The sequence below is a fragment of the Serratia sp. ID 25-353 genome (genome assembly GCF_054792795.1).
Genome location: NZ_CM139236.1, coordinates 2495871 through 2609954 on the forward strand (window position 1 = coordinate 2495871; position 114084 = coordinate 2609954).

General features: G+C 56.1%; 118 protein-coding genes and 1 other annotated feature (1 of these 119 cut by a window edge). Of the genes, 37 read left to right on the forward strand and 81 right to left on the reverse strand.

Translation table 11 applies throughout. The annotated features are described in order from the left end of the window. The 9 genes from ACYF6X_RS12005 to ACYF6X_RS12045 form a co-directional block, all read right to left on the reverse strand. Positions 1-27, reverse strand: partial view of a phage tail assembly protein gene (locus tag ACYF6X_RS12005; RefSeq protein ID WP_406880043.1) — the 5' portion only. It extends 255 nt beyond the left edge of the window; the window shows 27 of its 282 coding nt (coding positions 1-27); the start codon lies at positions 25-27; its stop codon lies off the left edge, out of view. A gap of 54 nt (positions 28-81) precedes the next feature. Then, the gene (locus tag ACYF6X_RS12010) at positions 82-591 is read right to left on the reverse strand and encodes a phage major tail tube protein (protein ID WP_023447563.1); all 510 of its coding nucleotides are present in this window, start codon (positions 589-591) and stop codon (positions 82-84) included. Positions 592-606: 15 nt separating this feature from the next. Beyond that, the gene (locus ACYF6X_RS12015) at positions 607-1776 is read right to left on the reverse strand and encodes a phage tail sheath protein (RefSeq protein ID WP_406880042.1); all 1170 of its coding nucleotides are present in this window, start codon (positions 1774-1776) and stop codon (positions 607-609) included. 275 nt (positions 1777-2051) lie between these two features. Continuing rightward, a complete protein-coding gene (locus ACYF6X_RS12020) occupies positions 2052-2573 on the reverse strand; it encodes a tail fiber assembly protein (RefSeq protein ID WP_406880041.1) in 522 nt (173 codons plus the stop codon). 1 nt (position 2574) lies between these two features. Beyond that, positions 2575-5100 carry a phage tail protein gene (locus ACYF6X_RS12025; protein ID WP_406880040.1) on the reverse strand — a complete coding sequence of 842 codons (2526 nt, stop codon included), beginning with the start codon at positions 5098-5100 and terminating at the stop codon, positions 2575-2577. 9 nt (positions 5101-5109) lie between these two features. Then, a complete protein-coding gene (locus ACYF6X_RS12030) occupies positions 5110-5643 on the reverse strand; it encodes a phage tail protein I (protein ID WP_353434132.1) in 534 nt (177 codons plus the stop codon). After that, complete coding sequence (locus tag ACYF6X_RS12035) at positions 5636-6544, reverse strand: baseplate assembly protein (RefSeq protein ID WP_406880039.1); 909 nt, start codon at positions 6542-6544, stop codon at positions 5636-5638. The genes ACYF6X_RS12030 and ACYF6X_RS12035 overlap by 8 nt, the downstream gene beginning before the upstream one ends. 4 nt (positions 6545-6548) lie before the next feature. Continuing rightward, positions 6549-6899: a GPW/gp25 family protein gene (locus ACYF6X_RS12040; protein WP_154870677.1), complete on the reverse strand. Its 351-nt coding sequence runs from the start codon at positions 6897-6899 to the stop codon at positions 6549-6551. Then, positions 6896-7525, reverse strand: a complete 630-nt coding sequence (locus ACYF6X_RS12045; protein ID WP_342205811.1) for a phage baseplate assembly protein V — start codon at positions 7523-7525, stop codon at positions 6896-6898. The genes ACYF6X_RS12040 and ACYF6X_RS12045 overlap by 4 nt, the downstream gene beginning before the upstream one ends. 115 nt (positions 7526-7640) lie before the next feature. Between ACYF6X_RS12045 and ACYF6X_RS12050 the strand changes: the two genes are divergently transcribed. Continuing rightward, complete coding sequence (locus ACYF6X_RS12050) at positions 7641-8444, forward strand: hypothetical protein (protein WP_346402099.1); 804 nt, start codon at positions 7641-7643, stop codon at positions 8442-8444. On the opposite strand, the gene ACYF6X_RS12055 is transcribed toward ACYF6X_RS12050, so the two are convergent. The 11 genes from ACYF6X_RS12055 to ACYF6X_RS12105 all read right to left on the reverse strand — a co-directional run bounded on the left by ACYF6X_RS12055 (position 8416) and on the right by ACYF6X_RS12105 (position 14075). Further along, entirely contained in the window at positions 8416-8868 is a 453-nt protein-coding gene (locus ACYF6X_RS12055) for a phage virion morphogenesis protein (RefSeq protein ID WP_406880038.1), read from the reverse strand. The genes ACYF6X_RS12050 and ACYF6X_RS12055 overlap by 29 nt on opposite strands. After that, the gene (locus ACYF6X_RS12060; protein WP_406880037.1) at positions 8855-9328 is read right to left on the reverse strand and encodes a phage tail protein; all 474 of its coding nucleotides are present in this window, start codon (positions 9326-9328) and stop codon (positions 8855-8857) included. Before ACYF6X_RS12060 ends, ACYF6X_RS12055 begins: the two co-directional genes overlap by 14 nt. Beyond that, complete coding sequence (gene lysC / locus ACYF6X_RS12065) at positions 9300-9530, reverse strand: Rz1-like lysis system protein LysC (RefSeq protein ID WP_230199882.1); 231 nt, start codon at positions 9528-9530, stop codon at positions 9300-9302. Before lysC ends, ACYF6X_RS12060 begins: the two co-directional genes overlap by 29 nt. Further along, positions 9424-9852 (reverse strand): Rz-like lysis system protein LysB, encoded by a 429-nt coding sequence (gene lysB / locus ACYF6X_RS12070; RefSeq protein ID WP_406880036.1) that lies wholly within the window; start codon positions 9850-9852, stop codon positions 9424-9426. The genes lysC and lysB overlap by 107 nt, the downstream gene beginning before the upstream one ends. After that, the gene (locus tag ACYF6X_RS12075) at positions 9849-10361 is read right to left on the reverse strand and encodes a lysozyme (protein WP_406880035.1); all 513 of its coding nucleotides are present in this window, start codon (positions 10359-10361) and stop codon (positions 9849-9851) included. The genes lysB and ACYF6X_RS12075 overlap by 4 nt, the downstream gene beginning before the upstream one ends. Beyond that, complete coding sequence (locus ACYF6X_RS12080) at positions 10345-10554, reverse strand: HP1 family phage holin (RefSeq protein ID WP_031231709.1); 210 nt, start codon at positions 10552-10554, stop codon at positions 10345-10347. The genes ACYF6X_RS12075 and ACYF6X_RS12080 overlap by 17 nt, the downstream gene beginning before the upstream one ends. A gap of 4 nt (positions 10555-10558) precedes the next feature. Next, positions 10559-10762, reverse strand: a complete 204-nt coding sequence (locus ACYF6X_RS12085; RefSeq protein ID WP_015379118.1) for a tail protein X — start codon at positions 10760-10762, stop codon at positions 10559-10561. Next, positions 10762-11250 (reverse strand): head completion/stabilization protein, encoded by a 489-nt coding sequence (locus ACYF6X_RS12090; RefSeq protein WP_023447568.1) that lies wholly within the window; start codon positions 11248-11250, stop codon positions 10762-10764. Before ACYF6X_RS12090 ends, ACYF6X_RS12085 begins: the two co-directional genes overlap by 1 nt. 93 nt (positions 11251-11343) lie before the next feature. Further along, on the reverse strand, positions 11344-12003 hold the full coding sequence (locus ACYF6X_RS12095) for a phage terminase small subunit (RefSeq protein ID WP_033649039.1): 660 nt from the start codon (positions 12001-12003) through the stop codon (positions 11344-11346). A 2-nt stretch (positions 12004-12005) separates the two neighbouring features. Then, complete coding sequence (locus tag ACYF6X_RS12100) at positions 12006-13217, reverse strand: phage major capsid protein, P2 family (RefSeq protein ID WP_055312631.1); 1212 nt, start codon at positions 13215-13217, stop codon at positions 12006-12008. A 42-nt stretch (positions 13218-13259) separates the two neighbouring features. Continuing rightward, complete coding sequence (locus ACYF6X_RS12105) at positions 13260-14075, reverse strand: GPO family capsid scaffolding protein (RefSeq protein ID WP_406880034.1); 816 nt, start codon at positions 14073-14075, stop codon at positions 13260-13262. Positions 14076-14217: 142 nt separating this feature from the next. On the opposite strand from ACYF6X_RS12105, the gene ACYF6X_RS12110 reads away from it, so the two are divergent. Continuing rightward, positions 14218-15990 carry a terminase ATPase subunit family protein gene (locus ACYF6X_RS12110; protein WP_086556862.1) on the forward strand — a complete coding sequence of 591 codons (1773 nt, stop codon included), beginning with the start codon at positions 14218-14220 and terminating at the stop codon, positions 15988-15990. Next, positions 15990-17015, forward strand: coding sequence for a phage portal protein (locus ACYF6X_RS12115; RefSeq protein ID WP_406880033.1), 1026 nt, complete (start codon positions 15990-15992; stop codon positions 17013-17015). The genes ACYF6X_RS12110 and ACYF6X_RS12115 overlap by 1 nt, the downstream gene beginning before the upstream one ends. 44 nt (positions 17016-17059) lie before the next feature. Here the strand turns inward: ACYF6X_RS12115 and ACYF6X_RS12120 are convergent, their stop codons facing one another. The 12 genes from ACYF6X_RS12120 to ACYF6X_RS12175 all read right to left on the reverse strand — a co-directional run bounded on the left by ACYF6X_RS12120 (position 17060) and on the right by ACYF6X_RS12175 (position 24736). Then, the gene (locus ACYF6X_RS12120; RefSeq protein ID WP_042784082.1) at positions 17060-18532 is read right to left on the reverse strand and encodes a P-loop ATPase, Sll1717 family; all 1473 of its coding nucleotides are present in this window, start codon (positions 18530-18532) and stop codon (positions 17060-17062) included. Then, positions 18529-19905 carry a KGGVGR-motif variant AAA ATPase gene (locus ACYF6X_RS12125; protein WP_346593388.1) on the reverse strand — a complete coding sequence of 459 codons (1377 nt, stop codon included), beginning with the start codon at positions 19903-19905 and terminating at the stop codon, positions 18529-18531. Before ACYF6X_RS12125 ends, ACYF6X_RS12120 begins: the two co-directional genes overlap by 4 nt. Next, positions 19902-20279 carry a hypothetical protein gene (locus ACYF6X_RS12130; RefSeq protein WP_346402087.1) on the reverse strand — a complete coding sequence of 126 codons (378 nt, stop codon included), beginning with the start codon at positions 20277-20279 and terminating at the stop codon, positions 19902-19904. The genes ACYF6X_RS12125 and ACYF6X_RS12130 overlap by 4 nt, the downstream gene beginning before the upstream one ends. A gap of 256 nt (positions 20280-20535) precedes the next feature. After that, on the reverse strand, positions 20536-20733 hold the full coding sequence (locus ACYF6X_RS12135; protein ID WP_154640637.1) for a hypothetical protein: 198 nt from the start codon (positions 20731-20733) through the stop codon (positions 20536-20538). A gap of 47 nt (positions 20734-20780) precedes the next feature. Continuing rightward, the gene (locus ACYF6X_RS12140) at positions 20781-20963 is read right to left on the reverse strand and encodes a hypothetical protein (RefSeq protein WP_230203786.1); all 183 of its coding nucleotides are present in this window, start codon (positions 20961-20963) and stop codon (positions 20781-20783) included. Positions 20964-21043: 80 nt separating this feature from the next. Then, complete coding sequence (locus ACYF6X_RS12145) at positions 21044-23260, reverse strand: replication endonuclease (protein WP_406880032.1); 2217 nt, start codon at positions 23258-23260, stop codon at positions 21044-21046. Next, entirely contained in the window at positions 23257-23538 is a 282-nt protein-coding gene (locus tag ACYF6X_RS12150) for a DUF5405 family protein (protein ID WP_308324817.1), read from the reverse strand. Before ACYF6X_RS12150 ends, ACYF6X_RS12145 begins: the two co-directional genes overlap by 4 nt. Positions 23539-23547: 9 nt before the next feature. Further along, positions 23548-23721, reverse strand: a complete 174-nt coding sequence (locus ACYF6X_RS12155; RefSeq protein ID WP_308325106.1) for a hypothetical protein — start codon at positions 23719-23721, stop codon at positions 23548-23550. Continuing rightward, on the reverse strand, positions 23661-23885 hold the full coding sequence (locus ACYF6X_RS12160; protein WP_308324816.1) for a TraR/DksA C4-type zinc finger protein: 225 nt from the start codon (positions 23883-23885) through the stop codon (positions 23661-23663). The genes ACYF6X_RS12155 and ACYF6X_RS12160 overlap by 61 nt, the downstream gene beginning before the upstream one ends. After that, positions 23885-24178: a DUF2732 family protein gene (locus ACYF6X_RS12165; protein ID WP_308324815.1), complete on the reverse strand. Its 294-nt coding sequence runs from the start codon at positions 24176-24178 to the stop codon at positions 23885-23887. Before ACYF6X_RS12165 ends, ACYF6X_RS12160 begins: the two co-directional genes overlap by 1 nt. A 64-nt stretch (positions 24179-24242) precedes the next feature. Then, positions 24243-24545 (reverse strand): hypothetical protein, encoded by a 303-nt coding sequence (locus ACYF6X_RS12170; protein ID WP_308324814.1) that lies wholly within the window; start codon positions 24543-24545, stop codon positions 24243-24245. A gap of 11 nt (positions 24546-24556) precedes the next feature. Further along, positions 24557-24736, reverse strand: coding sequence for a phage filamentation protein Fil family protein (locus tag ACYF6X_RS12175; RefSeq protein WP_351006012.1), 180 nt, complete (start codon positions 24734-24736; stop codon positions 24557-24559). Positions 24737-24882: 146 nt separating this feature from the next. Between ACYF6X_RS12175 and ACYF6X_RS12180 the strand changes: the two genes are divergently transcribed. Next, positions 24883-25071 carry a hypothetical protein gene (locus tag ACYF6X_RS12180; RefSeq protein ID WP_406880031.1) on the forward strand — a complete coding sequence of 63 codons (189 nt, stop codon included), beginning with the start codon at positions 24883-24885 and terminating at the stop codon, positions 25069-25071. A 31-nt stretch (positions 25072-25102) separates the two neighbouring features. Here the strand turns inward: ACYF6X_RS12180 and ACYF6X_RS12185 are convergent, their stop codons facing one another. Genes ACYF6X_RS12185 through ACYF6X_RS12195 form a run of 3 tightly spaced genes read right to left on the reverse strand, consistent with a single transcriptional unit; the run spans position 25103 to position 26087 of the window. Continuing rightward, positions 25103-25300, reverse strand: a complete 198-nt coding sequence (locus ACYF6X_RS12185; protein WP_308324811.1) for a hypothetical protein — start codon at positions 25298-25300, stop codon at positions 25103-25105. A gap of 17 nt (positions 25301-25317) precedes the next feature. After that, positions 25318-25827, reverse strand: a complete 510-nt coding sequence (locus tag ACYF6X_RS12190; RefSeq protein WP_308324810.1) for a phage regulatory CII family protein — start codon at positions 25825-25827, stop codon at positions 25318-25320. Between the two features lie 29 nt (positions 25828-25856). Then, the gene (locus tag ACYF6X_RS12195; RefSeq protein WP_102984952.1) at positions 25857-26087 is read right to left on the reverse strand and encodes a MerR family transcriptional regulator; all 231 of its coding nucleotides are present in this window, start codon (positions 26085-26087) and stop codon (positions 25857-25859) included. A gap of 114 nt (positions 26088-26201) precedes the next feature. Here ACYF6X_RS12195 and ACYF6X_RS12200 point away from each other — a divergent pair, with 114 nt between their 5' ends. From ACYF6X_RS12200 to sigJ, 5 genes are all read left to right on the forward strand, one after another. Beyond that, positions 26202-26801: a phage repressor protein CI gene (locus ACYF6X_RS12200; RefSeq protein ID WP_308324809.1), complete on the forward strand. Its 600-nt coding sequence runs from the start codon at positions 26202-26204 to the stop codon at positions 26799-26801. A gap of 54 nt (positions 26802-26855) precedes the next feature. Then, the gene (locus ACYF6X_RS12205) at positions 26856-28193 is read left to right on the forward strand and encodes a KAP family P-loop NTPase fold protein (RefSeq protein WP_406880030.1); all 1338 of its coding nucleotides are present in this window, start codon (positions 26856-26858) and stop codon (positions 28191-28193) included. Between the two features lie 109 nt (positions 28194-28302). Beyond that, positions 28303-29337, forward strand: coding sequence for a phage integrase (locus tag ACYF6X_RS12210; RefSeq protein ID WP_406880029.1), 1035 nt, complete (start codon positions 28303-28305; stop codon positions 29335-29337). 231 nt (positions 29338-29568) lie between these two features. Then, complete coding sequence (locus tag ACYF6X_RS12215; RefSeq protein ID WP_130017510.1) at positions 29569-30009, forward strand: carboxymuconolactone decarboxylase family protein; 441 nt, start codon at positions 29569-29571, stop codon at positions 30007-30009. A 1-nt stretch (position 30010) separates the two neighbouring features. Next, complete coding sequence (gene sigJ / locus ACYF6X_RS12220; protein ID WP_130017509.1) at positions 30011-30907, forward strand: RNA polymerase sigma factor SigJ; 897 nt, start codon at positions 30011-30013, stop codon at positions 30905-30907. A gap of 49 nt (positions 30908-30956) precedes the next feature. On the opposite strand, the gene ACYF6X_RS12225 is transcribed toward sigJ, so the two are convergent. The 6 genes from ACYF6X_RS12225 to ACYF6X_RS12250 form a co-directional block, all read right to left on the reverse strand. Then, positions 30957-31730, reverse strand: coding sequence for an ankyrin repeat domain-containing protein (locus tag ACYF6X_RS12225; RefSeq protein ID WP_130017508.1), 774 nt, complete (start codon positions 31728-31730; stop codon positions 30957-30959). Then, entirely contained in the window at positions 31727-33208 is a 1482-nt protein-coding gene (locus ACYF6X_RS12230) for a phospholipase (protein WP_130017507.1), read from the reverse strand. Before ACYF6X_RS12230 ends, ACYF6X_RS12225 begins: the two co-directional genes overlap by 4 nt. A 380-nt stretch (positions 33209-33588) precedes the next feature. Next, positions 33589-33939 carry a hypothetical protein gene (locus tag ACYF6X_RS12235; protein WP_130017506.1) on the reverse strand — a complete coding sequence of 117 codons (351 nt, stop codon included), beginning with the start codon at positions 33937-33939 and terminating at the stop codon, positions 33589-33591. Between the two features lie 183 nt (positions 33940-34122). Continuing rightward, positions 34123-34815, reverse strand: a complete 693-nt coding sequence (locus ACYF6X_RS12240; RefSeq protein WP_063989382.1) for a beta/alpha barrel domain-containing protein — start codon at positions 34813-34815, stop codon at positions 34123-34125. Positions 34816-34847: 32 nt separating this feature from the next. Beyond that, entirely contained in the window at positions 34848-35849 is a 1002-nt protein-coding gene (pdxA, locus tag ACYF6X_RS12245) for a 4-hydroxythreonine-4-phosphate dehydrogenase PdxA (RefSeq protein WP_149558746.1), read from the reverse strand. Then, positions 35846-37015, reverse strand: coding sequence for a four-carbon acid sugar kinase family protein (locus ACYF6X_RS12250; RefSeq protein ID WP_130017504.1), 1170 nt, complete (start codon positions 37013-37015; stop codon positions 35846-35848). The genes pdxA and ACYF6X_RS12250 overlap by 4 nt, the downstream gene beginning before the upstream one ends. 58 nt (positions 37016-37073) lie before the next feature. Between ACYF6X_RS12250 and ACYF6X_RS12255 the strand changes: the two genes are divergently transcribed. Then, positions 37074-37979: a LysR family transcriptional regulator gene (locus ACYF6X_RS12255; protein WP_207221077.1), complete on the forward strand. Its 906-nt coding sequence runs from the start codon at positions 37074-37076 to the stop codon at positions 37977-37979. A 55-nt stretch (positions 37980-38034) separates the two neighbouring features. On the opposite strand, the gene eco is transcribed toward ACYF6X_RS12255, so the two are convergent. Further along, a complete protein-coding gene (gene eco / locus ACYF6X_RS12260; RefSeq protein WP_038881146.1) occupies positions 38035-38547 on the reverse strand; it encodes a serine protease inhibitor ecotin in 513 nt (170 codons plus the stop codon). 140 nt (positions 38548-38687) lie between these two features. Continuing rightward, positions 38688-39533: a 5'-methylthioadenosine/S-adenosylhomocysteine nucleosidase gene (locus tag ACYF6X_RS12265; RefSeq protein ID WP_130017515.1), complete on the reverse strand. Its 846-nt coding sequence runs from the start codon at positions 39531-39533 to the stop codon at positions 38688-38690. Positions 39534-39680: 147 nt separating this feature from the next. On the opposite strand from ACYF6X_RS12265, the gene ACYF6X_RS12270 reads away from it, so the two are divergent. Further along, positions 39681-40415 carry a phosphatase PAP2 family protein gene (locus tag ACYF6X_RS12270; protein WP_063989377.1) on the forward strand — a complete coding sequence of 245 codons (735 nt, stop codon included), beginning with the start codon at positions 39681-39683 and terminating at the stop codon, positions 40413-40415. Positions 40416-40420: 5 nt separating this feature from the next. After that, on the forward strand, positions 40421-41026 hold the full coding sequence (gene ybjG / locus ACYF6X_RS12275) for an undecaprenyl-diphosphate phosphatase (protein WP_063989376.1): 606 nt from the start codon (positions 40421-40423) through the stop codon (positions 41024-41026). Positions 41027-41063: 37 nt separating this feature from the next. Here ybjG and ACYF6X_RS12280 read toward each other — a convergent pair whose 3' ends face one another. After that, the gene (locus tag ACYF6X_RS12280) at positions 41064-41900 is read right to left on the reverse strand and encodes an aldose epimerase family protein (RefSeq protein WP_130017503.1); all 837 of its coding nucleotides are present in this window, start codon (positions 41898-41900) and stop codon (positions 41064-41066) included. Positions 41901-42113: 213 nt separating this feature from the next. On the opposite strand from ACYF6X_RS12280, the gene deoC reads away from it, so the two are divergent. The 4 genes from deoC (at position 42114) to ACYF6X_RS12300 (ending at position 47447) form a co-directional block, all read left to right on the forward strand. Then, positions 42114-42794 carry a deoxyribose-phosphate aldolase gene (gene deoC / locus ACYF6X_RS12285; RefSeq protein WP_406880028.1) on the forward strand — a complete coding sequence of 227 codons (681 nt, stop codon included), beginning with the start codon at positions 42114-42116 and terminating at the stop codon, positions 42792-42794. 150 nt (positions 42795-42944) lie between these two features. Continuing rightward, positions 42945-43709, forward strand: a complete 765-nt coding sequence (gene deoR, locus ACYF6X_RS12290) for a DNA-binding transcriptional repressor DeoR (RefSeq protein WP_063989373.1) — start codon at positions 42945-42947, stop codon at positions 43707-43709. A 979-nt stretch (positions 43710-44688) separates the two neighbouring features. Continuing rightward, positions 44689-45987, forward strand: coding sequence for an HAAAP family serine/threonine permease (locus ACYF6X_RS12295; RefSeq protein ID WP_063989372.1), 1299 nt, complete (start codon positions 44689-44691; stop codon positions 45985-45987). 92 nt (positions 45988-46079) lie between these two features. Next, on the forward strand, positions 46080-47447 hold the full coding sequence (locus tag ACYF6X_RS12300; protein WP_025302221.1) for an L-serine ammonia-lyase: 1368 nt from the start codon (positions 46080-46082) through the stop codon (positions 47445-47447). A 54-nt stretch (positions 47448-47501) separates the two neighbouring features. Here ACYF6X_RS12300 and ACYF6X_RS12305 read toward each other — a convergent pair whose 3' ends face one another. From ACYF6X_RS12305 to ACYF6X_RS12345, 9 genes are all read right to left on the reverse strand, one after another. Beyond that, a complete protein-coding gene (locus ACYF6X_RS12305) occupies positions 47502-48167 on the reverse strand; it encodes a helix-turn-helix domain-containing protein (protein WP_063989371.1) in 666 nt (221 codons plus the stop codon). After that, positions 48164-49552, reverse strand: coding sequence for an FKBP-type peptidyl-prolyl cis-trans isomerase N-terminal domain-containing protein (locus ACYF6X_RS12310; protein WP_130017502.1), 1389 nt, complete (start codon positions 49550-49552; stop codon positions 48164-48166). The genes ACYF6X_RS12305 and ACYF6X_RS12310 overlap by 4 nt, the downstream gene beginning before the upstream one ends. Continuing rightward, a complete protein-coding gene (locus tag ACYF6X_RS12315) occupies positions 49549-49971 on the reverse strand; it encodes a hypothetical protein (RefSeq protein ID WP_063989369.1) in 423 nt (140 codons plus the stop codon). The genes ACYF6X_RS12310 and ACYF6X_RS12315 overlap by 4 nt, the downstream gene beginning before the upstream one ends. Positions 49972-49995: 24 nt before the next feature. Then, positions 49996-50550, reverse strand: a complete 555-nt coding sequence (locus ACYF6X_RS12320) for a fimbrial protein (RefSeq protein WP_130017501.1) — start codon at positions 50548-50550, stop codon at positions 49996-49998. A 50-nt stretch (positions 50551-50600) separates the two neighbouring features. Next, positions 50601-51239, reverse strand: coding sequence for a fimbrial protein (locus tag ACYF6X_RS12325; protein WP_107227684.1), 639 nt, complete (start codon positions 51237-51239; stop codon positions 50601-50603). Between the two features lie 71 nt (positions 51240-51310). Then, complete coding sequence (locus ACYF6X_RS12330; protein ID WP_048321394.1) at positions 51311-52075, reverse strand: fimbria/pilus periplasmic chaperone; 765 nt, start codon at positions 52073-52075, stop codon at positions 51311-51313. A gap of 81 nt (positions 52076-52156) precedes the next feature. Next, positions 52157-54691 carry an outer membrane usher protein gene (locus ACYF6X_RS12335; protein WP_049234301.1) on the reverse strand — a complete coding sequence of 845 codons (2535 nt, stop codon included), beginning with the start codon at positions 54689-54691 and terminating at the stop codon, positions 52157-52159. Between the two features lie 46 nt (positions 54692-54737). Beyond that, positions 54738-55274: a fimbrial protein gene (locus tag ACYF6X_RS12340; protein ID WP_060421578.1), complete on the reverse strand. Its 537-nt coding sequence runs from the start codon at positions 55272-55274 to the stop codon at positions 54738-54740. Between the two features lie 78 nt (positions 55275-55352). After that, a complete protein-coding gene (locus ACYF6X_RS12345; RefSeq protein WP_025302212.1) occupies positions 55353-55874 on the reverse strand; it encodes a fimbrial protein in 522 nt (173 codons plus the stop codon). Between the two features lie 665 nt (positions 55875-56539). Here ACYF6X_RS12345 and ACYF6X_RS12350 point away from each other — a divergent pair. From ACYF6X_RS12350 to ACYF6X_RS12360, 3 genes are all read left to right on the forward strand, one after another. Further along, a complete protein-coding gene (locus ACYF6X_RS12350) occupies positions 56540-56869 on the forward strand; it encodes a hypothetical protein (RefSeq protein ID WP_063989363.1) in 330 nt (109 codons plus the stop codon). A 133-nt stretch (positions 56870-57002) separates the two neighbouring features. Further along, positions 57003-57920, forward strand: a complete 918-nt coding sequence (locus ACYF6X_RS12355) for a fimbrial protein (RefSeq protein WP_074181182.1) — start codon at positions 57003-57005, stop codon at positions 57918-57920. 19 nt (positions 57921-57939) lie between these two features. Continuing rightward, complete coding sequence (locus tag ACYF6X_RS12360; protein ID WP_242512531.1) at positions 57940-58431, forward strand: fimbrial protein; 492 nt, start codon at positions 57940-57942, stop codon at positions 58429-58431. Between the two features lie 100 nt (positions 58432-58531). Here ACYF6X_RS12360 and ACYF6X_RS12365 read toward each other — a convergent pair whose 3' ends face one another. Then, the gene (locus tag ACYF6X_RS12365) at positions 58532-59737 is read right to left on the reverse strand and encodes a serine hydrolase (RefSeq protein ID WP_107227680.1); all 1206 of its coding nucleotides are present in this window, start codon (positions 59735-59737) and stop codon (positions 58532-58534) included. A 466-nt stretch (positions 59738-60203) separates the two neighbouring features. Between ACYF6X_RS12365 and ACYF6X_RS12370 the strand changes: the two genes are divergently transcribed. Continuing rightward, positions 60204-61571 carry a pyridoxal-phosphate dependent enzyme gene (locus ACYF6X_RS12370; protein WP_130017500.1) on the forward strand — a complete coding sequence of 456 codons (1368 nt, stop codon included), beginning with the start codon at positions 60204-60206 and terminating at the stop codon, positions 61569-61571. A 12-nt stretch (positions 61572-61583) separates the two neighbouring features. Continuing rightward, positions 61584-62729 (forward strand): trans-sulfuration enzyme family protein, encoded by a 1146-nt coding sequence (locus ACYF6X_RS12375; RefSeq protein WP_063989359.1) that lies wholly within the window; start codon positions 61584-61586, stop codon positions 62727-62729. 59 nt (positions 62730-62788) lie between these two features. On the opposite strand, the gene ACYF6X_RS12380 is transcribed toward ACYF6X_RS12375, so the two are convergent. Next, positions 62789-63811 (reverse strand): isopenicillin N synthase family dioxygenase, encoded by a 1023-nt coding sequence (locus tag ACYF6X_RS12380; RefSeq protein ID WP_130017514.1) that lies wholly within the window; start codon positions 63809-63811, stop codon positions 62789-62791. Next, positions 63756-63992, reverse strand: a complete 237-nt coding sequence (locus ACYF6X_RS12385) for a hypothetical protein (protein WP_107227677.1) — start codon at positions 63990-63992, stop codon at positions 63756-63758. The genes ACYF6X_RS12380 and ACYF6X_RS12385 overlap by 56 nt, the downstream gene beginning before the upstream one ends. Before the next feature lie 107 nt (positions 63993-64099). Between ACYF6X_RS12385 and ACYF6X_RS12390 the strand changes: the two genes are divergently transcribed. Both ACYF6X_RS12390 and ACYF6X_RS12395 read left to right on the forward strand, forming a co-directional pair. After that, complete coding sequence (locus ACYF6X_RS12390) at positions 64100-64756, forward strand: HAD family hydrolase (protein ID WP_130017499.1); 657 nt, start codon at positions 64100-64102, stop codon at positions 64754-64756. 89 nt (positions 64757-64845) lie between these two features. Then, the gene (locus ACYF6X_RS12395; protein WP_060426578.1) at positions 64846-65466 is read left to right on the forward strand and encodes a glutathione S-transferase family protein; all 621 of its coding nucleotides are present in this window, start codon (positions 64846-64848) and stop codon (positions 65464-65466) included. 13 nt (positions 65467-65479) lie between these two features. On the opposite strand, the gene ACYF6X_RS12400 is transcribed toward ACYF6X_RS12395, so the two are convergent. Beyond that, the gene (locus ACYF6X_RS12400) at positions 65480-66580 is read right to left on the reverse strand and encodes a PQQ-dependent sugar dehydrogenase (RefSeq protein ID WP_130017498.1); all 1101 of its coding nucleotides are present in this window, start codon (positions 66578-66580) and stop codon (positions 65480-65482) included. Between the two features lie 131 nt (positions 66581-66711). Here ACYF6X_RS12400 and ACYF6X_RS12405 point away from each other — a divergent pair, with 131 nt between their 5' ends. Then, on the forward strand, positions 66712-67131 hold the full coding sequence (locus tag ACYF6X_RS12405; protein ID WP_130017497.1) for a GNAT family N-acetyltransferase: 420 nt from the start codon (positions 66712-66714) through the stop codon (positions 67129-67131). Positions 67132-67142: 11 nt separating this feature from the next. Further along, the gene (locus ACYF6X_RS12410; protein ID WP_025302200.1) at positions 67143-68126 is read left to right on the forward strand and encodes a magnesium and cobalt transport protein CorA; all 984 of its coding nucleotides are present in this window, start codon (positions 67143-67145) and stop codon (positions 68124-68126) included. A gap of 60 nt (positions 68127-68186) precedes the next feature. Here the strand turns inward: ACYF6X_RS12410 and ACYF6X_RS12415 are convergent, their stop codons facing one another. The 8 genes from ACYF6X_RS12415 to speB form a co-directional block, all read right to left on the reverse strand. After that, positions 68187-68933 (reverse strand): fimbria/pilus chaperone family protein, encoded by a 747-nt coding sequence (locus ACYF6X_RS12415; protein ID WP_242512530.1) that lies wholly within the window; start codon positions 68931-68933, stop codon positions 68187-68189. Between the two features lie 11 nt (positions 68934-68944). Then, complete coding sequence (locus ACYF6X_RS12420) at positions 68945-71296, reverse strand: fimbria/pilus outer membrane usher protein (RefSeq protein WP_130017496.1); 2352 nt, start codon at positions 71294-71296, stop codon at positions 68945-68947. Between the two features lie 123 nt (positions 71297-71419). Continuing rightward, positions 71420-72088, reverse strand: coding sequence for a DUF1120 domain-containing protein (locus ACYF6X_RS12425; RefSeq protein ID WP_130017495.1), 669 nt, complete (start codon positions 72086-72088; stop codon positions 71420-71422). Positions 72089-72283: 195 nt separating this feature from the next. After that, positions 72284-72907 carry a DUF1120 domain-containing protein gene (locus tag ACYF6X_RS12430; RefSeq protein ID WP_130017494.1) on the reverse strand — a complete coding sequence of 208 codons (624 nt, stop codon included), beginning with the start codon at positions 72905-72907 and terminating at the stop codon, positions 72284-72286. Between the two features lie 483 nt (positions 72908-73390). Beyond that, on the reverse strand, positions 73391-74203 hold the full coding sequence (locus ACYF6X_RS12435) for a nitrilase family protein (RefSeq protein ID WP_130017493.1): 813 nt from the start codon (positions 74201-74203) through the stop codon (positions 73391-73393). Further along, entirely contained in the window at positions 74200-75627 is a 1428-nt protein-coding gene (locus ACYF6X_RS12440) for a purine-cytosine permease family protein (RefSeq protein ID WP_107227675.1), read from the reverse strand. Before ACYF6X_RS12440 ends, ACYF6X_RS12435 begins: the two co-directional genes overlap by 4 nt. Positions 75628-75643: 16 nt before the next feature. Further along, on the reverse strand, positions 75644-77029 hold the full coding sequence (locus ACYF6X_RS12445; RefSeq protein ID WP_107227674.1) for a sodium:solute symporter family protein: 1386 nt from the start codon (positions 77027-77029) through the stop codon (positions 75644-75646). Between the two features lie 77 nt (positions 77030-77106). After that, positions 77107-78039 (reverse strand): agmatinase, encoded by a 933-nt coding sequence (gene speB, locus ACYF6X_RS12450; protein ID WP_130017492.1) that lies wholly within the window; start codon positions 78037-78039, stop codon positions 77107-77109. 248 nt (positions 78040-78287) lie between these two features. On the opposite strand from speB, the gene ACYF6X_RS12455 reads away from it, so the two are divergent. Continuing rightward, a complete protein-coding gene (locus tag ACYF6X_RS12455) occupies positions 78288-79193 on the forward strand; it encodes a LysR family transcriptional regulator (protein ID WP_063989352.1) in 906 nt (301 codons plus the stop codon). Here ACYF6X_RS12455 and ACYF6X_RS12460 read toward each other — a convergent pair. Beyond that, a complete protein-coding gene (locus ACYF6X_RS12460) occupies positions 79184-80374 on the reverse strand; it encodes an MFS transporter (protein WP_130017491.1) in 1191 nt (396 codons plus the stop codon). The two genes, ACYF6X_RS12455 and ACYF6X_RS12460, sit on opposite strands and share 10 nt — an antisense overlap. A 137-nt stretch (positions 80375-80511) precedes the next feature. On the opposite strand from ACYF6X_RS12460, the gene ACYF6X_RS12465 reads away from it, so the two are divergent. Further along, positions 80512-81396, forward strand: coding sequence for a LysR family transcriptional regulator (locus ACYF6X_RS12465; protein ID WP_033637772.1), 885 nt, complete (start codon positions 80512-80514; stop codon positions 81394-81396). 15 nt (positions 81397-81411) lie between these two features. On the opposite strand, the gene ACYF6X_RS12470 is transcribed toward ACYF6X_RS12465, so the two are convergent. Next, positions 81412-82236, reverse strand: coding sequence for an SDR family oxidoreductase (locus tag ACYF6X_RS12470; RefSeq protein ID WP_107227672.1), 825 nt, complete (start codon positions 82234-82236; stop codon positions 81412-81414). 229 nt (positions 82237-82465) lie between these two features. Here ACYF6X_RS12470 and hisL point away from each other — a divergent pair, with 229 nt between their 5' ends. From hisL to hisIE, 9 genes are all read left to right on the forward strand, one after another. Next, positions 82466-82513, forward strand: coding sequence for a his operon leader peptide (gene hisL, locus ACYF6X_RS12475; protein ID WP_100396937.1), 48 nt, complete (start codon positions 82466-82468; stop codon positions 82511-82513). Continuing rightward, positions 82489-82615 (forward strand) — a sequence feature (His leader region). It overlaps the preceding gene by 25 nt. 70 nt (positions 82616-82685) lie before the next feature. Next, positions 82686-83585, forward strand: a complete 900-nt coding sequence (gene hisG / locus ACYF6X_RS12480) for an ATP phosphoribosyltransferase (RefSeq protein ID WP_063989350.1) — start codon at positions 82686-82688, stop codon at positions 83583-83585. 4 nt (positions 83586-83589) lie between these two features. Further along, on the forward strand, positions 83590-84897 hold the full coding sequence (gene hisD / locus ACYF6X_RS12485) for a histidinol dehydrogenase (RefSeq protein ID WP_107227671.1): 1308 nt from the start codon (positions 83590-83592) through the stop codon (positions 84895-84897). After that, positions 84894-85982, forward strand: a complete 1089-nt coding sequence (hisC, locus tag ACYF6X_RS12490; RefSeq protein ID WP_130017490.1) for a histidinol-phosphate transaminase — start codon at positions 84894-84896, stop codon at positions 85980-85982. Before hisD ends, hisC begins: the two co-directional genes overlap by 4 nt. Further along, positions 85979-87046 carry a bifunctional histidinol-phosphatase/imidazoleglycerol-phosphate dehydratase HisB gene (gene hisB, locus ACYF6X_RS12495; protein WP_063989348.1) on the forward strand — a complete coding sequence of 356 codons (1068 nt, stop codon included), beginning with the start codon at positions 85979-85981 and terminating at the stop codon, positions 87044-87046. Before hisC ends, hisB begins: the two co-directional genes overlap by 4 nt. After that, the gene (gene hisH, locus ACYF6X_RS12500; protein WP_130017489.1) at positions 87046-87636 is read left to right on the forward strand and encodes an imidazole glycerol phosphate synthase subunit HisH; all 591 of its coding nucleotides are present in this window, start codon (positions 87046-87048) and stop codon (positions 87634-87636) included. The genes hisB and hisH overlap by 1 nt, the downstream gene beginning before the upstream one ends. 5 nt (positions 87637-87641) lie before the next feature. Beyond that, positions 87642-88379, forward strand: coding sequence for a 1-(5-phosphoribosyl)-5-[(5-phosphoribosylamino)methylideneamino]imidazole-4-carboxamide isomerase (gene hisA, locus ACYF6X_RS12505; RefSeq protein WP_406880026.1), 738 nt, complete (start codon positions 87642-87644; stop codon positions 88377-88379). Further along, positions 88361-89137, forward strand: a complete 777-nt coding sequence (gene hisF, locus ACYF6X_RS12510; protein WP_063989345.1) for an imidazole glycerol phosphate synthase subunit HisF — start codon at positions 88361-88363, stop codon at positions 89135-89137. The genes hisA and hisF overlap by 19 nt, the downstream gene beginning before the upstream one ends. Continuing rightward, positions 89131-89751, forward strand: a complete 621-nt coding sequence (gene hisIE / locus ACYF6X_RS12515) for a bifunctional phosphoribosyl-AMP cyclohydrolase/phosphoribosyl-ATP diphosphatase HisIE (protein WP_130017487.1) — start codon at positions 89131-89133, stop codon at positions 89749-89751. The genes hisF and hisIE overlap by 7 nt, the downstream gene beginning before the upstream one ends. A gap of 74 nt (positions 89752-89825) precedes the next feature. Here the strand turns inward: hisIE and gndA are convergent, their stop codons facing one another. Beyond that, positions 89826-91232, reverse strand: coding sequence for an NADP-dependent phosphogluconate dehydrogenase (gene gndA, locus ACYF6X_RS12520; protein ID WP_004938815.1), 1407 nt, complete (start codon positions 91230-91232; stop codon positions 89826-89828). Between the two features lie 260 nt (positions 91233-91492). Between gndA and ACYF6X_RS12525 the strand changes: the two genes are divergently transcribed. Beyond that, a complete protein-coding gene (locus ACYF6X_RS12525) occupies positions 91493-92533 on the forward strand; it encodes an acyltransferase family protein (protein WP_130017486.1) in 1041 nt (346 codons plus the stop codon). 99 nt (positions 92534-92632) lie between these two features. Here ACYF6X_RS12525 and ACYF6X_RS12530 read toward each other — a convergent pair whose 3' ends face one another. The 13 genes from ACYF6X_RS12530 to ACYF6X_RS12590 all read right to left on the reverse strand — a co-directional run bounded on the left by ACYF6X_RS12530 (position 92633) and on the right by ACYF6X_RS12590 (position 113539). After that, on the reverse strand, positions 92633-96217 hold the full coding sequence (locus ACYF6X_RS12530) for a GT99 family glycosyltransferase N-terminal domain-containing protein (RefSeq protein ID WP_130017485.1): 3585 nt from the start codon (positions 96215-96217) through the stop codon (positions 92633-92635). Continuing rightward, positions 96217-97542, reverse strand: a complete 1326-nt coding sequence (locus ACYF6X_RS12535; RefSeq protein WP_130017484.1) for an ABC transporter ATP-binding protein — start codon at positions 97540-97542, stop codon at positions 96217-96219. Before ACYF6X_RS12535 ends, ACYF6X_RS12530 begins: the two co-directional genes overlap by 1 nt. After that, entirely contained in the window at positions 97532-98365 is an 834-nt protein-coding gene (locus ACYF6X_RS12540; protein ID WP_074054655.1) for an ABC transporter permease, read from the reverse strand. The genes ACYF6X_RS12535 and ACYF6X_RS12540 overlap by 11 nt, the downstream gene beginning before the upstream one ends. A 122-nt stretch (positions 98366-98487) precedes the next feature. Next, positions 98488-99336 carry a glycosyltransferase gene (locus ACYF6X_RS12545; protein WP_130017483.1) on the reverse strand — a complete coding sequence of 283 codons (849 nt, stop codon included), beginning with the start codon at positions 99334-99336 and terminating at the stop codon, positions 98488-98490. Between the two features lie 170 nt (positions 99337-99506). Further along, positions 99507-100373 (reverse strand): dTDP-4-dehydrorhamnose reductase, encoded by an 867-nt coding sequence (rfbD, locus tag ACYF6X_RS12550; protein ID WP_130017482.1) that lies wholly within the window; start codon positions 100371-100373, stop codon positions 99507-99509. Continuing rightward, positions 100373-100906, reverse strand: a complete 534-nt coding sequence (rfbC, locus tag ACYF6X_RS12555) for a dTDP-4-dehydrorhamnose 3,5-epimerase (protein ID WP_130017481.1) — start codon at positions 100904-100906, stop codon at positions 100373-100375. Before rfbC ends, rfbD begins: the two co-directional genes overlap by 1 nt. A gap of 414 nt (positions 100907-101320) precedes the next feature. Then, entirely contained in the window at positions 101321-102337 is a 1017-nt protein-coding gene (galE, locus tag ACYF6X_RS12560; protein WP_130017480.1) for a UDP-glucose 4-epimerase GalE, read from the reverse strand. Between the two features lie 176 nt (positions 102338-102513). After that, positions 102514-103887 (reverse strand): phosphomannomutase CpsG, encoded by a 1374-nt coding sequence (gene cpsG / locus ACYF6X_RS12565; RefSeq protein ID WP_130017479.1) that lies wholly within the window; start codon positions 103885-103887, stop codon positions 102514-102516. 14 nt (positions 103888-103901) lie between these two features. Beyond that, on the reverse strand, positions 103902-105326 hold the full coding sequence (locus ACYF6X_RS12570; protein ID WP_074054661.1) for a mannose-1-phosphate guanylyltransferase/mannose-6-phosphate isomerase: 1425 nt from the start codon (positions 105324-105326) through the stop codon (positions 103902-103904). A gap of 275 nt (positions 105327-105601) precedes the next feature. After that, the gene (locus ACYF6X_RS12575; protein WP_063989336.1) at positions 105602-106978 is read right to left on the reverse strand and encodes a TolC family outer membrane protein; all 1377 of its coding nucleotides are present in this window, start codon (positions 106976-106978) and stop codon (positions 105602-105604) included. Positions 106979-106980: 2 nt separating this feature from the next. Continuing rightward, entirely contained in the window at positions 106981-108312 is a 1332-nt protein-coding gene (locus tag ACYF6X_RS12580; RefSeq protein ID WP_130017478.1) for an HlyD family type I secretion periplasmic adaptor subunit, read from the reverse strand. A 52-nt stretch (positions 108313-108364) separates the two neighbouring features. Next, on the reverse strand, positions 108365-110137 hold the full coding sequence (locus ACYF6X_RS12585) for a type I secretion system permease/ATPase (RefSeq protein WP_063989334.1): 1773 nt from the start codon (positions 110135-110137) through the stop codon (positions 108365-108367). Between the two features lie 390 nt (positions 110138-110527). Beyond that, positions 110528-113539 carry a beta strand repeat-containing protein gene (locus ACYF6X_RS12590; protein ID WP_130017477.1) on the reverse strand — a complete coding sequence of 1004 codons (3012 nt, stop codon included), beginning with the start codon at positions 113537-113539 and terminating at the stop codon, positions 110528-110530. Between the last annotated feature and the right edge of the window lie 545 nt (positions 113540-114084).

Below are 114084 nucleotides of genomic sequence, written 5' to 3' on the forward strand. Positions count from 1 at the left end.
AACGGTATTTTCTTTTGCGTCTTTCATGGTGTTCTCTCAAATCAGGGGGAAAAGGGCCAGCCCGGCGGGCTGGCGCAAAAATTACAGGCCGATCGCCTTGCGATGCTCGGCCAGCCGGTCAACGCCGTTGACCTTTTCGACCATGTTCACCGTATCGACTTCGATCAGCTCTTTGCCGTCCACGGTCAGCTTGAAGTAAGTACACTCGGTGGATACCTTGGTTTCGGTATCCTCGCCCTGCTTATACTCGCCAAAATCGATTTCTTTGTGACGGCCACGCATCACCACTTCCACAGCGGACACCTCGCCGGTGTCGTCACGCTGGAAGGAACCGGCAAAGCGCAGCGGCACAGCATCGACGGCGCCCCACTGCTTCAACACCAGCTCATCAATGCCGCCCATCGACCACTCAACGGCCAGCGCGTCATCGTCCAGCCCCATATCGATGGAGGCCGCGCCGTTCATGCCGCCGCCCCGGTATTTCTCCAGCTTGCGGGTGAGCTTCGGCAGCGTCAGCGAGGACACCACGCCCATGTAGCTGTAGCCGTCGTTGAACAGGTTCAGGTATTTCAGTTTTTTCGGCAGTGCCATGTTCTAACGTCTCCTTTAGCGGTTCACGGATGCCGCAAACGTCGCAAGATAGCGATCGGTGATGCGCTGGCGCAGGGTTAAATCTTCCAGCGGTGGCACCGGCGTGTAGTCGTAATCGATAAACAGCTTGCCCGCCTTCAGGGTTTCCTTGGTGTTGGCGCTTTCGTCGTACCAACAAGTGCCGTCGATAATCAGCCCGGCGGATTTCAGCTCGCGGAATTTCGCGTTGATGCCGTCAATCATGTCGCGCACCAGCGTAGGCGTTACCGGGCGGTCAACGGTCCATAGGTGCGCCTCGGCCATGGTATCGGCCAGCACCTGCGCGGTGCGGGTGTAGTTCTCGAACAGGAACAACGGATCATCGGAACAGGTGCGGGAACCCCAGAATTTAAAGCCGTCTTTGCGAATAAGGGTGGTGACGCACGCTTGGTTTAACAGGTCGGCATCGGTGCCGGGCGCCTGCAAATCCCAGAACACGCTGGCGGTGATGCCGGTCACACCGTTAACGCCAACGTTTGAAAGCGTCTTATGCCAGCCGGTTTCCGTGTCGATTTTGGCACGCAGGCCCAGCGCGCGGGCGGTGGCGTAGGCGATGTCGCTCTGGTTGGCGGTAGTGTTCCAGCTGACAAAATCCGGCCAGATCAGCATCAGCTCGCGCTGGCTGAAATTGTCGCGGTACTTGGTAGCCTCCTGCACGGTTTTGCAGCCGTAGGCGCTGATATAGCCGAACGCGCGCAACTGCTGGCAAATTCCGGCCAGCGCCGTCGCGACCTCCTGATTATCCAGCCCCGGCACGCCGAGGATACGCGGCTTAACGCCCAGCTCAACCTGTGCAGATAACAGCGCTTTCATGCCGGTGTAACGGCCTTCCGCGTTCGCGCCGCCGATGATGTTGGAGGTGGTTTCCGCCGCGTCTTTGCCGGTGGCAACGCGAACAACCACCGTGACCGGCTTCGTCTGTTCGGCGATCGCCCGCAGCGACGCCGCCAGCGTGCCTTTTTTACCGGCCTTGCCGGAAGCGGCCAGCACGTCGGTGATCAGTACCGGGGTATCGAGCGGGAAAACCGACGCGTCAGCATCCTCCGCCGTGCAGACCATGCCGACGATTGCCGTCGATACGGTGGAAATAACGCGGGTGCCGTCGTTGATTTCGACGACGCGCACGCCGTGATGATAATCGCCCATTAATTTGCTCCGGGTGGTGAGTAGGTGCAGGCATGATGATGCCCGGCGCGCCGGGCCGCACGCGGTGGGTGCTGGAAGGCCGACCAGACAACAGGCCGGGCCGGATTGGGAGATTTTGAGGAAATAACGATCGCTCGCGCCGATCAATAACGCTGTATTGATCTATGCAATCAATTGGACGGATTTTAGCCGGGCGGGGTAATGTCGAAAGGTAGATGCGGCAACATCAGGGAATACCGCAAATACAAAAGCCCGCATCGCTGCGGGCTTTTTTCTTAGGCGGCGGGCGCCACCGGCCAGTCAATTTCCGGGGCTGACATATCAAGGCGATTCAGCGTCACGCGGTATTTTTTCCAGTCCGCCAACAGCGCTTTTTCTGCCTCGGTCGCCATATCCAAATCAACAGCATCCTGAAGCGGCGCAACAGCCTTACCCGCGATCGCCAGTAATTCATTTTTTCTGGCTTCAGCCCTCGCCATCATTTCTTCGGCAGAATAGGCGCGCTGGCTCACCTTCTTACCGTCAAACACCCACTCACCATTCGCCAGACAGCGCTTTGGCAGCTTCGTAGGGTTCAGCTCAATAACCGATAACCCAATCGGCCACAACATCGACACATCGCGGTTAATCGCGCAGATAATGCCGCTTTCGTCATAAGCCAGTTTTACGGTGTCCAGCGAAAACAATTTTTGCGCGGCGTACCAGTCAATACCGTTATCATCCTGAAGATAAATCACGTTCTCGCCGAGGAATAACTCTTCCGGCGCGTATCTTTTCAAATTCTTAATGTGTTGCATTTTACACCGTTCCAATTGTTGCCCATGTGCCGTTAATCAGCACTTGAACCGCTGAATAAGCGCCCCAGATTGAGGGGTTGTAGTTTGAGCCGGACATGCCGGTATAAACGCAGCCCGACGGTAAATCGATGCGGCCGCCGGTATCCGAGATAACCGTGCGCCCGGCCATGCGCACGCCCTGAACCAGATTCTGATACGCCCAATTCTGCGCATTGTTCTGCGCAGCCGAGATATTTTGATTAAGCCAGTTGCTGAGGTATCCGCCCCATGCTGACCCCTGTACGTTTCCGTCCGGATGCCACGTTGTCCCGCTGGAGGTGGTGATCGCAGGCCATTTACCGCCGATATGAATACCCGACTCAAAAGCGGCGGCGCCGGTTCTGACATCCACAGAGAACGGACGCAGGGTGTTGAATGTGCCGTATTGGTCATTTTCGTTTGTCAGCAGCAGATAAAGCCGGTTGCCGTCATTGCGCCAGAAGGAACCGAACCCGCCGCCGACCATGCGATAATTATCAATATGGGTAGATTGGATCTCCGCGCTGGTCTTTAGCGTCCCGGTTAGCTGCCCGCCAGTCTTCGCCAGATAGCGGCCATCTGCTTCGGTTTTATTCCACGCGTTAACGTCACCGGCCAGCAAATTCACATCGGCGGACAGCGGCTTACCGTTCACCTTGATAGAGCGCAGCGCGTATTTCTGCGCGGCCTGCGCGTCGGTCAGCGCGCCAACGTCAGCCGCCGTCGGTTTGTAGTCCGTCGTATAAACTCGTGCCCAGCGGAGCGAAGCCGAGTTGTCTTTTCGCATCGAGCGCAAATAAAACGCCATATCGCCGGAGCCTACGGCAAATTGCACATTGCGGAACTCGTTCACTTTCCCGGTAAACAACACCCCCATGCCGCCCGGCACGGGATAGCCCTTATTGGTAGTGGCAACCAATGACTCAACGGTAAAGCCATTTTCGCGATTTAAGTCATCGTCAGCATTGGCGGTATTTTCGTTCGGGAATACGATACGCGGCAGAGTTAACGCCCCTTTCATCGTGTCGCCGGTCTGTTTTACATAGCGGCCATCCGCTTCGGTTTTGTTCCATGCGTTGACATCCCCCGCCAATAGATTGACATCCCCGCTCAACGGTTTGCCGTTCACCTTGATGGATCGGAGCGCATATTTCTGCATAGCCTGCGCATCCGTCAGCGCACCGGTTTCTTGCGCGGTAGGCGGTTTCGCCGTCGTATAAATACGCGGGTTTGCTCCCTGATTAGCTTCAGCGCCCCAATGCAGCTCGTCATCGATCCCCATACCAAGACGCATCAGTGCCTTCCCGGCGACTTGGAAACCGATTGATAAATTACTCTGTGCTGAAGGGCGGCTCATGACCAACGGCGTATGCTGGTTTCCCTCAATACTCAGTGAATCCCCATCCGTTTCAGCGCTACCGGGCTTAATAGCCAGTTTTTTAACCGTGCCGCCGGACAGCATCAGAAAACGGCCGTCAGCTTCGGTTTTACTCCATGCGCCGACATCGGCGGCCGTTGGTTTGTAATCGGTGGTGTAAATCCGTGACCACACCACCCCATTTTCAGGACGGTTAGAACGGCCAATAAAACCATGTCCCAGCCCCGACACGCTGACATAGCCCGTTGAGGGTGCGGCATCGCAAGGCAGGCTCAGCACCCCGGCGGCAATATTTCCAGCGATCGGCGGCTTGTTCTCAGAGGTCGCATTCAGCCGGTAAATTTGCGCAGTGTTGCAATAAGCGTTATCGAAAGCCCGCGCGCCCGCCCCCAGACCAAACGCGCCGACAGCCATTAGTTGCCCGCCTTCTACCCCGACGTTGCGCGTCGCGGCATCACCCAGCGCCAGATTGCCACGCGCGGCGGCCTTGTCTGGCAAGTCGGACAGATTGGCGGCCTTTTTCATGCTGGCATCGCTGACCGTTTTAAGCGCCTTCGGGGTGCTGGCTTTCGTTTCGTCGGTGCTTTTCGTTGCGCTGCTCAGCTGTACCAGCCCTTTCGCCGTGGTGCTGGCGTCCGGGTGGTTTCGGGTTTTCTCATGCGCGGCGATCGCGTCGGCCACAAAATCCTTGGTCGCCAGCACGGTGTCGCCACCGGCGATCACCTGAATCGCCTCGGTGCTGCTGACAATCAGGATCATGCGCAGCGTCTGCGTTCGGCCGCTGCCCTCTTCCAGCTTCGGCTTGTAGCTCTCCGCCATGTTGCTGACGGCAATCAGCGTCCCGGCCTCGTCATAGAGGCCCATTTCACGCAGCCAGAAGCCGCCGACGTTCGCCGGAATAATCATCTCGGCCAGAATGTGATTTTTCAGCGCCTTATCGATAGTCAGCCCGTTGAGCGCCGCGAGGTATTTCTCGTTGACGAGCGTTGTTTGTGCCGGGTTAGGTGTCGGCAGCGTGCCGTTTCCGTCGCCGACGGCCATAGAGACGATTTTCAACTGCGTGCCGCCCGCGCTGGCGGCGGCAATCTTGGCCGCCCCGGCGATGGTAATAATCGCTTTGTATTTGTTCATGATTTTCTCTTATCCGGGGTAAACGGTAATGACATCGCCATCAATCGCGGCCGCGCCGGTGTAAATCCGGCCGGGGATGTCCTGCAAAATGTTGAGGCCGATCAGGTGGCGGCTCAGGGGCTTGGCGTCGGCGATCAGGCGCTCCATTTCCTGATACATTTCCTCGGTGATGCCGGTTTCCAGCACGCCAATATCCAGCCGGAATGTGCCGGGCGGATCGGTGCCATCGGTGTGGAACCATTCGATAACGTTAATCAGGTAGCCGAGCGGCTCCACCACGCGGCGCACGGCGCCGATGGTGCCCTTGTGCCGGTGAATGTAGAACGCAGCCGAAACCACGCCCCGCTTCACGTCCTCCGGCCACGCCTCATCCCAGCGATCGACAGAGAACGCCCACGCCAGATAGGGCAGCAGATGCACCGGGCAGGTTTTCGGGTTCCACAGGTCACGCAGGGGAACCGGCACGCGCTCCAGCTCGGCACACGCGGCAGCGGCAGCAACTTCCAGCGGTGAGGAGCCGACAGGCAATAAGCGGTTAGTCATCGGCGCGCCCCGGTGTGATGTTCACGCCGGTGCAGTAACCCGCCTGCGTTTTATCTAGCACGATGTCGGCGACCGGTTGAGCAACTTCGACACGTTCAACACCTTCTACGGTCAGCGCGGCGATGATGCCGGAACGCCGGATACTGCGGCCTAAGCGGCGCATGGTCAGTACATAATTTTGCAAACGTTGTTTCGCCTCCGTGAGGATCGGCGCAACCTCCGGGCCGGGATAGAGAAACAGCGTGGCATCAATGCCATAGCGGGTTATTTTGGCCGCTTGCACGATGACGCGATCGGCAACCGGGCGCACGTCCTCATCATTCAGCGCGTCGCGGACAACCTGCAGCAGTTCGGGGCTGGCGGTGCCGTCGCCGTCCCGCGACAACACGGTGACGGTCACGTTAGCCGGTGATGGGCTGATTGCCGTCACATCGGCCACCCGGCCATCGGCCGAGCGGGCGTGAAAACGATAGGAACCGGCCGATCCAGCCGTGCTCATGCCTTCAAAAGCATCCTGCAGGCGCAGGCGGTAATCTTCATCCGCTTCCATGACTGCCGGTGTCGGCGGAATGGTGCTCTCATCCGCCGGGGCGATCACCAGTCGCGGCGTATTAAAGTTTTTGCCGAGCTGGTCGAGGTCTTCGCCGGTGGAATACGCCAGCATCACCGCTTTCGCGGCATCGTTGACGCGCTGGCGCAGAATCACCTCGCGGTAAGCGTTCTCCTGCAGCAGCTTAACGATCGGCTCCGACTCCAGCGACAGCGTGCGCGCGACGGCCTCCCGCTGTTCCTCCGGGTAAAGCGAAATCAGCGTCGCCTTACGCTCCGCCAAAATATCTTCATAATCCAGCACCTCAACGACGATCGGCGCGGGCAGCTGTGAAAGGTCAATCGTTGCCATGGTTTCAGCTCACAGGAACAGACAGCGACAGCGCGCCGGGAGCATCGGTGCGGGTGCCGGTGATGTCGATCACCATCTTGCCGTCATAGGTGGTATTAAAAACGATGCCGGTCAGCTTGACGCGCGGCTCCCACGCCAAAATCGCGCTGTAGCAGGCGGCCATAATCTGCAGGCGCAGCGCGTCGTTCTGCGGCTGGTCGAGCAGCTCAGAGAGCAACGAGCCATAAGCCCGGCGCATCGGGCGCGAACCCTGCGGCGTGATCAGGATGTCCGCCACGGACTGGCGAATATGCTCGATGTCCGTCAGCGTGCGGCCGGTGCCTCGGTTCATGCCGATATATTTGGCGCTGTTCATGTTGGTTTCCCCGTTTGTCCGCCACCGGTCTGGACGCCGCCGTGGGCGTGCGTATCAACAACGACGCCATTCGACGAGAACGAGCCGCCGCTGTGCTCAATGTTCCCGCGCATCGCCCCGCCTTTTTGCACTTCCAGCGTGCCGGTGGTGAGTTTGTTGGTGCAGACCACCTCTGGTGCATCGAGCATGATTTTGTCAGCCGTAACGATCACCACTTTGGTGCTGGCGGTGATGGACTCCGAGGCCTGCACGTTGGCAGTTTTAATGCCGGACACGCTCAGCTCGCCGGTTTCCGGTTCATACTCGATGACCGCACCATCCGGGAACGCGATGTGCAGCGCATCCGCCGACGCAGACGGGGCCGGGAAGTCATCGGAGAAAATGCCGCACAGCACAAACGCGGTATCGAGTTCGCCACCCAGCGCAAAGATCAGCACCTGCTCACCGACCGAGGGCGCCGACCAGCTGCGAGTACGCCCGGCGCGACAGGTTAGCCAATTCAGCCAATCGGTAAGATTGCCGCCGGTTTCGACGCGGCACAGGCCGTTATCGAGGTCAACGGTGCTCACGGTGCCGATGCGGATCAGGTTGCGCAGCAGGCGCAAAATGTCGTGTTGATTGTTCATGCTGGAAGGATGCCGCCCGGCGCGGGCGGCGACAATGAGGAGAGGTTGGAAGGCTAAAGACACAACAAGCTAAAAATTTGCTAATATCGTTTCGGATTTATTTAAGGAGAGAATAATGTTTGGAATAGAGCAGACGTTCCCAGAAACATTCAGATTTTTCTTTTCATTAATTTGCGCTGCAATTATCATTTGGCGCTGTGGTGGGGTTTCCGCACTATTCCGAATTTTATTAAGAATTGCCGGATTGAATTTCAAAAAAGGAGTCTTAGGCAGGGCTGACGATGAGATATTCTACACTCAGAAGTTCATGTTATTAAATGGCGTTAAAGTTGCAAACACCAAGGATGCAAAGTTATTATCTAATGGATTACTTACTGGCGAGATTTCAAAAAAAAATTTTTACTTCACCTCTTTCTTCGGAACCGTAGGTAAAAGCAAGTCATCTCCTCATGATACCGCCCTCTTAGTTGCCATAATCATCATCATAATAGCATTCTCCATATCACTATTAAGTAGCTTCCCAAAATCGGGTTATACAAACTTCAACTATAAAGACACATCACTTTTAGTTTCCCAAAATGATGTAATCATCCCGACAGGGATATTCAAGAAAAACAAAACATTAAACATTAGTGCTTGCACGAGAATCATTAAAACACATCCATATGATGCATATCGTGCAGCATGCGAATACATTGCATTAAAGGATGAGAAAAAAAACCAAGAGTTAATTGATGCAATAAACTCTTGGGATGACATGAGAAAAATATCATTTATTATATTCATGTCCCTATTGATTTTTTCCGCATGCTTAATCTGGGGGATAACCAACCATAAAAAACTAAATGAACACATATTTAAATGTAGAGAGCAAGAACATAAGTTTAGTATCAATTCAAATCAAGAAGGTGGTAAATAATTACTTCCTCTATAGCTTTAATGTCGCTGATTGAATACCCAAGTAAAGGACGGGCCTCATATTTTACCGCCTCGCTGTGCGGCGTCGGCCGATCGCGCAGGCCAAAATGATGCACATTGACCATACGCTGAACCCGCCCGACAAACTCAACCACGGCCGCATCGCTGTTGCCCTGGGCTTTCAGGTAACGGGCCGTGCGCAGCTTGGAGAACATTGCCCGTTCGCGCAGGCGCTTTTTGTTTCGAAGCCGAGTTTTGCGCGGCGCGTAGGGTGTGCCGTCCGGCGCCTGCTGACGTTTGATGTGTTGCTGTTGACCGGCGCGCAGGCGCTTTGAAACGGCAACGGCCAGCGACTTTCGAGACTGCGGCGACAGCTTGGCAATCAGCCCGGCAAGCCGGGTGTCAAAGGGATTAAGCTCGATCATGCCATTCACTCACTAATTCACCGTGAACAAAGAGCTGCATCGGCCGCGTGATGTCCTCCGGTAACGGCGGCTCCGGCAGGTGCTTAACGTGTAGTGCGCCGTTCTGTTCGCTGACCACTATACGCTCGGTCAGCTGCAGCGATACGCTGAAATCGTAAGAGCCGTTGTTGTTGAAGTCACTCGCGAAGGTGATCCCGGTGCGGCGCTTTTCCTCGGTTGCCATGATGTCCGGCTGGTTCTCTCGTAGCCATGCCTGAATCGGCACCATGATTAAATCCAGATCGCCGGTGTAGTCCAAAAACAGCAGGTTAAGCGTATAGCGGTACTCATGGGATAGCGAGGCGGCAAGCGTGGCGGCCACATTGCCGCGTTCTACCCGCACTTGCAGATTTTCAGGGTTGCGCTGTAGCCACAGCAGGCAGCTTGTCAGCTCAGCGCGGAGCTGTTGCGGTTTTAACATCGTGTTGTTCCTGACACTGTTTTATCGTTTCGACCTGCACCGCGCAGGCCGCCAAGGCGTTTTCAAGCTGGCGAATATCGGCGCTCAGATCGCCGTTAGTCGCCGGGCGGCTGGCCGGGATTTGGCACAGACTCACTTTCGGACAGCCAACGTAGATAATCCGCGGCGCCGGTGAAGCCGGGGCGCTGGTGCAGCCGGGCAACGTCAGCAGGCAAAGCAGTGTTAAACCAGTCCCGTAATTGCTGATTTTCATTGAGTAACCTCTGTATTTTCTGCTCGCGCGTCAGCGCCAGCCGGTACGCGGCGTTTAGGTCGCCCCTTAACTTTTCCTCTTCCTGCGCCAGCACACCTACCGCCGCCTGCAACGTGTCGATCGCCGCGCGGGTATCGGTCAGCGCCGCCGCAATCCGGCCGTTCTCCTGCCGGGCGCTTTCCAGCCGTTCCCCCAACGTGACAACCTGCCATTTCATCCAACCGGCGACGACCAGCGCCAGCACCAGAAACCAGCCGATCGCGCGGCTCATTGCGCGGCCCCGATCAGGCAGTGGGCCAGCTCCGCCGCCCGACGCCGTTCCAGCCCCGGCGATTTGACGCCGTTGACGAACACCCAGCGCGGCAACTGCTGGCAGGCGTTGCGCCAGTCCTGCCGCTTGATGAAACCGGCCAACGTAGAGCCGCAGGCGGCCGTGACGCCGACGTTAAAGGCAAAGGACACCACCGCGTCATAAACCGGCGGCGGCATCGTGACAGGCATACAGCGGCCTATGCCGTGCTCCACACGATATACGTCGGCAACGAGGTTAACGGCAGCTTGGCGCTCGCTGATAACCGTGCCGGGCTTTACCCCGGCCGTGTGGCCAATGCCGCTTGTCCAGACGCCCGCTTGGCATTGGTAAGGCGATAAGCGGCAACCTTCAAAATCGGCCAGCAGGCGCAACCCGGTCTCAGAGATCTGCAGCGCGCTGAATTGCGGCAACAGCACCGCCAGCGCCAGCACGGCGGCCACGCTGCAGCGTTTAGCGATTGAGTTCATCGTAAACCCTCCGGCTAACGCCTAGCTTGTTCAACAGCTGGTAGCTTTTGCGGCGGTAGTACCAGTTAACGAGAAATGTGCCGACACCGACGGCGGCGCCAACCATAAAAGCGATGTCCTGCGGCGAATATTTGCCGATCCACGCGAGGAACATCGCCACCGCGTAGGCTAAAAATGAGGTGATGCGCTCCATGTTTTTAATCCCATAAATTGACGGTTTCACGCTGCGGTGCGGCGGTCACGTCCGGCAGCTCAACCGGGTGGCCGTGGGGCAAAATCGCCCCGGCAGCGGCCAGCCCTTCATTTAGCGAATAGACCTGCTCAACCACGCCCTGCGTGCGCCCGTAGTAGCGCCAACAAATCGCGTCAACGGTGTCGCCCTGCAGGGCGTAGACTCTCATCAGAGCAGCCCGATGATGCAGTGGCTACGCTCGGCCACGTTACTGATCGCGTTGCGGGCATTGCGCCACAGCTCGCCGATCGAGGCTTCGACCACATCAGCCTTACGGCCGCCGGTGGCGGTGGTGTCGAAACTGCGGTATTGCTCCGAGAGCGTCGCCATGGTCATCGCGCTAACGGCGTTGCGGTATTCGCTCACCCGCACGCTTTCGCCGTCGAGCTGTTCGCCCGGCACATCCTCAAGCCGCTGATAGCCGTCGGCCATCTGGTCGCGGCGGAAAGTGAACAGCTCGGCGTTGACCTCCGCGATCGCGCTTTTAATTGCCAGCCGCAGGCGCGGGGCGGTGATGGTGCCTTCAATGCGCATCACGTCGCGCACGTCCGCCGGGTCAATGTCCGGCCAGAAAAAGACGTTTTTAACGATCGGCTCATCCTCCGGGCGCGGTGCTGGCGCGTCCGGGCGTGGCCGCTTAATCACAACGGTGCTCATATGACCTCAGAAAGTTAGGGGGCGGTGGACGACGGCGTTGACGAGGTGAAACCTGTCGCGGCCGTCGTGCCGCCCGGCGCGGGGCGCGTTCTGTCAGCGGCTGGCGGCGGTGCGTATTGCCCGCTCCAGCCGTTCAATGTCTTTTTTCACGCCGCAGCCGTTATGCAACTGCAGCGCACGCTTAAGGTGGTTCAATGCCAGTTCAGCCCTGCCCGCCGCGCGCAAGACGTACCCGGTGATTTTGTGCAGCTTGGCGCGCACTTGGTCGGGCATGTCTTCTGCGTCGGTGAGTTCCATCGTCTGCGTGAGGTGGTCAATGTTGACCGGCTCCCCGGCCTCAAAGGCGCGGGTGGCAGACTCGGCGACGTCTTCTGCGATGAGGTATGGCGTGGAGCGCGCGAAATTGCCCGGCGGCGCCAACTGGTAGCGCAGCGCATAGCGGGCGATGTCCAGCGCGCCGGGAATGTCCCCGGCATCCAGACGCCAGATCATGACCGTCATCAGAATGGCGTCCTGCGCGCCGCGACCTTCGGCCAGCACACCGGCAACCCAGGGGGCATAGTCCGGCAGCAGTTGGCGCTTGAGTTCGGCCTTACGCTCTTGTGAGCGCACCTGTTTGAGCTTTCGCTTATCTTCATTGAGTTTAAGCATCATCCGTTCATAGCCGTTGGCGTGGCGCAGCGGGTCATTCTCCCGCTGCGCGGCCTCGACCGCTGACTGGCGCATAAGGTGACGGCGGGCAGGGCTGGTCATGGTTATTTACCACCTTTCGCTTTGTCGTCTGCCGGTGCTTCCTCCGGGTCTTTCACGTCGGCGACTGGCTCCGCTGGGGCGGTGGCAACCTTCACCGCTTCAACAATGGCACCGGCCAGCGCCTTAATGTCATCGCCGGAGGTCGGCAGTGCGGCCTTGGTTTTTGGCTCGGTCGGCTTGACGGCCAACAGCTCGATGTTCTCCACCAGACAACCGCAGGCGTAATCCTCAACCACATAGTCCTCGTTGATGGACTCATAGTTTTCGATGCGATCGCGTTTGGCGTTCTCCACCATATGGCGGCGGTGTGTGTCTTCCTGCCAGTAGATCGACAGATTATCCATGCGCGTAATCAGCAACGCATCCGCCGGGAAGTACGGCACGCGCACAGCGGGCAGGTTGCCGATGCGCTTCTGGCTGATAATCAGATCGGCGGCCAGCGCTTCGGTGTTGGGCTGTTCCTGATTAACCAGCGGGAAATACTTGTCGGCCAGCAACTGACGACCGCAGATTACTACCAGCTCCGGATCTTCCTGATACCATGGTGCAATCAGGGTATTAGTGGCATCCATCACCAGCGCGTCGAGGTTGGCGTAATCGCCACCGGCACCCACGCGGATGTTTTCAGACACCACGCTGCCGTCCATACCCACGATTTTATTCATCACGCGGCCCGGCGCGTTCTCGCGGTACTTCTGCAACCAGCCCGGCGCAATGTCCTGCAGCAGCGGGAACTTGACGCGGTTGGAGGTTTTGGCGCGGTGCGTACCGTTAAAGCCGATCATGATGCGGTCGAGCGCCTGACGTTTCACAATCGCATCGCGTAAGCGGGTCTGGAAATCCTGATAACGCGCCCACAGGTCGAGGGTGTTGTAGCGGATGTGGAAATCGTAGTTCACCTGCTGGCAGAAATAGTCATCGCTGTCCAGCGTGGCAAAGTCGGCCGTTTCGCGTTCATCGCCGCCGGCGGTGTCGGTGGTGCTGGCGATGGAGCCGCTCACACCTAAACCGACTTTCTCTCCCTTCATTTCCTTAACCGGCAGGATATTAATACGGGTCAGGAACGTGGAGGAATCCTGTACGCGGGTCATGATGGTTTGCGTGACGGACGGCTCAACGCTGAATTTTTTATCCAGATCGCCGGTTGCTACGCCATTCAGTTCGGCGAGGCGAGACATAAACGCATTAAATTTAAAACGAGTTTGCTTGCGCATTTTTCTTCCTGTTTTTGTTCGGTTTTATCGGGTGTAACTGCCTTAGCAATCGGTCAGCACGTCTTGTGCGCTGTTGCCGCCGGTGGCCTCCGGGCGCGCCTGCTGGCTGAAATCTTCCGAGGTGGAAAGCTGGGCTTGCAGCGCGCTGAACGCATCGCTGCCGGTTTTTACCTGTTGCTTGAGGTCGGCAACCTGCTCACTCAATACGGCTAACGTCTCGGTAAAGCGGGTGTCCGCTTCCTGTAACAGCTCGGCCACGGTCATCACGGCGCCTTCCATCTCACCAAAGCGCACATCATCGGTGGCCTGCTTGCGGCTAAACATCGCTTTGATGCGGGCAGAGAATGAGGTTTCCGGGTCAGCGACCGGCTCAAAATCGAAATGGACTTCCAGCGGCGCGGAGAACTCGACGTTCTCGTGGCGGCGGCTGAACTCCAGCATGTCAGTGCCGAGGCTCGCCGGGTCATCGGTGACGGCCAACCCGACCAGATACGACTTGCCGGTCTTGGCGAAATCGCGGCGGATCTCCATCGAGGTGAAAACCTTTTGGCCCGCGCCGACCATCGACACCAGATCGGCGGTCGGGGCCAGACTGGCGTACAGCGCCCACTTGCCGTGCAACAGCGGTTCGTCCGGCTCGTCGATTTTTTCGGCCTTCAGCTCAACCACGCCGCCGTAACGACGAAAATAGCCATCCGGCAAAATCCCCTTGATGTGCTCCATGTTGATACGGGCGCCGTACACCTTCGGGCTGTAGGTCGCCGCCATCTGCTGAATATCCGCAGCGCCGATCTCGCGGCCGTCAACGGTGTCGCCTTCAACGCCGATGCGGAAAAACTTAGTAACTTTCTTTGCCATGTAAACGGCTCCGGTTGTGGTGATTGGGTTCGGGGCTAGTTTCGGGGGAATGGCGCCGCGTCTCAACGCGTTGCGGTTGGAAGATCTGAGGCACAACAAGGGCTTAATGCGAGTCGCCCGGCGCTTTCGTAGCCTTGGCGGCATGAATACGACACAGGCAACAACCATCATCAGCGATCCGCGCCGCCAAGCTGCCTTGCTCTACTGGCAGGGCTTTTCTGTGCGCCAAATTGCGGAAACGCTGAACCTCAAGGGGCCGACCGTGCAGAGCTGGAAACTGCGCGATAAATGGGACGACATCGCGCCCATTTCCCGCGTGGAGCAAAGCATGGAAGCGCGGTTGATTCAGCTCATCATGAAAGACGTCAAGGAGGGGAAAGACTTCAAAGAAATCGACCTGTTAGGCCGCCAGATTGAACGGCTGGCGCGGGTCAATCGCTATTCGGCGACCGGCAACGAGGCGGACTTAAACCCGAACGTCGCCAACCGCAACAAAGGCGAGCGCAAGCCCGCCGAGCGCAACGTGTTCAGCGAGGCCGCCGTGGAGAAACTGCAAAGTATCTTCACGGAAACCACCTTCGAGTATCAAATGGGGTGGTATCGCGCCGGGCTGCAACACCGTATCCGCAACATCCTGAAATCGCGCCAGATCGGCGCCACGTTCTTCTTTGCCCGCGAGGCGTTGCTCGATGCGCTGACCACCGGCCGCAATCAGATTTTCCTGTCGGCCAGTAAGGCGCAGGCGCATGTGTTCCGCAACTACATCATTGATTTTGCGCGGCTGGTCGAGGTTGACCTGAAAGGCGATCCGATGGTGCTGCCGAACGGCGCCCGCCTGATGTTCCTCGGCACCAACGTGCGCACCGCGCAGAGCTACACCGGCAATCTGTATCTGGATGAGTATTTCTGGATACCGAAGTTTCAGGAGCTGCGCAAAGTCGCCAGCGGGATGTCGCTGCACAAGCGGTGGCGCACCACCTACTTTTCCACGCCGTCGAGTCTGGCGCACTCCGCTTATCCGTTCTGGTCTGGGGAACTGTTCAACAAAGGCCGCCGCAGCAAAGCCGATCACGTTCAGCTCGACCTCAGTCACAGCCACCTGTCAAAAGGCGTGCTGTGCGGCGATGGGCAATGGCGCCAGATTGTTACGGTTGAGGATGCGCTGACCGGCGGCTGTAACCTGTTCGACCTCGATCAGCTGTCGCTCGAATACAGCCCGGCTGAATATCAGAACCTGCTTATGTGTGAATTTGTGGACGATACCGCGTCGGTATTCCCGTTCGCCGAGCTGCAAGGCTGCATGGTCGATACGCTGGAAGAGTGGGAGGACTTCAACCCATACGCCGTGCGGCCGTTCGGTTATCGCCCGGTGTGGATCGGCTACGACCCATCGGAAGCCAACGGCGGCGACAGCGCCGGGTGCGCGGTGATCGCGCCGCCAATGGTGGCCGGGGGCAAGTTCCGCGTGCTCGAGCGCCACCAGTGGCAGGGCATGAACTTTGCCGCTCAGGCCCAGAAGATTAAAGACCTGACCGAAAAATATTGCGTGGAGTACATCGGCATCGATGCGACCACCGTCGGCCAAGGTGTTTTCCAGTTGGTGCGCGAGTTCTTCCCGGCCGCGCGGGAGATCAAATACACCCCGGAAATCAAAACCGCCATGGTGCTGAAGGCAAAAGACACCATCGGGCGCGGCTGTCTGGAATACGACACCAGCCACACCGACATCACCGCCGCCTTTATGGCGATCCGCAAAACCATGACCGCCAGCGGCGCGCGTTCCACCTACACCGCCAGCCGCAGCGAAGAAGCCAGCCACGCCGATGTCGCGTGGGCAATCATGCACGCCCTCTTGAACGAACCGCTGACCGCAGGCAGCGGCCACAGCAGCCCGAACATTTTGGAGTTTTACTGATGAGCAAGCGCAAAGGCCGCAAGGCATTTATCGCCCCGGCGCCAGCCCCGGCAGCAGAGCAGAAGCAGGATTTTGAGGCGTTTACCTTTGGCGAGCCGTCCGCGGTGCTGGATAAGCGGGAAATTCTGGATTACATCGAATGCACGACCAATGGCAAGTGGTACGAGCCGCCGATCTCATTCGACGGGCTGGCGCGCAGCGTGCGCGCCGCCGTGCATCACAGCTCGCCAATGTACGTTAAGCGCAATATTTTAGCGTCAACGTTTATCCCACACCGGCTGTTAAGTCAGCAGGAGTTTAGCCGCTATGCGCTGGATTATCTGGTATTTGGAAACGCTTTTTTAGAGGTCAGGAAAAATCGACTCGGAGAACCACTGCGCCTGCAGTGCTCACCGGCAAAATACACCCGCCGGGGTGTTGAACCTGATACGTATTGGTTTGTGCATGACTGGAAAGAGCCACACCAATTTGCGCCGGGAAGCGTGTTTCAACTAATTGAACCGGACATTAATCAGGAACTTTATGGCCTGCCGGAATACCTTAGTGCGTTGAACTCTGCGTGGTTGAATGAAGCGGCAACACTATTTCGCCGTAAATACTATCAAAACGGCGCGCACGCTGGATACATACTGTATATGACCGATGCTGCGCAAAGTACCAGCGACGTCGACAGAATGCGCCAAGCGATGCGAGACACAAAGGGACTGGGGAACTTCCGGAATCTGTTTATGTACGCGCCGAACGGCAAGCCGGACGGCATAAAAATACTGCCTCTGAGTGAAGTCGCTACCAAAGATGATTTCTTCAATATTAAGAATGCAACGAGGGACGATCTGCTGAGTGCCCATCGGGTGCCACCTCAGATGATGGGGATTATTCCGAACAATACTGGCGGTTTTGGAGATGTTGAGAAGGCTAGTCAGGTGTTTGTGCGGAACGAATTGATACCACTACAAGAAAGAATGCAAGCAATAAACTCGCATTTCAATTGCAATGTGATTAATTTTAAAAAATATATACTATAAAATCATTTTAAAATTAAGGCTGCAACAATAGCAGCCTTACCAAATTATTTTGCGGTTGGTGTTATACCGCCTTTTTTCAACATCTTAGCTGCAACCCTGAATAAATCAGGGATATCAAAGCGGCCATCAGCTCTAATTTCAAACAAGCCAATCTTAGCCATTGAGTCGGCTAAGGCTGATAATTTCGCCTCACCCTTCAACTTCTTGTAGAGGGGATAGGGGTATGGTGGCAAGAAACCACCACTATCAGACTGGGAAGCATTCATAATAACTTCTATGGTATTACTATCTTCCCAACGGGAAAGTATATCCTCTTCCGTACATGGCACACGCAATCCGGCCAAAGGTGCCAAAGCCCTCTTAACCCATTGATATTCAACAACTAACTGTTCAACCCTTACTTTTGAAGCCTCACGTAAACCATGTCGAATGCCTTCCGCGGAGATCGCCCTATCTTGTAATAAGGAGCCAAACTTACCAGCTTCTGAAAATAGCTTCAAGAAGCTCCGAGGTGTAACATCCCCATTAGCGTCAGCCAAATGTTTATAAGGCCAATCATATGTTCCACCTTTTTTAAAGTTCTTCCCCATATAAGGGCCAGCAAGAGCAGTCATCATGTCTTTTTGAATTTTTTTATCACTAACAAGATTCCAATTTCTTCTTTGCTTATGGGGTAAAGGCTTAAATGGAGCACCTATCGACTTTGCAACTTTAAGAAATTCATCTGCATTTTTAGACTGATCATAACCTAAGCGAGAAAACAAAAGCCCATAAAGCTCGATCTGTGTCCACTCTAGTTCAACTCGAGAACTTCTCAATTTTGGTATTTCTACAAACTTTAAAGAATCATCATTGAATTGCTCAGGACGTATAAATATTTTTGCACGAATACGCTTTCTGATTCGCAAGTCCCATACAACTTCAAACAAAGAATCCAGTAATAAATTTGAACGACTCCAGTCTTTAGACAGCTTATCCAAGGCATCAAATGTTATTAAAACTGTCTTTTCATCCTCTTCAAGTTTATCATCAAGATCAGAAAGATATAGATCTGCATCTTCAGGATCTGAGTATCTCTTTATATAGTCAGATAATTTTTCTTTAAATTTAACGCCCTTTTCTTCAGCAATCATCCGATCGATCGCCATTATTATGGACGCTTGCCAAAATTCGTAAGATTTTTTACTCTCCTGTCCCTCAGGCACTAACTCCTGCAGTATTCTTGTCGATAAAAAACCATTATAGCCTTCCGCAACCAATAGCTTTTCAAGGCCTAAATTAGGATACGACTGAGCCGCAACATCTCGAGTATCCTTTTGCGCTAGTACACCAGCCCAAAAGCTCTTCCCTGTACCTCTAGCACCTACAACTATTGTCGTATAAGGATCTAAGGCATTAGCATGTTGCTGTGGCGCAAATATCTCATCTACTGTTGGTTTATACTCTCCACTAGCATCATGATCAGAAGGCAACGAAGCTAAGGCCTCTGATATTTTGGAGTAATTAATGGTATTCATATCTCCTCCCCCTCCAAAGACTCCTCTAGGATTGATCTCACCCTCTCCAAAAGAAGTTTAAATGTAACATCATAAAAATTACTTGTTAGTATATCCCTATTCGAAATAGGATCAAAATCACTGAACCTGCTATCATCTAAAATACTTATTATCGGATTAATAACATCAATCTCTTCGGTTATAAGCTCTACTGATTCAGTATCATCCCATTCTACTTCAAATGTGTCCTTAAGGGATGCCACATTAATATCAACATCAGCCTCTTTTTTTGAGAAATATGAAGCTATTTTAGCTTCCATTTTTTGGGCAAAAAGATCTCGTTTATCTTGTCCGTCAGAAGCTTTAGCCTGAACAAAATTAAATCTATTTAACCATGAGGGATCAATATTATTGAATATAGATAAATGTGAAAACAACAGATCATACCCAGCAAAAGTTTGAGGCTGATCCACACCGAAACAAAATATATTCGCCCCCAAGCCGACCATTGCAGACGCTGTCGTTTCATGCAAACCGGAACGAGCATCAATTAAAATAACATCATATCTAGTGGGATCAGAAAATTTATCTACCAAGATATCCATGTAATCAATGAAAGAGAAGTTATTACCAGCACAATCAGTTGTAGAAAGATAAGATCGAGCAATCTTCCCTAAGACATTTTCTGGATTATTGAATGAACTTTCACCAAGAGCAGGAATTACATCAACACGCCCCTTCCCTGATGAAATCCATGAAGAGCTGACCATATCAATATAACTAGAACCATTAACTTTACTGACATTTTTTTCAACAAAAAAGTCTAAAAGACCATATTTTGGCAAAGTTTTTTCAGTTAAAAGCATGTTGCCAAGCCCAGGAGCTTCTAAATCCATGTCTATTGCTAATACTCTTTTTCCTTCTTGGGCTAATGCACTAGCAACAACACACAAGGCTGTCGAACGCCCCACCCCCCCCTTAATACTTGAAAAAACAATTCTCACTGGATTGTTAGTTTCTTGTTTTGTTTTTTTCAACCAATCAGAACCTATTATTCGCCTTTCAAATAAAAACACATTCCCGCTATAAAAACTAGAGGACAAGGTTATTTTTGAAGCAATACCAATATCTTTTAACGACTCATCAAAGAGCTCATCAGGAGTAGAGAAGACAAAATCATTATCATCGACATAATCACCCAAATAATCTTTAGCTTTAGTTGAAAGTCGCGTTCTATTTTCCTTGTCAATTTTATCATCTAAAACAATTACGGAGAGTCGACCTTCCGCATCGCGCAAAAAATAATTATTCTCGAGGGCTGCAACGCCCAGCTCCTCACTTACAAACTTTGCAAAAATAGGCAGCGAGTCATCAAAATATATTTTCTTATTCATTTTCTTACTTTTAACCCCGCAGCAGAAATTAATCTAACTGTATCTCTAATCCAAGAATCTAGAACGGCCGAGTTAACTGTACCATCAACATAGTATCTATAATTAACATCCCACCCAGCTAAAATTGGATTGGAAAGAAGCTTAAAGACAGACATATGAGCTCTAGAATTCAATCTTTTTTTCGCAATATTAACAAAATCAGGAAAATGTCCTCGTGGTCTATCCATATCTGGAGAGATAGTGCTTATTTTATATTTTAAAGCGCATTCTGCAGCAAATCCGACAAGGTGCCCTGCATTATCAATTGAGCCACTACTCTTTAACTTTTCGGCATCTATATAATGCCTAATTGCAGCGCTGGCATAGTCTTCCATTTACCTACCTCTCTACGGCTGAATTTCAAGATCCACTTTTAAGAGTGATCGTCAAAGATACATAGTAATCGAACAAAAACAATCGATCTACCCAGTTTGCGCGCAATGCTATCCCCGCCTCGCCTGCCCGCTTCATGTGTCGCTTTTGATGCAGTTGCATGATCCGGTGCGATCCGCACCAGCACTGGAGCCGCATGGAGAAAGACAACACCGGATCATCATGCGATTTCATGCACTCAGTGCATGCATAGGCCTATTAGCAGAGAAACAGGTATGTGTTGTGCTGATAACGTCCCTCGTCAATCAGCCTGAACACGTGGCCGGACTGGTGCTTGATGTAGTAATTCGCCTCTTCAGGCGTTAGGTGTGTGCCGAGCCGGTTTGCGGCGTGAATGAAATCAACGGTTCTTATGCGGCGGCCCTTGCCGTTCTCGTTGAAGTTCAGCGCCTCCATAAACGCCCCGGCTAAGTTTAAATCTTGTCTCATACGTCACCTATGGATTAAGAGATCGCGGCAAGCTGCCTGATCACCTCTACTTTTTCGGGGGTAATGCTAGTTTTCATCTCCCCCGCCAGTTCTGAAATCCATATCAGTGCAATGTCTTTGTCTTTCGCTTGGCTCTCATAACAAACCCCCAGACGGGCGATGAGTTCAATTCTTTCTAAAACAACCACTTCATCCACTGCTTGCACCCTTTCCCTCCGATGCCTAATTACTGTATGCATATACAGTATATGCCTATCAGATTTATGTGCGCAAGACATTATTGGAAGCTAGTCCAATCGTTAACCGCTGGATAGTACATTGAAATATCACCAAATTTGACTTTAGCGCCGCGCGCTAGCACCTCGAGTTCCCATCGCGTCGGCTCGATGCCATGGAGTGCCAGTTCTGAATAAATTCTGGTTACGCGATCGCGCTCGACAGTGGTCAATCTGGCCGATGCAGCAGGCTCTATGCGCTTATATGGGTCAATTCCTCTTTGCTGCCTGTTTATATGCGGGGCATTTGCCCGTAAACGCGTCATAACAGACCGTGCAACGGTCATGTCATCCCAGTCAATTGGGGTGTCTGGATGGTGTTCCATCACCGCCACGGACTCTACAGGCTCCCCATCCTGCGTATTTTCGGCGCCATCGCTGCCGACCAACCCACAGTTATTGACAGGACTCCGAGGCGCGCCGGAGGCGCTTTTCAAAGTCAAAGGCTCAACGGCAACGGCTTTAGCGACGATGCGCCATTGCGTGGTGCGGGTTTCATAAACGCGATCGGCGCCGATATGCGGGGCAAAAATCCCCGCGATTTTCTGCACTTCTTCGTCATAGGCGTTGCGCTCGTCGGCAACCCGGCGAGCTACACGCACAGTCTGATCGTCACGGGCAACGTTAGGGCCGCCCTGAGCCAGAATGTAAGCGGCAAAGTCACCGGCATCAGCAGCAGCGCGCACCGCCTCAACGGTTTCGTCAAACTCATCGGCCAGACTGACAAAGCGGATCTTGCGACACTCACGCCATGCCCCGCGCGACGGCAAGCCGATAAAGTGAAATTGAGGGATACGCCACGTTGACGCCCACGCGGTGACGGCGGCGGCCGTATCAGTCAACAGCTCGCCGGTTTCATGATCGCGTTCACCTTCCAGCGCGTAGCCGTCGATATTTTTTGCAATGTATTTAGCGATATAGCCTGCCGCACCACCTTTGTTCAGATGCTTACAGTCAAAACGGTTTTTGGCGGCGCCACGCTCGTCGCCATCTTCAGCCATGGCATAACGGCGCATGATATCGATCACCTGCTGGCGCTGTTTTTTGGAGGTAAACAGCATCATATGCCAGTGCGGCGTCGCATCATGGTGTGGTTCGACAACGCGCACACCGTAGACCTGAAGGCCCGCATCTTTAAACGCTGTGCGGATCTTGCTAAACAGCTTCACAAGATAGCGCTGGCCGTCTTTTGGCGTGTACGCCTCTTCATCCCATTTGTGATTAAAATGCACCTTCTGGCTGTTTTTGCCGACGGCGCGCGTCGGGTGATACTTGGATGGGGTGGTGAGGGTGATAAACATCCCTTTATCGCCACGGATAGCGGCGGCCTGCTCAACACCGGCAATCATCGTCATTAACTCCTTGCGACGGATTTCCGGGTTAGAGATGCTTGCCATCACCTTGTCGATGAGGCTGAAGCGTTCACCTGTTTCGACGTTCTCAAGCTCGCGGCTGTTCAGATAATCAAAATTGGACTGTCGGCGCGCTTTCACATCGCGGATTGCCTGCCGACTGGCGTAGGACGACGCCCCACGGTTCACATTGCCGACGGCGATCAACAACGCCTCGCGCCATTGCGTGCGCTGGGCTTTCAACTGGCGCTCCCACCACTCGGAATTAACCAACCGTGACAGACTGGCAATCGCTGACCGGGCATCCACTTTGCCTTTGCGGTATTTGCGCCAGTGCATCGGGGTGATGTTGAAGGCGCGCGCCATACCGGCAATGCGGCCATAAAATTCTGATTGGGTGGCATCTTCGAAAAGCCCGGCATTGTCGCCGCAGTTCTCCGCCACAAACTCATCGCAGTAATCTGCGTAATTCTGCAGAAGTTGACCGGCCACCCGATCGGCAAGGCGGCGTAACTCTTTGTCATCCATGCCGGGCAGAGCTGCGTAGTTATCGACTTCAGCAGAAAACCGCATTGACGCGGCAAGGTTCATCGCGTTCTTGGCGCTCACCGTTTGCAGGCGCGGCCAGATGCGGCGATCGAACTGGAATACCAGCCATTTGTTGGCGTCGTGTAGCCCTTTGCTCTTGAGCAAGTTGGTGTAACGCGTCAGGAACATGGCGCTGAGGAAGCGCGGCAAGCGGCGGATATTGGTTAAAACAGCTTGCCCCTGAGCGAGTTCCTCACGGGTAAGCGGTCTTACCGGCCCGGCAACAGCCGGGCGCGGTTCGTTCCATGGGTAAGCGTAGGCGTTAGCCGCTTGGCTCATTGAACTTTCGCCGCCTCACATGCAGCAAAAGCCTCTTGGCACAAATTGCCAATGCGGCCTATCTCCGCGCCCAGTGATGCAATGCTATTAACACTGGAATTACGGACGCTGTGACGAATAAGGCCATTTACAAGCTGGTTAATCGTCGGGTAATAGCCAATAGCCTCGTAACGTTCTTGGCCTTCACTTTTTCCTGATTTCCCCACCTTCACCGTATTAAGAATGAATTGCAAGTTATCGCTGGTGATAACAAACTCAGAGCCGATTTTAATTTCCATGTTATTTCCTTAATCGTAATTTAGGTTTTCTGGCCTCCGTGCAAATTCTGAATCACTCAAATCAGCCGCAATAAAATGACCTGCCAGCAACGCCAGCAGGCCGAACAAAATCGAGAACTCCGTCATGCCTTCCCCGCGTATAGGTGACTTTGCGTCTCGCGGATCTGCTGACAGCTTACGCATGTATCAACGCCGGGAACGGCAGCGCGGCGTGCGGCAGGAATCGGAGCGTCACATTCTTTGCAAACGAAAGCAGAAGGCAGCGCGGAGGATTTGCGAGCATTGGTAATCTGCGCCTCCAATACCAGCGCTTGCCGCTCCTGTTCGTAGTCCATCAAGTCGGCCATTAGTGCAGCTCCTGCACTTGATGCTCGATGGCTTCAGCCTCTTGGCGCAACAGCTCCACAGCCTCGACCGCTGTTAACCCCTCTTGGGTGATGTGGGCCGCCAGCCGAACCAAACGCGCAGCGGCTACCTGAGATTGGTTTTTTCGTTCATCAATACGCGCGCTATCTAACAAATCTTGAAACTCATTCGTTAAAGCAGAAACCGCGCGGCAAGTGCCAGCGACAACACCACGCTGAAAGGCGTTATTTGCCGAGCTGGTTAAACTTGGAGTAAGAAGCAAATATTCTTTCATCGTAAATTCCTTATTTCAGACAAAGCGATGCCCGACGGGTTAACGCCAGAATTACGCAATGCGGTTAATTAACGTTTAATTCGCAATCATCATCACTGATAAATCGTGGTAAGGTTTTTGATAAATCAATCAGGTCATTCAGCGCCCACACGATTTGTTTACGTTCTGAATAACTCATTTCTGCAAACTTCATTTTTATGTGCCGCTCTTTCAGCCCGGCATGAAAACAAACAGTTCTGCGGATATGTTCCGGCGACTTATCAAAAGCCTCTTGCGCCTGATTCCGCTTATGCAGGAACAGCTCACGCTTAATCTGTGAAATGCGCTTAATGCCGATCGCTTTTTGTGTTTCAGTAGCCAACAACATGACAGCACCAATTAACGGCAAAACAAACGGCGCAGGGGTGAAACAGGCTTAGCCGTTGACAGGCCACGCAGTAAGGCCGACTGATCGTGACATGGGCGCCAGCGCTTGCCGCCCTGCAGTTCAATAAAACCGTGTTCAAAATGCCTCGATGGGCTTTGTTGCTTCAATAGCGGGGCTATAGACATTGGCATATATTTTCCCTCCTAATTAATCCATTCGCAACAGTCCACAATATAGGCAGTTGAGAATGAAAACCGGGTTTTAGCCATGCCCGGTACATGTTTGCTGTGGTAGGATCGAATCGCCAAAAACAACCAACCAACAACGGAGTTATTTCATGCTAGATAGTGATATCAATACTATTAAATCTTTACTTTCCGAATTAAATAGAATGCTCGACGAAATTGAGGAACCAATTAAGAACAGCTCACACGCTGAAGAGCTGAAAAAGTTACATATGGATCTGGGTGCCAAGTTGAATGAAAAAATGCCCGTAACCCATAAATCTATTCTCGAGTTTTTCTGAATACTATCCACGAGGTCTGAAAATGGCCTCCCTATTTTATTTCACCTAGACATATAAAAGCATCGATCACTTGCTTAATCTCCTCCATTGGGACTCCTTTCAACCCCATTTTTTTAACTTCTTTGCCTAAAGATTTTTGCATTACTCTTAAGAGGCGAGTGCGCTGTTTTGCAGTTGTAATTTGCCCTTTAAGTGCCGCCTCAATACAATTCTTTTTAACTTCCCGCATGCCCTCTCCTTTCGTTATCAAGCCAATCCAGCCACGGCACCCAAGCCACCGAGAACATCTACGGTTGTGGCCAAAGCCGGATTGGATTGAATGCGATTTTGAACAGTCAGGCCGATTAGAGACAAATGGCGAATCGCAGTGTTAACGCTATCGAGTAGAGCGGATTTACGAGATGCCGTTTTGTGATCGCCTTCTACCGCCGCCGCCGCAACTGAACCTACTGCCGCTGTCGCTTTCAACGCGTATGTAGATATGTTGCCAGCACATGCCCCATTAACTGGCACTGAAGGTAAACAGTTCAACTGTGCCAGCAAGGCATCTACTAAGCTGGAATCTTCTGTTGCATCAGCGATTGCCAACAATTCGGTGCAACTCAGCTGATGCGGTTGTTCTGGGTTCAGCTTGTTACGGAGCATCTGCGGCTTCATTCCAATCTGTTCAGCAACGCGCACAAGGTTTTGCCGAAGAGCAAACTGGCGACACGCCATCTCAAAATGTGGATGTTTTGAAACTTCAAAATCAAACATTCCTCTCCCCTTTTGCGTCTGGCAACATCTCAAACCGTTAGCGAAAATTCACATTCCGAGAGTGCATTAAGCGTAAGCTTCACCATATTGATAAGGACTTTCTCTCGTTTTGCACCAGTTCCCAAACGGTGACGGTATGAAGACAAACGCCCATCAGCGAGCATGTCATCAACAGTATTCTTAGATAACCCTGTGAGTTCACAGTATTTTTCTATGGTTACGTGCGGCGTAGGAACCGTGATTGAAATGTTTTTACGCATAGTGCAAGATCCTCCGATGACCTGTGGCGGGTCGCGTTAAGTGGTGATAAACGGTAACAAGGGTGTTCCCTTCCAAATTGGAAGTGAATTTAATGCCACAAAATGACAATGTCAATGCAAAAATTGGCAAAATGGAAGTTTATGGAATTCAATCAAGACGCAAAAGCTGCTATCGAAAGGATGGTAAAGGCCTACGGAGTCAAGACTAAACTAGCTTTGTGTGAAGCCTTAGGCATCACGGCTAGCGCCCTTGCGAACAGACAAAACCGCAACGCTTTTCCTGCAGAGTATGTTTTGAAATGTGCTTTAGATACGGGGGCGTCTGTACGTTGGTTAACATATGGTCATGGTGATATGTTTGATCAAACAGTGGTTTCAGCCCCGAACGCACTGGCTGTCCCTTGCAAAATCCTTGTTGCCAGAAAGTTAGTCGATGGGGAGACTCTCTTGTTGGATAAAAGTTTTTTACCTAAAGACATCAAAGGACCGATTGTAATTATTGATGGCGTTATTCAATACATAGCAACTCATTCCTACGACGAAATTTATGATGGTGCCTGGCTTATTAATGTGGATGGCAATATAAGCATTCGGGAGATTGTACGAACGCCTGGAAACAAAGTTAATGTATCAGATCATAAGACTTCTTTTAGTTGTCCATTAGAGGAGTTGAATGTTATTGCTAAAATTTTGACCATCTGCACTCCAGCATAATAACTTTCATATCAAAAACGCAGTCTATATTAATCAAAAAATCATAAAGGAATAGTGGAAGTGGACAAAGATATAATTGATATGACATTCGATGATAGAGACGAGTACAAAAGAAAAAGCATAGCTCAAAAAATAGTAAAACTTGTTATTTCGGACATAGACACCTCTCCTATGATTATTGACGGTGGATGGGGAACAGGAAAAACTGAGTTTTGCCATAAGTTAATCAATCTATTCAAAAAAGAGGTCGATGATTTCAAAGTTGTATACGTCAACGCATTTAATGAAGACCATACCGACTCACCAATAACAACTGTTTTAGCAGCAATAGCAACAGCGATTCCAGAAAAAATCAGGCCATCGCTAATTAAAAGTGCATTACCAGTTGTTAGGTTTGGGTTAAAAACAACCTTAAACGCCGGAGCCAGCTGGTTAATAAGAAAAAATTCTGACGAATTTGCAGAAGAACTCAAAGAGGCAATTAAAAAAAGCAGTCGCGCAGCAATTGATGGTGCCGTTAATGCTTTGCTTGAAGATCATATTGACTCTAAAAAGCACATCGACACTCTGAAAATAAAACTAAAAGACATAGCCAAAACAACGCCGATTGTAGTGTGTATCGACGAGTTAGATAGATGCAAACCAAGCTTTGCCATATCGATCATTGAGAATATAAAACATGTTTTCGATGTGGATAACTTACATTTCATTTTAATTTCTAATACTCAACAACTTCGGGCATCGATACACCATACATATGGTAACTCCGTAGATGCAAATCGATATTTAGATAAATTCATCCGGTATTCCCTAACACTTCCTGAATATTTTAAGGAGCATAGCGAAAAAGACACGCGAGCATCCTCAAGACATTGGGAAAACATCTGCTCAACAAAATTAAATTTAATCAATGAAAATGCAATAAAATCCATAAGCAATATTATTAACATGCGAGATATTTCGCTACGCGAAGTTGAAACATTTGCAAGGCACATTGAAATATATCAGACGCTATCTCTAAAGCCAATAGATAAAAATACAACATTAGGTCGTCAATTATTATATTTAATTGGTGTGTTTATTTTTTGTTTTGATGGTGAAAGTGCAAAAAAAATCACATCGAAAATCTTCACCGAAGATACAATAATCAACTCATTGAGATTAAGTCGCATACCTTACAATATAAATCGATACCCACCACATATATTCATCATACTATATGCAATACAACATGATTATCATAAAAGAAAAGATACAAGCTTCACATTGAATGACTCTAAGGTAGTAGAGTGGAATGGATATGTGGATTCAATTTTTCACAACGGAAACGATAGGCCTGAAGATGTATGTGAGCTAGTTATACAAACGATTGAAACTCTTGAGATGAAATAAATATACCTTACAGATCAACCATAAACTATCGTTTTTTTCTATTATAATAAAACATTGACTACTGGATTTACATCCAGTCAAATAAACCCCACTTCAAAGAGGGGTTATAATGGCAGTTCGAAAACAATCATCCGGTAAGTGGTTATGTGAGTGCTACCCTGCAGGCCGTGAAGGCCGCAGGGTACGTAAGCAGTTCGCAACCAAAGGTGAAGCCTTAGCGTTTGAACGCTTCACTATGGAGCAGGTAGACAATAAGCCGTGGTTAGGCGAAGCGATCGATCGCCGCAAGCTGAGCGATATCGCCAAACTTTGGTACAACCTACACGGACAATCCCTCACCGCTGGTGAACATACCTACAAAAAACTATGCCTTGTCATCGAAGCCCTAGGCGATCCCCCTGCTGCTACCTTCACAGCTAAAGACTTCGCGCATTATCGTGACAAGCGTCTGTCCGGTGAAATCTACTTTTCCGAAAAGTGGAAGAACGGTGCAGAACCAGTCACCGTTAATCTTGAACAAAGTTACCTAAGCGGCATGTTCAGCGAGCTAGCGCGGCTAGGCGAATGGAACCAGCCCAATCCGCTAGAGAACATGCGTAAGTTTACTGTCGCAGAAAAGGAAATGGCGTGGCTTACCCACGCACAAATCACGGAGCTATTAGCAGCCTGCAGCAAAGTAGATACTGATTTGCCGCTTGTGGTCGAGGTATGTCTCAGCACCGGCGCACGCTGGCGAGAAGCGGAAAACCTTACCCGGTCACAGATAACACCGCACAAGATCACCTTCATCCGTACCAAAGGCAAAAAGAACCGCAGCGTGCCGATCAGCAAAACACTGTATAAGAAGCTGGTAGCACGGGGTGAGGACAGACTTTTCAGCGAATGCTATTTCCGATTCATGGCCGCACTCGAAAACACCAGCATTCAATTGCCCAAAGGCCAGCTAACCCATGTGCTACGCCATACTTTTGCCGCGCACTTTATGATGTCGGGCGGCAACATTCTGGTGTTGCAACGTATCCTTGGCCATCATGATATTAAGATGACGATGCGCTATGCTCACCTTGCGCCGGAGCACCTCGAAACCGCCCTGCAATTCAACCCGCTAGCGACTATGTCAAGTGGCGACAAAGTGGCGGCATAGGTCGACAATCCCCGTATTTCCTCACCCTTCACCGACATGAAAACTCTTTAAAAAGCAATTAACTTATTGATTTTATTATTGTAGTGAGGAAATCGGGTTTTTTGTTGCCTGAAAAACGTATTACATCAACGGCCCACGGCCCCAAAATGCACATTTTTGCAGTGGTTCGGTCACACATCCCTCTTCTCATTCGTCATCTATATGTGTCAACCCGATAAATGAGGAGTTCTTATGACTACGTTAGTGAATACCGACCCTGTCAATCATGCGCAAACCATTGCCAACGTTTTTTCCGCGCTGCTGAAAGTGCATGGCGCTATCGATGTGCACAATCTGGAGCGCAAGATCTACCATCTCGTCCTCCTGCGTGCTTCGCAAATCAATGGCTGCGGTTACTGTGTCGAGATGCATACCAAAGAAGCGCGCGAAGACGGTGAAACCAACGCACGTCTGGACAGGCTGGTGGTATGGGAACACGTTGATGATTTCACGCCTCGCGAGCGCGCCGCATTTGCCTGGACAGAAGCGTTAACGCGGCTTGAACGCCATACCGAGTATGGCCCACTGCGCGCGGCATTGCGCGCGTACTATTCCGAGGAAGAAATCAGCGCGCTAACCGCAAATATCACTATGATAAATCTGTGGAATAGAATTCATATTTCCGGCCACTAATATGAAAAACGACAAGTATGCAGCACTGTTCGAATCGAGAAGACCGTTTCTGATCGGCCTCGCCTATCGTATTTTAGGTTCTCTGGCCGATGCGGAAGATGCCGTGCAAGATACCTATATCAAATGGTTACATGCGGATCGCCACAGCATTCTGAATCCTGCGGCCTGGCTGACCACCGTCTGCACTCGTCGTTGTCTTGACCTGCTGCGCGCCGCGCAGCAGGCTCGCGTCGATTATGTCGGTATTTGGCTACCAGAACCCATTCAAACCGCCGTAGCCAAAACGCCCGAGCAGACGTTGGAACTCGCATCGTCGCTGTCGACGGCCTTTATGCTGTTGCTCGAAAGACTCACTCCCCGCGAGCGCGCAGCCTATTTGCTGCATGACATCTTTGACTTGCCCTACGCGGATCTCGCCATGACATTAGGTGGGGAAGAAACGGCGTGTCGTAAACTGGTGTCACGCGCGCGCGAAAAAGTTGGCCGCCCAGAGGAGCGTAAAACCCAGCCCACAGAGCGGCAGGAGGCGTTGCTTATCGCTTTCAAAACGGCGGTGGAAACGGCAGATATCGAACCCCTTTCGACCCTGTTGTCCGAAGACGTTAAGCTCAGTGCGGACGGCGGCGGTAAAGTGCCCGCCAACCTGGCTGAACTCATCGGCAAACGTGACGTGCTCGAGTTTATCGGCGGTAAATTGCCAATGTTTTGGCAAACCTATGTCTGGCAACACGCGCTCATCAATGGCGTGCCAGGCGCCTTGCTATCCGAACAAGGCCGTATTACGGCGTCTGTCAGTCTCAGCTTGAATGCCGAAGGCCGACTGGCTCAGGTATTTATCGTGCGCAACCCAAGCAAACTTTCGCAACTCGACCGTCTGTGGACAATGCCTCTGCGGTAAGAACACCTTTACAACATGTGCCCATTTTCTGGTAATACAGCGAGACGGCTTATTGACTGACAGGAGCAGGCGGCCATTTCCCGCCACGCTTAATTAGCTCGTCTTTGATACGTTCAAGAGACGCTTTCGCCTCACTGCCGTCCGGACTTCTATTAATCAGCCGTTGCAGCTGATTGCCCATCGTCCAACCCGAGTTGCCTCTTATATCGCTATCGGCGCCTTTTTCTAATAAAAGAATGACGTGGTCGTAGGAGTGATAGTCTAAAGCATCGATGAGCAGCGTATCACCCAGTGAATTTCTTATATTTATATCAGCACCATGCTCCAACATGACCTCTAATGTTTCTGTGTTTTTTGCAAAGATGCTATTAAATATAATGGGTTGATTATGAACCTTATCCCTAGCATTTGGAGAAAGTCCGCCCTCTAACATAGCCTGTATCCAGATACCTTTATCCGCTTTCATAACAAATTCAGCTGGGCTACCTGGCGTGTTGGGTTGAGGCTGTAAAGGATCTGCGCCGGATTTTACCAAATCAGTGATAATTTTCAGCCTTTCAGGTGTGGTTTTATCATAGATGGCATTGTTTATTGCCCAGAACAATAAGGTCATTTCTTCCTTAGCTGGACGATTTAAGATCTCTTTGTTTACTGATGATAACTGTTTATCCAACTGCGGCCTATCACCATCATAAATGGCTTTGGCAATGTCCAATTGCTGACCGTCAAAATAATCCTGCGGTTGTAAATCCATACCTTTTTCGCACCCCTGCATGATGAGCGTAGACACTACCATCGTGATAATGAGAATAAGTTTTTTCATATTCTTCCCTTGATTGTGGCAATGTCATCGTCTTTTTCATTTTCAATGCATTGTATCGCCTGGTCTATACCGTGCTTATCCAGCAGTGAGCCTGTTCCACCGGAAAGCGTGTGTTTTACTCCCACGGCGTCAGGCGCCAACATGGACAACCGTTCTTTCGCCATCACCGCCGGCGGATAAAATTTGAGGTCTTTGGCATCCTCCCACAAATCAACCTCCTGCAGCTTGGTCAACAGCTCCCCTTTCACGCGATACGCCTGAATATTATCGACACTGCCTATTATAGAGCCGCCGTATTTTTCTACGGTTCCCGCATGCAATCCAGCGGCATTAAACGTCCAAGCTGGCTTGCCGCTGGCCATGGAGGCAGCAGACGCCATGCCACCGCCTAATGAGTGACCTGCAACGTCGATATTGGATACCTTTGAAATTTTATCGCCAATACCAACCGCTTTTTTGTAGTATTCAGAATTAAGCCCTATTCCCTGAGCACCGTTGTTTTTCCAGTCACTGAGATTTTTAATGCCTGATAAGTCACCCCTTATTAAGGCTTTTTGGGTTGCGCGGCTTATTCCCTCCGGGAATTCTGGTGCCCGCGATCCGCGGAATACCACCGTCGGGTTCATCGCCTTGCCAAAGACACTTTCGTCTGGCTGATAAACTCGGGCTAAAAAGTCAGGATTCATTGGTTTGTCATAAAGCATGTTACTGCTCAAACCAAGCCGGCCCAGCGCCCCATCATTGTTACTGATGTCCTTCCAGCCCTCAGGGATGTCTATCGTGTCCTTGAGTGGGTTAGTGATCTTGTAAACATTCTCAGCCAACTTCGCCTTTTCGACCGCGACGTTGTTCTCCGCCAATCGCTGTGCCGCCATGCGCGCATCCGGGTAAATGCTGCGGTTGCCTCGCCCTATCAGGTACTGGCGTTCTTGCCAGCGTTCTGCCTTGGTCATCGGACGGATGGCCTGTACCGTGGCGGCAACGGTTGCCACTGCGGTAGCGATAGCTTGCTGCAGAGGGGGATTCCGGGTCGTATTCTGCCTCGCCGGCAGCACCGTCAGTTTTGCCCGCCGGCCATAGCGGCTGACCATTTCTTCATAGCGGGCGATCACGCGCCCAGTAGGATAAAAGGCAGGGAGAGAGCTGCCGGGATAGCGCTGTAATCGGCCTTCCGCGTCGACGTAAAACGCGTATTTGGTCGGCGTCCAGGCGCCAATTTCCTCATCAATCGCCAGCAAACCGCCCCGATTGAGATCATCGAACACGCTGCGCTTCACAGCCGCGTCCTCACGATAACCGGTGACGCCAATACCGGATTGAGTATTGCGGGTTATGGAGTACCGGCTGCTTATCGATATGCCGGCTGCGCCGCCGAACAGATAATGCCGTTCCAGCTCATGGCACGCTTGTGTCGGGGTGAGTATCCGGGAGAAACTTTCCGGCGCCGTGTGTTCAGAAAAGAGAGAGAGCAGCTTCATACGGTACCAGCCCGTACGTCGGTTCCTTGAGGCGGCGTTCCGGCCCCTTTCCTTGTCACCTCGCCGAGATTTAGCGAACGATAACGCATTGGATATCCTTATCTTGCAGGTCACTGCATGTCCGTGAATGTTCGAAAAACTAGCACAATTCAGCAAAGATTGCTTTGTTGTCTTGCTGTTCACACCGTAACGCTCGGTGGAGGAAATCCACGCATGGCGTTTTTCGGCAGCGGCGTCTGGCAAACGCCATAGGAAAATAAATCTCAGATAAAAGTCTGGCGGAAAATCAGAAGGGATATAGAGAAAAAGAAAAATGGCACACCCGACGTTGCTGGGCTGCTTTTGCTGCGCCGGCCCCAGGCCAGCGCAGCAACGCCCGTTTAGAACCGCTGTTTAATAGGTTCATCACTGTTCAGATTGCCGTTGGCCTGCGCCTCCCCGCAGGTGGTGGGGCCAAAGGCCACCACTTTGCCGTCGCTGTTTCTGAAGCCGACGTAGAACGGCGTCATGGTGCCGTTCGGCAAGCGGTGGTTATAGTCGTGGCACACGCCCTGGCCGTTCAGCGTCGGCCGGGTGGCGATCGGCGCGCCAAAATCCCGGCTGACCGAGCGCTTGTCGGCGCCGACGTAAAAGGCCTCGGCGATCTTTTGATCGCGCAACAGGCTGAAGGTATCGCAGCCGGTTAACAACAGGCTCACCGCCACAACGGCACTCCCTAACCCTTTACTCATTTTTCACTCCCTCTATATATATTGAACCTGGCGGCAATTACGCTGTTTTGCCGGGTAAACGTCGGCGAGCGCCCAAGGGCGTGCCTGCTCGCTAGAGCATTAAAAAGAGAAGCCATACAAATTAATGATTCAACGAATGAGATAACCGCCCCATCGCCGTGGAAAGAACCGAATGGAGACGCGTTACAGTTTGCGGATCACATTGCCAATCAGGCATTTCACGGCGTTGACTTGCGCCGTCAGCCCCGGCTTGTCGGCGGGAAACACGCCGTCCAGCGCCGCGGTACCGACGGTGAAGCCAACCGCATTGCCCGTCACCACGGCGGCGATGCGATCTTCGCGGTCGATAGACCCGGCGATATAAACCGGTTTGTCGACCGCATCGCACACCCGCCGAATCAACGTCGGCACGTCGCCGGCAAAGCGGTAGGCCAGCAGATCCAGCCCTGTCACGCCCGGTAAAGCGGCGCGCTGGCGGGCGCTGGCGACAATGTCTTCGATGTCACCTTCCAGCACGCTGGGATGGCCGCTGATGCGGCCGGCAAACGGATAGTAGCGCAGGCCAGACTGACGAATGATCGGCAGCACGCTTTCCGGCCGCGTCCCCCCCATCAATACATCAACGCCCAACGCCAGCGCCGCGCGCGCCGAATTCATCTCGCTTTCCTCATCCAGGCTAACCACTTCCAGATAAGCGGTGGCGCCACCGGCGTGGATCGCCTGCGCCAACTGTTTGAGCTGATCCAGCGGCAGGCCGATATCCTTAAAGCCGATATGCTTCACGCCGGCAGCCAGCACCTCTGGTAGCCGCGCTTGCGCATCGGGCACCGTGCTGTCGTTGCGCGTCAGCATGAAAATAAACTCGGGTGTGTGCAAGGTGTTTCCTTATTGTCTTCAGGTGATGTGAGTTATTGGGCGCGCAGCATTTTTTCCGCCTGCCGGAAGGCGTACAGCAGGCTGGCATGTTCCGCCCGTCCGCTGCCCGCGATATCGAACGCCGTACCGTGGTCGACCGAGGTGCGGATAAACGGCAGGCCGACGGTGACGTTAACGCCGTGATCCACCCCGAGATATTTCACCGGGATCAGGCCCTGGTCGTGATATTGGGCGACCACAATGTCGAACTCCCCGCGCCGGGCGCGCATGAACACGGTATCGCCGGGCCAGGGGCCGCTGACGTCCAACCCCTGTTCCCGCGCCAGGGCGATGGCGGGCACGATGACGTCAAGATCTTCGCGGCCGAACAGGCCATTCTCCCCGGCGTGCGGATTCAGGCCGGCCACCGCAATGCGCGGTTTCGCTATGCCTAACGCCCGACAGGCCGTTTGCGCCAGATGAAACGCGCGCAGCTCGTTTTCCACGGTCGCCGCGTCGATGGCGTCCCGCAGCGAAACGTGAATGGAAACCAGGATCACCCGCAACTCGTCGTTGGCCAGCATCATGGCGAAGTCCTGGGTGCCCGAGCGCGCCGCCAGGATCTCGGTGTGCCCCGGATAATCGATCCCCGCCAGGCGCATCGCCTCCTTGTTCAGCGGCGCGGTGACGATACCGGCGATGCGCCCCGCCAGCGCCAGATCGATGGCGGCAACCACCCAGGCATAAGACGCCGCGCCCGCGCGCTTATCGAGCCTGCCGAGGGGCAAGTCCGCCGGCAACGCAACGCCGGCGGAATAGACGGCGGTTTCTCCTCGCGTCCAGGCTTCGTCCCATCCCGCCAGCGAGGCGGGCAGTTCGCGGATAGGCAGCGTCAGCCCCAAACGGGCCGCCGCGCGCGTCAGGGCACCGGCATCGCCAATCACCACATAAGGCGTGCTCAACCGCTCTGTGGCCGCCAGTTTGGCGATGATCTCCGGCCCGATGCCGGCGGGATCGCCCATCGTTATCGCCAGTGGCAAGGTGGAAAGGGTCATCGTTCTTCTCCTTCTCGGTCAGCGCGCAACCGGGTTACGCAGTTCAACAACGTATCGGCCCGGCCAAAACCGCCCGCCTTGGTGGCGAACGGCAGCCTGCGGCCCGGCAGATTTAACAACCCGAAAGGCACGCCGGGTTCCACCTCACCGAACAGCGTCAATGAGCCGGCCGCCATGGCGTCGACGATACGCCGCGCGGTATCCCCGCCGGTCGCCACCAGCCCGTCGAAGGCTGGCGTGCAACGGCTGACGACCGCGCCCAGCGCAGCGGCATGATCCGCCACGTCCGCTCGCGCCCGGGGCGATATCAGGCAAACCACATCGGCACGCGCAAACGCCGCGCGCACCTCTTGCGCTACCGCCTCGGGATCGGCCGCGTCAGGCAGCGTGACCAGCACGGCGCCCACCTGCCGCAGGCTTGCCAGCTGGGCGGCATTCGCCGGATGCAGGCTGCCAATCGCCACCAGCACCTTGCGGGCTCTCAGCGGCGGTTGAGCGGGCGGCGCGTTCTCCTCCGAGGACAACGCACGCGACAGCGCCGCCGCCAGGCCCGGCGATCCCACCCACACCACCGGTTCGGCAATGCCGATCCGCCTCACGACCTCATCCAACTCGCCGTTGTCTGCGGCGTCGAATACCTGAAAGCGCGTCGGTTCCAGCCCCGCCATGCGCTCCATGACGTAGCCGGTGACGATCGGGTTCTTCGGATCGCGCGCAAAGGCGGTCTGCTCCAGCGCGACGCCGTCGACGTATTGCCGGCCGCCCAGCGTGGTGCGGCCGGCATCCGGGAAGGCCGGCGCGACGATGGCAAGACGGCGCCCGCTGCCCGTCAGCGCCCCGCGCGTTTCCGGCCCCAGATTGCCGCGCAGCGTGGAATCCACCGTTTTGTAGATGAGGCGCGCTGGTTTCACGCAGGCGGCGGCATGGCGAAAACGCCGCTCCGCCTGCTCCGGCGAAACGAAGCGGGAATCTAAATCGAAGGCGACGATCTCAGCGCCCTGCAACGCGGCATCGGGCAGGCGCAGCATGACGCAGGCGTTCAGTCCGCGTGCGGCGAACGGGGCCGCGCCGTCGAGCGCGCTGGTAAGATCATCGGCGAGAATGGCAATCATCGCAGTTACCCGTAAGTGGAAAGTGATGCACACTTTGGCGGATTTGGCTGGCAATAAAAAACGATTTGCGTAGTATCGATGATTGATAAAAACTCAATCAAAAGGGGGCGTAGTGCGTCAACGAAGGTTGCCTAACCTGGCGGTATTACGGGCTTTCGAAGCTACGGTGCGGTACGGCAGCGTGTCGAAAGCCGCCAAATCTCTCAACGTCACCGACGGCGCCGTCAGCCGCGCGGTGCGCGAATTCGAGCAGACCCTGGGATTCGCGCTGTTTCAACGCACCAGCCGCATGGTGCATCCGACGCCGCAGGCGCAAGAGCTGGCGAGCGAGATCGGCCGGGGGCTGGACAACCTGCAGTCGGCGATCGACCGCGCCTGTCGGCATCATCAGAATCGCCCGTTGGTGATCTCCTGCGAGCCGACCTTTCTGATCCGCTGGCTGATCCCGCGTCTGGCCGGTTTACAGCAGGCGGTAGGGAAAGAGCGCGATCTGCAGTTGGTCTCCGCCGGCGGCGCCGTCGCCTTCTCGCGCGAGGGCATCGATCTGGCGATTCGCCGCAACGATTTCCCGATCGCCGATGACGTGGTCGCCCGCCCGTTCCTCAAAGAACGGGTCGGCCCGGTTTGCCGCCGGGAGCATGCCGCGACGGGGCGTGAACTGCGCGGCACCCTGCTCCACACCGAGACGCGCCCGCACGCCTGGCGCGACTGGTGCGCCCACAGCGGCATCGAGATCCGGCCGGGCAATGAGCTGCGTTTCGAACATTTCTATCTCAGCCTGCAGGCGGCGGTCGCCGGTGCCGGTATCGGCATCGGCCCATTGGCGCTGGTGGCGGATGATATCGTCAACGGCGCACTGGTGGCGCCATATGGCTTTGCTGCTGACGGGACGGATTACGTGCTGATGACCCAGGCCGACGGCCAGGACGATGCAATATTCTCAACGGTATTGGCTTGGCTGGTCGCCATGGGCGAAGAAACCGAACGGGCGGTGTTGGCGAGCGAAGGGAAAGTGTAACGGGGAAAAGTCTCCGCCTGCCGCGCAGGGCAAGCGGAGTGGCATCAGGCGGCGATTACTTCTGCTCGGCCTGGCTTACGGTATCTTCGGCTTTCCAGATGCGGTATTTAACTTCCGCGTCTTTCGGCGCATACACCACGATCGGCAGGCGGCTGTTGTAGCGCTGCATCGCGGCGTCGCCCAGATTAGCGGCGATGAATTGCTTGGTCTTGGTGTTGTCCGGGCAAGCCATCATGGTCGAGGCCGGTTCGGACAGCTTCTCCAGCACCAGGTAATCATAGCCCCAACCGGAGAGGGTTTTAGTCTCCAGCGTACCGCCGATCATGTGGCGGTTGCAGTCCACTTCCAGCACCTTGCCGATCAGCAGTTCCACCTTGTAGTTCTCTTCATGCTCTTGCTTCGGCAGGTAGATCACCTGGCGATTCATGCCCTTCTCGGCTTTCGGGTAAGGCGCGACCTTTTCCAGCGGCTGTTTGCTGATATCCGCATCATCGCCAGAGGTAGCCGCCATGGCGCCGGCGGAAACGGCCATCAGCAGGCCGGAAAATACAACGGATGCCTTGTTCATGTTTTATCCCTACACGTTGTCAAATAATCCGCCTATAAACTAATACACTACCGCCAAGCTCGCCACAGGTTTAATCTTCTTTACAATAGGCTATCAATAGTGACAATCGCCTAATATCGTCAATTAACCGGAGCAATGACTCAGTGTTTCTTCAGGTTGGCGATATAGGCCTTCACCACCTGATAGACATAATCCTGGCATGCCAGCCCGGTTTGCGGATCGTACTTGCCCTGGTTGGTGATGTTGTTGGACAACACGCGAATGCCGACAAACGGCACCTTGAATTCGGCGGCGATCTGCGCGGCGGAGGCGGTCTCCATCTCTTCGACCGACGTCTGATAGCGGTCGTGGAAATAACGAATACGGTCCAGCTCGCTGTTCCACACGTCGGCCGAGCCGATCACCCCTTCCACGACCTTACCCTGTCGGTAATCGCTCTTAACGCCTTGCGCAATCGCCAGCAGGTTGGGGTCGGCGGGAAACTGGCGCAGGCTGTGAGCCTTTTTGTCCTCGCCGGCGCTGCCCTTGGAAGCCAACAGATCCATCGGCTGCCACTGCCGCGAGTCGCTACCTTCCCCCAACGCCTTGGCCGGCGTTTTGAACGCGCCGAGATTGACCGAATATTTGCCCAGCACGATGTCATATACTTTCAGCGCCGGATCATGGCCGCCGGCGGTACCCTGGTTGATGATCGCCACCGGGTGAAACTGCGTGGCGGCGATCGCCGTGGCCGCCGCGGCGTTGGACATGCCCTTCAGCGTCTCCGACACCACCACCGGGTAGCCGTCTACGGTGCCGTGCCAAAAGCGCCAGCCGCCAATCTGCTCCTCGCGCGGGTTCTCCAACCGCTGGGCGAAACGTTCCGCCTCTACCGGCATGGCGCCCTGCACCACGATCGGCCCGACGGCCGTAGGTTGGCCAAAGCTCAGCGGGGAAAAGGCCGCACCGGCGGCCGCCAACAGTAAGACACGCGCTTTATTCTTCATCACCACCCTCTCATCCCGAAAAAAAGCAAACGATTACCTTAGCCGAAGGCGGTGGCCTCGGATAGGGTTTTCTTACCGGCGGACTAAGGTTTTCTTAAGACAGAATTATTACAGTGGCGCTATTCAATCCTGTCACCGAGCCTGCGCGTGAATCCAGAATCATCATTAAATCAATCCTCAACGGCACCGCAAATTAAGACAACCGCCCTTTACTCCCTGCCGACATCCTTTTACCGTTGGCAAGTTTTTGGCCTGCTGATCAGCGGTTTGGTGTTCCTGTGGCTCTCCCGCAACGAACAGCTGGACTGGGCGATCAGTAATTATTGGTACGATGCCGCCAGCGGGCATTTCCCGTGGCAAAACAATTATTGGCTAGACCTGATCAACCACCGCCTGCTGAAGCAAATAGTGATCGTCGGGGCGGTGCTGGCGCTGTTTTGGGGCATCTATCGCCGCAGCGCACGCCTGATTGTCAGCATGTTGCTTCTCGGCATCGGCCCGCTGGTGGTGGGCATTCTCAAAGCCACCAGCGCGCACTCCTGTCCGTGGGATCTGATCGAGTACGGCGGCAAGGCGATGTCCTTCCCGCTGTTCGGCGCGGTGCCGGCACTGCCGGGCCCCGGTCGCTGTTTCCCCGGCGGGCACGCCTCGAGCGGTTTCGCGATCATGGCGTTGTTTTTCCTGTTTTATCCGCAGCGCCCGCGCCTGGCCTGGTGGTGCTGGTGCGGCGGTATTGTGCTCGGCATGTTGATGGGCTTTGGTCAGATCATGCGCGGCGCACATTTTCTTACCCATAACCTGTGGGCAGGTTGGTGGGTTTGGTTAAGCCAGTTGGCTATTTATTGGATGGTTAGCGGCTATTGGTGCCGCAAGATGAGGTAACGGTTATGGAGCAGTTAAACCATGTTCTTTTCGCCTGGATCAATGCGACCCCGGCGTCTCCCGAGTGGATGATCGATTTCGCCACCTTTTTGGCACGCGATCTTATCATTATCGTGCCGCTGCTGATCGTCGGCCTGTGGCTGTGGGGGCCGCGAAGCCAGCTGGTTTCACAGCGCGAAGTGGTGGCGAAAACCACGATCGCGCTGCTGTTCGCCATGCTTGCCGCCTCCACTATCGGCGCGCTGCTGCCGCATGAGCGCCCGTTCGTCGCCGGCGTGGGTTATACCTTCCTGGCGCACGCGCCGGACAGTTCGTTCCCCAGCGATCACGGCACCGCCATCTTTACCTTTGCGCTGGCGTTCCTGTTCTGGCACCGAGTCTGGTCCGGTGCGCTGCTGATGATTGTCGCCGTCGGCATCGCCTGGTCACGCGTTTACCTCGGCGTGCACTGGCCGCTGGATATGGTCGGCGGTTTCCTGCTCGGCCTGGTCGGCTGCCTGTTCGCTCAGCTGGTGTGGAATCTGTTCGGCGATATCCTCGCTGACAAGCTGTCGCGCCTGTATCGCTTCCTGTTCGCCTTCGCCATCCGTCGCGGCTGGGTGAAAGAGTAACCGCACAACATGACCGGGGCGTTACCGCCCCGTGATTTCACACCACGCCGGTGGTCACACAAAACGCCCGCGTTTTTCCCGCTCCCAGCATCACTCCCGCCTCCCCTTCCGGCGCGTTCGGCCGACAGTTCGCCGGCTGGATAAAAGCCAGCAGCCGCCGGTTGCCCTGAACGGCGATGCGCCGGAGACCATAGTTGAATTGCCCGGTGGCGAAGCGCGTCACATAGCGCCGGCCTTGCGGCGCCAGCATAAAAAACTCGGCCTGATCCACGTAACGCGTCAGATCGTCAGAGCACAGCAGCTCCTGCCCGATCGCATCCCCTATCAAAGCCGGTGTCGGCAGATTCTGGCGGAATACCGCGTCGGGAATGCAATCGTAGTTGAGACAGCAAACATAGCGCAGCGGCTGCGGCCGCTCGTCCAGGTTGGTGACCTTCATCTCTATGGCGAACTGCGCGCTCTGCGCCGCCAGACGCAGCGCCGGGCCGATGTGCCAATGGCCACCCAACCGCTCGCCCTCACCGTGCAACGCCAACTCATCGCCTACCAGCTGCAGCCACACGCGCTGCATCTGTGGCGGCGCCGGGTCCTGACCCGACCAGGCGGGATAGAACGCGGCATCGTCAGCGCGCTTTTTTCCTGCGCCCCGCACGCTGCGGCGGCCCGACTTCAGTGAGTAACCGTCAAACTCGGCATCCCAGATCGCGAGGCCCTGGTACGGTAAAACCGTCAGCGCGCCACGGCTGTTCGCCAGCGTCAGCATCGGCCCGCGTTTTGCGCAGCGATGCGCACTCACCGCGAAATCCGCGTTGCGGAACAGTTCCTGCCGCTGCGCCCCGAAAGCTTCAGGAGCCAGATCGATGTTGATCTTCATCTTTTTTCCCTCGACGTTTCGCTCGCGCAGGCCGCGAGCCCTAAAATGTTATTTAAATAACAAAACAACCATCCTTAATGTATATGCATAACGGCATCATATCGACGATCTGATCGACATTTTTTAAACACCACTAGGTTTATCGGTATCGCAATGTTATTATTTTCACATTACTCACCCCGTTTACTGTCTTAACCTCACTAAGGAACCGCGATGACCATCGAAAACATCGATTACGCCAGCTACGTTGACCACACCCTGCTGGCGATGGACGCCACCGAAATGCAGATCGCCAAACTGTGTGAAGAAGCGCAGCAGCACAACTTCTATGCCGTATGCGTCAACTCCGGCTACGTGCCGCTGGCGGCCCAACTGCTGCAGGAAAGCACCGTGAAAGTCTGCTCGGTGATCGGTTTCCCGCTGGGTGCCGGTCTTACCGTCGCCAAAGCCTTTGAAGCCAAAGCGGCGATCGCCGCCGGCGCGCAAGAGATCGATATGGTGATCAACGTCGGCTGGTTGAAAAGCGGCCTGCTGGACGAAGTGAAAGCCGACATCGCCGCCGTGCGCGAGGTTTGCGCGGCGATCCCGTTGAAGGTAATATTGGAAACCTGCCTGCTCAGCGATGCGCAGATCGTCCAGGTTTGTGAAATGTGTCGCGAACTCGATGTGGCCTTCGTGAAAACTTCCACCGGCTTCAGCACCGGCGGCGCTCGGGAAGAGCACGTCAAACTGATGCGCGAGACCGTGGGCAGCGAAATGGGCGTGAAAGCTTCTGGCGCCGTGCGCGATCGCGCCACCGCCGAGAAGATGATCAAAGCCGGCGCCACGCGTATCGGCACCAGCTCCGGCGTCGCCATCGTTTCCGGCGCCCAGTCGGCGGCGGGCAGCTACTGATCGTCGGCATGCCCTGACGGGCATAGCCAATACACAACGATGCGGGACAATACGGGCGGCCAAGGCGGCCCGATATTGCCCCGCATCGTTGTGTTTAGCCGGAAATGCCGGCACGCCCTTTACCTCTATCACCTGTGGGAAGACGGACCTATGGAAACGCGGCGCGAAGAACGTATCAACCGGCTAGTTCAGGCGTTAAAACGCGCTGACAAGATCCACCTGAAAGAAGCCGCCGCGCTGCTGGGGGTCTCGGAGATGACCATTCGCCGCGATCTGAGCGCCGAACCGGCGACGGTGGTGCTGCTCGGCGGTTACGTGGTGACCGATCCGCGCAGCAACGGCGTGACCAACTACTTTGTTTCCGATCAAAAAGCCAAGCAGGTGACGGAGAAACGGCGCATCGGCCTGCTGGCGGCGCCGTTGATCAACGAAAACGACACGGTGTTTTTCGACTGCGGCACCACTACCCCGGCGATCATTGACGCCATTGCCGACGAGCTGGCCTTCACCGCCGTCTGTCATTCGCTGAACACCTTCCTGGCGCTGCAGGACAAACCGAACTGCAAAGTGGTCCTGTGCGGCGGTGAGTTCAAGCCGAACAACTACATCTTTTCCAGCGTCGGTGGCCGCAACGAGCTCGATCACATCTGCCCGAACATCGCCTTTATCTCCGCCGCCGGCCTCAGCCTGCAGCACGGCGCCACCTGCTTCAACTTCGACGAGCTGGAGATGAAGCATCGCGCCATGGCGATGGCGCAGCAAAAGATCCTGGTGGCGGATCACAGCAAGTTCGGCAAAACCAAACCGGCCTGCATCGGCCCCCTGACGCAGTTCGATCGGGTGATCAGCGACCGCCAACCGGACGCCGACTTCATGGCGTTCTTCAACGATAACGCCATCGCTACCCGCTATTAATCCGCCTTCTGCGCCGTCGAAACCGGCGGCGCACCGCTGCAATCCCCTTATTTCCCCGCCCGGAAATGAACAAATAATGCGCAATCGATTCGCGTTTTTCGCTTATCCGCACGCAACATCAGGTTAATAAAATGCAACAGGTCACCTGAGTGATTATTTTCTCACAGGCTAAACACGCTGTCAGCTGCGCGAATTAACGACTATTTATGGCTTTTATATGATAAATCTCGCCAAAGGCCGGGATGTTTAAATAAACGGCGGTTTACGCGATTGCAGCAAATCTCGCCAATACCTGTTAGCTATCTGTTATTTATATGATGAATGGTTACGCATTTTTATCCGCTAACCACGTAAGTAATTTCCCTTCGTTATTAGCGGTGATTTTTAATAAAAAACATTTAAAAACAAATAAATGAATGGAATTTTACTTAAAAACACAATGTGATCTACGTCACTAAAACTGCTTAATCCGGGTTTTTCGCTAGATCCAAAACCACGCATAAAATATATTGCTCGGCTTGCTGCTGAGCACAGCGCTTTATCCGGCTAATTATTGTACAAACCGCATAATCGCAGAAATTTTTATGAGAGCGTTCTCAGCACAAAATCTTACACAAATGTGCAACAAATGCGCGAAAAATCGATAAAAAAGCGGATAACTGCACATATTGCGCATTTGAGAGCAGGATCACGGTTGTTTCTACTGTAAATCGTTATCTTGCCGCCAACAAAAATCGACAGGCAAAGACCTGTCGGCAGCGGTAACGACTTTTATCGCCCGTGACGGTGAAAAGTCTTTAGTGAATTACCCGGCGCTGTGCCTTGGTAATGAACACAATAAACAACCAGGGGGACGCCAAAACATCCCCGCAAGCAACACCTGATTCTTACCGCAAGCGTTGCCTGAATAGAACGTTTGACGGTTTAACCTTAAGTTTTGCCTTTTAATTTTAAATTCGTGTTCACTTCGGAGATATTTATGGACACTACACAGACCGGCACAATTGCCTCTGCGGCCTCGGGCTCCAGCAGTACCTGGCGTAAAACGGATACCATGTGGATGTTGGGCCTGTACGGCACCGCCATCGGCGCTGGCGTCCTGTTCTTGCCAATCAACGCCGGCATCGGCGGTTTGATTCCTCTGATCATCATGGCCATCATCGCTTTCCCGATGACCTTCTTTGCCCACCGCGGCCTGTGCCGTTTCGTTCTGTCCGGCAAAAATCCCGGTGAAGACATCACCGCCGTGGTAGAAGAGCACTTCGGCATCACCGCCGGTAAACTGATTACCCTGCTGTACTTCTTCGCCATCTACCCGATTCTGCTGGTTTACAGCGTGGCGATCACCAACACCGTCGACAGCTTCATCACCCACCAGTTGGGCATGACGTCGCCGCCGCGCGCCATCCTGTCGCTGATCCTGATCGTCGGCCTGATGACCATCGTGCGCTTCGGTGAGCAGGCCATCGTGAAAACCATGAGCATCCTGGTCTTCCCGTTCGTCGCGGTGCTGATGCTGCTGGCTGTGTATCTGATCCCTAACTGGACCGGCGCCATCTTCGAAAACGTGTCGCTGTCCGGCAGCGGTACCGGCATGGGCCACGGCCTGATCATGACCCTGTGGCTGGCGATCCCGGTAATGGTGTTCTCCTTCAACCACTCACCGATCATCTCCGCCTTCGCCGTCGCCAAGCGCGAAGAGTACGGCGTAGACGCCGAGAAGAAATGCTCCCGCATTCTGGCTTATGCACACATCATGATGGTGCTGACCGTGATGTTCTTCGTGTTCAGCTGCGTGCTGAGCCTGACGCCGGAAAACCTGGCGGAAGCCAAGGCGCAGAACATCTCGATTCTGTCTTACCTGGCTAACCACTTTAACAACCCGATGATCGCGTACATCGCGCCGGTTATCGCCTTCGTCGCCATCACCAAATCGTTCCTGGGCCACTACCTGGGCGCCCGTGAAGGCTTCAACGGTCTGGTTGCCAAGTCGATGAAGAGCCGCGGCAAAACCGTCAGCACCGCCAAGCTGAACCGCATGACCGCTATCTTCATGCTGGTGACTACCTGGATCGTCGCTACCCTGAACCCAAGCATCCTGGGCATGATCGAAACCCTGGGTGGCCCAATCATCGCCATGCTGCTGTTCCTGATGCCGATGTATGCCATCCGTAAAGTGCCTGCCATGCGCAAGTACAGCGGCCACATCAGCAACGTGTTCGTGGTTGTGATGGGTCTGATTGCCATCTCTGCTATCGTGTTCAGCCTGCTCGGCTAATCACGTCCGGCCGGCGCCGCTGCGCGCCGGCCCTCCCGCACTCCCCCATTTCCCGTATTCACCGCCTGAAACCTGAAGAAGGAGGCGAGACCATGGTCAGCGTTTTCGATATTTTCAAGATTGGCATCGGCCCATCCAGTTCCCACACCGTTGGCCCGATGAAAGCCGGCAAACAGTTCGTCGACGATCTGATCGCCCACCAGCAGCTGCAGGACACCACCCGCGTGGTGGTTGACGTGTACGGTTCGCTGTCGTTGACCGGTAAAGGCCACCACACCGATATCGCCATTATCATGGGCCTGGCCGGCAACCTGCCGCACGACGTGGACATCGACAGCATTCCGGGCTTTATCCGCGACGTCGAACAGCGCGGCCGCCTGCCGCTGGCCAACGGCCATCACGAGGTGGATTTCCCGCTGCACGGCGGCATGAATTTCCACAGCGACAACCTGCCGCTGCACGAAAACGGCATGCGCATCCGCGCCTTCGCCGGTGAACGCCTGCTGCACAGCAAAACCTATTACTCGATCGGTGGCGGTTTCATCGTCGACGAAGAGCACTTCGGCCAGTCCGCCGAGGGCGCCACGCCGGTGCCCTACCCGTTCAAATCGGCGCACGATCTGCAGCAGCATTGCAAAGACACCGGGCTGTCGTTGTCCGGCCTGGTGATGCAGAACGAGCTGGCGCTGCGCAGCAAGGCGGATATCGACGCGCACTTCGCCGACGTCTGGCAGGTGATGAGCGCCGGTATCGAGCGCGGCATCAACACAGAAGGTCTGCTGCCCGGCCCGATGAAAGTGCCGCGCCGCGCCGCCGCGCTGCGTCGCATTCTGGTGACCGGCGACAAGAACAATATCGACCCGATGAACGTGGTCGATTGGATCAACATGTTCGCGCTGGCGGTCAACGAAGAGAACGCCGCCGGTGGCCGCGTGGTCACCGCGCCGACCAACGGCGCCTGCGGCATCATCCCTGCGGTGCTGGCTTACTATGACAAGTTCATCCGTCCGGTGAACGCCAATTCCTACACGCGCTACTTCCTGGCGTCCGGGGTGATTGGTGCGCTGTACAAGATGAACGCCTCGATCTCCGGTGCCGAAGTAGGTTGCCAGGGGGAGGTCGGCGTGGCCTGTTCGATGGCGGCGGCCGGGTTGACCGAGCTGCTGGGCGGCAGCCCGGCGCAGGTGTGCATCGCGGCGGAGATCGCCATGGAGCACCATTTGGGGCTGACCTGCGATCCGCTCGCCGGCCAGGTTCAGGTGCCCTGTATCGAACGCAACGCCATTTCCGCCGTCAAGGCGGTCAACGCCGCGCGCATGGCGATGCGCCGCACCAGCGAACCGCGGGTTTGTCTGGATAAGGTGATCGAAACCATGTACGAAACCGGCAAAGACATGAACGCCAAATACCGCGAAACCTCACAGGGCGGGCTGGCGATCAAAGTCGTGGCCTGCAACTGACCACCACGGCGAATCACTAAAGGCGCCGGCCGGTCCGATCTGGCCGGCGCCGTTTCAATGTCGCTCTTTCCCTGCCGCAACGCCCGGCTGAATGCCGGCTCGAGCCCCCACGGCGCCGGGGCGGGCGCTGTGCCGCAGCCAGCCGTAAAGTTCGGCATTACGCCGGAATCCCATCTTGCGCATAACGCTCATCTTGTGATTGCTGACGGTTTTCACGCTGATGTCCAGCATCCGTGCGATTTGCGTTACCCCCATCTCCCGCGTCATGCAGCGCATGATCTCCTGTTCGCGCAGCGTCAGGCCTCGGTGCTGGCATACGCAGTTCTTGCCACAACCCGGCCTGCTCGGCCATTTGCTGCGCCGCTCCAGCTCGGCGCTCACCTGATACAATGCCGATACCAGCGGCGTATCGTGGTAGATGACGCCGGCCTCCAGCGCGCAGCGGGTGCCGACGGTGCGCTTATGCCGCCCCTCCGGCGTTCGCAACGAGAAATACAGCGTTTTACGCCCTGCGGCCTGCGTCTCAAAAAAGTGACAGAAACAACTTTGTACGCCGGGAGGAAAATAACAGAACACCAGATCGGCTTCGTGAACCTGCTGCGCATCCAGTAACAGCGTGCGCTTGCCGTAAGTGCTGAAGTGCAGCGCCAGGGCCTCCTGCCAACCGGCGCTGAAGTAGCGGTTTTCATCAAATAGCGCGATTTTTATCATGGTGTTCATCCCTGCCCTCCCGCCGTTCCAGCTTCCCGTTTAACCGCCTGGGCCCCCTTTGCCGGAGCCTGACTGTTGTCGATGCGTAATTCATAAATCATGGTGGCGTTGGGTGGCACTTTCGGCGGATAGCCGGTTTCGCCGTAGGCCAGCGCCGGCGGCACGACCATCGTCAGCGAACCGTGGTTGTGCAGATGGCCTATCGCTTCCCGGAACAGCGGCGGATACTCGGACAGCGGTTGCGACAGCACCTTGCCGCTCAGTTCCATATCCTGGATCACCGTGCCGTCGGTCAGCTTCTCTTTGACGACCACCTCGACCACCGCCGTTGGCGCCAGCGCGCCCTCCCCGGCGTAATCCACCCGATACCAAAAGCCCATCGCCGATTGTTTTACGCCCTTTTGTTGACTGAACTGCGCCAGGTAATCTTCATCACGCCGCCGCTGCTCGTTAACGCGTTTCTCACGCGCGGCTACGGCGGCGGCATCCGCCTGGGCCATCAATACATTCAGTTCATCCGGCGGCAGCTGCAAACGCCCCGACACGCTATCGATGACACCCGCCAACAGGCTGTCGCGATCCACCGGTACGCCCCAACTTTGACGCTCCGTCACTACCCCCTGAATATCCCGCCCCAGCGCACTGCCCGCCGCATAGGACAAACGCTTGCGTTCATCCTTCAACTGTTCCGGCGTTATCTCCCATTGCAGCCGCTTATGCAGCGCCAACAGCGCTTCGCGCGCCTGCTGGGTCACTTTCTGCTCACCGGCCCGCTTCTGCTCGCTCGCCTCCAGCGCGGCGTGCAGAGCGTGCAGCGCCTCCTGGTGCTCGCGCTGGCGTTGTGCAAGCGTCTGCGCCGATGCCTGCGCGGCGGACTCCAGCTCGGTGACGCGCCGTTCAGCCTGCATCGCCGCCGCTTTGGTTTTGGCGGTTTCCTGGGTCGCCTGCCGCAGCAGCGCCTCGGCGCGCTGCGCATCGGGTGAGCCGCGCCAGGCGGCGCCCAACCCGGCGATCCACTGCTGCAGCGTTGATGAATCAGGCAACGTCGCGACAGATGGCGTCGCTTTCTCCGCCCGCAGCGCGGCGAGTTCCTGGCGCAACACCGTCAGTTCCATTCGCTGGCGCGCCAGCTGTTGGTCACGCGCCAATAATTCCTGGCTCAGCGTAAAAGCTTTGGCCGGTGAAGCCGGCGGGTGGGTATCCGACGGACGCTTTGCCGGCTCACGCTTTTTTTGCCCCGCCCCGCGATCGGCGGGCGCCACGTTTTCGCTCGCCGGCCCGGTGTTCTGCCGTTGATACTGCTCGGCAAACTGCAGCAGCGCCGGCACGCCGTCGTCCGCCTGCGCGGCGCCAGTGAACAGCAGAACCGCACAGCCCAGCAGGCGCAGCCTCATTTAACCTGCTCCCCGCGATCCGCCAAGCCGGTCAACACCGCCTGATTCACCCCGGCGCACAGATAGTTGACCTTGTAGCGATACAGCGCATCCACCGTCTCCTGCGTATCGCCGTTTACCCGGGCGCGCAGGTTGGCGTACTGCGAAGCACCGCTCATCAGGCTGTCGAAGGCCTGTTTATAGCGCTGATACTGTTTCTCGTCGATCGTGCGCAATGCGCCCAGCTGCTGCTGGCACTGCTGCAGCTGCTCGGCCTCACGCTGCTTGCGCAAAGCCTCTTCTGAGGGAGCTTGCACAGCCTGATTTTGGGGGTTCGCGGCGGGCTTGCCCGGTTTTTGGTTTTGACAGGCGGCGGCACTCAACGCCAACAGGCACAGCAGGCCCATGTGCAGGGCGCGAGTGAGGGGCTTTATCATCATTGCGTTTTTTGTCCTTGTAGACGCTTATTCGTATTCCAACGTAAAAGTGGCCACCGCGCTGAAGGTGCCGCGGCCGATGGACTTCGTTTGGATGGCCTCCGGCTCCCCCTGCACATAGGCTTGCAGCGTGAGCGTGGTGTTGCCGGCATTCAGGCGGAACTTATCGCTGGCGCGATTGAGCGGCAGCGCCTTGCCGGTGCTGTCCTCCAGCCCGATGCCGATCCCCGAGGCCAGGCTGCCGGCATCCAGCGCCAACAGGCCGGGCAGTTTGGCGTTCTCGGTGCCGGTAAATGTGATGGCCACCGTATTGCCCAGGCTGAGATCGCACTCGGTCAGGTGCAACGCGAAGGTTTGGCTATGGGTGCGGGTATTCAGATACAGGTATTTGTCGACGATGGTGCCGAAATCCAGTTGGATATCCTCATCTCCCGGCTGAATGACGCACGGCTCTGCCACCAGCGTACCGTGGAAGCGCATGTTTTCCGCCGCAGCCGCCGGCTGCGCCATCATGCCGGCCGCCATGGCCATGCCTGCCCCCAACAGCGCGCTCCGGCGCCGGTTCGTCTTTGTCGCGCGCATGACGCCACTCCCTTTGATTAGGCTTGCGCCGGTCCGACGCAAGCGGCGTATTAGTCGTAATAAAGGCGGAAATCGATCGCCGCACGGTAGGCGCCGGCGCTCAGCGTCGCCGGGGTGCGCACCGGCGTCACCGTATACGTCAGGGTGTTTTGTCCCGGCGTTAACAAGATCGGTTTGTTACGCGCGCCGAGGCGCACCGGCAGGCCGCTGGCATCCGCCAACTGCAACCCCAAGCCGGTAACGCCGGCGACCCTGACCAAACCCGGCGCGTCGTCATCCGCCGGCGCGGCAAACGCCACCGACACCGCAGGCTGGCTGCCGCTCCAGGCCAGAACCCCGGTCCAGGCGTCGCGGTTGCTCGCCGGCGCCCGCAGACAGTCTTTCAGCGTCAGCTCAAACGCCACCGGCGTGCCGCGATCGCCCGGGCGCTGGAAGTGCGCCGTTCCTGTCTCCCCCAGCCACACTTCCTGACGAGCGGTGGTCATTTCCAGACTGCAGGCGCTTTCCGTCAACGCGCCGTAGACGTGGAGCGTGCCGTTCGCCCCCTCCACGTCCCAGTTGTCCACCGCGCGGGCCGGCGGCATCAGCATCAGCAGCGTGCCCGCCGTCAGCGGTACCATCAGCGCGGCCAACACCGTCAGGCCGATAGTGCGTCGCTGATGACGTTCATAGGCCTTTCCCAACAGCATGGGGATCTTTCGTTGCATGATTCGTTCACTCCGCTGTGTTCACTCTGTCTTCCCTGCCTGCGCGCGGCTCGTCATTTGGCGACCGGCACGACCTGGCAGGCATTGCCGGCGCAGCGGAAGTTCAACTGCGGCCGCCCACCGTAATCGTTGATGTATGCCAGCGACGGACCGTTGCCGAGGCTCGCGGCGGAGACGTTCAGCGGGGCGCTGGCCTTCGGCGCCACCATCAACGGTTCGAAGCCCGCCGCCCCTTTCCCGCCCTTACCGGCGCTCGCCTCAACGATCGTCACGTAATACGGGGTCGGGTTGTTCACCACGTACTTGTCGCCCTGCCGGGTCAGCGTCAGCTGCTCCTGCCACGGCGCCGCGTTCTTCTTCGGGGCGAGCGCCGCCGGGCGATAAAACATTTTGATGCGCGTCTGCAGCGCTATCTGCAGCGTGTTCGGCTTATTGCTGCGCGGCGGGATCTCGCGCAGGTTGAAGTAATACAGCGTCTCCCGATCCTGCGGCAGCTGACGCGCCGCCGGCAGCGACTGGATCTTCACCTGGCTCGGTTTGCCCGGTTCCACCCGCTGCACCGGCGGCAACACGGTGAAAGGGCTTTGGATCTTGTTGCCGCGATCGTCTTCGATCCATCCCTGCGCCAGATACGGCAACTGTTTGTTCTGGTTACTGATGTTAAGACTGACCGTTTTCAGGTCGCCGTCGAAAATCACACGCGTGCGATCCAGCGCGATGGCCGCATGGGCGGGCAGGCTGACCGCGCCGATCGTCAACGCGGCGGCGAGCGGGCCCACAAGGAAAACGGTCTTTCTGGTCATAGTCAGATTCATCATGTCTTCACGGTTCCAGTCGGCCGGAAGCGGACGAGCCCGCCCCGGCGGTTTAGCGGCGGAGCGGGCTCCGCCGGGTGTATGTCAGTTGGCGTCAGCCGCCGGCTTGTCGCCGGCAAGAGGACGGCAAGGCAGCAGCAACGTGTTCATCAACATTTCGGCCGGCAGCGGCGCCGGCAGCTGAATTTCACACTGCGCCGCGCCGTTCCAGTGCACGCTCATGCGCTCGCCGGGGTTGAGGCCGGACAGATAAACGCTGCCGCCATCATTGATGATGCCGGTCTCCTGTTTGCGGGCATTCAGCACCGTGGCGCCGAACGGCGGCTCGCTGCCGTCCGCCAGCTTGACGATCGCCATCGCCTTCTCGCCGGCGATCACCTCAAACTTGCGGTAGCCGATGGCCCCCTCGGTCAACGTGGCCTGCACCACGGAACGCGTCGCCTCGACGTTGTCGCTCAGGCTGTTGAGATCGATGCTGGCCTTGTTGCGGTAGTAGCTATTTACATCCGCCACCACTGCCTTGCCGTAACGGTTGGTCAGCACCGTACTGCCGTAGCCACGCACCGGTACACCGGCGACGCCTTCGGTATCGAGCAGCAAGCGCGTACCGCCCGGCGTATTGACGCGGTGCAGCACCGCCCCTTCCGCCGCCATCGTCAGGCCGCCCTGCGCGCCGATGCCAACGGCGCTGTAGCGGCCGGCCTGGTAGCTGGCGTTGGCGTTGATCTGCGCCATGTCGCCCTGATGGCTGTAATAACCGCTGGCCGTCGCTCCGCTGCGTGCGGCGCCGGCGCTGATCTGATAGTTGTTGTGTTCATCGACCCGGTTGTAATACCCGACCCGATGAGCGTTCTCTTCGCGATCGAGCGTCATGTTGTAACTGAGCGTGCCTGCACTGCCCCAGGGCAGCGACAGCGACAGATACATCCCGTCGTCGTTGCGCTCGTTGTATCGGTTGCGATAGGCCGACAGCGACACGCTGACGTTCTTGAAATCGCCAATGTCGAAGTAGCGCGATACCATCAGGTTGTAACGATCGTTCGGCGCCCGATCCCAGTAGGTTTGGTGGCTGTAGTTGAGATAGGTGCTCAGCCCCAGATCGCGGAACTGCTTGTTGAAGGTGATGGTGTACATCTCCTTGCTCTTGCCGCTGCGTCCCCCTTCGTAACGCGCATCCAGGTAGTCGCCCATGCTCATGAAATCTTCCTGGGAGAAGCGGTAACCGGCGAAGGTGACCTGGCTGTCGTATTCATCGAAGTTCTTCGAATAGCTCAGCCGGTACGAACCACCGGTCAGCGTGCCATCCTGCGGCAAACGCGCACGCGACTGCGTGGCATCGAACGACAGCGCCCCCAGCGCCATCAGATCGCGCCCGATCCCCAGCGACAGCGCGTTGTAATCGCCGCCGGCGATGCCCCCGCCGTACAGCGACCAGCCGTTGCTGATCCCCCAGGAAAACTCACCGGTGCCGAACATCGGCCCGCGCAGATGGTGCCCCCACTCCGATGGCTTGCCCGTCGCCAGCTTGTAACGCACCGTACCCGGCCGCGTCAGATAAGGGATGTTGGCGGTGTTCATCTTGAACTCCTGCACGCTGCCGTCTTGCTCTTCGACGCGCACGTCCAGCTCGCCGGAAACCGCATCGTTGATGTCCTGAATGCGGAACGGTCCCGCCGCCACCTGCGTTTCATACAGCACGCGCCCCTGCTGGCTGACCACCACCTTGGCGTTGGTTTTCGCCACGCCGGTCACTTCCGGCGCATAGCCGCGCAGGTTGGGCGGCAACATGCTGTCGTCGGATCGCAGACTGACGCCGGTAAAGCGCAGGCTGTCGAAAATGTCGGAGTTCAGGTAATCCTCACCCATCGTCAGCCGCGAACGCAGCGCCGGGATCGCCCGGTAGGCGTAATAGCGGCTCCAGTCGAACTGTTTGTCGGTCGGCTGAGAAGAGCCGGTCTGATGGTTGAGGTTGGCCTGCCAGTCGGCGCGCAGACGCCAGGCGCCCAGGTTGGCGCCGCCGGTGCCGTTGCCGCTCAGGCTGTAACTGCTGCCGCCTTTCTGATGTTTTTGCGTTTGGGCGTTGACGTTATAGTCAAACAGCAGCCCAGGAATACCGTCATCCCAGCGCGATGGCGGGTCCCAGTTTTCCGAGCTGTATTCCAGATAGGCCTGAGGAATGTTCAGATACAGTGAAGAGCTGGCAAGATCGCCGCGGGCTTCCATCCCCGCCAGACTGGAGGCGTCAAGGCAACGGCCGCCGTGCGTCCAGTTCAGCGTGCTTAACAGTTTTTCTTTCAGCCCCAGTTGGTTGACCAATTCCGGCGAAAGACAGGCTTCGCTGCCTTTAGGATCGTTCTCGGGCGCCATAAACGTCACCGGTTGTTCCGGCAGATCGTTCTTATTGACGTGCACCACCATGGTATAAACGCCCGGCATGATGTAGCCGCTGCGCGTGAATTGGCTCAGATCGATATTTTTGCGATCGTTGATGTCCAATACGTCGGTATTGAATTGAATAACGTCGGCGGCATAGACCAACGCGATTGGATTTCCCAGAGAAAGGGCAACGCAAAGCCCCAAGGCTTGAAGACGAAATAACTTCCCTGCCGGTGAAAGCATAATAAAGTCCTTTCAATAACGAATTAACCGTCAGTACGAGAAAAAATCAAAAATAATCCAGCTTAAAACGCACTGTGGAAAAATACGCTCCCACCTTCAACGGCTGGTGATTCGGCATCAACGTCATGGAATAATTCAGCACTCGGTTCCCCGGTATTATTCCCTCCATCGGCAAAGGTTTCCCTGGAATAACCGCCGTGCCGCTGCTGTCTTTTATCTCCAATGCAACGCCGCGCGCATCGCCCTGTACGCCAAACAGAGCGCCTTCCGCATAACCATCAAACGTGACCTGAAAGAATTTCCAGTCAGGCTTGTTTTCCGGCCGTTCCAAAATGCAATTGACCAATTCGATACTGAAAGGTTTGGTCATCCCCTGGCCGTCACGAATGATCTGCCCGAGAGGAATAGTGTCCATATCGATCGTCTGATCGCGGCTGCCGGCAGCAATGGCGCAGGCAGTGTCGATAATGGCGCCGTGCATGTTGACTTTGCCCCACCCCTGCGCGGCGGAAATTGCATAGCCAGGCGCAAACGCCAACGACGCCAAAAGAACGGCACCCGCTCGATTCCTTGGTAAAAACATCGCGACATTCCTTTGACAGGGAGATTCACCAGGCATGCGGCGAACCCCATGCCTGGTTGATTAAGCCTTCGGGCTCACTTACTGATAAGCCAGGGTGAAATCGGCTACGGCAGTGAAATCGCCCGGAACGATGGCGGCGGAAGCGCCTTCGCCCTGCAGGTAGGCGGCGAAATGCAGGGTGTTGTTACCGGTGTTCAGGGTCTGCGCGGTAGTCGCTTCACCCAGTTTGATCGGCTGGCCATTGTAAGAGATGGCTACGCCGGCGCCGCTGGCAGTGCCCGCGATACCCAACAGATCCTTGTCGGTGGACGATGCTACGCCGCTGAAGGTGGTTTTAACGGTTTTCAGCGTGGTGATATCACACTGCTCCAGTTTGATTTCAAACGGACGCGGGTTGGATTTGCCGCCGTTTTTCAACGCCACGTTGGAAACCTGGCCCAGATCGACGGTCTGATCGATCGACTCGGGCGCAATAGAGCATGGCGCATCAATAATAGAGCCCGTGAAGGTGACCTTACCGTGTCCCTGATCGGCTGCCTGTGCAAAAGAACTTGCGCCAAATGCAATCACTGCAGCCATCATGATTTTGTTAAGTTTCATAGAACCTATATTCCTTATAAGAAAAAATGCATATTCCAATCAAGAAAAAGAGCGACAGGAAACCTGCTCGCGCTTATATATGCGCAGCCCTGATCCTTTAGCATCTTGCTGGTTGGTTAACTGCCAAAACCCAAAGACACCGACAATAAACATGTCGATAACGGCAAGTCCGCAGCGGCCCACCCATTAATGAATTCATCATGTGAAAATAAACGAAATCACAACAAGCAGAGGCCAATACTTTCTAATCCGTCCTTCTTGTTCGGCGATGAATATTCTGGCAAATGCCTCTCAGCAAAAAAAGGCTTTTTTTGATCAAGGCGAACATTCGCAATTTATTTCCTAATTGAAGTTAATTTACTGTTATTTTTAGGCTCATAGATCGTAAAAGATGCTTTTATAGAGCAATATCCTGTTTTTCTGTGATTCACAAGTAATCAGATCGCAAAGTGGCGCTTTGTGAATATAATAAACCAAAATTTTAGGTTTCAGCGTGACGCCACCCCTGCCTTGGCATAGGCAAAAACGGGGCGGGCAACGCCTTTTTTTTCAATCCTGATAAATAGATAGGAATTTTCTTTGTTCGCGTTTTACCTCGTTGTTGGTAGGCAGCGAAAGTTTGTTTTTTCTTAGGAATACGGCAATCGGAATACAGAGGAAGTGCTATGGATGCGTTATCCCCGAAACAAAAGGAAATACGGCAATTGCAGCACGATCTGCTGCAAACATTATTCGCACAGTCGCCCCGTAAGTGCCCCGTCGCCGGGTTGCCGCCACCGCGGCAATGGCTATCGACGCGGCAACTGGCCAATGCTGTCAACGTCGGTGTTTACCGGGCTCGGCGGCTGTTGTTGGATCTTGTCGCCCGACAAAAAGTGATTGTGACGGACGGCTCTATCAACAACTCGTTGAGGTGGTATCCCACCGCGTTGCTGAACGGTGATAACGACGGCATACCCAACAGAATTGCCCCCCACTCCCCTTTAACGAAATGAATATGGCCAACCGGCCTGATTGGCAATATTTCATTGCGGAGTAATGCCGCACACTATTTATATATATTGGGATATTATCGTGAGAAAAACAGCCCTGCTATTTTTACGTTGCTGCCTGGCATTATCTTTCTTCATGCTGATTGGCAACGCCAATGCGTTTACCTGCCGTACGTCCGATGGCGGACTGATTCCACCCGGGGGCTCGACCACGCCGGTTGACGTCCGGGTACGCATCGGGCCACAGCTTTCTTATGGCAAAAACGAAATCGTCAACGTCAGCCAGGTCACCTGTAAAAACGACGTCGCGAGCTGGTATGACTATCTCAAAACCGACAGTCCGGCGCTGTCGATGAACAGTGCGATTTTTGGCGCCATCGGCAGCGGTACCACCATCAACGGCACCGATTACAACTCTCCGGTGCCATCAGGTATCAGCGTACTCAGTCTTACCGGGTTACAGACCCAGTCGGTCGCCATCCGGGTCTATATCGTGTTGAACCGTTTCCCAACGCCGGACATCAAGGTGAACAAGGGCGACGTCATCGGCCAAATCAACTTTATTCAGACCAACGATCAGCCGGGTTGCCCGCAGTGCGGCGTTTATCGCTGGCGCCTGATCGCCGACAATGACGCTTACTTCGTCACCACCAGTTGCACCATCAACAACGGCCAGCAGATTAACGTCGACTTCGGCCAGATCCGTCAGGACTTTCTGACTCAAAGCGCCAGCGATGCCCAGATAAAACAGGACAAGGCGCTCAGCTACCAATGCGACGACCAGAGCGCGACGCAGGATATTCTGATCCGCATGGTCAGCGACGCCAGCGGCTTCTCCAGCGATTTTATCAAGACCAGCAACCCTAACGTCGGCGTGGCGATGGTGTACAACGGCGCGGTGGTAAAGCCCAACAACGCCTTCAGAACGCGCATCGTCAACGGCTTGGGCAACGATACCGTGACCTTTGTGCCGGTGAAGAACAATGTCCCTTACACCAGCATCGCCACCGGCCCGCTGTCGGGTTCGGCCACGCTGATCTTCAGCGCACCTTGAGACGGGAGCCAAAATGAACATGACGAGAAAAACGCGCTGCGCTCTGCTGTGGGCGCTGAGTCTGATCAGCGCCGCCGTTCAGGCCGCCGATCAGGGTACCAAGGTCAACATCACCGCCACCGTGGTGGCGCCTCCGCCTTGCGTGATCAACGACGGGCGCACCATCGATATCGACTTCGGCAAGGTCGGTATCAAGCGCATCGACGGCAATCGCTATATGCAACGCATCGATTACAGCATCAAATGCGAGTTTCTGGACAACAGCCGCCAGCTGAAAATGAAGATCATGGGCGGCGCGGCGGCCTTCGACGGCAGCGTGTTAACCAGCAGCGTCAATGGATTGGGCATCAAGCTGTTGGCCAACGGTAAGGCCTTCGCCATCAATACGCCGCTGAACATCGACTACGCCAATCCGCCGACGCTTGATGCGGTGCCGGTGAAAAACAGCGCCGTCACCCTGGCGGAAGGCGATTTCACCAGCGGTGCCACCATGCTGGTGGACTACTTTTAATCACCGCGTCCCAGATACTCGCGAAAAAAAAGCCGCAACGTCTCCGTTGCGGCTTGGTCGAGGATCGTGCGCCCGGGGCGCGCTCCTCACATCAGGGCATTCAGCCGAAGATCCCGCCGAACCACTGGCTCAGCTTCATCATCACCATATCCCAGATGCGGCTGAAGAAGTTGCCCTCTTTTACCTCTTGCATCACCACCAGCGGGTGCTGCTCGATGGTCTTGCCGTCCAGTTGGAAATCGATGGTGCCGACCACCTGATTTTTCGCCAGCGGCGCTTCCAGCGTCGGCTGGGTCAGCTTGTAGCTGGCCTTCAGGTTTTTCATCTGCCCTTTCGGAATGGTGACCGAGGCGTCTTTCGCCACGCCAAGCGGCACTTCGCTGACGTCGCCGAACCACACTTTCTGGGTGACGAACGGTTTATCGGCCTTGATCGGCGTCGCGGTTTCATAAAAGCGGAAGCCCCAGGTCAGCAACTTTTCGCTTTCGCTGAAGCGCACGCGATCGCTCGGCGCGCCCAGCACCACCGAGATCAGGCGCATCGGGCCGTCGGTGGCGGACGCCACCAGGTTATGACCGGCGCCGCTGGTGTAACCGGTCTTGATACCGTCGACGTTCAGGTTGCTGCTCCACAGCAGGCGATTACGGTTAATCTGGCGGATCTTGTTAAAGGTGAACTCTTTTTCTTTATGCAGCGCGTATTCGTCCGGCACGTCGCGGATCAGCGCCTGGCTCAGCAGCGCCATGTCGCGCGCGGTGCTGTACTGCCCTTCCGCATCCAGGCCGTGCACCGTCAGGAAGTGGGTATTCTGCAGCCCCAGGGATTTGGCGTAGTTGTTCATCAGGCCGACGAACGAATCCTGGCTGCCCGCCACGTAGTCCGCCAACGCGATGCTGGCGTCGTTACCCGACTGGATCACGATGCCCTTATTCAGTTCCATCACCGGCACCTGATCGCCCGGCTTGATAAACATCAACGAAGAGCCGCGCAGCGCCGGGTTACCGGGCGCCCAGGCGTCTTTGCCGACGGTGACCATGTCTTCCGGCTTGATCTTGCCGGCCTTGATCGCCTGGCCGATCACGTAGCTGGACATGATCTTGGTCAGGCTGGCGGGATCGAGGCGAGTATCGGCATTACCTTCGGTCAGCACCTTGCCGCTGTTGTAATCCATCAGAATGAAGGCCTTGGCGTCTACCTGCGGCGGCGCCGGCGGTTCAGCCGCGTACACGGCCGGTGTGGCCAGCAACAGGATGCCTACGCTGAAGGTCAGTTTTTTCAGGGAAGTGGATAAGTTTTTTTTCATCATGACGTCGCCAGAGTGTCCATTCAAACCATTGAAATAGCGTTAACTTTTAAACATGTTCACGTTTTAAGCCAACCAGCGAGAGTGGCCCGGTGCGCGCGTGCCAGCCGCAACCCCCTGCGGCGCCCGTAACGAGTAACGAAGCGCACCGAAAATGCCCTTGCTGTGAGTTTATGTGATTTATCTTATTTTTGCAGGGTTTAGCGTGAATTTTCAGCATTTTTACATAACTGTACGCAGGCCCCCGCTTATCGTTCAAAAAAGCATCGCGGTGCGCACTTTTACACCCACCCACGGCTACACGGCCAAGCATCTGCACCGCTAAACATCTGCGCTTCCATACGTCCAAAAAAGATTAATATATTCCATAATGGCATATAGAACCGTTATTTGTTCTTTTTAAAGCGCTTATCCTCAGCGCTATCATCCATATAACGACCTTTATACCGAATAATCCTGGAGATGAGTCATGGCGATCCCCCATTCCGTCATCGAGATGATTGGCAATACCCCGATGCTGGAACTGACCCAGTTCGATACCGGCCCGTGCCGGCTGTTCGTCAAGCTGGAAAATCAAAACCCCGGCGGTTCGATCAAAGACCGCGTGGCGCTGTCGATGATCGAACAGGCCGAGCGCGACGGCAAACTGCAGCCGGGCGGCACCATCATCGAAGCCACCGCCGGCAATACCGGCCTGGGGCTGGCGCTGGTGGCGGCGCTGAAAGGCTATAAGCTGCTGCTGGTGGTGCCGGACAAGATGAGCCGCGAGAAGATCTTCCACCTGCGCGCGCTGGGCGTGGAAGTGCAGCTGACCCGCTCGGACGTCGGCAAGGGGCATCCGGCTTACTATCAGGATTACGCCAAACGCCTGGCCGGGGAGATCCCCGGCGCTTTTTATATCGATCAGTTCAACAACCCGGCCAACCCGGCGGCCCATACCACCACCACCGCCCCCGAACTGTGGCGGCAAATGGAGCATGACGTGGACGCTATCGTGGTTGGCGTCGGCTCCGGCGGCACGCTGGGCGGGCTGAGCCGCTATTTCGCCGACGTTTCGCCGCAGACGGAATTCGTGCTGGCCGACCCTGCGGGTTCAATACTGGCGGACTATCTCGACAACGGCCGCATCGGCGAAGCGGGCAGTTGGCTGGTGGAAGGCATCGGCGAAGACTTCGTCCCGCCGCTCAGCGACTTTGACCAGGTTCGCCACGCTTACCGCATCGGCGACGCAGAAGCCTTCACCACCGCGCGCGATTTGCTGCGCAAGGAAGGCGTGCTGGCGGGATCGTCCACCGGCACCCTGCTGGCCGCCGCATTGCGTTACTGCCGCGCACAGACCGAACCCAAACGAGTGGTGACCTTCGTCTGCGACAGCGGCAACAAATACCTGTCTAAAATGTATAACGACCACTGGATGCTGGAACAGGGCCTGCTGAGCAAGCCGCAGCACGGCGATCTGCGCGATCTGATCGCCTACCGCCACGACGAAGGCGCCGCCGTCTCCGCCGCGCCGGACGACACGTTGGCGATCGTGCACGCCCGCATGCGGCTGTACGACATCTCGCAGTTGCCGGTGCTGGAAGGCGATCGGGTGGTCGGCCTGATCGATGAGTGGGATCTGCTGAACGCCGTCCAGGCCGACGCCGCCCACTTCAGCCTGCCGGCCGGCAGCGCAATGACCAAGCGGGTCCATACGCTGCAAAAAGAAGCCGGCTACGACGAATTGCAGGCCACCTTCAACCATGGCCACGTCGCGGTGGTGCTCGACGGCGAGCGCTTCCTCGGCCTGATTACCCGCACAGACGTGCTTAACGCCTGGCGCCAAAAATTACGTTAATAAGGACCCATTATGGCCAAGTTTGATACGTTGACCGTTCACGCCGGTTACACCCCGGACGCCACCGGCGCCGTGATGCCGGCGATTTACGCCACCTCCACCTACGCCCAACCGGCGCCGGGCGAGCATACCGGCTACGAGTACTCCCGCAGCGCCAACCCGACGCGTACCGCGCTGGAAAGTGCCATCGCCGAACTGGAAGGCGGCAGCCGCGGCTACGCCTTCGCCTCCGGCCTGGCGGCCTGCTCCACGGTGCTGGAGCTGCTCGATAAAGACAGCCACCTGATCGCGGTGGACGACCTGTACGGCGGCACCTATCGCCTGCTGGAAAAGGTGCGCAGCCGCACCGCCGGCCTGCGCGTCACCTACGTGTCACCGGCGGATCTCGCCGGACTGGAACAGGCGATCGAGCCGGACACCAAAATGATCTGGGTGGAAACCCCGACCAACCCCTTGTTGAAGCTGGCGGATCTGAGCGCCATCGCCGCGATCGCCAAAAAGCATGGGCTTATCAGCGTGGCGGACAACACCTTCGCTTCGCCGTATCTGCAGCGTCCGCTGGATCTGGGCTTTGACGTGGTGGTGCACTCCGCCACCAAATACCTCAATGGCCACTCCGACGTGGTGGCCGGCGTCGCGGCGGTGGGGGATAACCCGGCGCTGGCGGAACAGCTCGGTTTCCTGCAAAACGCGGTCGGCGGCATTCTCGATCCGTTCAGCAGCTTCCTGACGCTGCGCGGCATCCGCACCCTGGCCCTGCGCATGCAGCGCCACAGCGACAGCGCACTGCGCATCGCCCAGTGGCTGGAGAGCCAGCCGCAGGTGGAAAACGTCTATTATCCCGGCCTGCCGAGCCACCCGCAGCACGCGCTGGCGGCGCGCCAGATGACGCGCTTCGGCGGCATGATCTCGGTGCGGCTGAAAGGCGACGACGCCTATGCGCGCCGGGTCATCCAGCGCTCGCGCCTGTTCACCCTGGCGGAAAGCCTGGGCGGCGTGGAAAGCCTGATCAGCCAGCCGTTCAGCATGACGCACGCCTCTATTCCGCTGGAACAGCGCCTGGCAACCGGCATCACGCCGCAGCTGGTTCGCCTGTCGGTGGGGATTGAGGATGTGGAAGATCTGATCGCCGATCTGCAGCAGGCGCTGGCGGAATAATCGCCCGAATCAATCGCCATCAGCCCGGCCGGCGCGCCGGGCTTTTTTGTGCCTAATGTTCAGACGCCGATGACGTCCCGATAAAAGCGCTGAGCCACATCGGGGTGAGAACGGATGCGGCCTTTCAGGTAGTTATACCCCACGTCGCGCAGCAGCGGGTTGAGCGGATCGCTGGCCGGGCCGCGCGCCTGCGCCGCCAGCGGCGGCGGCAGTTGATACAACGGCACCACCGCGTCCAAGCGCGCGCCGAGGAAGAAGGCGATCGACAGCCTGTCACGCCCCGCCGGCGGCGTCTCCACCCGGTGCACCGTGGCGCGCAGATAGCCGTTGGTCGCCAGCTCCAGCAGCTCGCCGATATTCACCACGAAGGTGTCTTCACGCGGCTGGGCGTCGAGCCAGCGCCCTTCACTCACCTCCACCTGCAGCCCTTTTTGCTCGTCCTGCAGCAGGAAGCTGAGAAAACCGGAGTCCTTGTGCGCGCCGACGCCCTGTGCGCTGCCGGTGGCGTCCCGCCCCGGGTAGCGAATCAGTTTGATGTGCTCGTTGGGCTTATCGCCGTACAAGCGATCGAAAGCCTGCTCCGGCAGCGACAGCGCCAAAGCGAAAGCGCGCAGCAGCCGCAGCGACATGGCGGTCATCGCCTGCTGCCACTGCAGCAGCAGCGGTTTCAGCGTCGGCAGTGCCGCCGGCCACTGGTTTGGCCCCTGCAGGCGCGCCCAGCGCGGGGTGTCATCAGACAGCGTCAGCGCCGGGCGTTCGGCGCCGATATCGAACTGCTCGCGCCAGTCCGGCTGGCCGCGCGTGAGTTCCGCAGCCGCCCGGTTGTAACCGCGAAAGTGCGGCGATTGCACCATCTGCACCGCCAGCTTGTCGGCTTCCGGCAGGGCGAAAAATTGCCGCGCGGCCTGCTGCAGCTGCGCATTCAGCGCGCCGTCCACGCCGTGCCCGCGCAGATAGAAAAAGCCGACGTCGCGGGCCGCCGCGCGCAAATCGTCAAGAAAGGCGCGCCGCCGGCGCGCATCGCCGTCAAGCTGCGAAAGATCCAGCAGCGGCAGCGTCTTCAGCGTCGTCAGGTGCGTCATCATGCGGTTCCTCTTCTTCCCCAATCACGATCGGGCCGCCATACAGGCGAATAATCAACATTGTCTCTCTCCAGCGGGTCGCTGCGTTTGCCTCATAGTTATCACCGCGCTCGCCGGAGCGGCCAATATTGTTGCGTTCTAAGTTATGCAAACGTTCAACAAACTGTCGCAAAACCGTCATCAATGTTTCTTATGCTCTGCGCAATTTCGCCGACGCCGCTGGCTGGCGATGGGCGCTATCCGCTATCCTGTAAACGACCTCATACCCTGCCTGCCGGAGAAATACTGATGGATTTAGCCTTATTCGACCTGGATGAAACCCTGATTGACGATGACAGCGCCAGCCTGTGGATCCGCTGGTTGGTCAGCCAGGGCTTCGCGCCGGCTGAGCTGGAGTTGCAGGAGCAGCAGCTGATGCAGCTCTATTATCAGGGCAAGCTGTCGATGGAGGACTACATGCAGGCCACGCTGGCGCCGCTGGCCGGCCTGAGTGTGCAAACCGTGGCCGGCTGGGTGCAACGCTACATTCGCCGCGATATCCTGCCGCGCGTCTATCCCGCCGCCCGTGAACGCCTGCAGTGGCACCGCGAACGCGGCGACTGCATCCTGGTGATCTCCGCCACCGGCGAACACCTGGTGGCGCCGATCGCCGAACAGCTCGGCGCCGACGATGCGCTGGCGATCGGCGTGGAAATCAGCGACGGCCGCTTCACCGGCAACACCTACGGCACCATGACCTACCAACAGGGCAAGGTGATCCGCCTGCAGCACTGGCTGGCGCAGCATCCGCACCTGAAGTTCGAGCACAGCCACGGCTACAGCGACTCCCTCAACGATAAGGCGATGCTGCAATTCGTCGACAGCGCCACGGTGATCAACCCCGATAGCGAACTGAGCGCGCTGGCGGCGGAGCACGGCTGGGAAGTGTGCCGCTGGGAGCGTTGATCGGCAGGCAAAAAGTGCCCTGCGGTGTGACAAAAAGCGCGTTGTGGCGTAGGTATAGAGGGTCTTTAATTCACTAACGGAGTTGCGCAATGCTGACCATTTGGGGCCGTGAGAATTCGAATAACGTCAGGAAGGTGCTGTGGTGCGCCGCCGAACTGGGGCTGAGCTACACCCACATCAACGCCGGCGGCGCGTTCGGCAAGGTGAACGAAGAGAGCTACCGCGCGCTGAACCCGAACGGCCTGGTGCCACTGCTGCAGGACGATGACTTCGTGCTGTGGGAGTCCAACACCATCGTGCGCTACCTGGCGGCGAAATTCGGCGACGCGACGTTCTATCCGCAAGATCTGCAGGCGCGCGCCGCCGCCGAGAAGTGGATGGACTGGACCACCTCGACCATCGTCCCGGCCTTCACCATCGTCTTTTGGGGCCTGATCCGCACCGCGCCAGAGCTGCGCGACATGGCGAAAATCGAAGCGGCGATCGCCACACTGGAAAAACACTTCGACGTCATTGAACAGGCACTGGCGCATCAGCCTTACCTCTCCGGCGACGCGTTCGGCTTCGGCGATATTCCGCTCGGCAGCTTCGCCTACGCCTGGTTCGAGATGCCGATCGCCCGCCGCCCGCGGCCGAACATGGAGCGCTGGTATCAGCAGCTGCGCGCTCGCCCGGCCTATCAGCGCGGCGTGATGAGCGAACTCACCTGATCGATACGGGGCGTTACGACGCCCCGACTTTCAGCAGCTTGCCGTCCCGCTCGTCCGTCAGCAGATACAGGTAGCCATCCGGCCCGCTGCGCACCTCGCGAATGCGCTCGCCGCGATCGCCCAGCAGCCGCTCTTCCGCCACCACTTTGTCACCCTCCAACGTCAGGCGAATCAGCTCCTTTTGCGCCAGCGCGCCGATGAACAGCGAGTGCCGCCAGGCGGGGAAGCGCTGCCCGTCATAGAACGCCATGCCGCTGAGGCCGGGCGAAACCCGCCAATAGTGCAGCGGCTGTTCGGTGCCGGGTACCCGTTCCCCCTTGGCCTCCGGGATCGGCTGGCCGGAATAGTTGATGCCGTAGGTGGCCAGCGGCCAGCCGTAGTTTTTACCCGGCAGCGGGATGTTGAGCTCATCGCCGCCTCGCGGGCCGTGCTCGTGTTCCCAGATCGCGCCGCTCCACGGGTTCAGCGCCAGCCCTTGCGGATTGCGATGGCCATAAGACCAAACCTCCGGCCGTTTGCCGGCCTGACCGACCCAGGGATTGTCCGGCGGCACCGCGCCTTCGGCGGTCAGCCGCACCAGCTTGCCCTGCAGCTTGTCGGTCTCCTGCGCCGTCGGACGCTGGTTGTTTTCGCCCAGCGCGATAAACAGGTAGCCCTGCCTGTCGAACGCCAGCTTGCCGCCGAAATGATTGCCGACCGACAGCTTGGGCAGTTGACGGAAGATCACCTTGAAGTTTTCCAGCCGCGCGCCGTCGTCGCTCAAACGGCCGTAGCCGACCGCCGTGCCGGCTTTGCCGCCGTCACCCGGTTCGGCGAAGCTGAGGTACACCCGACGGCTGGCGGTGAAGTCAGGGGCCGGCAACACCTCCAGCAGGCCGCCCTGCCCCTCGGCGTAAACCTGCGGCACGCCGACGATCGGCGGCGACAGGCCTTTGCCCTGCTGCCATAGCCGCAGCCGGCCGGGCCGTTCGGTGATAAGCAGGCCTTGTTCCGCCGGCAAGAAGGCCAGCGACCACGGGTGTTCCAGGCCGTCCTGCAGTTGGCTGACCGTCGGCGCGGCGTGCAGCAGGCCGCTGCACAGCAGCAAAGCGGCCAGTAAAGTCAATCGGGGCATGGCATCCTCCTGAGGGTGAAATGACCCGTTTAGTGTAGCCCACTCAGCTGGCGCGGTCGTTTGCATTACATTTCAACAGGTTGCCTTTTGGCCGCAGTGTGCTTAAGTTAACCCATCACCCAGGAGGAATCATGGACATTACCGTTACCGACGCGATTGACGAACACACCCTTGATGCGATCAGGCAAGGTCTGCGCGCTTTCAACCTGCCGCATATCGACGCCCGTCACCGCAAGCCGCTCAGCGTCTATGCGCGCAACGAGGCCGGCACGGTGATCGGCGGGCTGACCGCCGAAACCTGGGGCAACTGGCTGAGCGTCGAGTGGCTGTGGGTGGCGGACTCCCAACGCGGCAGCGGCCTCGGCGGCCGGCTGATGCGCGCCGCCGAACGCGAGGCGCAGGCGCGCGGCTGTCGCTACGCTCGCCTGGATACCTTCAGCTTCCAGGCGCGGCCGTTCTACGAAAAGCTCGGCTATCAGCTGCAAATGACGCTGAAAGAGTATCCGGTGGAACATGAGTGTTATTTTCTCACCAAAACCCTGACTGATTAATGGATGGACGGATGGACAGCAAAAGCATGGTGGTGAACTGTGTGGCATACAAAGCCGGCCAACGGCTGGGCGAAGTGACCATCGACGATATCAGCGAGGTGGTCAAACAGCCGGACACCTTCGTCTGGCTGGGGCTCAGGCAGCCGGAACCGGCGTTTATGCGCAAGGTGCAGGAGGAGTTCGGCCTGCACGATCTGGCGATCGAAGACGCGCTGTGCGCGCATCAGCGGCCGAAGCTGGAAACCTACGGAGACTCGCTGTTCATCGTGGTCAAAACCGCGCAGTGGGGCGAGCACGACGAAATCGAATACGGTGAAACCCACTTCTTCGTCGGCAAAAACTTTCTGGTGACGGTGCGCCACGGCGCCTCGCCCAGCTACGCGCCGATCCGCGCCAAGGCGGAAGAGAACCACAAGCAGATGTGTCGCGGGCCGGGCTTCGCCCTCTATTCGGTGCTGGACTTCGTGGTGGACAACTACCGCAGCGTGGTGACGCGCTTCGAGAGCACCATCGAGAATATCGAAGCCAACATGTTCCAGTCGGAGTTCGATCAGGCGGCGATCGAGAACGTCTATACCCTGCGCCGCCATCTGCTGGCACTGCGCAACGCCGCGCTACCGATGGATGAAATCTGCAACCAACTGATCCGCCTGCACGAAGAGGTGATCCCGAAAGAGCTGCGCGCCTACGTGCGCGACGTGCAGGATCACGCGCATCAGGTGGTCAGCAACATTGACGACATGCGTGAAATGCTGACCAACGCCATGCACGTCAACCTGGCGCTGGTGACGGTCAAACAAAACGAAGTGGTGAAACGGCTGGCGGGCTGGGGGGCGATTTTGGCCATCCCGACGGTGGTCTTCAGCCTGTACGGCATGAACTTCGCCGACATGCCGGAGCTGAAATTCCCGTGGGCCTACCACGCCACGCTGGGAGTGACCGCCGTCGGCTGCATTTTCCTGTATCAGAAGCTGAAGAAATCGGGCTGGCTGTAAGCGAAAAGCGGCGCCTGCCAGCGCCGCTACCGAGGAGAACGGTTCCTCAGCTTGGCAAGGTTATTCCACACTGACCGGCAGTGTGACTTCGGGCAGCCTGGCGCCATAACGGCTCAGCGGCGTTAAGCCAATGGATACCGGTGAGCCATTGACGGGCACGCGCCGGGCTTCGCCCGCCATCAGATAAAGCGAGTCCAGTGGCAAAAAGCCCCCGTCAGGGTTCAATTTGAGCTGAGGGGCAAAGCGAATCACATGCTTGCCCGTATTGCTCAACACCAATGCCTGCCGATCGCGCGTGATTTTCAAATCCGACCAGGGCGTCGCGGTCATCGCGACAGCGGCGGGCTGAATGATTAAACTGACGCTCTGACGTATCGGCATCTGGGCGCTATTTTCCACCACCTGCATGATGCCTTCGAACGACGCTTTCAACATCACCTCATGGGTGAGCGTGCTCCCCTTTTTCAGCAAAAAGTTCACTTGTTGACTCTGGCCCGGCTCAATGCGGGTGATCGGGGGGGAGAGCAGCACATTTTTACTAAAACCCGCGTTATCCAAATCTTCTACCTGGCTCGCCAACAATATCGGTGCCTGGGAGGTATTTTGGATCGTAAAACTGACCCTCCCCTCCTTTTCTTCCAAAACGATGCCGGTACTTTCCAGTTGAAATGCCCCCCAGGCCGGCGTCATCACCAACAGCAACCCACCGATCCAGCCTATTCCCCTCATTCGCCTCACGAGCGATGCCATCGTCGGCAAAGCTATTAATTTCATCATTATTTCCTTTAACATCCATTTGATCTCCATAATAAATTCCCTCAACGACAAACGGCATCCTCCGCTTCATACAACGCCTCCGGATCGAATACCTCCGGTACCCGGTAGGACAATGTGCATTCGGGCTGATTGGGCACGCGCAGACGCAGTTTTTTGCCGATATCGGCATTGACCAGCATCACGTTGCCGTCTCCAATTAACGTCCCCATAAATCCTCCCGCCTCATCGTATACCGCCGCCCCCTGAGGCAGGGAACCACCAGAGGCCGTACGCACGGTCAACAGCAACTGCCGCACCTCAGTCACTTTGAACTGCCGTTTCACGACGGAGCCTCGCGCCACCCTGAAGGCCGTGTGCGTGCTGTCCAATCTCACATTCAGCGGCAGTTTTTGCGTATTCACGTTAGCCTGTATATCCATGTAAGGCTCAATGACCGGCAACAGGGCATCCCCGGAGAAATCCGTTATTCCCCCGGAACCGCCAGAAACGGTCACGGGCACCCCCGACTGCCGCGGTAAGCTCACTACCGCCAGAGAATCCCCAATCCATTGCGGTGATGTCGCCAGAACGCCGTTGGCGTATGCCACCGCCCCCGAAGACGAGAGATTAAAGGCACTGTTCCCCTGATTGGTACGCGAGGCTCCAGCAGCCAACCTGGCATAAGCCGTTTTAAGATTTAACGACCCTCCCACACTGCGTTCTTGATCCGCAGCGCTCGTATCCAGCGTATAGTCGAAATTTTCGCTGCCCCCGTTTTGGTACTGAATCCCGAACGCACTGCGATTACTTTTAGAACGCTGAAAACGGTTGCTGAGGCTCCCGCTTCCCAACGGTAAAGAGAGGCTGACATACAGCGCGGCCGGTTCGTTGACGGACGACTGCAGATTGGCGCTTAGCGTCGCCCGCTCAAAGGAACGGGTTACGCCCACAATATGCATGAGGCTGCTCTGGCCGCGATAATAGCGGTTCTGCGACAGGCTATAGCTGAACGCCCCCAACTCCGGAACAAATATCGATATCGCCAATCCGCTGGCGCTGCGAAGCCGGGAGGAACTGTCCCTACCGCCCAAGGAAGCCGAACTCAAGGCCTCATCGGGATCCTGATATTTTTCAGTTCGATAAAGAGAGAAGAACGACAGGGAAAGCCGCTCACCGAGCTGGATTTGCCCTTGCCCCTCCAGCTGTCCGCCCCGCCGTTGACGCCCATTCGAAGACAACGCGGACGCCGACAGGCTTCCTTTTTCGCCCTCAAAGATATCTCCACGTAATGCCAAATTCTGGTAATTCGACGCCAGCAGCCCGCCAAACGTGGCCTGCCGGCGCTGGCCGACGGTCCATGTTTTTTCCCCCAACAATAACAATGGAATGCCTGACGGCGGCGGTTCAGCCTGATACCGGCGATAGCGCCCAATCCCAAGTTGATAACTGCCGTGCTCTCCCCCGGCCCCCGTTGCCGGTATATTCACCGGGAAACTTTGTTTTTGCCCATTCTCTTCGGTGATCTCAACCGTCGCCTCGGCGCCTGGCATCACCGTCCCGCCGCTATTGAGGCTGAATGGCCCCGGCGGAACCAAGGTGCGGTATACCGTTCTTCCACGCTGGCGTATTTCGACCGTGGCGTTACTCTGCGCCACGCCCTGGATAGGTAACAGCCAATGGCCTGAGGTCGCCTGTCCTTCATCGGTGAATAATTGGCCGCCAAGTAACGGCAGCCCGCTATACAAGGAGCCACGGGTACCAAACTCCCCCAATTGCAGTACTGATGACCAGGATTCAATGCTGCGCCATGCCGCTGTTTCCTGGTATTCAACGCGGTTGCTATAACCATCACGAGAGAACTGGCTGCGGTTACGGATCACCCAATTGCCCACATTGATGCCGGGTTCAAAAGTGCCCATCAAGGACGTCTGTTGGCTGTAGCCACTGCGAAATTGCTGACCAAACAGGTCGTAGTTCAATAAGGCCGCGTAGCCGCCCCGCTGTTCATTACTCGCCAGATCGGGATCAAAAGCGCGTTCAGGCACCGTCAATAAAACGCGAAATCTGCCGGGCTCGACGTTCACCGTCGCCTCCGGCCACAGGCTTTCTAACGCCACACAGGATGCAGGGAGCTCTCGACGATAAAGCTTCATCATCGTTAACAGTGACTCATCCATACAAGGTTGCCCTTCCTGGCCAAACTGCATGTCAGCCTCGTAAGTTTGTGCTGCATTCACCTCGATCGTCACGGCGTGCACCCCGGGCAAAAAACGTGCGCGATCAAAAAAACCGGCGATATCGGACGAATACCCCCTACCCATGAGGGTTTTTACATCAAACGCCGTGTGCGTTTCCGCTGAAATGCCTTTAAATACGGCGCAAGAGAGCAAAACGGCCAGCCAACGTAACCGCAAACGGGGTGTCCTCGAGAAAACGAATAAGGGGGAGCAGAACTCCCCCAATACAGCAGCGCTTACCGGCAAGCCAGCAAGACGAACGAGAAGCCCGTCGCGGGTTTTGCAGAGCGCAGATTGCGCTTAAATCCCGTAGCTGAACGCCAGGGTCGCGGAACCATCAAGCTTAGCCTGATCGGTGATGGGGCCATTCATCGCTTTTTCTGATGCCAGATAAGGTTTTACCAGAAGCGTGCCGCCAAATACCTTACCGCCGACCTGGTCGTTATCCCCTCTGCTCCAGCCCGTGCGAGCGCCCGGTTGCAGATAATTGGTTGGCATGCTCGTGAAGGTGGAGCCTTTCGTAGTAAAGGTGCCGGTAGAACTGCCATCCACTCGAGCCTGCAGCAGCTCCACCGTGTAGTAGCCCAATTTCCCGGTGCCATTTACCGCACCGAGGCCAAAGTTTTTGTCATTGGCGGTGCTGGCGGTGCCCGCCCGGTTATCTACCGTTTTGAAACTGAGGAAAGTCGCGCTGTCGCAGGTCACCGCAAAGACAAAGGGCACAGCAGCCAGTTCCGTGTCACTTGTTTGCTTGATACCGGTTACGGAGATCTTGCCAAGCTCAACGGTGCCACTATTACCGTTCACTAAATTACAGCTCGGTGTAGTAAACGCCCCCGTGACTTTTAACTCGATAGACGGTGCCGACCATGCGCTGCTGATCGATAAAAAAACGGCTGACAGCATGGCGCCGCCCAAAAAAGTATTTTTCATATTCATTATTTCCATATATTTGACAAAAAGAATCACGCCCCCACCATTTATTCATGGCGAGAATTAGATTCATCGAAAGACGGCAATATCATTGCCTTATTCATTGCAAAGGAAAATTCCCATTCCAGAGCAACAAAATTGCTTGCCAACAGCCAAAGATAGAAAGAGTGAGCCCGAGCTGAACGAGCAGTGCCAACAATTCATCCTATTATTACCGGATATCACGATGCCTTACAGGCCAAACTCAAAGCTCATCGTCATAGAGCCGTCCACCTTTTCACCTTCTAATACGCGGCTTTTAGCCGTTCCGGCAGCCGTCAAAAAAGGGTAAACGGTAATATCGGCACTAAACAGCCGGCCGCTGTGCAGCGCCACGTCGCCCTGCCCCCATCCTATAGGGCGCCCCGAACGCAGGCGGGCAGAATCGCCGCCGCCCGGTGCCAAGACCCGTGCAGGTTTTCCGTTAACCGTGGCGTTAGCGATCTCGACATAGTAATAGCCCAACGCCTCGCCGCCACTGCGCGCGCGAAGGCCGTAGCTCGCCGGTTCCGACGATGTCCCGACAACGGCGCGATTATCGGTGGACAGCAGTTTTAAATAGGTTTCCGCCTCACACTGAATGCGCCAGGTTTGGCTAAGCGGTGCCAACGCGATTTTCGCAGACTTCCCTGATGTGACCGGTAATGTGCCTAAATCATAAATGCCGTTATTCGGTGCAACGACCACACAACCAGGCGCGGCCAAGGTTCCAACCACCCGGATGTCTACTGCCGGGGCTCCTGCCCAACTGGCCTCTATAGGGAAACTTAGAATGGAAAACACGGCCATCCAATTTATATTCATATACTTTTTCACATATATTCCCTGAGAATAATCGAGAGCTAACCTGTCACGAATATAAATAACGTGTTTACGTGAGCCTACAATGGGGAGATTATTACAATAAAAAGCAAGAATACCAACCTCACGCTGAAACAAATCGGGAATTTTAAGAATTCACCACCTATTTTCCTCATCAAGGCAAATAAATAGAATGAAACACATATAAAAATAGAATTACTTATTGAATAAATAAGATTTACAGGTGCGCTTGCACTGCGTCTATCCTCCCCGCACGTGGACCACGTGACTCATTGATGGCAGAAGGCAACGTCCTGACGTACCTGGATATCCCGCTGCAGCAGGCCAGCCTGAAAATCCTCAAGCTGATGAAGCGTAAAGTGCACGCAGGAACGCATCAAGCGCTGGTGTGAAAGTCGGCGACGTGGTGCGGGTGAAGATCAAAAACGCCGACGAAGACGATCTGCGGGGTGCCCGGGGGCAGCCCACCCCGCCGCTTCAATACAACTTCGGCCGCCGATCGCGATGCACGTGATTGTGGCGGCCGATGTGCTTGTCATCAGCCGCGCCGATATCCATCGATGCCAGTACCATGCCTTCGCCCGCCAGGCTCTGCGTCAATGGATAGCCGTCGGCGTCGACGATCACCGAGCCGCCGATCCACGCAACGCCGCGCTCCGTTTCACAACGATCGCACACCGCGATGAACAGCCGATTGACGGCGGCGTTGGCCTGCGCCTTCACCATCTCCGCCGGCCGTTCGCCCTGCGGGCGCGGCGCCAGCGGCCAGTTGACCGGCGCGCACAGCAGCTGAGCGCCGGCCAGCGCCGGCAGCCGCACCCACTCAGGGAATTCGAGATCGTAACAGATCATCACCCCCAACCGGCCGAAGCGGGTCTCGATGACCGGCGGCGGCCGATCGCCGGCGGTAAAAATGGTGCTCTCTTCGTGCCACAGGTGCGCTTTGCGATAAATCGCCCTCACCCCCTGCGCATCGATCAATGCCGCACTGTTGGCCACCTCGCCATCGGGCAGGCGCTCGCAGAAACCGGCGACGATCGCCACATCCAACTCGCGCGCCAGGGCTACCCACAGGCTGAGGCTCGGCCCGTCTTCGCCCTCGGCCAACGCCCGCGCCTCTGTCTTATCGCGCAGCACATAGCCACTGTTCACCAGCTCCGGCAGCACGATGACGTTGGCGCCGCGCTGCGCCGCCCGGCGGATAGCCTGGGCGGACAGCGCCCGATTGTGTTCCGCTTCCCCGACCCGCAACGCTAACTGACAGCATGCGACGCTGATTTTTTCCTTCACTCCCGTTCTCCTTCCAATAAACCCTCGCAGCACAACGCCACCCGCCGTTCGGCTTCAAGATCGAGCTTCCGGCACATCACGACATAAACGCTCCCGGCCACCAGCAGGCCGACCAGAAAAGCGATATCCGCACCGCCCAGTAAAACAGCAAAGGGGCCGGTGTAAAAGCCCAACGTCATGAACGGCACCATCGCCAGCAGGCCGATCGCGTAGGCCGTCAGGCCGGAGCGCCCCCAGCGGCCGTAGATCCCCGCCGGGTTGAAGATTTCACCGATCGCGTAATGCCCGCCGCGCACCACGTAAAAGTCCATCAGATTCACCGCCGTCCAGGGCACCAGGAAATACAGCATCAGCAGCACGAAGGTATTGAAGCTGGTGAGATAGCTTGCCGGGATAGCCAACGCAACCGCAAACACCGTCAGGGCGACGACGCCAATGCCGATCATGCGTAATCTCAACGTCGGCGTCACTTTACGGAACGCGTCAATCGCGCTGAGGCTGGTCAACATTGCGCCATAACAGTTGACCGCCATGATGCCGACCAGCGAGGGCACGGCGATCAACACGGTCAGCGTGCCAAACCCCGGGTAAACGGCATTACCCACCGCCTGTACGCTGCCGATCGCATCGGGGGCCGGTAGGGCTGAGGCCAGAAATGCGCCCAGCGACATCAGCCAAAGCGCCGATCCGGCGGCCCCCAGATAAGTCCAAAAGATCACGTTGGCAGACGGCGTTTCATGCGGCAAATAGCGTGAGTAGTCGGAGACGTACACCGCGTAGCTGATCTGGTAGCCGGCGGCGGCCGACAGCTGAATCAAAAAGGCCGCCCACGAGAAATGCCCGGCGCCGACGGCGGCGTCCATCCGCAGCGACAACACGGCGCCGATTGTCAGCACGCCGAACACCGCCATCATCACATAGGTCAGCCAGCGCTGCACCGCATGCAGCATATCGTGGCCGACGATCGCCAACAGCACGGCCACCGCGATCAGCAACGCATACCAGGGCAGGCGGTGGCCCGGCAACACCGTGTTGATCGCATCGGTCGCGAGAATAACGTTGAACACATTGAAGCCGATGTAAACAAACACCACGGCGGCAAAGGGAACGATGGCCCCACGCAGGCCGAATTGGGCCCGCGACTGGATCATCTGCGGCAGCCCCATGCGCGGCCCCTGGTTGGCATGGCACGCCATGAAGAACGTGCCGAACCCTACGCCGGCGGCAATGGCCAGCATCGAATAAAGCGCGCCCAACCCCAGCGCCGGGCCGGTGAAACCGACCACCATCGTCGTCAAAACGAAATTACCGGTGAACCAAAACGGCGCCTGATGCCAAACCTTGCCATGCCGTTCGTGACGGGGCACATAGTCTATCGAGCGCACTTCAATTTTTGGGCGTGACGCCACATTGCGATTGTTCATGTCCCACCTCGTCTTTTCAACGCTCGGTTTGCGGCTGCAGCTGTGCTGCCGGGCGGCTCAACAGGCTGCCCAGCACGAAGGCGACGCCGCCGCCCAGCAGGCCGCCGTAGATTGGGCTGTTGGCGTCGATGCCGTGCCAGGCCATCAACCCCACCACGCACAGGCTGCCGGTCAACATGCTGGCAATGGCGCCGGCGCTGGTGGCGCGCGGCCAGAAGATCGCCCCCACCAGCGGGATCAGCATGCCGCCCACCAGCAGGTTATAGGCCAGCGTCAGCGCCGCCAGCACGTCACGTACCACAAACGCCAGCCCCAGCATGGCCATGCCCATGAGAAGCGTGGTGAAGCGCCCGGCGGCCAACCCGCCGGAAGGTTTGCGCCGGATGGCCGGCAATACGTCCTCCAGCGCGATAGTGGAAGAGGCCAGCAGGCAGGCGCTGGCGGTGGACATCAGCGCCGCCAACGCCGCGGCGGCCACCAGCCCGCTGACGCCGACCGGCAACACCGCCTGCGCGATGGCGGCGAAGGCGCCGTCGGTGTTGCTGAGCGACGGCAGCACGATCTTGCCGGCCATGCCGATCAGCGCACCGGTCACGCCGTACAGCACGCAATAGACGCCCGCCCCCAGCCCGGCGAAGCGCGCCACGTTGGCGCTGCGGGCGGTAAACACCCGCTGCCAGATGTCCTGACCGATCAGAATGCCGAAGAAGTAGATCAGGAAGAACACCAGAATGGTGTCCAGCCCGATCGACGACAGCCGGTAGTAACCGGCGGGCAGCAGGCTGGTGAACGCCTCCCAGCCGCCGGCCTTGACGATGCTCATCGGCATCAGCACCAGCATCATGCCGACGGTCATGATGATGAACTGAATGATGTCGGTCAGCGTCAGCGACCACATCCCCCCCAGCGTCGAATACAGCACCACCAGCCCGCCGCCGAGCAGGATAGACGTGCTGAACGACAGGCCGAACATCACCTGCATCACGCTGCCGATGGCGATGATCGAGGTCACCGCCACCATCAGGTCATACGCCAGCATGATCGCGCCGCTGGTGACCCGCGCCGCCGGGTGATAGCGCTGCGACAGCACCTGGCTGACGGTATACAGCTTCAGCTTGAGCAGCGGCTTGGCCAGCACCAGGCTCAGCACCACGATGCCCAGCCCCAGCGCGCCGCACAGCCAGACGCCGGAGATGCCGTAGGTGTAGCCGAGTTTAACGCTGCCGATGGTCGATGCGCCGCCGAGCACCACCGCCGACAGCGTGCCCAGATACAGCCCCGGCCCCAGATTGCGCCCGGCGACCAGATACGCCTCTTTGGAATTGGCGCGGCGAATGCCCATCCACCCCACCGCGCCGATCACCAGAAAGTAAAACACCACGACCAGCAGATCGAGATTCATGGGTACCTCCACTCCGTTGTTATTGTTATCAGGGGTCCCGACGCAACCGCTCCGCCGGTAGGGTCAGTGCACCGGCCTCAGCGGGCCGGCAGCACGCACAACATTTCAAACAGCAGGTTGGCGGCCAGCAGCGCCGTGTTGCCGGAGCGATCGTAAGGCGGCGACACCTCCACCACGTCGCCGCCCACCAGGTTCAGCCCGCAGCAGCCGCGCACGATTTCCAGCCCCTGCCAGACCGACAGCCCACCGACCTCCGGCGTGCCGGTGCCCGGCGCGAAGGCCGGATCCAGCCCATCGATATCGAAGCTGAGATAAACCGGCGCATCGCCCATCTGTTCGCGGATCTCCGCCATCAGCGGCGTCAACGACCGGTGCCAGCAGGCCTCGGCCGGCACCACGCGGAAGCCCTGGCGGCGTGACCAGTCGAAGTCGTCCGCCGTATAGCCGCTGCCGCGCAGGCCAATCTGTACCACCTTTTCCGGCGCCAGCAGCCCTTCCTCGAACGCGCGGCGGAAGGTGGTGCCATGCGCCAGCTGTTCGCCGAACATCTCCTCGTTGGTGTCGGAATGCGCATCGACGTGGATCAGCCCGACCGGGCCATGTCGGCGGGCGACGGCGCGCAGCACCGGCAGCGTCAGCGTGTGGTCCCCGCCGAGCGTCAACGGCATGCAGCCGTGCGCCAGGATCTCGTGGTAAGCCGCCTCGATGCGCTGCACGCTGTCCGCCAGGCTGTAGGGGTTGATGGCGACATCCCCCAGATCGGCCACCTGCAGCCGTTCGAACGGGGCGGAGCCGGTGCCCATGTTGTAAGGGCGGATCATCACCGACTCCTGGCGGATCTGGCGCGGGCCATAGCGGGTGCCGCTGCGGTTGGAGGTGCCGATATCCAGCGGAATGCCGACAAAGGCGGCGTCCAGACCGTGCGCCTGATCGGCTACGGGCAGGCGCATCATGGTGGGAATACCGGCAAAGCGCGGCATATCGTTACCGCTTTGGGGTTGGTTCAGCATGGCGTTTCCTTGTCTTGATCTGCGATGAATTGAAACATTTGAGCAACATTCGCAGACTACCCCGTTGGCCACCCCGGCTACCATTCCCGCTTTTGCATGTAAACATCGAAAAACGAGATGCAACTAACTCATTGAAGTATTGATTTTTATTTCCACTTCATGCCATAAGGAAGGCCATATCTTCAGCGCCGCCCCTATTTTTTCGATGTTAAAAATGGGTTAACCGGCCGACGTTCTGCGGAGGGGGAATGCTCACCAACCTAAGCGATATCGATCTGAAACTGCTGCGGGTGTTCGTCGCGGTGGCGGAAGCCCAGGGTGTCAGCGCCGCGCAGGAAGCGCTGCTGATGAACCAGTCCACCATCAGCACCCACCTGGCCTCGCTGGAAACCCGGTTGGGTTTTCGCCTGTGCCAGCGCGGCCGCTCCGGCTTCCGGCTGACGCCCAAGGGCGAACGCATGTTGATCGCCTGCCGCTCGCTGTTCAACGCCGCCCGCGACTTCACCCGGGTCAGCCAGTCGCTGAACGGCCTGCTGACCGGCGATCTGCAGATCGGTCTGGTGGATAATCTGGTTTCGCTGCCGGGCAACCCGTTCAGCCAGGCCATCAAGCACTTCCAGCGCCGACATCAGGACGTGCAATTGCAGTGCCGCATCTGCTCACCGAACGAGATTGAGCAAGGGCTGCTGCACCGGCAGCTCGATCTGGGCATCGGCTACTTCGGCCAACAGTTGGAGGCGTTGCGTTATCAGCCGTGGCTGGAAGAGACGCAGGCGATCTACTGCAGTGAGGATCACCCGCTGTTCGCGGTGGAAGAACCGGAGCGCGAGCAGATTGAAAACGCGCGCTGGGTCAAGCGCGGCTACCTGCTGGCGCAGCAGCTGTGTCCGATCGCACCGCCGCACCTGGCGGCGGTGGCCCACCATATGGAAAGCGTCGCCCATCTGGTGCTGAGCGGCACCTGTCTCGGCTACCTGCCCACCCACTACGCGGCGCGCTGGGTGGAACAGGGGCTGCTGCGGCAGCTGGGCGGCGCGGCGCTCTCTTACCGCGCCACGCTCAGCCTGGTCAGCCGCCCCGTCCAGCCCGACGAGGCGTTGAACGCGCTGCTGGAGGATTTGGCGCGCGCCGCACGCCAATCGCCTCATCGCTGAGAGGCCAGCGCCCGATTCATGGCAAACAGCGTGCCGGTTAAAGACAGGATGAGGAGCCCGATAATGGCCCAGGCAAAAGAGGCCGCCCCGCCCCTGTCGAGCAGCATGCCGCCGATCGCGCCACCGGCGGCCACGGCGGTATTCCAGCCCGTGGTATACATGGACTGTGCCACGTCGGCCGCACGGCCGGAAAGGCGTGACAATGCCGTCTGCGTGAGGGTGGCAAAACCGCCGAAAGCCGCGCCCCACAATACGACCGCGAGATACACCATCGGGGCTATCCGCCCCCCACTTCCCAGCAGCACGGCGGCGAGGGCAAAGATGACGATGCTCATCACCGTAAGAGATTGGACTCGTCGATCGACCAGCATCCCGGCGACGCCCAATCCGGCAATCGCGCCCAGCCCGAAGATAAACAGCACGATATCGACCCGCTCGGATAACCCCGACGGCGTGAGGAAAGGCTCCAGGTAGATATACAGAATGTTGTGGGCAACGATGAAGGTGAACACCACGAACAGCACGGCGCGGATCCCGCATTGCAAGAATACGCCGCTCAGAGACGGGCGATGCGCCTTAGCCTGGCCGGGGAAATCCGGCACGATAGCGATGATCCACACCACGAGCATCAGCGCCATCAACGTCATCAGGCCAAAGGCGCCCTGCCAGCCGATGGCTCGGCCAAGCAACGTGCCGAGCGGTACGCCGAGCACCAGCGCCAGGGTGGCGCCGGCGCCGGAGATCGCAATAGCGCGGCCGCCAAGATGGGCCGGTGACATGCGCACGGCGTAACCGGCCAGCAAGGACCAAACGATGCCGCCGAAAACGCCGGCGAAGAAACGCGTCGCCAATGAGACGTGGTAATCATGCGACAGCGCCGTGACGAGGTTAACGATGGCAAAACCGCCGATCGCACTCAAGAGCAAGGGGCGGCGCCGCATGCCTTGCGTCAATGCGGTGAGCGGAATAGCGGCGACCAACGCCCCCACCGCATAGGCGGTGATGAACTGCCCCGCCAGACTTTCAGATACGTTCAAATCGCCCGCGATCGAAGAAAGCACGCCCGCCGGCATGATCTCGGTCAGCAGCGTGATAAAAGCGGCCATCGCCAATGCCAGCAGGCCCCCCAGCGGCAACCGCTCGCTGCTCCCGGCAGGCGCAGATATCGTCGTTTGATTCATCAATCACTCCCCATTCAAAGATGTTTCCGCTCATTGCGGATGACGGTTGCATCATGCTGCCCACTCGCCGATAAAAGAAAAACAAGCTAAAGTTAATAACACTCATGACAAAAAAGTCATCAATAGAATGGAAGCCTATGGAAAGTCTGGGTTCTCTCGACGTTTTCGTTCGGGTCAGTGAAAGCCGCAGTTTCACGGCGGCCGGGCAACAGCTGGGGATCTCCGCGTCGGCGGTCAGCAAAACCATCGCCCGGCTGGAGGAACGGCTCAGCGTGCGGCTGTTTCACCGCTCCACCCGCACGGTCAACCTAACGCCGGAAGGGGCCTTGTTCCTGGAAAGGTGTCGACGCATTTTGAGCGAGGTGAAAGAGGCGGAAGCCGAACTGTTGCAAACGCGGGGAACTCCCCAGGGCAAGCTGCGCATCAGTCTGCCGTCGCTGGGCACGCTTTTCATGCCAAAACTGGGGGACTTCAAACGCCGCTATCCTGAGATCGAGCTGGATATTGATTATTCGGATCGGCTGGTTGACGTGATTGAGGAAGGTTTCGATGCCGTTATCCGCAGCGGAACCCCGAGCGACTCACGGCTGGTTGCCCGCCGGCTGGGTACCTGCCGCAAGGTTTTCGTTGGCGCGCCGGGTTATTTCAGCAAAGCGGGTATGCCGAGCAAGCCCGAGGATCTGACAAGCCATGCCCGTTTGCATTATCGCTTTCCCAGCACCGGCAAACTGGATGTCTGGCCGCTGGGAGACAAGACGGAGATGATCCCCGAACGGCCGGCCAGCATGGTGACAAATACCCTCGATCCGCAGGTGTGCTTCGCGGAGCAAGGGCTCGGCATCGCTTATTTGCCGGAAATCGCCGTGCGCAGACAGCTGGAACAGGGCAGCCTGGTGACGGTTCTGGATGAATACGACCGCGAGAACATGGTTTTTCATGTCCTCTGGCCGTCGGGCCGCCACCTGTCAGTCAAAATCAGGCTGTTCGTCGACTTTGTGACGAGCCACCTTTTCCCGCTTTAAACGGCGTAGGCTGCCTTAACTGACCGGCATGCGCGCCGGATCGGGATACTGGTACTCAAAACCCAGCTCGTTGCAGATGCGGTTGCCGTCCACCAGCCGCTCATCCTGCACCGCTTCGTCGGCGAACTGCGGCGGCTCCAGGTGCAGCTGTTCGGCCAGCGCCGGGTAAAATTCGCGTTTGGCCGGATGATGCGGCGCGCACAGATTGTACACATGGCCGCCCTTCGGCAGCTTCAGCAACAGTTGGATGGCGGCGATGACGTCGTCCTGGTGCACCAGATTCACCCCCTGCGACCCGCCCTTCACGTCGAGTTTGCCCGCCAGGAAGCGACCGGGGTGGCGATCGGCGCCCACCAGCCCCGCCAGCCGCAGAATGTCCACCGAGGTGTTCGGCAATTCATGCAGCCAGCGCTCCAGCTCGGCCAGCACCTGGCCCGACGGCGAGACCGGCCGCAGCGGCGACTCTTCGCGCAGCGTGCCGGCGGTTTCGCCGTACACCGAGGTGGAACTGGTAAAGATCACCCGCGGCACGCCGAAGGCCATCGCGCTGTCCACCAGCATGCGCACCGCATTGAAATAGTTCTCGCTGCCTTCGACGGTGCGGCGCGCGGGCAGCGTCACCACCAGCGCATCCACGCGCAGCAGCGATTCCAGATCGTCCGGATCGCACACCAGCTCCGGCGTCAGCTCCAGTTGATAGCATTCGATGCCGCTCATGCGCGCGGCCTCGACGCCGTCCGGCGTGGTTTTGCTGCCGACCACATCATACCCGCGCCCCATCAGCGACAGCGCCAACGGCATGCCCAGCCAACCCAAACCAATAATGGCTACCTTTTTCATCCTCTTCCTCTCCTGAAGATCGCAGCGCCCTGCCCTTAAGGCTACGCCACTGTGCACGGCGATACAATCTGCCCGGCTTAAGGTTAGGTAAAGCCGTGTGTGGCTAATAACCTAACCTGTTTCAATAAATTAAATTTATGACGTTAAAAAAGGGTTGCGCGGTGGACAGCGGATAGTTTAGCTTAATTGGCATACGGTTTTTACCGGCTTTTGATTAGAGAAAAACACCATGACACGCGTTCAGTTCAACCACCATCATCACCATCACCCTGACTAGTCTTTCAGGCGATGAGTGCTGGAAGACGGTTTGTTAATCTTCCAGTGGCGCGCAGAACGCAAGAGAGAGCCCTCGGAAGATATCTTCCGAGGGTTTTTTTTTGGCTCCGGACAGACAAAAAGAATAGTTTTTACAATAAATTCATAAAATTACAGATTAAACAGAGGTTACCATGCTGGACAAGACACGTTTACGGATCGCAATGCAGAAGTCGGGCCGCCTGAGCGATGAATCCCAGGAACTGCTGGCGCGCTGCGGCATCAAGATCAACCTGCAGCAGCAGCGTCTGATCGCCTTCGCCGAGAACATGCCGATCGATATCCTGCGCGTGCGCGACGACGACATTCCGGGCCTGGTGATGGACGGCGTGGTCGATCTGGGCATCATCGGCGAAAACGTGCTGGAAGAAGAGCTGCTCAGCCGCCGCGCTCAGGGCGAAGACCCGCGTTACTTCACCCTGCGCCGCCTCGATTTCGGTGGCTGCCGCCTGTCGCTGGCCACCCCGCTCGACGCCGAATACGCCGGCCCGCAAAGCCTGCAGGACGCCCGCATCGCTACCTCTTACCCGCACCTGCTGAAGCAATACCTCGACCAGCAGGGCGTGCGCTTCAAATCTTGCCTGCTGAACGGTTCGGTGGAAGTGGCGCCGCGCGCCGGCCTGGCCGACGCCATCTGCGATCTGGTCTCTACCGGCGCCACGCTGGAGGCCAACGGCCTGCGCGAAGTGGAGGTGATCTACCGCTCCAAGGCCTGCCTGATCCAGCGCGACGGCGAAATGCCGGAAGCCAAACAGCAGCTGATCGACCGCCTGATGACCCGCATTCAGGGCGTGATCCAGGCGCGCGAATCCAAATACATCATGCTGCACGCGCCGAGCGAGAAACTGGACGAGATCGTCGCGCTGCTGCCGGGCGCCGAGCGTCCGACCATTCTGCCGCTGGCCGGCGCGCAGAACCGCGTGGCGATGCACATGGTCAGCAGCGAAACCCTGTTCTGGGAAACCATGGAAAAACTGAAAGCGCTCGGCGCCAGCTCGATTCTGGTGCTGCCGATTGAAAAGATGATGGAGTAACGCCATGTCGACCTTCAACACGCCGATCGATTGGGCAACGTGCAGCGCCGAACGCCAGGCCGAGCTGCTGATGCGCCCGGCAATCGCCGCTTCCGACAGCATCACCCGCACGGTGAGCGAGATCCTCGACAACGTGAAGGCCAACGGCGATCGGGCGCTGCGCGACTACAGCGCCCGTTTCGACAAGGCGGACGTCGCCGCACTGCGCGTCAGCGCCGAGCAGATCGCCGCCGCCTGCGCGCGGCTGGGCGATGACATCAAACAGGCGATGGCGCTGGCCGTCGCCAACGTGGACACCTTCCACAACGCGCAGCGACTGCCGCCGGTGGACGTCGAAACGCAGCCGGGCGTGCGCTGTCAGCAGGTGACCCGCCCAATCGACTCGGTGGGCCTGTATATTCCCGGCGGGTCGGCGCCGCTGTTCTCCACCGTGCTGATGTTGGCGACGCCGGCGCGCATCGCCGGTTGCCGCCGGGTGGTGCTGTGCTCGCCGCCGCCAATCGCCGATGAGATCCTGTATGCGGCACAGCTGTGCGGCGTGCAGGAAGTGTTTCAGGTCGGGGGCGCGCAGGCGATCGCCGCCCTGGCGTTCGGCACCGAAAGCGTACCGCGCGTAGCGAAAATCTTCGGGCCGGGCAACGCCTTCGTGACCGAAGCCAAGCGGCAGGTCAGCCAGCGTCTCGACGGCGCGGCCATCGACATGCCGGCCGGGCCTTCGGAGGTGCTGGTGATCGCCGACGCCGGCGCTACCCCGGCGTTCGTCGCTTCCGATCTGCTGTCGCAGGCCGAACACGGCCCGGATTCGCAGGTGATCCTGCTGACGCCGGACGCGGCAATGGCGCAGGCGGTGGCCGATGCGGTGGAAAGCCAGCTGGCCGAGCTGCCGCGCGCCGAGACCGCCCGCCAGGCGCTGGCGAGCAGCCGCCTGATTGTGGCGCGCGATCTGCCTGAGTGCGTGGCCATCAGCAACCGCTACGGCCCGGAGCACCTGATCATTCAGACCCGCAATGCGCGCGAGCTGGTAGACGACATCACCAGCGCCGGTTCGGTGTTCCTCGGCGACTGGTCGCCGGAGTCCGCCGGCGATTACGCCTCCGGCACCAACCACGTGCTGCCGACCTACGGCTACACCGCCACCTGCTCCAGCCTGGGGCTGGCCGATTTTCAAAAACGCATGACGGTGCAGGAGCTGACGCCGCAGGGCTTCAGCAACCTGGCCGCCACCATCGAGACCCTGGCTGCCGCCGAGCAGCTGATCGCTCACAAGAACGCCGTGACCTTGCGCGTCGCCGCCCTGAAGGAGCAAGCATGAGCATCGAAAAACTGGCGCGCGCCAACGTTCGCGAGCTGACCCCTTATCAATCGGCGCGCCGCCTCGGCGGTAAGGGCGACGTGTGGTTGAACGCCAACGAATACCCGATCGCGCCCGAGTTCCAGCTGACCGCACAAACCTTCAACCGCTATCCGGAGTGCCAGCCGGCGTTGGTGATCGAACGCTACGCCACCTACGCCGGGGTGAAGAAAGAGCAGGTGCTGGTCAGCCGCGGCGCCGATGAAGGCATCGAGCTGCTGATCCGCGCCTTCTGCGAGCCGGGTAAAGACGCCATTCTGTTCTGCCCGCCGACCTACGGCATGTACGCCGTTAGCGCCGAAACCTTCGGCGTGGAGCGCCGCACCGTAGCCGCCAAAGAGGACTGGCAGCTGGATCTGCCGGCCATCGCAGACAGCATGGACAACGTGAAGCTGATCTACGTCTGCAGCCCGAACAACCCGACCGGCAACCTGATCGATCCGGACTCTCTGCGCAGCCTGTTGGAGCTGGCCAAAGGCAAGGCGATCGTCGCGGTGGACGAAGCCTATATCGAGTTTTGCCCGCAGGCCTCGGTGGCCGGGTGGCTGAGCGACTATCCGCACCTGGCTATCCTGCGCACGCTGTCGAAGGCCTTTGCGCTGGCCGGCCTGCGCTGCGGCTTTACGCTCGCCAACGAAGATCTGATCGCCCTGCTGCTGAAGGTGATCGCGCCTTACCCGCTCTCGACGCCGGTGGCGGATATCGCCGCGCAGGCGCTGAGCGAAGAAGGTATCCGCACCATGCGCCAGCGCGTCACCGACATCGCCGCCACCCGCAGCTGGCTGCAGCAACAGCTGGAAAAATGCGCCTGCGTCGAGCAGGTTTTCGCCAGCGACAGCAATTACCTGCTGGCCCGCTTCACTGCCTCAAGTAATGTGTTTAAAAGCTTGTGGGATCAGGGCATTATCTTACGAGACCAAAACAAACAGCCCGGGTTGTCCGGCTGCCTGCGCATCACCATAGGCACCCGCGACGAATGTCAACGCGTGGTGGACGCCTTGTCCGCCCTGCCCGGCGCCAACCCGACTCGCCAGGAGCCAATGTGAGCCAAAAAACCCTCTTTATCGATCGTGACGGCACGCTGATCGCCGAGCCACCGGAAGATTTCCAGGTTGACCGCCTGGACAAGCTGGCACTCGAGCCGGACGTGATCCCTTCCCTGCTGGCGCTGCAACAGGCGGGGTATCAGCTGGTGATGATCACCAATCAGGATGGGCTCGGCACCGCCAGTTTCCCGCAGGAAACCTTCGATCCGCCGCACAACCTGATGATGCAGATCCTCAGCTCGCAGGGCATTCAATTCGCCGATGTGCTGATCTGCCCGCACCTGCCGGCGGACAACTGCGACTGCCGCAAGCCGAAAACCGCGCTGGTGAAGGGTTACCTCGAACCCGGTGTGCTGAATGCCGCCCACAGCTACGTGATCGGCGATCGGCCGACCGACGTGCAGCTGGCGGAAAACATGGGCATCCAGGGGCTGCGCTACCAGCGCGGCGTGCTGGGCTGGAAAGAGATCGTGCGCCAGCTGACCCTGCGCGATCGCCACGCGCGGGTTAACCGCGTGACCAAAGAGACGCAGATCGACGTCAACGTCTGGCTGGATCGCGAAGGCGGCAGCAAGATCAAAACCGGTGTCGGCTTCTTCGATCACATGCTGGATCAGATCGCCACCCACGGCGGCTTCCGGATGGAGATCGACGTCAAAGGCGATCTGTATATCGACGATCACCACACGGTGGAAGACACCGGCCTGGCGCTGGGTGAAGCGCTGAACAAGGCGCTCGGCGACAAGCGCGGCATCGCCCGCTTCGGCTTCGTGTTGCCGATGGACGAATGCCTGGCGCGCTGCGCGCTGGATATCTCCGGCCGCCCACACCTGGAGTACAAGGCCGAGTTCAACTATCAGCGCGTCGGCGATCTCAGCACCGAAATGGTCGAGCACTTCTTCCGTTCGCTCTCCTACACCATGGGTTGCACGCTGCACCTGAAGACCAAGGGCAAAAACGATCACCACCGGGTCGAGAGCCTGTTCAAAGTGTTTGGCCGCACGCTGCGCCAGGCGATCCGCGTCGAGGGCAATACCCTGCCGAGCTCGAAAGGAGTGCTGTGATGAACGTGGTGATTTTGGATACCGGCTGCGCCAACCTGGCCTCCGTCACCTACGCGGTGCGGCGCCTGGGTTACCAGCCGGAGGTGAGCCGCGATCCGGAGATCGTGCTGCGCGCCGACAAGCTGTTCCTGCCGGGCGTCGGTACCGCACAGGCGGCGATGGATCAACTGCGCGAGCGGGATCTGATCGAGCTGATCAAGGCCTGCTCTCAACCGGTGCTGGGCATCTGCCTCGGCATGCAGCTGCTGGCGGTCAGCAGCGAAGAGAACGGCGGCGTGGCGACACTCGGCCTCATCGATACGCCGGTGAAGCAGATGACCGACTTCGGCCTGCCGCTGCCGCACATGGGCTGGAATCAGGTGTCTGCGCAGGCGGGCCACCACCTGTTCCGCGGCATCGATGACGGCGCCTACTTCTATTTCGTTCACAGCTATGCGATGCCGATATGCCCCAGCACCATCGCTCAGGCGAACTACGGCGAGCCCTTCACCGCCGCCGTGCAAAAAGACAACTTCTTCGGCGTGCAGTTTCATCCAGAACGTTCTGGAGAGGCCGGTGCGCAACTGTTGAAAAACTTTCTGGAGATGTAGGCAGCATGATTATTCCGGCTTTGGATTTGATCGACGGCAACGTAGTGCGTTTGCATCAGGGCGATTACGGCCAACAGCGCGACTACGGCAACGATCCGCTGTTGCGCCTGCAGGACTATCAACAACAGGGCGCGCAGGTGCTGCACCTGGTCGATTTGACCGGCGCCAAGGATCCGACGGCGCGCCAGATCGCGCTGCTGCGCAAGCTGCTGGCGGGGGTTGACGTGCCGGTTCAGATCGGCGGCGGCATCCGCAACGAGCAAGACGTCAGCGCCCTGCTGGAGGCCGGCGCCACGCGCGTGGTGATCGGCTCTACCGCGGTGAAACAGCCGCAATTGGTGCAGAGCTGGTTCGGGCGCTACGGCGCCGACGCGCTGGTGCTGGCGCTGGACGTGCGCATCGACGCGCAGGGCGTGAAACGCGTGGCCATCAGCGGCTGGCAGGAGGATTCCGACGCCACGCTTGAACAGGTGGTGGAGCAGTTCCTGCCCTACGGGCTGAAACACGTGCTGTGCACCGATATTTCGCGCGACGGTACGCTGGCCGGTTCCAACGTGGCGCTGTATCAGGCGATCAGCCGCCGTTATCCGCAGGTGGCCTTCCAGGCTTCGGGCGGCATTGGCAGTCTGGATGACATCGCCCAGCTGCGCGGCAGCGGCGTTGCCGGCGTGATCGTGGGGCGCGCCCTGCTGGAAGGTAAATTTAGCGTTGAGGAGGCGATCGCATGCTGGCAAAACGGATAATTCCGTGCCTGGATGTTAAAGACGGGCAAGTGGTGAAAGGCGTGCAGTTCCGCAACCACGAAATCATCGGCGACATCGTGCCGCTGGCGCAGCGCTATGCGCAAGAAGGTGCGGACGAGCTGGTGTTTTACGATATCACCGCCTCAAGCGACGGCCGGGTGGTGGACAAAAGTTGGGTATCGCGCGTGGCGGAGGTGATTGATATTCCGTTCTGCGTCGCTGGCGGCATTAAAAGTGCCGAGGACGCCAGCCAGATCCTGTCTTTCGGCGCCGACAAGATTTCGATCAACTCGCCGGCGCTGGCCGATCCTGAGCTGATTAGCCGCCTGGCAGAACGCTTTGGCGTGCAGTGTATCGTCGTGGGCATCGACACCTGGTTCGACAGTGAAACCGGCAAGTATCACGTCAACCAATATACCGGCGACGAGAGCCGCACCCGCATCACCCAGTGGGAAACCCTCGACTGGGTACAGGAAGTGCAGCGCCGCGGCGCCGGGGAGATCGTGCTGAACATGATGAACCAGGACGGCGTGCGCAACGGTTACGATCTGCAGCAGCTGCGCCTGGTACGCGAGGCCTGCAAGGTGCCGCTGATCGCCTCCGGCGGCGCGGGCACCATGGCGCACTTCCTGGAAGCGTTCCGCGATGCGGACGTTGACGGCGCGCTGGCGGCGTCGGTGTTCCACAAACAAATCATCAATATCGGCGAACTGAAAAGGTTCCTGGTTGAACAAGGCGTGGAGATTCGCGTGTGCTGACAGAACAACAGAGCAACCAGCTGGACTGGGAAAAAACCGACGGCCTGATGCCGGCCATCGTGCAGCACGCCGTTTCCGGCGAAGTGCTGATGCTGGGTTACATGACGCCGGAAGCGCTGGCGACCACCGAGCAGAGCGGCAACGTCACCTTCTTCTCGCGCACCAAGCAGCGCCTGTGGACCAAGGGTGAAAGCTCCGGCCACTTCCTCAAAGTGGTCAGCATCACGCCGGACTGCGATAACGACACGCTGCTGGTATTGGCCAACCCGATCGGCCCGACCTGCCACCTCGGCAACAGCAGCTGCTTCCACCCGGCCGCCAGCGACTGGACGTTCCTCTATCAGCTGGAACAGCTGTTGGCAGAGCGCAAGCACGCCAGCCCGGACAGCTCATACACCGCCAGCCTGTACGCCAGCGGCACCAAGCGCATTGCGCAGAAGGTCGGGGAGGAAGGCGTGGAAACCGCGCTGGCCGCCACGGTCAACGATCGCGAGGAACTGACCAACGAAGCTTCGGATCTGGTCTATCACCTGCTGGTGCTGCTGCAGGACCAGGATCTGGATCTGAGTGCGGTGATCGGCCGGCTGCGCGAGCGGCATCAGAAAAAAGCGTGACGTTAAATCACGCCCAATAAAAAAGCCGCCGGGCGTTAACCTCGGCGGCTTTTTTTATCGTTCAACGAACGGGCTTATTCCATCCATTCGGTATGGAACACGCCTTCCTTGTCGATACGTTTATAGGTGTGCGCACCGAAGTAGTCGCGCTGCGCCTGGATCAGGTTCGCCGGCAGCACCGCGGAGCGGTAGCTGTCGTAGTAGGCGATCGCAGCGGAGAAGGTCGGCGTAGGAATACCGTTCTGCACGGCGTAAGCCACCACGTCACGCAGCGCCTGCTGGTACTCGTCGGCGATTTGCTTGAAGTATGGCGCCAGCAGCAGGTTGGCGATATCGGCATCCGCCGCGTAAGCGTCGGTGATCTTCTGCAGGAACTGAGCGCGGATGATGCAGCCGGCGCGGAAGATCTTGGCGATTTCGCCGTAGTGCAGATCCCAGTTGTTTTCTTTAGACGCGGCTTTCAGCTGAGAGAAGCCCTGCGCGTAGGACACGATCTTGCCCAGATACAGCGCGCGACGCACTTTCTCGATGAATTCAGCTTTGTCGCCGGTGAACGGCGCCACTTTCGGGCCGGTCAGCACTTTAGAGGCGGCAACGCGCTGATCTTTCAGCGAGGACAGGTAGCGTGCGAACACCGACTCGGTGATCAGCGACAGTGGTTCGCCCAGATCCAACGAGCTCTGGCTGGTCCACTTGCCAGTGCCTTTGTTGGCGGCTTCGTCCAGGATCACATCGACCAGGTATTTACCCTCTTCGTCTTTCTTGGTGAAGATGTCTTTGGTGATGTCGATCAGGTAGCTGTTCAGTTCGCCCTTGTTCCACTCGGCGAAGGTTTCGGCCAGCTGCTCGTTGCTCAGGTTCAGTGCCTGCTTCAGCAGAGAATAGGCTTCGGCAATCAGCTGCATGTCGCCGTATTCGATGCCGTTGTGCACCATCTTCACATAGTGGCCGGCACCGTCTGCGCCGATGTAGGTCACGCAAGGCTCACCTTCCGCAACCGCAGCGATTTTCTCCAGGATTGGCGCCACCAGCTCGTAAGCTTCTTTCTGGCCGCCAGGCATGATGGAAGGCCCTTTCAGCGCGCCCTCTTCACCGCCGGAAACGCCGGTACCGATGAAGTTGAAGCCCTGGTCGGACAGTTCGCGGTTACGACGGATGGTGTCCTGATAGTAGGTGTTGCCGCCGTCGATCAGAATATCGCCCTTGTCCAGGTGCGGAGTCAGCGAGGCAATGGTTTTATCCGTTGCTTCACCCGCTTTCACCATCAGCAGGATGCGGCGCGGTTTTTCCAGCGATTCGACAAACTCTTCAACGGTGTAATACGGCGCCAGATTCTTGCCCGGGTTCTCAGCGATCACTTCGTCAGTTTTGTCGCCAGAACGGTTGAAAATGGAAACGGTGTAACCACGGCTCTCGATGTTCAGCGCGAGGTTGCGGCCCATTACCGCCATGCCGACAACGCCGATTTGTTGCTTGGACATTTAGGAACTCCTGTCTGAGGATGACCCTGCCGGCAACGTCGGCCAGCAGGTTTTGTGATGTGGCACACATGTTAACTCAGGATTGAGCCGGGTGGGTAGTGATTGGTGCGATAGGTCACATCACAGCACAAATTCATAGCATATAAACTCACATTTTGTTACACACACTGACAAAAAGGGAAGTCAATTAGGGGAAAAACTTTAAACTTGAAGTGAGATGAACTAAAATCCAGCAACCCATTTTTTGTGTAAAAAAGAAAATGAAGCCTCTCTATTCTCATCAAAAAAACTGTTTTGATGTTATTCGTATTTTTGCAGCATTCCTTGTCCTTTATTCGCATCATTTTGCTTTGAGTGGCAGAGCCGAACCGTCCTTTCTGGGGTTTGAAAGCTTTGGCGGATTGGCCGTTGTCATATTCTTTGGCGTTTCCGGGTATCTGATCGCTCAGTCAGGGATGAGAAGCGGGAGCTTTGTCTCGTTTATGGAAAAGAGAATAAAGCGAATATTCCCGGCACTTGTCGTATGCAGCCTCGTTTTATACATCGCCTTAGGCTTAGCTTTACAACCTGAAAGTGTCTTCACTAAAAGATCGTTGATTGCGGCGATTAACCTGGTCGCCTTACGCGGTGCTGACCCAATCACTATGGCGCAGCATTATATTTACCCTAACGCGATAAATGGCAGTCTCTGGACACTGCCGTTAGAGTTCGCTTGTTATCTTATTCTTGCCGTCGCTTTTTGCTTCGCAAAAAATATCAAGCCAATACTCGTCGTCCTGCTCTCCATGTTGGCGCTCACTATTTATTTCCTGTCAAACCCAACGACACTCGGCTTTTATTCAATTTCGCTGCAACTGTTTACGCCACGTGCCGTCGCCTTCTTCTGCGGTGCCTTAATGGCATTAACAGAAAACAGTTGGAATAATAGAAACGCCAAGAAATTCCTCTTTATTTCAGGTGTCGTTTTACTTTATGTACTGAAGGGAAGTTATGAATTGAGGGTTTTAGGCTACCTCATTATTCCTACATTGGTCATTATCATTGGTGTCTCGCTGACGGACAAACTTATCTATGGCCGATTTGATTACTCTTATGGTGTATATATTTATGCGTTCCCAGTGCAGCAAATCGTTATAAACCATACATCGTTAGGTTTTTACAGCAGCATGTTGTTCAGCGCTTTAATGACCCTGCTCCTCGGTGCTTTATCCTGGCATCTCGTGGAAAGACGCTTCCTGCGCAAGAAAGCGATACCATCCGCCACAACGGCGATTAATCGGGATGAACTGGCCATCAAGTAGTGCCAATAGCGCCGTTGAAAAGTCCCCTCGCTCTCTTTACATTAAAAAACCGGCGCTATAGCGCCGGTTTTTTTTAATGCAAGACACTCACTCTCTGTCTCAACCGATGATCTCATGGATCGCTCTGCGCGACAGAATTCGCTTAACATAACGCTGCAAACGGTAAGGCACTAACTTTACGCCCCAGGCCAACGCCGGATGCTTGCTTAGCCGCCACAGAATGGCCAGTAATTTCTCCTTACGGCCCTGCGGTGCGGCTGGCGTTACGGCAACAACTTCTACATAAGCAGAAGCGTAAACGGATGCCAGCAGGGCTTTATAATCGATACGCCCCAACTCGCTTTCCCGCAGCCAATCGGCCTGCAGATAGCCGTCCCGATAGAAGTCACCTACGCGTTCTGCGTGAGAAAGATCCAGCAATGCCGGCGCATTAGCAGCCGCAAAGAAAGCTTGCGGATCGGTACGCAGAGAACGCCAGAGCTCGCACATTTTCTTGGCGGAAGTATCCCATGCTATCACCCGGCTATCACGGCGGCCGACAACACGCTCGCCGAAAGCGCCAATGTTCGGAACAACAACGGGGATACCATATTCGAGCGCGATACTGAGCGTATAGCTATAAGTTTCAGGCCATTGAGCCGGGTACCAAATGACGTCCGGCTTGATCTCATCCAGTTTCTGCTGCAGGTCGCGGCTTGAATAGGCGCCATGACCTTTGACGGCATCGCACAGGGGGCGGAAAGCGTAGCCTAACAGATGAAACTCGATATCTTCGTGTTTCAAGTCATTGGCGACCTCATCCAGCATCAATGCGCCTTTTTCACGGCTGATCGCACCCAACACAAGCACCTTCAGCTTCTTTCCCGCCTGATAGGTGGACTTGACTTCAGGATAAGGAGCGGCAACTTCGTAGTCCGGGTGCCAAGCAATGACACTCTTTTGTGCACAACTCGGAAAATCACGCATAAAGCGGACTTGCGTATCGGCAGAAGGGAAAATAACCCGCTCGGCGTTTTCGATCCATGGCAGCAGTTTAGCGCGCCATTGTTCCGCCGACATCCCACCCGGAATCGGATAGTGTTCACTGCAAAGTTTATCGCGGATAGCGATAACATCACCGGCAAAGATGCCGTTTTTATCAGTCAATGTCGGATTCGCGTTCACGAAATAGTAATCGTGAATCGTAATGTCATAGGTGCATGACAAGCTATTTTTCAGCTCGCCAATTTTATCGGCAACGCCGATCATATGATGGAAATGAATGTGCCCAACGCCAATAAAGCGCAGCAGATTGACCAGCGTGTCATAACCATGAGCGACATCAATAATGAACTTCTCGCGGTACACTGCCTCGTTCGTATTTAACGACAACGCAACGCTGCGCCCTTCCTCTTCCGGTGTTAACAGCAGGAAATGCGCTTTATCTTTATAAAACTTGACCAACTCATGCAAATGTTGGGTAACACCCCCACCCATCTTATGAGAGACCAGCAAGACTTTGCTAACGTCTTTCTTAGCCAAAATGCGCAGCAGCATCTGTTGGCGCGCTTTTTTGGCCGGATCGTGTGCAATGAAATCCATCACATCTTTCGTGTAGTTAGGATGGAGTTCGTTCAACAGCTCCAGCGCTCGCGTTTTGCGCGGGTTCTGTTCGCCGGCGAAGCTCACGCCGCCTTTGTGGTAGACAAAGACGTTGAGTTGATGGAAGTTAGGCCATCCGGCTTTTGCCGCACGCTGGCACCAGTCGTTTTCCTCGCCATAACCGCGGCCAAAGGTTTCGACGTCGAAATACCCCACTTCATTCAAACAATCCCGACGAATATACATGCAGAAGCCAACACCGGTCGGCACTTCCACCAGGTTGTTTTCTCTGCCGTAAGTCGAGAACTGATCGTCCAGCTGCTGTACGTTCATTCCCATAAAGAGTTCATTGTCTTCACAGAAATTAGGGAAGCTGCAAATGGTCGCATTGTTTGAGAATGGTGTAATGCTGCCGACTCGGCTACGTGAATAAGCAGCTTCACGAATGCGCTCCAGCCAATCATTAGCGACCTCAACATCGCTATTGAGCAACAAGACATCCCGCTTTGGATTGAGCTTCATGCCACGGTTCACCGTTGCTACAAAGCCCAGGTTTTGCTCGTTTTCAAGCAGTTTGAAACGCGCCGTCTCGGCCCGCTCCCGTAGCCACTGAGTCAGTTCAGGCTCCGGGGAAGCATCGTTGATAACCACCAACTGGGCCCAATGCGGCAAAGTCGCCAGAGCGGACTCAATGCATTCCTGAGTCTCTTCCAACCCACCGTAAACAGGGACTACGACGTCGACGATGATCTCTTCGGATTGCTCACTGACCGTGGCCTCCAACGCGCCGACCTTTTCTTCCAGAACGCCGATCTCAGCCTGTTTGGCTGCCAATGCCGAGTTCAAATCTTCAATTGTATTCATTAAGGTACAAACAGTCCTTTCAACACTTCCATCTTCGATAATGGAAGAGGCCTTTTTTTCCATTTCCGCATCACGCATGCCATCACCACGGGTAATATAATAATTGACGTGTTTCGTTATTATTTCCGCTTCATCAGGAGAGGAAAGCCGGAAACGAATATAGTTGATATCAAACAATAACTCAAAAGGCACCAAATAGGAGAAGAGGTAGAAGGCAAGACGCTTTACCTTCTCTGCCTGATTGGCGACATTACAGAACGCGTATGAACAGTCACCCAGCACGGTCACGGGGACGCCCAATAACATCGCCTCCAGACCCACACTTGAGTTAATCGTCAGAATATGTTTGCAACGATGAATAAAGCCGATGCTGTTTGCCGAATGGTCGATGACATCATGCCCTGCCTGCAAGGTGAAGCGACTGCCTGGATGGCTACGAACCAGGCGCCTTCCAGGGAAAGTGAACTCGGCATAGTCGAGCAATGACTGATTATTGAAAGAGTTGCTGAACGCGATGATATTGGAATCATTTTCAACCTGCAGCGCAATACCGACATCAAACTTGTCTTCCGCTCGGTCGTCATCATCCTGAGGTGCGTTTGGCATCGCCGGGGGCGGACCTGCAAAGAACTCGCGGAGTTGCTCCACTTGAGTATTCATATTGAAACGGTAATCGCTACTCAAGTAGCGTCTTTCCGCCTCCGTATTGCCGTTTACTCCGCTAAAGTCAAAATAAGCGGTCGACAAATACTCCGGCGAACGCAATGGCCCCAACTCAAGATTGACGACTTTAATATTTCTTCTTTTCGCTGCCGCATTTAAGGAAGGGCAATTACACCATGTCAATACGCACTCGATGTGGCTTTCCTGGCTTAGCGCAGCAAACAGAGCCGCCTCAAGCTCAGGAATCACCTCAGTGATGAACGTCTTAAAGAGCGCATCGGGATTGTTAAAACATTTTGCCATGTAGTGACCGAAAAAAGACTCATCAATCACACTGACTTTATGTTTATCGCTCAGCAGGTTCAGGTCTGGCAATTGGAAGCCCAGACGCTTTTGCGAATCCTCCTCAAGCTCCCAACGCTTCTCACTTTCCCATTGCTCAAGAGAACACTGGTAATCGTTGCCCATCATGAAATAAACGGGCTCTTTCATCGAGCTCAAAACGCGATAGAAAAACCACAAATAGGGCGCTTTGACGCCTCTAAAGGGGTAGGCCGGCAAGAAAACGCTGATCATTATGACACCCCGTCGGCAACGATTTGAATTGGAGCATGGATCACTCCACCGAGCTCTCGTGAGGACCAGTACTTAATTTTTCCGATAGGCCTACGCTGATCGAGCTCTTCCCGCTCGCCATTATTAAAACAAGCCAGACCGCAGTGGATCAGATAATCGCCGGCGTTGATTGGCAACTTGACTTTGTATTTCAACGTTTGTAAACCCGGTTGCAACGTCAGGGGGTGCCCGGCACCGATATTGTTATCCCCCCAAATATCCCCCCCCTGAGCGCGGGAAATCGAGATCCCCAAAACAACATCACTGATCGTCTCCGAAGCCGCCAGGGTAAAGTGAAAGTACAACTCTTCACCCGATTTGACTAAAGGCTTGTCAGCCAGCGGCGTGCCATCGCCTTTGATGACCGAGAACGACTCGATAATCGCCCGCGCGCTACCAAAGCGCTTTTCATCCACTTCCGTATTGATCGACGCTTGTTGCAGAGCTCGGAGATCTTCAATTCCATACCTGGCGGAGGAGTCAACGGAGGAAGAGACAACCGGCTCCTGTTTTTTTTCGGAAAGCAGCATGCCCTTTTCATAGGCCAACACCGCAGCCAGAACGTCCGTCGTATCGCCGATCAATTGGCCATCGCTCATAACCAGACAGCGGTCGGCATATTCCAGAATGCTGCCAGTTGAATGAGTCACCATAATGATGGTTGTGCCCTGTTTTTTCAGCGCCTCCATCCTTTTAAAGCATTTATACTGGAAGCCGATGTCCCCTACCGCCAGCGCTTCATCGACGATCAAAATCTCAGGATCAATACAGGCTTGCACTGCAAACGCTAACCGCACATACATCCCGCTGGAGTAGGTTTTTACCGGCTGATCGATAAACTCGCCAATATCCGCGAAATCGAGAATGCTTTGAAACTTGCGATCGATCTCAGCCTTGCTTAACCCCAATACGCTACCGTTAAGGTAGACGTTGTCTCGCCCGGTAAACTCAGGGTTAAAGCCCGCCCCCAGCTCCAACAAGGCAGCGATTCGGCCGTTGACGCTGATGTCACCGGTCGTCGGTGTCAGCGTACCGCATATCATCTGAAGCAGCGTGGACTTGCCCGCCCCATTTCTGCCGATAATGCCGACGGTCTCGCCGCGGTTTATCGTGAAGGACACATCCCTGAGAGCCCAAAACTCACGGAAATACGTACGGCTTTCTTTCCTCGCCACGCGCTGCAGTTTAGGGGCAAAGAACTGCTTCAGACGGTCGCGCGGACGAGAGTAGATTTGGTAGCACTTGCTTAAATTGCTAACCTGAATCGCAACATCGTTAGAGGACATCTGCAAACCCCTTTCTGGTTTTCTGGAAGAAAGCATAACCCAGCCAAGCGACTAACATCGCGGCCAGCGTGTAAACCGCCAGCCCGTTCCAGTTAGGCATCTGACCCCAGATCAAAATATTACGCGCCTGTTCGATAATGAATGTCAGAGGATTGAGCATAATCCAAATCCGATATTTCTCCGGCAACGCAGTGATTGGGAAGAAGACCGGGGACAAAAACATCATTACGGTGGTAATGATCACCGTCGTTTGGCCGACATCGCGGATAAAGACCCCAAGGGAGGCCAGGATCCATCCCAAACCGAGGCAAAAAATGACCAGCGGCAAGAAAACCAGCGGGGTAAACACCAACGTCCAATGCAAATAGCCATTGAACAGGAAAAAGGCGCAGAGCAAAACCAGCAGGCTGATCAAGGTGTGGAACAGCGCAGCGCATAAGCTGATCACCGGCAGGGTTTCCAAAGGAAACACCACTTTCTTCACGTAGTTGGTATTTCCCAAAATGATCTGCGGCGCACGGTTCACCACTTCAGCAAAAAAGCCATGCACAATCATGCCGACAAAGAGGATCACGGCAAACTGAGTGCGGCTTTCGTCTCCGCCGACGGACCAGCGAGCTTTAAAAACGACTGAAAAGACAAAAGTATAGACAACGAGCATAAACAAAGGGTTTAAAAATGACCAAGCCAGCCCCATCGCGGAACCTTTATAGCGACCAATCACTTCGCGTTTGGTCATCTGCAGAATCAGCTGCTTGTAACCCCATATGTTACGCACCAAGGAGAGTGGCGATATTGGTTGATTTTTATGCGGATTGCTCATTCCCCTACCCCCGGTGTGATCACGGCAGCATGCGTCACCGCCATAAACTCATTAAAAATATTCATAATCAATACCTTAATACTTTTGACATACCGTCTTTACGCTTCTTCTCGCGGTGTATGCTACCGCTTGCGACCATTTTCTTTCATAGGAATGCTCTTTAAGGATTGCTGGTTATACTGGCGGCGCTGACGATCAAAAAACCATCCCCACTTGCAAAAGTAGGCAACAGCAGAGCGCACATGATGACCCAGCAACACCAGATTTTTATAGGACCCTTTGCCGAAGACATGCGTGATCTGCGCCCCCGAAAAGTAGATGATATCGCTGTGCGGTAAAGCCCTGCGACAGAGATCGACATCTTCCATGTACATGAAAAAGCGTTCGTCAAACCCTTCCAGCTTTTTCAACAACGGGGACGCAATCAGCATGAAACACCCCGATACGGTCGGCACGGCAAACGTTGAATCATAATCCGCGGCCTGCAGCTCATAAGCGGCGTCCATCTTAGCGCCTAAACGGGGAATAAAGCGGCGCAACAGCAAATTCGCCGGCGTCGGCAGCAATCGGCAACTGTATTGAAAACGGCCATCGCTATAATGTATCCGTGGAGAGACAAACTGATGTTTCCCTTCGCTGGCGAACTGATACAAACTCGCCAATGCCCCCATCTCAAAACTGATATCCGGGTTACAGATCAAAAAATACTCGCAGGAGTCCAGGTAGCGGCTCATTGCCAGGTTATGTCCGTGACCAAACCCGCCATTTCCCTTAGCAGAGATGTAGCTGATACGATCATTTTCCAAAGCATCGGCCCAATCGGCACCGCCATTATTGACCAAAACAATCTTTTCAACACAGCGCTCGGCCAAGAGAGACGTCAAGGTACCCGCCACCTGCTCATAGCTGTGGTTGAATAAAACGATAGATGCAACGATCTGAAATTGAGATTTTTCTTGGTCTACAGCCATGCTGTATCTAGTTCCTAAACCCGTAATTTACCGCAGTCACAAAGTCATGCCATTAGGGTGGTTAAAAGACTGAACGTCAGGCCCATAAGCGATGTTAACGTTTCATCACCATGCAAAAACGTCAAAGGGGATAGTATTATCCCCTTTAATCTCATCCAGTTGAAGGATCATCACTGAGATAATATCTTCTGGAGCACAATTTTAAGTTGCTGTTCCCATGGGCTAGGCTTCAGATCCAGCGCACAAATCTTGCTGGTGCTCAGAATCGAAAAAGCAGGCCTGGATGCAGGCGTTGGATATTCATGGGTTGCGATAGGTTTGACACTCACCTTATGCGGATAATGAGCTGAGCTCTCCGCCTCCCGGAAGATAGTGCAAGCAAAATCGAACCATGAAACCGCGTTATCGCCGCAGTAATGATAAATACCGTAAGGTAATTTAGGATGGGACAGCATAGCGATGGCCGTCGCCGCAATGTCTCCCGCATAGGTAGGGCAACCGAACTGGTCGCTCACCACGCCCAATTCCCCTCTCTGCGCACCGACTCGCAGCATGGTTTTTACGAAGTTGTTGCCGTATTCGCTGAAAACCCAGGCCGTTCTGATCACTATGGTTTTCGGATTTGCCAGCAAAGCCGCCCGCTCACCTTCGAGTTTAGTCTGCCCGTAAACGCTCTTGGGTGAACAAGGCGTCTCTTCACAATACGGTTCCGATGAAGTACCGTCAAAGACGTAATCGGTCGAGATATGTATAAAAGGAATGCCTAACTTCGCCGCTGCAGTAGCCAGAAATCCTGGGCCGAGTGCATTGATCGCCCTGGCCTTTTCAGGCTCCGACTCCGCTTTATCCACCGCAGTATAAGCCGCAGCATTGATAATAGCATCCGGCACTAGCTGTTCAACCGCGGCTGAAACAGCGGCGGAGTCCGCGATATCCAATTGCTGGCTGTCCATCGCCATCAGGGTCCAATTGGCAGGGAAACGATCGATAATACAGCGTCCCAACTGCCCCGCAGCACCAGTCAAAAGTACACGCATTAAAAAAGCTCTCTAAACAGTTTTCCCTGCAGATCCTTTGGCGACAACAGCGGATCGCTGATTGGCCATTCGACACCGACTTCCGGATCGTTCCACAGCAGGCAGCCTTCATTACTTGGATCATAGTAATCAGTGCATTTATATTCAAAATCAGCCGAGTCCGAAACTACGACAAAACCATGGGCGAGACCAGGCGGCACCCAAAGCTGGTTTTTGTTCTCTTCAGACAAGTAGACGCCAACCCATTTTTTGAACGTCGGAGAATCAGGACGAATATCGACGACCACATCGTATACCTCGCCGCGTACCACTCTCACCAACTTACCTTGCGGTTTTGCCGTTTGAAAATGCAATCCCCGCAAGACGCCACGTGCGGAACGAGAATGGTTATCTTGTACGAACTCCGCATCAATGCCGAGCAGCTCCTGGTATCGGCTTTTTTGGAACGTTTCCAAGAAAAAACCACGCTGGTCGCCAAACACTTTGGGTTCGATCAGCTTTACACCTTCAACCTGCGTCTCTATCACTTTCATTAGAAATTTACTCACAAAAAACGTTACCCAGAGACCTCGAATTATGCTTATAAACACGCGTCGCCACCGAGTTTACACTTCACGTTTGAGGTCTTTTTGAACGAACCTTAAACAAACTCGCGTGCATATGACAGAAATAATATAGGGTCCGTGAAGGTTTGAGAGACTAGCACAATTTGCAAAAACATCCGACACCGTAACGTAAAAAAATACGCTGAATCTGTGTGGTTCTTGTTCAAAGATAATATTTAACTCAATGTTTTTAAAATGAAATATAGGAAATGGAGCAGAAAGTTTTGCTGTGCTGTCTAGGAGGCTGGTTACAATTTATCAAGTATCGCTTACTGATTGCCCAAAGGCCGTTTGGGCCCCACCATTTATTCTTTCCTATAACGGTGGGGCTAAATTGCAGGATCAGCGCTGAAAACCCTTAGGATTTTTCTTCTGCCAGTTCCAAGTATCACGCATCATATCATCGAGCCCCCTGCTCACTTTCCAACCCAGCTCTTGATAAGCCAGATCGGCGTTCGCCCAGAAGGCAGGCAGATCGCCGTCGCGGCGCGGTAATATTTGATAAGGGATCGCTACCCCGGACGCTTTTTCAAATGCCTGAACCATCGCCAGTACCGAATGCCCTACGCCGGCGCCCAGGTTATAAGCCTTGAAGCCGTTGATCTTCGGCAGATGATCCATCGCTTTCAGGTGGCCTTCAGCCAGATCCATGACATGGATGTAATCGCGCTCTCCCGTGCCGTCCTTCGTCGGATAATCTCCGCCGAAAATACCCAGCTTTTCCAGTTTACCGATCGCTACCTGCGAGATGTAAGGCAACAGGTTATTGGGAATTCCGTTAGGATCTTCGCCGATCAACCCCGACTCATGGGCACCTACCGGGTTAAAGTAACGCAAGGCAATAATCGAAAACTGCGGCTCAGCCTTGGCGAAATCTTGCAGAATCTGTTCCACCATCAGCTTGGACGTACCATAAGGGCTGGTCGTGCCGCCGATCGGGGTCGTCTCGACATAAGGCACCGGCGAATTGGCCCCATAAACGGTGGCGGACGAGCTGAAGATGAACGCATGTACGCCGGCATGACGCATCGCATCCAACAACACCAGCGTGCCAGTAACGTTATTCTGGTAGTATTCCAGCGGTTTACGCGTAGATTCCCCGACAGCCTTAAGACCGGCGAAGTGGATTACGCTCGTAATCGAGTGCGCTTCAAAGATGCGATGCAGGCATTCTGCATCCTGGACGTCCCCCTGATAGAATACGGCGGCTTTCCCCGTCAGCTTTTCCACGCGGTGCAAAGATTCCGCAGAAGAATTCGACAGATTGTCCAACACCACCACATCGTCGCCACGTTCCAGCAGAGATAAAACGGTGTGAGATCCAATGTAACCGGCACCACCGGTAACTAATATTGTCATTTCAACCTCTTATATTTCGGTTGTACCGAAAGATATCTCTTCGTTCTGTAAGGAAGTTACTTGCCACGTCGCCTAAACAGGCCTGCATCGAAACTCAAAGGTATCACAGCGCCCCTAAGCGAGAGTGGTAAAAACCACCCTCATCACTGACTTACCGCAAAACCTTAAAACAAACATTACGCTCCTGCGGCCAACAGTGCCAAAATCTCGTCGGTTTTCTCTTGCATCAGCGCAACATCGGCACGTGATTCGACATTAAGACGCACTACCGGTTCCGTATTGGAGGAACGCAAATTGAAACGCCAGCCTACGAACGCCATGCTGATGCCATCGGTGTAGTCCACCTCATCGGCATACGGTAAATAGTGTTGTTTAACGCTTTCGATGGACACGGCAGGCTGAGCCAGCTTGATATTGATCTCACCGGAAGACGGGTAGGCGGCAATGCGATCCTGTACCAGTTGCCCCAACGTTTGCCCCTTCACACTGACCAGCTCAGCGACCAGCAGCCACGGGATCATGCCGCTGTCACAATAAGCAAAATCACGGAAATAGTGGTGGGCACTCATCTCTCCGCCATAAATGGCGTCTTCCGCACGCATGCGTTCCTTAATGAAAGCATGGCCGGTTTTCGACATCACAGGTACGCCCCCGGCACCGGTAACCACATCGACGGTGTTCCAACTCAGACGTGGATCGTGGATGATCTTCGCGCCCGGCTGTTTCTGCAAGAAGGCCTCCGCCAGCAAGCCGACGATGTAATAGCCCTCGATGAAATCGCCTTTTTCATCGAACAGGAAGCAGCGATCGAAATCGCCGTCAAACGCAATGCCCATATCAGCGCCATGCTCACGCACCGCATCGGCGGTATCTGCACGACACTCAGGAAGCAATGGGTTGGGAATACCGTTCGGGAAAGTGCCGTCCGGCTGGTGATGCACCTTGATAAACTCCAGCGGCACGCCCCGCGCCTTCAGTTGCGCTTCAATAGCATCGATCACATGCCCCGCCGCGCCGTTGCCCGAGTTGATCACCAGCTTCAACGGTTTGAAATTTTTCACGTCGACGTAGGACAGAATGTGTTCTACATAAGCCCCTAATACGTCCTGGCGAACATAGCGACCGCGCGTTGCCGTCGGCATCTGAAATTGGTTTTTCTCCGCCAGTTCTTGGATCGCCCGTAACCCGGTATCGCCGCTAATCGGGCGAGAGCCTTCACGCACCAACTTCATGCCGTTGTAATCGATAGGGTTATGGCTGGCGGTGACTTCCACGCCGCCATCAGTTTTTAAATAGGTTGTGGCGAAATAGATTTCTTCGGTACCGGTTAAGCCGATGTCTATCACATCAGTGCCCGCATCCTGTAAACCTTTCGCCAGCGCCAGCTTCAAGCTTTCACTGGTTAGCCGCACATCGCTGCCCAACACGATATTTTTGGGCTTCAAAAACTCGCCGTATGCCCGTCCGATACGGTACGCGATGTCCTCATTCAGCTCTTCGCCCAATTTTCCCCGAATATCGTACGCCTTAAAACACGTTAACTTTTGCATTGCCAAACCCTTTCTCAAACTCTGCCATATCGATCTTGCAAACGTTCAATATCATCTTCTTCCAGATAGCGTCCAGACCTGACTTCGATCATTTCCAAATCGATTTTTCCTGGATTCTCCAACGTATGGACACTGCCTGCAGGGATAAAAGTGGACTGATTCTCCGATAGGAAAAACTCTTTATCATCAACGCTAACTTTTGCTGTCCCACTCACGACGACCCAATGTTCAGCGCGGTGAAGATGTCTTTGAACAGAAAGTCCTTCCCCCGGCCGTACAATAATCTTCTTCACCTGGAAGTGCGTGCCGCTGTCAATGTCGCAAATCTTTCCCCAAGGGCGGTAGGCGGTAGAATGCTGGCGAAAATGATGAAGATTACGCTTTTTAAGCTCATCGACGATTTTCTTAACATCCTGCACTTTGTCTTTGTGAGCGATTAGCAGCGCATCATTGGTATTAACCACGATAAGGTTTTCCAATCCAATGGTTGCGACCAACGCAGACTCAGACGCAATGTAGTTGTCACTGGAGTCGATCGAGATAACCTCACCCACGTTGACATTGCCCAACCGATCTTTTTCAGAAACTTCCCACAAGGAGGACCAGGAACCGACGTCGCTCCAGCCCGCATCAATAGGGATCACAACGGCATCATGTGTCTTCTCCATCACCGCATAATCGATGGAATCACTTGGGCAATGTTTGAAGATGTCTTGTTCAACCCGGATAAAATTCATGTCGCGTTGACTTTTAGCCACAGACTGCTGAGTTGTGCTGAAGATATCGGGGCTGAACTGCCGCAGTTCCTGTAAGAACTTGGCTGTCTTAAACATGAACATACCGCTGTTCCAGCTATAATCACCGCTGGCAAGGTATTCGATCGCTTTCTCCAAACGAGGCTTTTCAACGAACGAATCAACTTTAAAACACGCATTGGACAGGTGGCCGCCACGTTTGATGTAACCGTATCCTGTTTCCGGATGCTCAGGAATGATGCCAAACGTGACCAGCTGGTTGTTGTCTGCAAACGACACGGCCGTCTGAATCGCTGCGTGGAAATTGTCCACTTTCGTGATCAGATGATCGGCAGCCAGCACCAAAAGCATGCTGTCTTCGTCTTCTTCAGCAGCAAGATGAGCGGCTAACGCCACTGCTGGCGCGGTATTCCGTCCTACGGGCTCTAAAATAATATTGGTCGCTAATTGCCCAATTTCACGTAATTGTTCCGCAACCAAGAAACGGTGTTCCTCGTTGCAGATGACCAGAGGAGAGGCAACTTCGATGCCAGACAGACCGGTCAAACGCTGTAACGTCTGTTGCAGCAGGCTCATACCACTGTCATCAATAGACAAAAACTGTTTAGGGAACGATTCTCGCGACATCGGCCACAGACGACTCCCAGTGCCGCCGGCCATAACCACAGGAATTAGTTTGGACATTATCTACCCTTTACTCCGCCATATTTCCTAAACGAAGACGCCACATTTCACTGACATCATCATTCTAAAATTCATACGATCATCAACCAATCGCTACGTTTTTGCTAAAAGTATAAATTCCTCTAACCTACCGCCCTTTAACAGGAATTATGTTCAGAAATAAACCCGGCGAGTAAAAACACAGGAGGAACAACCAGTCGATAACATAACGTATTAACGAAAAAAAGAGCAGCTTGGCGCTGCTCTTTCAGATTAATGCTTATAGTGAAAATCCACTAGCGACTGCGGGCAAAATACTGCGCTACCCGCATAACATCTTTTTCGTCCAACGTACCGGAGTCGCTCAACAGGGTAATCCAGGACTTGATGTAGGCGTACTTGGCGGAGGCCAGATCGCGCTGGGCGCTATAGAGCTGCTGTTCGGCGTTGAGCACGTCAACGTTGACACGTTGCCCGGCCAGCACGCTTTGCCGGGTCGCCGTCACCTGCGTGGTGGCCGATTGTACCGCCAGCTCATAGGCCGCCACCTTGGCGCGGCTGCTGATGCACAAATTGTACTGCTTGCGCAGATCGTTGAGCGTGGTACCCGTCTGCGCATCCATTTCATACATCGCCTGGCCATAGCGCGCGGCCGCCTGCCGGGTCGACGCCGAAACGCCGCCGCCGGAATAAATAGGCATGCTGACCTGCACACCGATACTGTCGGTACGGTATTTCTGGTTAACCGTGTTATCGCTGCTGGAGTCGTTTTCCGAATGCGAAGCATACAGCTGAACCTGCGGCATAAAGCCCGCCCGATTCCTTTCGACGTCATACTTAGCGGCATCCACGCCATGACGCGAGGCGGCCAGCACCGGGTTGTTCTCCAGCGCGATCTTTTGCCACTCTTCGAACTTGGACGGGATCAGCGGCGCCACCTTAAACTTGCCCGGCCGCAAAACCTGCAATTCATCCAGTTGGTTCAGCGGTATGCCGATAATCACTTCCAATTCGCGCTGCGCGGCGTCCAGCGCATCGCGCGCTTCGATGACCTGCGCTTCGGCCAGGCTGTAGCGCGCCTGAGTTTCCGATACGTCGGTAATGGTGCCTTCACCGGCGCTCATCAGGCGATCGTTCAAGGTCAACTGTTCCTTGTAAGCCGTCTTTTGCGCTTCAGCCAACGCGATTTGATCCTTGGAATAGGCCACTTCGACATAGGCGTTAATCACCCTAACCGCAAGATCCAGCAACTTACTGCGATAGCGCTCGTCCGACATCATCGTCTGCGCTACGCCGGCTTTGTAGCGCGCGTACGCTTCATAATCGAACAGCGGCTGCGTCAGCGTGATCGAACTGGAATAACTGCGATATTGCTGCCGCCGGGTGACCTCCGAAACATTGCCGAAAAAGTCGCTCTGCGGGTATTTTTGCGTCTGCCAGTTACGCGGCGAATTCTGGTAGTTCAGCGACACTTTCGGCAGCAGCCCCGCCCTGCCGATGTTTTCGTTCTCATCTCCCGCTTCTTTCTCTTTTATAGCCGCCCGGAAGGTCGGGTCCTTTTCTAATGCCAGCGAATATGCGTCTAAAATCCCTATCGAATAAACCGGCGCAGATATCGCAAACAAAAGGGTGCCGATAACCAGACCGGCAGCCTGTCGTTTTGATTGAATCAAAATTATTCCTCGGTTAATGAAGTATGAGCGCGATCCAAAATAGGTTTAAACAGATAGCTCAGCAGCGAGCGCGACCCCGTTTTCACGAATACCTCTACCGGCATCCCCGGCTTGATGTCCTCGCCACTGAGCATCTTCATGCCCTCCGGCGAGACCGTGACCTGCATCTGGTAGTAAGGTTCACCGTTGGCTTTGTCGACCAGACGGTCGGCGGAAACCAACGTGACCGTTCCCGGAATTTTCGGGGTTTTGTTTTGGTTGAAGGCGGTAAACATCAGATCCACCGGCAACCCGTTGTACACCTTATCGATCAGGTCGACTTTGAGGCGAGAATCCACCACCAATGTCGCCTGGCTGGGTACAACGTCCATCAGGTGGTCACCCGCTCCCACGACGCCCCCCTGAGTGAAGATATTCAATCCGACCACGGTGCCATCCACCGGTGAAGTGATGGCGGTGTTGCCCAGATCGAAATCGGCCATTTGCAGCTTATTGCGAAACTCGCTGGCGTCCATTTGGGTTTGCGCTAGTTGCGTTCTGACCTCGCGCTGATAGTCGGCGAAACGCTGGTCGATACGCTGCTGAGATTCCTGCAGCTGCTTTTGCAGCTGGCCAATCCGCCCGACGGTTTCATCGATGCTGCTGTTCACCTCGGCAAACTGACGCTGCACTTCCAGGTAGCGGTTGCGCGGCAGGTAGCCGTCCGCCGCCAGTTGCTTCATGCTGTTCATCTGCTCACGCAGGCTGGAAAGTTGGATCTGCTTGTTGGCGCGCGAATCCTGCAGGCCTTTCAATTGGAAACGAACCCCGTCCATCGACTGCTTATAACCGTCAATTTCACTTTGCAGCCCCTGGCGGCGGGAGGCGAACAGCTGCGTTTGCAACGCGATGATTTCAGCCACGCGCGGCTGATCCTTGATCTGGGTAAAAATGGGAGAAAAAGTGACGCTGCTCAGACCATCGCGTTCAGCGAGTAAACGCCCTTCGGTGGCCAGCGTGGTGTAATACTGGTCGCGCAGGGAATCGACCTGCGCCTGTGCCTGCACCTGGCTCAACTGCACAAGGACTTCACCGGCTTTCACCTTGTCGCCCTCTTTCACCGCGATATTTTTGATGATGCCGCTGGCCGGAGCCTGCACCGTTTTGCGGTTGCCGGAAACAGTTACCGATCCCGGTGATGCCACCCCTTTATCCAAAGGCGCGAACGCTGCCCAAGCCAAAAATCCGAACAGGCCAATCCCCACCACCAGCCAGCCCATCCGGGTAAACCGCCGTTCATCCTGCGGGATCTCTTCAATATACGAGTCTTGCGGCTCGCCAATGTGCGTCGACATACCAACTCCTTTAAACTGCGGACGGCAATAAAGCCATCAGGCAATTCACGGCTTAATTAATTTGCGTTTTCGGGATGTTGCCTTCATCCGGCTCGGAATTTACCGCCCTCACCGCTTGCTGAGGCGGTTGCGTCTGCGCTTTTTGCGCATTGGCTAACGCCTGAAGCACTTGTTGAGTCGGGCCGAACGCGTTGACGTTGCCATTCACCAAGAGCAACAGCTTGCTGGTCATCGACAGCAAATTGGTGCGATGGGTAATCAGAACCACCGTTTTATTACGTTGCTTGAGGAACATAATGGCCTGGTTCAACGCTTTCTCGCCCGCATCGTCCAGATTGGAGTTAGGCTCATCCAAAACCACCAGCGAAGGGTCGCCGTACAGTGCGCGCGCCAGGCCGATACGCTGTTTCTGTCCACCGGACAGCCCAGCGCCACCGTTGCCGAGCACCGAATCGTAGCCGTTCGGGAAACGCAGGATCAGTTCGTGCACACCGGCCAGCTTAGCGGCTTCAATGACTTTCTCTGAGTCGATATCGTTAAAGCGTGCGATATTCTCGGCGATAGTCCCGGCAAACAGCTCAATGTCCTGCGGCAGATAGCCGATATACGGCCCCAATTCATCCTTGTTCCACTGATAGATGTCGGCATTATCCAACCGAACAATCCCTTCACTGACCGGCCAAATGCCGACCAGCAAACGAGCCAGCGTCGATTTCCCCGACGCGCTTGGGCCAATGATCCCCAGCACGTCACCGGGCTGGATAGCAAAACTCACGTTATGCAATACCGCATCGCCTTTGGATCCCGGCGGCGTGGCGGTGACGCCTTCTACGGCGAGTACCCCTTCCGGACGCGGCAAGGACATACCGGTACCCCGTTGCGGGTGCGTTTCCAGCAGCTTGACCAACCGGCCATAAGAAAGCTTCGCCGCGCTGTAGCTCTTCCAGACGTTAATAACCTGCTCAATCGGCGCCAGCGTTCGCCCCATCAGAATGGAGCCGGCGATCATCATACCGGGCGTGATGTGCCCATCGATCGCCAGCCAGCCCCCCAGCCCCAACACCAGCGACTGCAGCGACATGCGCACAAACTTGGTGATCGACGTGACCCGCGATGCGCGTTCGCTGGCGATGCGCTGACTGTTCAAGAACCGCTGGTGCAGGCCGAACCACCGGCGTTTCAGGTTGGGCAACATCCCCAAAGCCTCGATCACTTCGGCATTTCGCAGATTGGTGCTGGCCAGCGTACCGGACATAATCGACAGCTTGCTGGCTTCCGCCAGCGGCTTTTTCGACACCATTTCGTTGATCACCGCCAATGCGATCAGCAACAGCGCACCGACCAGGGCGAAGAGCCCCAACCAAGGGTTAAAGAGGAATATCACCAACAGATAGATCGGAAACCACGGCGCATCAAAGAAGGCGAACAGCGCGCTGCCGGTGAGGAATTGGCGCAGATTGGTCAAATCGCTCAGCATCTGGCCGGCGTCAGACGAACCGTTTTTCAGATTCGCCTCGTAGGCCGCAGTGTAGACTCGCGTGTTGAGGCGCATATCCAGCTGGCTGCCAATACGGATCACCACCATGCTACGCACGTATTCCAACAGCGACATCATGCCGAACATGCCCAACATGATCAGCGTCAGCATCAACAGCGTGATTTCATTACGCGAAGGAAGCACCCGGTCGTAAACCTGGAGCATATAGATAGAAGGAACTAGCATTAATAAATTAATAAATGCGGTAAATATGCCAACGGTCCAAAAAACCTTACTGCGAGTCCGTATAACATCCGCAATTTCGTTGCGCGGTATAAATTGATTCACTTTCTGCCCTTACATCATGTGCACTGTCAGTCAAAATCCGCATTGGACTCTTATAAGGAAAATCCTAAAAAGGGAAAAATAAAATAAATCCTAAAGAACCCCCACCCCAGACATGCTCGAGACTGCAGATACTTTTTCTAACTATAGGTAGAGAAAGCGGATATCAGCAAGGCCGTAAGCAAAAAAAATCGCCTCACGAATCACAGAAAAAAACAAATAAAAACAGTAGGGTAAATAACAGACAGGGCAAAGCGAGTTTAGTACGAAAGGGAATAAATTAGAGATAATGACGTAGTTCACAATTTTCAAAGAATACGGGGTGTTTACACACCCCGTATTATTTATTGACTAACAGTTTCAATGGGAATTATACCCCACGGGAACTCTTACTTAGGCGTAGTGCAGAGTATCCACCAATTGCTGGTGGTTTTGTCCAGTCAGGTATACCACGGTATCGTTGAGGTCCAGCGTGTGGTTATCGTTGTTATCGATAATCACATAGGAGCTGGCGGTATTGCCGCCACCGCTGAATACAACGGATGCCACACCCACTTTCGCCGTCAGCGAGTTGCTGCTATCCAGACCCAAGATACCGCCCAGCAGACCGATAACGCCATTGGTCAAACCGCCCACCAGTGTCCCCAACAACGCATCCAACGTGTCGGCAGAGCGCGTACCGTAGTTCGCTACCGCAGTGCCACTAGCGTCATCGGAGATAGTCAGGCCGCCATGGTTCACGTCGACAATCGAGTCCTTGAGGCTATTAAAGTCCTTGATGGTCACACCCGCCTGCGTGTTACTCGCCTTGATGTCATAGGTGTTGGCACCTGCGCCACCGGTCAGCGTGGTGTTGCCAATCACGCCCAGGGTATCGGCAGCACTGGAACCTTCTACGGTCATTTGGTAACCGTTCAGGCCCAACGCCGTCAGCACCGGCGCCAACAGGTTGGTGGTAATGACGCTCAGCGGCAGAATGTTCAGCAACTGAACGATGATACCGTCACCGGTACCGCCATGGCTGGAGTCGAGATTCAGACCCGCAGTATTGGTAGACGCATTGATATCACGCACGTTGCTGAAACCGCTGCCCAGAGTCAGATCCAGCGCGTGATTACCTGTCACGTTGATGGTCTGAACCTGCGCATTGGTGCCGGCCAATGACAGAATGTTATCAAAGCTGCCGGTACCGCCTGAGGCCACGTTCACCGTGGTCAGCGCGGTACCCAACAGGGCGCTGCTGCTGCTGTTGAGGGTGATGGCGCCGGCATTCACGTTGGCAGAACTCACCGCATCGAAGTTGATATTGAAGTGATCGGTGGCGTTCTGGACAAAGGTGAAATTCAGCGTACTGGCAGCGGTAGCATCCCCTTTCACGGCCAACTGCGCGGCGTTGCCGCCGGCGGCGTTAATGACGTTGACGTTGGCCAGACCGGAGACCACAAACCCCTGCGTGCCCAGATTGGTGGCCGCTGCGTTCTGCGTAACCGTGCCGCCCGTAGTGCCTTCGACCGTGGACGTGCCGTTGGTCAGGCCAAAGTCAAAGGTGTTGTTTGGCGTTGTCACGCTGGTGGTAGTCGGTGAACCAATCAGCGGCGTCGTAATCAGCGTACCGACGGACTTGCCGATATAGCCGGTCAGGTCGATCTGCTCGAAGTTCGAGAAGTTGTTGGCGTTGCTGGTCACGGTGCTGGTGCGAACGCCCAAGGCGTTTTGGTTGGTCACCACGGTTTTGGTGATGAAGTTGGCGGAGATGGAATCCGTGCCCGTACCGCCGTCAGCCTTGACGGTATTGGCAACGGTGTTCGCACCGCCGGAGACCGCGTTACCCGCCCAGTGCAGGCTGTCGTTGCCGGCGCCGAGGTTAAACTGTGCGGTACCGGTCGCGATGTTAGCCGTCGAAGTAACAACCACGTTATCTGCACCCGAACTGGCGTTCAGAATGACGTTGCCGTTGTTGACTGTGACAGCAACCCCTGGGTTGACGCCGTTGTCAGACAGGTTCACCGTTGCCGCGCTGGTGCCGTTGATGGTCAGGTTAGCCAGATGATCGGCGAACTTCAGGTTGACCGTCGCAGCCGCACCGGCATTAAGAACGGCCGTAGTCAACACTGCCGTCTCCGCATTACTCAGCACATGACTGGTTCCCGTATTCACGGTACCTGTCGCGTTGCCGCCTGCAGCGGTGACAGAAAGATTCGCAACCGTTTTATACAACAGGCTTGAACCGATATCGAATTCAAAGGCATGCTGCTGCGTTACCGTGGTGGCATCCGTCGCCACGGAATTACGCAAGTCGTTAATAATTGCCTGCGTGATCACACCGCGGTCAGAACTCAGAGCACTGTAGTTGGCAATCTGAGCCGCCGTGGCGGCAACACCATGCACAGCCGTAAAGACGCTCTGAATGTAAGAGTCGGTGGTCATCCCAGCAACTTTCTTAACGAATTCAGTGGAATTCAGCAGCGATGAGATCAGCGAGCTGTAAGAGGTGCCGGAAGCCAGCGCCTTGCTCCAAGTATCCAGCGCACTGGAGTCAATCAGACGGTCAGGAATGGCCAGGTAGATTGCAGAGGTTTGCTCCTGATACGACAGCGCAGGCAATTGCCCGACTGCGTAAACCGTCGTCCCAGCCTGGAAATGCTGCTGTGCAACCAAATCACCAGCAGCCACGGTACCTTTCAGCGTATTGATGATATTAAGCACGACCTGAGCGCGGCTGGTGCCCCCGCTCAGTTCGGCTAGATAAGTTGCACTTTCCGCTGAGGTTGGCGCACGTTCATAACCGAACTGGAATAGGCGAGCGACGAAGTCTGTATCGCTCAGGCTGGAGATGTAGCTACGATCGTTGATGGTAGCTTGCGCAGCCGTCAATGCGCTCAACGATCCGTTATTAATATGCGAACCCCAGTAGTTAATGGCATTTGCATCCTTGGTCGTCCCCAGTACCTGGCAGATAGCCAGATAATCGGCCGCACCGGTTCCTGATGCCGCCGCAGTGATAACCGACGGGAATAGCGCTCCCTTGACCGTATTATCAAATGCACTTGCTTGCGTCACCGTCGTTGCGTCGCTGCCGGTATAGTTCAGCAAATCGCTGACAATAGAGTTGATCATTTGCGGGACAGTCTGCCCCGAACCCAGCAATGTAGAAAGCTGTGCCGGCGTTGGCGCCACCCCGTGAACGTTGGTGTAAATAGTTTGGATGATTTCGCTGGTCGTTTTACCGGAAAATCTGGCCTGACCATCGGCGCCGTTGAGTAAGCTAGTTGCAAAGGCATCCGCAGTCAGAGTATTGGTCATGAACTGCTGACCGTAGTAATCCAAAGCCGAAGCCACCGCGCTCTTACCCAAAATCGCGTATGTGATTGATGCTACTTTATATTGCGCTGCTAGAGAAGCCATACATAAACTCCAAATTATTATATAAATAACATGGGAATACCCCCCGCAAATTCAAAAAGAAAGCGGGAAATGTAATTAAAAGCTTAATTTTCAAACGCTAAACAAAGACTGTTCGCCAACCCCACCCCTACGTCGGTTTCTGGTAAAAATAAGTAAAGTACCCATACACAATTTAATCAAGGTACTAGGATAATTTTTATATTGAAGCGTATCAGCATGTAAAGATAGACCACACAAAAAGAGCCGGTAAGGACGGGCATTACTAAATAAATAATGATTCCATCCACAAGAATAACCTTCACTTCGCCAATAAAAAAATAAAATCCTTTGTTTTCATTGTGATAGGTAAAAATAATTACTATCAAAAAAATAATCACACATGAAATAGTTTTATATCTAAAATCATTGACGTTCAAATAAAAAGGAAAAGATCATGATTCTTAAAAAATAGATATAAAAAAAAGATATAAGAATTTTATTATGTTAGAAAAGCACGCAAGGACATTGGGGGGATGAAAATGAGAATAGATAGGATTTCAATCGGG

Coding starts and splice junctions, on each gene's coding strand:
- ACYF6X_RS12010 (WP_023447563.1), bottom strand. CDS start 591: ATGGCACTGCCGAAAAAACTGAAATACCTGAACCTGTTCAACGACGGC.
- ACYF6X_RS12015 (WP_406880042.1), bottom strand. CDS start 1,776: ATGGGCGATTATCATCACGGCGTGCGCGTCGTCGAAATCAACGACGGC.
- ACYF6X_RS12020 (WP_406880041.1), bottom strand. CDS start 2,573: ATGCAACACATTAAGAATTTGAAAAGATACGCGCCGGAAGAGTTATTC.
- ACYF6X_RS12025 (WP_406880040.1), bottom strand. CDS start 5,100: ATGAACAAATACAAAGCGATTATTACCATCGCCGGGGCGGCCAAGATT.
- ACYF6X_RS12030 (WP_353434132.1), bottom strand. CDS start 5,643: ATGACTAACCGCTTATTGCCTGTCGGCTCCTCACCGCTGGAAGTTGCT.
- ACYF6X_RS12035 (WP_406880039.1), bottom strand. CDS start 6,544: ATGGCAACGATTGACCTTTCACAGCTGCCCGCGCCGATCGTCGTTGAG.
- ACYF6X_RS12040 (WP_154870677.1), bottom strand. CDS start 6,899: ATGAACAGCGCCAAATATATCGGCATGAACCGAGGCACCGGCCGCACG.
- ACYF6X_RS12045 (WP_342205811.1), bottom strand. CDS start 7,525: ATGAACAATCAACACGACATTTTGCGCCTGCTGCGCAACCTGATCCGC.
- ACYF6X_RS12050 (WP_346402099.1), top strand. CDS start 7,641: ATGTTTGGAATAGAGCAGACGTTCCCAGAAACATTCAGATTTTTCTTT.
- ACYF6X_RS12055 (WP_406880038.1), bottom strand. CDS start 8,868: ATGATCGAGCTTAATCCCTTTGACACCCGGCTTGCCGGGCTGATTGCC.
- ACYF6X_RS12060 (WP_406880037.1), bottom strand. CDS start 9,328: ATGTTAAAACCGCAACAGCTCCGCGCTGAGCTGACAAGCTGCCTGCTG.
- lysB (WP_406880036.1), bottom strand. CDS start 9,852: ATGAGCCGCGCGATCGGCTGGTTTCTGGTGCTGGCGCTGGTCGTCGCC.
- ACYF6X_RS12075 (WP_406880035.1), bottom strand. CDS start 10,361: ATGAACTCAATCGCTAAACGCTGCAGCGTGGCCGCCGTGCTGGCGCTG.
- ACYF6X_RS12080 (WP_031231709.1), bottom strand. CDS start 10,554: ATGGAGCGCATCACCTCATTTTTAGCCTACGCGGTGGCGATGTTCCTC.
- ACYF6X_RS12085 (WP_015379118.1), bottom strand. CDS start 10,762: ATGAGAGTCTACGCCCTGCAGGGCGACACCGTTGACGCGATTTGTTGG.
- ACYF6X_RS12090 (WP_023447568.1), bottom strand. CDS start 11,250: ATGAGCACCGTTGTGATTAAGCGGCCACGCCCGGACGCGCCAGCACCG.
- ACYF6X_RS12095 (WP_033649039.1), bottom strand. CDS start 12,003: ATGACCAGCCCTGCCCGCCGTCACCTTATGCGCCAGTCAGCGGTCGAG.
- ACYF6X_RS12100 (WP_055312631.1), bottom strand. CDS start 13,217: ATGCGCAAGCAAACTCGTTTTAAATTTAATGCGTTTATGTCTCGCCTC.
- ACYF6X_RS12105 (WP_406880034.1), bottom strand. CDS start 14,075: ATGGCAAAGAAAGTTACTAAGTTTTTCCGCATCGGCGTTGAAGGCGAC.
- ACYF6X_RS12110 (WP_086556862.1), top strand. CDS start 14,218: ATGAATACGACACAGGCAACAACCATCATCAGCGATCCGCGCCGCCAA.
- ACYF6X_RS12115 (WP_406880033.1), top strand. CDS start 15,990: ATGAGCAAGCGCAAAGGCCGCAAGGCATTTATCGCCCCGGCGCCAGCC.
- ACYF6X_RS12120 (WP_042784082.1), bottom strand. CDS start 18,532: ATGAATACCATTAATTACTCCAAAATATCAGAGGCCTTAGCTTCGTTG.
- ACYF6X_RS12125 (WP_346593388.1), bottom strand. CDS start 19,905: ATGAATAAGAAAATATATTTTGATGACTCGCTGCCTATTTTTGCAAAG.
- ACYF6X_RS12130 (WP_346402087.1), bottom strand. CDS start 20,279: ATGGAAGACTATGCCAGCGCTGCAATTAGGCATTATATAGATGCCGAA.
- ACYF6X_RS12135 (WP_154640637.1), bottom strand. CDS start 20,733: ATGGAGGCGCTGAACTTCAACGAGAACGGCAAGGGCCGCCGCATAAGA.
- ACYF6X_RS12145 (WP_406880032.1), bottom strand. CDS start 23,260: ATGAGCCAAGCGGCTAACGCCTACGCTTACCCATGGAACGAACCGCGC.
- ACYF6X_RS12150 (WP_308324817.1), bottom strand. CDS start 23,538: ATGGAAATTAAAATCGGCTCTGAGTTTGTTATCACCAGCGATAACTTG.
- ACYF6X_RS12155 (WP_308325106.1), bottom strand. CDS start 23,721: ATGCGTAAGCTGTCAGCAGATCCGCGAGACGCAAAGTCACCTATACGC.
- ACYF6X_RS12160 (WP_308324816.1), bottom strand. CDS start 23,885: ATGGCCGACTTGATGGACTACGAACAGGAGCGGCAAGCGCTGGTATTG.
- ACYF6X_RS12165 (WP_308324815.1), bottom strand. CDS start 24,178: ATGAAAGAATATTTGCTTCTTACTCCAAGTTTAACCAGCTCGGCAAAT.
- ACYF6X_RS12170 (WP_308324814.1), bottom strand. CDS start 24,545: ATGTTGTTGGCTACTGAAACACAAAAAGCGATCGGCATTAAGCGCATT.
- ACYF6X_RS12175 (WP_351006012.1), bottom strand. CDS start 24,736: ATGCCAATGTCTATAGCCCCGCTATTGAAGCAACAAAGCCCATCGAGG.
- ACYF6X_RS12180 (WP_406880031.1), top strand. CDS start 24,883: ATGCTAGATAGTGATATCAATACTATTAAATCTTTACTTTCCGAATTA.
- ACYF6X_RS12185 (WP_308324811.1), bottom strand. CDS start 25,300: ATGCGGGAAGTTAAAAAGAATTGTATTGAGGCGGCACTTAAAGGGCAA.
- ACYF6X_RS12190 (WP_308324810.1), bottom strand. CDS start 25,827: ATGTTTGATTTTGAAGTTTCAAAACATCCACATTTTGAGATGGCGTGT.
- ACYF6X_RS12195 (WP_102984952.1), bottom strand. CDS start 26,087: ATGCGTAAAAACATTTCAATCACGGTTCCTACGCCGCACGTAACCATA.
- ACYF6X_RS12200 (WP_308324809.1), top strand. CDS start 26,202: ATGCAAAAATTGGCAAAATGGAAGTTTATGGAATTCAATCAAGACGCA.
- ACYF6X_RS12210 (WP_406880029.1), top strand. CDS start 28,303: ATGGCAGTTCGAAAACAATCATCCGGTAAGTGGTTATGTGAGTGCTAC.
- ACYF6X_RS12215 (WP_130017510.1), top strand. CDS start 29,569: ATGACTACGTTAGTGAATACCGACCCTGTCAATCATGCGCAAACCATT.
- sigJ (WP_130017509.1), top strand. CDS start 30,011: ATGAAAAACGACAAGTATGCAGCACTGTTCGAATCGAGAAGACCGTTT.
- ACYF6X_RS12225 (WP_130017508.1), bottom strand. CDS start 31,730: ATGAAAAAACTTATTCTCATTATCACGATGGTAGTGTCTACGCTCATC.
- ACYF6X_RS12230 (WP_130017507.1), bottom strand. CDS start 33,208: ATGAAGCTGCTCTCTCTCTTTTCTGAACACACGGCGCCGGAAAGTTTC.
- ACYF6X_RS12235 (WP_130017506.1), bottom strand. CDS start 33,939: ATGAGTAAAGGGTTAGGGAGTGCCGTTGTGGCGGTGAGCCTGTTGTTA.
- pdxA (WP_149558746.1), bottom strand. CDS start 35,849: ATGACCCTTTCCACCTTGCCACTGGCGATAACGATGGGCGATCCCGCC.
- eco (WP_038881146.1), bottom strand. CDS start 38,547: ATGAACAAGGCATCCGTTGTATTTTCCGGCCTGCTGATGGCCGTTTCC.
- ACYF6X_RS12265 (WP_130017515.1), bottom strand. CDS start 39,533: ATGAAGAATAAAGCGCGTGTCTTACTGTTGGCGGCCGCCGGTGCGGCC.
- ybjG (WP_063989376.1), top strand. CDS start 40,421: ATGGAGCAGTTAAACCATGTTCTTTTCGCCTGGATCAATGCGACCCCG.
- ACYF6X_RS12280 (WP_130017503.1), bottom strand. CDS start 41,900: ATGAAGATCAACATCGATCTGGCTCCTGAAGCTTTCGGGGCGCAGCGG.
- deoC (WP_406880028.1), top strand. CDS start 42,114: ATGACCATCGAAAACATCGATTACGCCAGCTACGTTGACCACACCCTG.
- deoR (WP_063989373.1), top strand. CDS start 42,945: ATGGAAACGCGGCGCGAAGAACGTATCAACCGGCTAGTTCAGGCGTTA.
- ACYF6X_RS12295 (WP_063989372.1), top strand. CDS start 44,689: ATGGACACTACACAGACCGGCACAATTGCCTCTGCGGCCTCGGGCTCC.
- ACYF6X_RS12300 (WP_025302221.1), top strand. CDS start 46,080: ATGGTCAGCGTTTTCGATATTTTCAAGATTGGCATCGGCCCATCCAGT.
- ACYF6X_RS12305 (WP_063989371.1), bottom strand. CDS start 48,167: ATGAACACCATGATAAAAATCGCGCTATTTGATGAAAACCGCTACTTC.
- ACYF6X_RS12310 (WP_130017502.1), bottom strand. CDS start 49,552: ATGAGGCTGCGCCTGCTGGGCTGTGCGGTTCTGCTGTTCACTGGCGCC.
- ACYF6X_RS12315 (WP_063989369.1), bottom strand. CDS start 49,971: ATGATGATAAAGCCCCTCACTCGCGCCCTGCACATGGGCCTGCTGTGC.
- ACYF6X_RS12320 (WP_130017501.1), bottom strand. CDS start 50,550: ATGCGCGCGACAAAGACGAACCGGCGCCGGAGCGCGCTGTTGGGGGCA.
- ACYF6X_RS12325 (WP_107227684.1), bottom strand. CDS start 51,239: ATGCTGTTGGGAAAGGCCTATGAACGTCATCAGCGACGCACTATCGGC.
- ACYF6X_RS12330 (WP_048321394.1), bottom strand. CDS start 52,075: ATGATGAATCTGACTATGACCAGAAAGACCGTTTTCCTTGTGGGCCCG.
- ACYF6X_RS12335 (WP_049234301.1), bottom strand. CDS start 54,691: ATGCTTTCACCGGCAGGGAAGTTATTTCGTCTTCAAGCCTTGGGGCTT.
- ACYF6X_RS12340 (WP_060421578.1), bottom strand. CDS start 55,274: ATGTTTTTACCAAGGAATCGAGCGGGTGCCGTTCTTTTGGCGTCGTTG.
- ACYF6X_RS12345 (WP_025302212.1), bottom strand. CDS start 55,874: ATGAAACTTAACAAAATCATGATGGCTGCAGTGATTGCATTTGGCGCA.
- ACYF6X_RS12350 (WP_063989363.1), top strand. CDS start 56,540: ATGGATGCGTTATCCCCGAAACAAAAGGAAATACGGCAATTGCAGCAC.
- ACYF6X_RS12355 (WP_074181182.1), top strand. CDS start 57,003: ATGCTGATTGGCAACGCCAATGCGTTTACCTGCCGTACGTCCGATGGC.
- ACYF6X_RS12360 (WP_242512531.1), top strand. CDS start 57,940: ATGACGAGAAAAACGCGCTGCGCTCTGCTGTGGGCGCTGAGTCTGATC.
- ACYF6X_RS12365 (WP_107227680.1), bottom strand. CDS start 59,737: ATGATGAAAAAAAACTTATCCACTTCCCTGAAAAAACTGACCTTCAGC.
- ACYF6X_RS12370 (WP_130017500.1), top strand. CDS start 60,204: ATGGCGATCCCCCATTCCGTCATCGAGATGATTGGCAATACCCCGATG.
- ACYF6X_RS12375 (WP_063989359.1), top strand. CDS start 61,584: ATGGCCAAGTTTGATACGTTGACCGTTCACGCCGGTTACACCCCGGAC.
- ACYF6X_RS12380 (WP_130017514.1), bottom strand. CDS start 63,811: ATGACGCACCTGACGACGCTGAAGACGCTGCCGCTGCTGGATCTTTCG.
- ACYF6X_RS12385 (WP_107227677.1), bottom strand. CDS start 63,992: ATGACGGTTTTGCGACAGTTTGTTGAACGTTTGCATAACTTAGAACGC.
- ACYF6X_RS12390 (WP_130017499.1), top strand. CDS start 64,100: ATGGATTTAGCCTTATTCGACCTGGATGAAACCCTGATTGACGATGAC.
- ACYF6X_RS12395 (WP_060426578.1), top strand. CDS start 64,846: ATGCTGACCATTTGGGGCCGTGAGAATTCGAATAACGTCAGGAAGGTG.
- ACYF6X_RS12400 (WP_130017498.1), bottom strand. CDS start 66,580: ATGCCCCGATTGACTTTACTGGCCGCTTTGCTGCTGTGCAGCGGCCTG.
- ACYF6X_RS12405 (WP_130017497.1), top strand. CDS start 66,712: ATGGACATTACCGTTACCGACGCGATTGACGAACACACCCTTGATGCG.
- ACYF6X_RS12410 (WP_025302200.1), top strand. CDS start 67,143: ATGGACAGCAAAAGCATGGTGGTGAACTGTGTGGCATACAAAGCCGGC.
- ACYF6X_RS12415 (WP_242512530.1), bottom strand. CDS start 68,933: ATGGAGATCAAATGGATGTTAAAGGAAATAATGATGAAATTAATAGCT.
- ACYF6X_RS12440 (WP_107227675.1), bottom strand. CDS start 75,627: ATGAACAATCGCAATGTGGCGTCACGCCCAAAAATTGAAGTGCGCTCG.
- ACYF6X_RS12445 (WP_107227674.1), bottom strand. CDS start 77,029: ATGAATCTCGATCTGCTGGTCGTGGTGTTTTACTTTCTGGTGATCGGC.
- speB (WP_130017492.1), bottom strand. CDS start 78,039: ATGCTGAACCAACCCCAAAGCGGTAACGATATGCCGCGCTTTGCCGGT.
- ACYF6X_RS12455 (WP_063989352.1), top strand. CDS start 78,288: ATGCTCACCAACCTAAGCGATATCGATCTGAAACTGCTGCGGGTGTTC.
- ACYF6X_RS12460 (WP_130017491.1), bottom strand. CDS start 80,374: ATGAATCAAACGACGATATCTGCGCCTGCCGGGAGCAGCGAGCGGTTG.
- ACYF6X_RS12465 (WP_033637772.1), top strand. CDS start 80,512: ATGGAAAGTCTGGGTTCTCTCGACGTTTTCGTTCGGGTCAGTGAAAGC.
- ACYF6X_RS12470 (WP_107227672.1), bottom strand. CDS start 82,236: ATGAAAAAGGTAGCCATTATTGGTTTGGGTTGGCTGGGCATGCCGTTG.
- hisG (WP_063989350.1), top strand. CDS start 82,686: ATGCTGGACAAGACACGTTTACGGATCGCAATGCAGAAGTCGGGCCGC.
- hisD (WP_107227671.1), top strand. CDS start 83,590: ATGTCGACCTTCAACACGCCGATCGATTGGGCAACGTGCAGCGCCGAA.
- hisC (WP_130017490.1), top strand. CDS start 84,894: ATGAGCATCGAAAAACTGGCGCGCGCCAACGTTCGCGAGCTGACCCCT.
- hisH (WP_130017489.1), top strand. CDS start 87,046: ATGAACGTGGTGATTTTGGATACCGGCTGCGCCAACCTGGCCTCCGTC.
- hisA (WP_406880026.1), top strand. CDS start 87,642: ATGATTATTCCGGCTTTGGATTTGATCGACGGCAACGTAGTGCGTTTG.
- hisF (WP_063989345.1), top strand. CDS start 88,361: ATGCTGGCAAAACGGATAATTCCGTGCCTGGATGTTAAAGACGGGCAA.
- gndA (WP_004938815.1), bottom strand. CDS start 91,232: ATGTCCAAGCAACAAATCGGCGTTGTCGGCATGGCGGTAATGGGCCGC.
- ACYF6X_RS12525 (WP_130017486.1), top strand. CDS start 91,493: ATGAAGCCTCTCTATTCTCATCAAAAAAACTGTTTTGATGTTATTCGT.
- ACYF6X_RS12530 (WP_130017485.1), bottom strand. CDS start 96,217: ATGATCAGCGTTTTCTTGCCGGCCTACCCCTTTAGAGGCGTCAAAGCG.
- ACYF6X_RS12535 (WP_130017484.1), bottom strand. CDS start 97,542: ATGTCCTCTAACGATGTTGCGATTCAGGTTAGCAATTTAAGCAAGTGC.
- ACYF6X_RS12540 (WP_074054655.1), bottom strand. CDS start 98,365: ATGAGCAATCCGCATAAAAATCAACCAATATCGCCACTCTCCTTGGTG.
- ACYF6X_RS12545 (WP_130017483.1), bottom strand. CDS start 99,336: ATGGCTGTAGACCAAGAAAAATCTCAATTTCAGATCGTTGCATCTATC.
- rfbD (WP_130017482.1), bottom strand. CDS start 100,373: ATGCGTGTACTTTTGACTGGTGCTGCGGGGCAGTTGGGACGCTGTATT.
- rfbC (WP_130017481.1), bottom strand. CDS start 100,906: ATGAAAGTGATAGAGACGCAGGTTGAAGGTGTAAAGCTGATCGAACCC.
- galE (WP_130017480.1), bottom strand. CDS start 102,337: ATGACAATATTAGTTACCGGTGGTGCCGGTTACATTGGATCTCACACC.
- cpsG (WP_130017479.1), bottom strand. CDS start 103,887: ATGCAAAAGTTAACGTGTTTTAAGGCGTACGATATTCGGGGAAAATTG.
- ACYF6X_RS12570 (WP_074054661.1), bottom strand. CDS start 105,326: ATGTCCAAACTAATTCCTGTGGTTATGGCCGGCGGCACTGGGAGTCGT.
- ACYF6X_RS12580 (WP_130017478.1), bottom strand. CDS start 108,312: ATGTCGACGCACATTGGCGAGCCGCAAGACTCGTATATTGAAGAGATC.
- ACYF6X_RS12590 (WP_130017477.1), bottom strand. CDS start 113,539: ATGGCTTCTCTAGCAGCGCAATATAAAGTAGCATCAATCACATACGCG.